108 protein-coding genes and 1 other RNA gene (2 of these 109 only partly in view) are annotated in these 115,343 nt (G+C 31.5%); 53 read left to right on the forward strand and 56 right to left on the reverse strand.

What is annotated here, in order from left to right:
- A protein-coding gene (gene msrA / locus JM80_RS10230) for a peptide-methionine (S)-S-oxide reductase MsrA (RefSeq protein ID WP_038507143.1) crosses the window boundary here: on the reverse strand, positions 1–482 show its 5' portion. It extends 196 nt beyond the left edge of the window; the window shows 482 of its 678 coding nt (coding positions 1–482); it begins with the start codon at positions 480–482; its stop codon lies beyond the left edge, outside the window.
- 87 nt (positions 483–569) lie between these two features.
- On the opposite strand from msrA, the gene JM80_RS10235 reads away from it, so the two are divergent.
- The 5 genes from JM80_RS10235 to JM80_RS10255 all read left to right on the forward strand — a co-directional run bounded on the left by JM80_RS10235 (position 570) and on the right by JM80_RS10255 (position 3,097).
- A complete protein-coding gene (locus tag JM80_RS10235; RefSeq protein WP_144709980.1) occupies positions 570–1,250 on the forward strand; it encodes a peptidoglycan DD-metalloendopeptidase family protein in 681 nt (226 codons plus the stop codon).
- A gap of 187 nt (positions 1,251–1,437) precedes the next feature.
- On the forward strand, positions 1,438–1,674 hold the full coding sequence (locus JM80_RS10240; protein ID WP_013619631.1) for a hypothetical protein: 237 nt from the start codon (positions 1,438–1,440) through the stop codon (positions 1,672–1,674).
- A 243-nt stretch (positions 1,675–1,917) separates the two neighbouring features.
- A complete protein-coding gene (locus JM80_RS10245) occupies positions 1,918–2,154 on the forward strand; it encodes a hypothetical protein (RefSeq protein ID WP_013619630.1) in 237 nt (78 codons plus the stop codon).
- A 237-nt stretch (positions 2,155–2,391) separates the two neighbouring features.
- Complete coding sequence (locus tag JM80_RS10250; protein ID WP_013619629.1) at positions 2,392–2,628, forward strand: hypothetical protein; 237 nt, start codon at positions 2,392–2,394, stop codon at positions 2,626–2,628.
- A 226-nt stretch (positions 2,629–2,854) separates the two neighbouring features.
- Positions 2,855–3,097, forward strand: a complete 243-nt coding sequence (locus tag JM80_RS10255) for a hypothetical protein (protein ID WP_034647105.1) — start codon at positions 2,855–2,857, stop codon at positions 3,095–3,097.
- Positions 3,098–3,301: 204 nt separating this feature from the next.
- Here JM80_RS10255 and secA read toward each other — a convergent pair whose 3' ends face one another.
- The 8 genes from secA to JM80_RS10290 form a co-directional block, all read right to left on the reverse strand.
- On the reverse strand, positions 3,302–6,664 hold the full coding sequence (secA, locus tag JM80_RS10260) for a preprotein translocase subunit SecA (RefSeq protein WP_034645204.1): 3,363 nt from the start codon (positions 6,662–6,664) through the stop codon (positions 3,302–3,304).
- 201 nt (positions 6,665–6,865) lie between these two features.
- Entirely contained in the window at positions 6,866–7,090 is a 225-nt protein-coding gene (locus JM80_RS10265) for a DUF2795 domain-containing protein (RefSeq protein ID WP_013551418.1), read from the reverse strand.
- A 134-nt stretch (positions 7,091–7,224) separates the two neighbouring features.
- Entirely contained in the window at positions 7,225–7,800 is a 576-nt protein-coding gene (locus JM80_RS10270) for a cob(I)yrinic acid a,c-diamide adenosyltransferase (RefSeq protein ID WP_034645205.1), read from the reverse strand.
- A gap of 3 nt (positions 7,801–7,803) precedes the next feature.
- Positions 7,804–8,154 (reverse strand): SdpI family protein, encoded by a 351-nt coding sequence (locus JM80_RS10275; protein ID WP_075694153.1) that lies wholly within the window; start codon positions 8,152–8,154, stop codon positions 7,804–7,806.
- A 5-nt stretch (positions 8,155–8,159) separates the two neighbouring features.
- Entirely contained in the window at positions 8,160–8,291 is a 132-nt protein-coding gene (locus tag JM80_RS16590) for a hypothetical protein (protein WP_013619623.1), read from the reverse strand.
- A gap of 31 nt (positions 8,292–8,322) precedes the next feature.
- On the reverse strand, positions 8,323–8,796 hold the full coding sequence (locus tag JM80_RS10280; protein WP_089119090.1) for a hypothetical protein: 474 nt from the start codon (positions 8,794–8,796) through the stop codon (positions 8,323–8,325).
- Between the two features lie 12 nt (positions 8,797–8,808).
- Positions 8,809–10,683 carry an ABC-F family ATP-binding cassette domain-containing protein gene (locus JM80_RS10285; protein ID WP_038507133.1) on the reverse strand — a complete coding sequence of 625 codons (1,875 nt, stop codon included), beginning with the start codon at positions 10,681–10,683 and terminating at the stop codon, positions 8,809–8,811.
- Between the two features lie 13 nt (positions 10,684–10,696).
- On the reverse strand, positions 10,697–11,875 hold the full coding sequence (locus JM80_RS10290) for a DUF4105 domain-containing protein (protein ID WP_144709982.1): 1,179 nt from the start codon (positions 11,873–11,875) through the stop codon (positions 10,697–10,699).
- A gap of 168 nt (positions 11,876–12,043) precedes the next feature.
- On the opposite strand from JM80_RS10290, the gene JM80_RS10295 reads away from it, so the two are divergent.
- Positions 12,044–12,799 carry a phosphatidylcholine/phosphatidylserine synthase gene (locus JM80_RS10295; RefSeq protein ID WP_075694150.1) on the forward strand — a complete coding sequence of 252 codons (756 nt, stop codon included), beginning with the start codon at positions 12,044–12,046 and terminating at the stop codon, positions 12,797–12,799.
- Positions 12,800–12,807: 8 nt separating this feature from the next.
- Here JM80_RS10295 and lptB read toward each other — a convergent pair whose 3' ends face one another.
- The 4 genes from lptB to JM80_RS10315 all read right to left on the reverse strand — a co-directional run bounded on the left by lptB (position 12,808) and on the right by JM80_RS10315 (position 15,757).
- The gene (gene lptB / locus JM80_RS10300; RefSeq protein WP_144711196.1) at positions 12,808–13,548 is read right to left on the reverse strand and encodes an LPS export ABC transporter ATP-binding protein; all 741 of its coding nucleotides are present in this window, start codon (positions 13,546–13,548) and stop codon (positions 12,808–12,810) included.
- Between the two features lie 64 nt (positions 13,549–13,612).
- The gene (locus JM80_RS10305; protein WP_013619617.1) at positions 13,613–13,969 is read right to left on the reverse strand and encodes a carboxymuconolactone decarboxylase family protein; all 357 of its coding nucleotides are present in this window, start codon (positions 13,967–13,969) and stop codon (positions 13,613–13,615) included.
- Complete coding sequence (tatC, locus tag JM80_RS10310; protein WP_013619616.1) at positions 13,950–14,792, reverse strand: twin-arginine translocase subunit TatC; 843 nt, start codon at positions 14,790–14,792, stop codon at positions 13,950–13,952. Before tatC ends, JM80_RS10305 begins: the two co-directional genes overlap by 20 nt.
- Positions 14,792–15,757: an SIS domain-containing protein gene (locus JM80_RS10315; protein ID WP_089119092.1), complete on the reverse strand. Its 966-nt coding sequence runs from the start codon at positions 15,755–15,757 to the stop codon at positions 14,792–14,794. Before JM80_RS10315 ends, tatC begins: the two co-directional genes overlap by 1 nt.
- Positions 15,758–15,953: 196 nt before the next feature.
- Here JM80_RS10315 and recQ point away from each other — a divergent pair, with 196 nt between their 5' ends.
- Positions 15,954–18,155, forward strand: a complete 2,202-nt coding sequence (gene recQ, locus JM80_RS10320) for a DNA helicase RecQ (RefSeq protein WP_013619614.1) — start codon at positions 15,954–15,956, stop codon at positions 18,153–18,155.
- A gap of 78 nt (positions 18,156–18,233) precedes the next feature.
- On the opposite strand, the gene JM80_RS10325 is transcribed toward recQ, so the two are convergent.
- The 3 genes from JM80_RS10325 to JM80_RS10335 are packed head-to-tail and all read right to left on the reverse strand — an operon-like array spanning position 18,234 to position 19,208.
- Positions 18,234–18,545, reverse strand: coding sequence for a CCC motif membrane protein (locus tag JM80_RS10325; protein WP_013619613.1), 312 nt, complete (start codon positions 18,543–18,545; stop codon positions 18,234–18,236).
- A 14-nt stretch (positions 18,546–18,559) separates the two neighbouring features.
- Positions 18,560–18,889, reverse strand: coding sequence for a CCC motif membrane protein (locus JM80_RS10330; RefSeq protein WP_013619612.1), 330 nt, complete (start codon positions 18,887–18,889; stop codon positions 18,560–18,562).
- Positions 18,890–18,908: 19 nt separating this feature from the next.
- Entirely contained in the window at positions 18,909–19,208 is a 300-nt protein-coding gene (locus JM80_RS10335; protein ID WP_144709984.1) for a DUF2752 domain-containing protein, read from the reverse strand.
- Positions 19,209–19,319: 111 nt separating this feature from the next.
- On the opposite strand from JM80_RS10335, the gene JM80_RS10340 reads away from it, so the two are divergent.
- Complete coding sequence (locus JM80_RS10340; RefSeq protein ID WP_013619610.1) at positions 19,320–19,865, forward strand: Smr/MutS family protein; 546 nt, start codon at positions 19,320–19,322, stop codon at positions 19,863–19,865.
- A 2-nt stretch (positions 19,866–19,867) separates the two neighbouring features.
- Here JM80_RS10340 and JM80_RS10345 read toward each other — a convergent pair whose 3' ends face one another.
- Positions 19,868–20,374 carry a hypothetical protein gene (locus JM80_RS10345; RefSeq protein WP_144709986.1) on the reverse strand — a complete coding sequence of 169 codons (507 nt, stop codon included), beginning with the start codon at positions 20,372–20,374 and terminating at the stop codon, positions 19,868–19,870.
- Between the two features lie 112 nt (positions 20,375–20,486).
- On the opposite strand from JM80_RS10345, the gene JM80_RS10350 reads away from it, so the two are divergent.
- Positions 20,487–21,635, forward strand: a complete 1,149-nt coding sequence (locus tag JM80_RS10350) for a cysteine desulfurase family protein (protein WP_144709988.1) — start codon at positions 20,487–20,489, stop codon at positions 21,633–21,635.
- On the opposite strand, the gene JM80_RS10355 is transcribed toward JM80_RS10350, so the two are convergent.
- Complete coding sequence (locus JM80_RS10355) at positions 21,632–22,285, reverse strand: hypothetical protein (RefSeq protein WP_013619607.1); 654 nt, start codon at positions 22,283–22,285, stop codon at positions 21,632–21,634. The genes JM80_RS10350 and JM80_RS10355 overlap by 4 nt on opposite strands.
- Before the next feature lie 172 nt (positions 22,286–22,457).
- On the reverse strand, positions 22,458–24,149 hold the full coding sequence (locus JM80_RS10360) for a M23 family metallopeptidase (protein ID WP_144709990.1): 1,692 nt from the start codon (positions 24,147–24,149) through the stop codon (positions 22,458–22,460).
- 196 nt (positions 24,150–24,345) lie between these two features.
- On the opposite strand from JM80_RS10360, the gene JM80_RS10365 reads away from it, so the two are divergent.
- The 4 genes from JM80_RS10365 (at position 24,346) to rny (ending at position 26,738) form a co-directional block, all read left to right on the forward strand.
- Complete coding sequence (locus JM80_RS10365) at positions 24,346–24,636, forward strand: hypothetical protein (protein WP_013619605.1); 291 nt, start codon at positions 24,346–24,348, stop codon at positions 24,634–24,636.
- Positions 24,637–24,652: 16 nt separating this feature from the next.
- Entirely contained in the window at positions 24,653–24,949 is a 297-nt protein-coding gene (locus JM80_RS10370; protein WP_013619604.1) for a cell division protein ZapA, read from the forward strand.
- Between the two features lie 60 nt (positions 24,950–25,009).
- Positions 25,010–25,120, forward strand: a non-coding RNA gene (gene ssrS, locus JM80_RS10375) — 6S RNA.
- Positions 25,121–25,166: 46 nt separating this feature from the next.
- Positions 25,167–26,738, forward strand: coding sequence for a ribonuclease Y (gene rny / locus JM80_RS10380; protein ID WP_013619603.1), 1,572 nt, complete (start codon positions 25,167–25,169; stop codon positions 26,736–26,738).
- Between the two features lie 74 nt (positions 26,739–26,812).
- Here rny and JM80_RS10385 read toward each other — a convergent pair whose 3' ends face one another.
- From JM80_RS10385 to JM80_RS10435, 11 genes are all read right to left on the reverse strand, one after another.
- Positions 26,813–27,046, reverse strand: coding sequence for a DUF6095 family protein (locus JM80_RS10385; protein WP_013619602.1), 234 nt, complete (start codon positions 27,044–27,046; stop codon positions 26,813–26,815).
- Positions 27,047–27,061: 15 nt separating this feature from the next.
- Positions 27,062–27,874 (reverse strand): DUF4249 family protein, encoded by an 813-nt coding sequence (locus JM80_RS10390; RefSeq protein WP_144709992.1) that lies wholly within the window; start codon positions 27,872–27,874, stop codon positions 27,062–27,064.
- A gap of 5 nt (positions 27,875–27,879) precedes the next feature.
- Entirely contained in the window at positions 27,880–30,252 is a 2,373-nt protein-coding gene (locus JM80_RS10395) for a TonB-dependent receptor (protein WP_144709994.1), read from the reverse strand.
- Between the two features lie 125 nt (positions 30,253–30,377).
- A complete protein-coding gene (locus JM80_RS10400) occupies positions 30,378–32,588 on the reverse strand; it encodes an NADP-dependent isocitrate dehydrogenase (protein ID WP_144709995.1) in 2,211 nt (736 codons plus the stop codon).
- Between the two features lie 652 nt (positions 32,589–33,240).
- Positions 33,241–33,591, reverse strand: coding sequence for a 50S ribosomal protein L19 (rplS, locus tag JM80_RS10405; RefSeq protein WP_013619598.1), 351 nt, complete (start codon positions 33,589–33,591; stop codon positions 33,241–33,243).
- A gap of 140 nt (positions 33,592–33,731) precedes the next feature.
- Positions 33,732–34,052, reverse strand: a complete 321-nt coding sequence (locus JM80_RS10410) for a hypothetical protein (RefSeq protein ID WP_013619597.1) — start codon at positions 34,050–34,052, stop codon at positions 33,732–33,734.
- Positions 34,045–34,725: a tRNA (guanosine(37)-N1)-methyltransferase TrmD gene (trmD, locus tag JM80_RS10415; protein ID WP_013619596.1), complete on the reverse strand. Its 681-nt coding sequence runs from the start codon at positions 34,723–34,725 to the stop codon at positions 34,045–34,047. Before trmD ends, JM80_RS10410 begins: the two co-directional genes overlap by 8 nt.
- A 38-nt stretch (positions 34,726–34,763) precedes the next feature.
- Positions 34,764–35,207 (reverse strand): GNAT family N-acetyltransferase, encoded by a 444-nt coding sequence (locus JM80_RS10420; protein WP_038507122.1) that lies wholly within the window; start codon positions 35,205–35,207, stop codon positions 34,764–34,766.
- A 46-nt stretch (positions 35,208–35,253) separates the two neighbouring features.
- Complete coding sequence (locus JM80_RS10425; protein ID WP_038507119.1) at positions 35,254–35,880, reverse strand: hypothetical protein; 627 nt, start codon at positions 35,878–35,880, stop codon at positions 35,254–35,256.
- 157 nt (positions 35,881–36,037) lie between these two features.
- On the reverse strand, positions 36,038–37,486 hold the full coding sequence (locus JM80_RS10430; protein WP_038507115.1) for a glyceraldehyde-3-phosphate dehydrogenase: 1,449 nt from the start codon (positions 37,484–37,486) through the stop codon (positions 36,038–36,040).
- A 138-nt stretch (positions 37,487–37,624) separates the two neighbouring features.
- Positions 37,625–39,025: a S1C family serine protease gene (locus tag JM80_RS10435; RefSeq protein ID WP_034645224.1), complete on the reverse strand. Its 1,401-nt coding sequence runs from the start codon at positions 39,023–39,025 to the stop codon at positions 37,625–37,627.
- A gap of 118 nt (positions 39,026–39,143) precedes the next feature.
- Between JM80_RS10435 and dapF the strand changes: the two genes are divergently transcribed.
- The 4 genes from dapF (at position 39,144) to JM80_RS10455 (ending at position 42,297) form a co-directional block, all read left to right on the forward strand.
- A complete protein-coding gene (gene dapF, locus JM80_RS10440) occupies positions 39,144–39,917 on the forward strand; it encodes a diaminopimelate epimerase (protein ID WP_144709996.1) in 774 nt (257 codons plus the stop codon).
- Positions 39,911–40,435 carry a GNAT family N-acetyltransferase gene (locus JM80_RS10445; RefSeq protein WP_144709997.1) on the forward strand — a complete coding sequence of 175 codons (525 nt, stop codon included), beginning with the start codon at positions 39,911–39,913 and terminating at the stop codon, positions 40,433–40,435. The genes dapF and JM80_RS10445 overlap by 7 nt, the downstream gene beginning before the upstream one ends.
- Positions 40,435–41,478 (forward strand): endolytic transglycosylase MltG, encoded by a 1,044-nt coding sequence (mltG, locus tag JM80_RS10450; protein ID WP_034645227.1) that lies wholly within the window; start codon positions 40,435–40,437, stop codon positions 41,476–41,478. The genes JM80_RS10445 and mltG overlap by 1 nt, the downstream gene beginning before the upstream one ends.
- A gap of 162 nt (positions 41,479–41,640) precedes the next feature.
- Positions 41,641–42,297, forward strand: coding sequence for a hypothetical protein (locus tag JM80_RS10455; protein WP_013619588.1), 657 nt, complete (start codon positions 41,641–41,643; stop codon positions 42,295–42,297).
- Between the two features lie 53 nt (positions 42,298–42,350).
- Here JM80_RS10455 and JM80_RS10460 read toward each other — a convergent pair whose 3' ends face one another.
- Genes JM80_RS10460 through dnaA form a run of 3 tightly spaced genes read right to left on the reverse strand, consistent with a single transcriptional unit; the run spans position 42,351 to position 44,965 of the window.
- Positions 42,351–43,070, reverse strand: a complete 720-nt coding sequence (locus JM80_RS10460; protein WP_013619587.1) for an SAM-dependent methyltransferase — start codon at positions 43,068–43,070, stop codon at positions 42,351–42,353.
- Positions 43,071–43,073: 3 nt separating this feature from the next.
- Positions 43,074–43,529 (reverse strand): low molecular weight protein-tyrosine-phosphatase, encoded by a 456-nt coding sequence (locus JM80_RS10465; protein ID WP_144709998.1) that lies wholly within the window; start codon positions 43,527–43,529, stop codon positions 43,074–43,076.
- Between the two features lie 11 nt (positions 43,530–43,540).
- Entirely contained in the window at positions 43,541–44,965 is a 1,425-nt protein-coding gene (dnaA, locus tag JM80_RS10470; protein WP_013619585.1) for a chromosomal replication initiator protein DnaA, read from the reverse strand.
- A 204-nt stretch (positions 44,966–45,169) separates the two neighbouring features.
- Here dnaA and JM80_RS10475 point away from each other — a divergent pair, with 204 nt between their 5' ends.
- Positions 45,170–45,580, forward strand: a complete 411-nt coding sequence (locus JM80_RS10475) for a thioesterase family protein (protein WP_013622862.1) — start codon at positions 45,170–45,172, stop codon at positions 45,578–45,580.
- Here JM80_RS10475 and JM80_RS10480 read toward each other — a convergent pair.
- The 4 genes from JM80_RS10480 to ribD are packed head-to-tail and all read right to left on the reverse strand — an operon-like array spanning position 45,577 to position 48,694.
- Positions 45,577–46,185, reverse strand: a complete 609-nt coding sequence (locus JM80_RS10480) for a YigZ family protein (RefSeq protein ID WP_144710000.1) — start codon at positions 46,183–46,185, stop codon at positions 45,577–45,579. The two genes, JM80_RS10475 and JM80_RS10480, sit on opposite strands and share 4 nt — an antisense overlap.
- Positions 46,178–47,044, reverse strand: coding sequence for a DMT family transporter (locus JM80_RS10485; protein WP_013622860.1), 867 nt, complete (start codon positions 47,042–47,044; stop codon positions 46,178–46,180). Before JM80_RS10485 ends, JM80_RS10480 begins: the two co-directional genes overlap by 8 nt.
- Positions 47,045–47,046: 2 nt before the next feature.
- Complete coding sequence (locus tag JM80_RS10490; protein ID WP_075695771.1) at positions 47,047–47,649, reverse strand: HAD-IA family hydrolase; 603 nt, start codon at positions 47,647–47,649, stop codon at positions 47,047–47,049.
- Positions 47,642–48,694 carry a bifunctional diaminohydroxyphosphoribosylaminopyrimidine deaminase/5-amino-6-(5-phosphoribosylamino)uracil reductase RibD gene (ribD, locus tag JM80_RS10495; protein WP_144710002.1) on the reverse strand — a complete coding sequence of 351 codons (1,053 nt, stop codon included), beginning with the start codon at positions 48,692–48,694 and terminating at the stop codon, positions 47,642–47,644. Before ribD ends, JM80_RS10490 begins: the two co-directional genes overlap by 8 nt.
- A gap of 41 nt (positions 48,695–48,735) precedes the next feature.
- On the opposite strand from ribD, the gene JM80_RS10500 reads away from it, so the two are divergent.
- The 16 genes from JM80_RS10500 to JM80_RS10575 all read left to right on the forward strand — a co-directional run bounded on the left by JM80_RS10500 (position 48,736) and on the right by JM80_RS10575 (position 64,824).
- Positions 48,736–49,221, forward strand: a complete 486-nt coding sequence (locus tag JM80_RS10500; protein WP_144710004.1) for a GNAT family N-acetyltransferase — start codon at positions 48,736–48,738, stop codon at positions 49,219–49,221.
- A gap of 68 nt (positions 49,222–49,289) precedes the next feature.
- Positions 49,290–50,150: a peptide chain release factor N(5)-glutamine methyltransferase gene (prmC, locus tag JM80_RS10505; protein WP_144710006.1), complete on the forward strand. Its 861-nt coding sequence runs from the start codon at positions 49,290–49,292 to the stop codon at positions 50,148–50,150.
- A gap of 50 nt (positions 50,151–50,200) precedes the next feature.
- Complete coding sequence (gene ligA / locus JM80_RS10510; RefSeq protein ID WP_144710010.1) at positions 50,201–52,195, forward strand: NAD-dependent DNA ligase LigA; 1,995 nt, start codon at positions 50,201–50,203, stop codon at positions 52,193–52,195.
- Between the two features lie 173 nt (positions 52,196–52,368).
- Positions 52,369–52,899 carry a hypothetical protein gene (locus tag JM80_RS10515; RefSeq protein ID WP_013622854.1) on the forward strand — a complete coding sequence of 177 codons (531 nt, stop codon included), beginning with the start codon at positions 52,369–52,371 and terminating at the stop codon, positions 52,897–52,899.
- Between the two features lie 58 nt (positions 52,900–52,957).
- Positions 52,958–53,848, forward strand: coding sequence for a 4-hydroxy-tetrahydrodipicolinate synthase (dapA, locus tag JM80_RS10520; RefSeq protein ID WP_144710012.1), 891 nt, complete (start codon positions 52,958–52,960; stop codon positions 53,846–53,848).
- Positions 53,849–53,988: 140 nt separating this feature from the next.
- A complete protein-coding gene (locus JM80_RS10525; protein ID WP_013622852.1) occupies positions 53,989–54,801 on the forward strand; it encodes an outer membrane protein assembly factor BamD in 813 nt (270 codons plus the stop codon).
- A gap of 10 nt (positions 54,802–54,811) precedes the next feature.
- A complete protein-coding gene (locus JM80_RS10530; protein WP_013622851.1) occupies positions 54,812–55,144 on the forward strand; it encodes a DNA-directed RNA polymerase subunit omega in 333 nt (110 codons plus the stop codon).
- A 2-nt stretch (positions 55,145–55,146) separates the two neighbouring features.
- On the forward strand, positions 55,147–56,355 hold the full coding sequence (gene coaBC, locus JM80_RS10535) for a bifunctional phosphopantothenoylcysteine decarboxylase/phosphopantothenate--cysteine ligase CoaBC (protein WP_144710014.1): 1,209 nt from the start codon (positions 55,147–55,149) through the stop codon (positions 56,353–56,355).
- Positions 56,348–57,238 carry a DUF4835 family protein gene (locus tag JM80_RS10540; RefSeq protein WP_013622849.1) on the forward strand — a complete coding sequence of 297 codons (891 nt, stop codon included), beginning with the start codon at positions 56,348–56,350 and terminating at the stop codon, positions 57,236–57,238. The genes coaBC and JM80_RS10540 overlap by 8 nt, the downstream gene beginning before the upstream one ends.
- 52 nt (positions 57,239–57,290) lie before the next feature.
- On the forward strand, positions 57,291–58,943 hold the full coding sequence (gene recN / locus JM80_RS10545; RefSeq protein ID WP_144710016.1) for a DNA repair protein RecN: 1,653 nt from the start codon (positions 57,291–57,293) through the stop codon (positions 58,941–58,943).
- Between the two features lie 66 nt (positions 58,944–59,009).
- Entirely contained in the window at positions 59,010–59,825 is an 816-nt protein-coding gene (locus JM80_RS10550) for an enoyl-ACP reductase (RefSeq protein ID WP_013622847.1), read from the forward strand.
- A 66-nt stretch (positions 59,826–59,891) separates the two neighbouring features.
- Complete coding sequence (locus tag JM80_RS10555) at positions 59,892–60,893, forward strand: glycosyltransferase family 2 protein (RefSeq protein ID WP_013622846.1); 1,002 nt, start codon at positions 59,892–59,894, stop codon at positions 60,891–60,893.
- A 41-nt stretch (positions 60,894–60,934) separates the two neighbouring features.
- Positions 60,935–61,855 (forward strand): YbbR-like domain-containing protein, encoded by a 921-nt coding sequence (locus JM80_RS10560; RefSeq protein ID WP_144710018.1) that lies wholly within the window; start codon positions 60,935–60,937, stop codon positions 61,853–61,855.
- Positions 61,852–62,436, forward strand: a complete 585-nt coding sequence (gene coaE, locus JM80_RS10565; RefSeq protein ID WP_144710020.1) for a dephospho-CoA kinase — start codon at positions 61,852–61,854, stop codon at positions 62,434–62,436. The genes JM80_RS10560 and coaE overlap by 4 nt, the downstream gene beginning before the upstream one ends.
- Before the next feature lie 82 nt (positions 62,437–62,518).
- Positions 62,519–64,102 carry a sensor histidine kinase KdpD gene (locus JM80_RS10570; RefSeq protein WP_013622843.1) on the forward strand — a complete coding sequence of 528 codons (1,584 nt, stop codon included), beginning with the start codon at positions 62,519–62,521 and terminating at the stop codon, positions 64,100–64,102.
- Positions 64,103–64,107: 5 nt separating this feature from the next.
- The gene (locus JM80_RS10575) at positions 64,108–64,824 is read left to right on the forward strand and encodes a response regulator transcription factor (RefSeq protein WP_013622842.1); all 717 of its coding nucleotides are present in this window, start codon (positions 64,108–64,110) and stop codon (positions 64,822–64,824) included.
- Positions 64,825–64,872: 48 nt separating this feature from the next.
- On the opposite strand, the gene miaA is transcribed toward JM80_RS10575, so the two are convergent.
- The 7 genes from miaA to JM80_RS10610 are packed head-to-tail and all read right to left on the reverse strand — an operon-like array spanning position 64,873 to position 71,822.
- The gene (miaA, locus tag JM80_RS10580) at positions 64,873–65,781 is read right to left on the reverse strand and encodes a tRNA (adenosine(37)-N6)-dimethylallyltransferase MiaA (protein WP_186439784.1); all 909 of its coding nucleotides are present in this window, start codon (positions 65,779–65,781) and stop codon (positions 64,873–64,875) included.
- 18 nt (positions 65,782–65,799) lie between these two features.
- Positions 65,800–66,645 carry an ion transporter gene (locus JM80_RS10585; RefSeq protein ID WP_144710024.1) on the reverse strand — a complete coding sequence of 282 codons (846 nt, stop codon included), beginning with the start codon at positions 66,643–66,645 and terminating at the stop codon, positions 65,800–65,802.
- A 3-nt stretch (positions 66,646–66,648) separates the two neighbouring features.
- A complete protein-coding gene (locus JM80_RS10590; protein ID WP_144710026.1) occupies positions 66,649–68,013 on the reverse strand; it encodes an exonuclease domain-containing protein in 1,365 nt (454 codons plus the stop codon).
- Positions 68,014–68,033: 20 nt separating this feature from the next.
- On the reverse strand, positions 68,034–68,702 hold the full coding sequence (locus JM80_RS10595; protein ID WP_034645261.1) for a YggS family pyridoxal phosphate-dependent enzyme: 669 nt from the start codon (positions 68,700–68,702) through the stop codon (positions 68,034–68,036).
- A 14-nt stretch (positions 68,703–68,716) separates the two neighbouring features.
- Positions 68,717–69,955 (reverse strand): DUF1015 domain-containing protein, encoded by a 1,239-nt coding sequence (locus tag JM80_RS10600; protein WP_013622837.1) that lies wholly within the window; start codon positions 69,953–69,955, stop codon positions 68,717–68,719.
- A gap of 6 nt (positions 69,956–69,961) precedes the next feature.
- Complete coding sequence (locus tag JM80_RS10605) at positions 69,962–70,852, reverse strand: 3-hydroxybutyryl-CoA dehydrogenase (protein ID WP_013622836.1); 891 nt, start codon at positions 70,850–70,852, stop codon at positions 69,962–69,964.
- Positions 70,853–70,862: 10 nt separating this feature from the next.
- On the reverse strand, positions 70,863–71,822 hold the full coding sequence (locus JM80_RS10610) for a Gfo/Idh/MocA family protein (protein ID WP_034645263.1): 960 nt from the start codon (positions 71,820–71,822) through the stop codon (positions 70,863–70,865).
- Between the two features lie 185 nt (positions 71,823–72,007).
- Here JM80_RS10610 and JM80_RS10615 point away from each other — a divergent pair, with 185 nt between their 5' ends.
- Positions 72,008–74,083, forward strand: a complete 2,076-nt coding sequence (locus tag JM80_RS10615) for a DPP IV N-terminal domain-containing protein (protein WP_255436754.1) — start codon at positions 72,008–72,010, stop codon at positions 74,081–74,083.
- 88 nt (positions 74,084–74,171) lie between these two features.
- Here JM80_RS10615 and JM80_RS10620 read toward each other — a convergent pair whose 3' ends face one another.
- A complete protein-coding gene (locus JM80_RS10620; protein ID WP_013622833.1) occupies positions 74,172–74,585 on the reverse strand; it encodes a DUF6691 family protein in 414 nt (137 codons plus the stop codon).
- A gap of 3 nt (positions 74,586–74,588) precedes the next feature.
- The gene (locus JM80_RS10625) at positions 74,589–75,146 is read right to left on the reverse strand and encodes a YeeE/YedE family protein (RefSeq protein WP_144710028.1); all 558 of its coding nucleotides are present in this window, start codon (positions 75,144–75,146) and stop codon (positions 74,589–74,591) included.
- Positions 75,147–75,334: 188 nt separating this feature from the next.
- Between JM80_RS10625 and JM80_RS10630 the strand changes: the two genes are divergently transcribed.
- Positions 75,335–76,333, forward strand: coding sequence for a metal-dependent hydrolase (locus JM80_RS10630; protein WP_144710030.1), 999 nt, complete (start codon positions 75,335–75,337; stop codon positions 76,331–76,333).
- A 53-nt stretch (positions 76,334–76,386) separates the two neighbouring features.
- Here the strand turns inward: JM80_RS10630 and JM80_RS10635 are convergent, their stop codons facing one another.
- Positions 76,387–77,793, reverse strand: a complete 1,407-nt coding sequence (locus JM80_RS10635) for a rhodanese-like domain-containing protein (RefSeq protein ID WP_013622830.1) — start codon at positions 77,791–77,793, stop codon at positions 76,387–76,389.
- 70 nt (positions 77,794–77,863) lie between these two features.
- Positions 77,864–78,499 (reverse strand): Crp/Fnr family transcriptional regulator, encoded by a 636-nt coding sequence (locus tag JM80_RS10640; protein ID WP_013622829.1) that lies wholly within the window; start codon positions 78,497–78,499, stop codon positions 77,864–77,866.
- Between the two features lie 195 nt (positions 78,500–78,694).
- On the opposite strand from JM80_RS10640, the gene JM80_RS10645 reads away from it, so the two are divergent.
- The 4 genes from JM80_RS10645 to JM80_RS10660 all read left to right on the forward strand — a co-directional run bounded on the left by JM80_RS10645 (position 78,695) and on the right by JM80_RS10660 (position 83,887).
- Positions 78,695–81,118, forward strand: a complete 2,424-nt coding sequence (locus tag JM80_RS10645) for a TonB-dependent receptor (RefSeq protein WP_222428951.1) — start codon at positions 78,695–78,697, stop codon at positions 81,116–81,118.
- Positions 81,119–81,203: 85 nt separating this feature from the next.
- Positions 81,204–81,530, forward strand: coding sequence for a hypothetical protein (locus tag JM80_RS10650; protein WP_144710032.1), 327 nt, complete (start codon positions 81,204–81,206; stop codon positions 81,528–81,530).
- 3 nt (positions 81,531–81,533) lie between these two features.
- Positions 81,534–81,836 carry a hypothetical protein gene (locus tag JM80_RS10655; protein ID WP_013622826.1) on the forward strand — a complete coding sequence of 101 codons (303 nt, stop codon included), beginning with the start codon at positions 81,534–81,536 and terminating at the stop codon, positions 81,834–81,836.
- Positions 81,836–83,887: a PepSY domain-containing protein gene (locus JM80_RS10660; protein WP_144710034.1), complete on the forward strand. Its 2,052-nt coding sequence runs from the start codon at positions 81,836–81,838 to the stop codon at positions 83,885–83,887. The genes JM80_RS10655 and JM80_RS10660 overlap by 1 nt, the downstream gene beginning before the upstream one ends.
- A gap of 33 nt (positions 83,888–83,920) precedes the next feature.
- Here JM80_RS10660 and JM80_RS10665 read toward each other — a convergent pair whose 3' ends face one another.
- From JM80_RS10665 to JM80_RS10680, 4 genes are all read right to left on the reverse strand, one after another.
- A complete protein-coding gene (locus JM80_RS10665; RefSeq protein WP_144710036.1) occupies positions 83,921–84,280 on the reverse strand; it encodes a pyruvate kinase in 360 nt (119 codons plus the stop codon).
- Positions 84,281–84,520: 240 nt separating this feature from the next.
- Positions 84,521–85,585 (reverse strand): hypothetical protein, encoded by a 1,065-nt coding sequence (locus JM80_RS10670; protein ID WP_144710038.1) that lies wholly within the window; start codon positions 85,583–85,585, stop codon positions 84,521–84,523.
- 102 nt (positions 85,586–85,687) lie between these two features.
- On the reverse strand, positions 85,688–86,737 hold the full coding sequence (locus JM80_RS10675) for a hypothetical protein (RefSeq protein ID WP_144710040.1): 1,050 nt from the start codon (positions 86,735–86,737) through the stop codon (positions 85,688–85,690).
- Between the two features lie 11 nt (positions 86,738–86,748).
- Positions 86,749–88,254: a S10 family peptidase gene (locus JM80_RS10680; protein WP_144710042.1), complete on the reverse strand. Its 1,506-nt coding sequence runs from the start codon at positions 88,252–88,254 to the stop codon at positions 86,749–86,751.
- A 283-nt stretch (positions 88,255–88,537) separates the two neighbouring features.
- Here JM80_RS10680 and JM80_RS10685 point away from each other — a divergent pair, with 283 nt between their 5' ends.
- From JM80_RS10685 to bglX, 13 genes are all read left to right on the forward strand, one after another.
- On the forward strand, positions 88,538–89,023 hold the full coding sequence (locus JM80_RS10685) for a CAP domain-containing protein (RefSeq protein WP_013622821.1): 486 nt from the start codon (positions 88,538–88,540) through the stop codon (positions 89,021–89,023).
- Positions 89,024–89,313: 290 nt separating this feature from the next.
- Entirely contained in the window at positions 89,314–92,565 is a 3,252-nt protein-coding gene (locus JM80_RS10690) for a gliding motility-associated C-terminal domain-containing protein (RefSeq protein WP_144710045.1), read from the forward strand.
- 37 nt (positions 92,566–92,602) lie between these two features.
- Complete coding sequence (locus JM80_RS10695) at positions 92,603–93,529, forward strand: type IX secretion system membrane protein PorP/SprF (RefSeq protein ID WP_144710048.1); 927 nt, start codon at positions 92,603–92,605, stop codon at positions 93,527–93,529.
- 10 nt (positions 93,530–93,539) lie between these two features.
- Positions 93,540–95,456 carry an OmpA family protein gene (locus JM80_RS10700; protein WP_144710050.1) on the forward strand — a complete coding sequence of 639 codons (1,917 nt, stop codon included), beginning with the start codon at positions 93,540–93,542 and terminating at the stop codon, positions 95,454–95,456.
- 135 nt (positions 95,457–95,591) lie between these two features.
- Entirely contained in the window at positions 95,592–95,951 is a 360-nt protein-coding gene (locus tag JM80_RS10705; protein WP_034645290.1) for a hypothetical protein, read from the forward strand.
- Positions 95,952–96,031: 80 nt separating this feature from the next.
- The gene (locus JM80_RS10710; protein ID WP_051456075.1) at positions 96,032–96,913 is read left to right on the forward strand and encodes a DUF6268 family outer membrane beta-barrel protein; all 882 of its coding nucleotides are present in this window, start codon (positions 96,032–96,034) and stop codon (positions 96,911–96,913) included.
- A 63-nt stretch (positions 96,914–96,976) separates the two neighbouring features.
- Positions 96,977–97,954 (forward strand): hypothetical protein, encoded by a 978-nt coding sequence (locus JM80_RS10715; protein ID WP_013622815.1) that lies wholly within the window; start codon positions 96,977–96,979, stop codon positions 97,952–97,954.
- Between the two features lie 70 nt (positions 97,955–98,024).
- Positions 98,025–100,826: a triple tyrosine motif-containing protein gene (locus tag JM80_RS10720; RefSeq protein WP_255436755.1), complete on the forward strand. Its 2,802-nt coding sequence runs from the start codon at positions 98,025–98,027 to the stop codon at positions 100,824–100,826.
- A 240-nt stretch (positions 100,827–101,066) separates the two neighbouring features.
- Positions 101,067–104,102, forward strand: coding sequence for a TonB-dependent receptor (locus JM80_RS10725; protein ID WP_013622813.1), 3,036 nt, complete (start codon positions 101,067–101,069; stop codon positions 104,100–104,102).
- 11 nt (positions 104,103–104,113) lie between these two features.
- A complete protein-coding gene (locus JM80_RS10730; RefSeq protein WP_089118123.1) occupies positions 104,114–105,589 on the forward strand; it encodes a RagB/SusD family nutrient uptake outer membrane protein in 1,476 nt (491 codons plus the stop codon).
- 11 nt (positions 105,590–105,600) lie between these two features.
- Positions 105,601–107,691, forward strand: a complete 2,091-nt coding sequence (locus JM80_RS10735; protein WP_144710052.1) for a PKD domain-containing protein — start codon at positions 105,601–105,603, stop codon at positions 107,689–107,691.
- A 12-nt stretch (positions 107,692–107,703) separates the two neighbouring features.
- Positions 107,704–109,353, forward strand: coding sequence for a family 16 glycosylhydrolase (locus tag JM80_RS10740; RefSeq protein WP_144710054.1), 1,650 nt, complete (start codon positions 107,704–107,706; stop codon positions 109,351–109,353).
- 7 nt (positions 109,354–109,360) lie between these two features.
- Positions 109,361–111,637, forward strand: a complete 2,277-nt coding sequence (gene bglX, locus JM80_RS10745) for a beta-glucosidase BglX (RefSeq protein WP_144710056.1) — start codon at positions 109,361–109,363, stop codon at positions 111,635–111,637.
- 94 nt (positions 111,638–111,731) lie between these two features.
- On the opposite strand, the gene JM80_RS10750 is transcribed toward bglX, so the two are convergent.
- The 4 genes in view from JM80_RS10750 to JM80_RS10765 are tightly spaced (at most 25 nt apart) and all read right to left on the reverse strand, a layout consistent with a single transcriptional unit that may run on beyond the window.
- The gene (locus JM80_RS10750; protein WP_144710058.1) at positions 111,732–112,364 is read right to left on the reverse strand and encodes a hypothetical protein; all 633 of its coding nucleotides are present in this window, start codon (positions 112,362–112,364) and stop codon (positions 111,732–111,734) included.
- 25 nt (positions 112,365–112,389) lie between these two features.
- On the reverse strand, positions 112,390–113,655 hold the full coding sequence (locus tag JM80_RS10755) for a hypothetical protein (RefSeq protein ID WP_144710060.1): 1,266 nt from the start codon (positions 113,653–113,655) through the stop codon (positions 112,390–112,392).
- A gap of 22 nt (positions 113,656–113,677) precedes the next feature.
- On the reverse strand, positions 113,678–114,769 hold the full coding sequence (locus tag JM80_RS10760; protein WP_144710062.1) for a DUF6688 family protein: 1,092 nt from the start codon (positions 114,767–114,769) through the stop codon (positions 113,678–113,680).
- Positions 114,770–114,785: 16 nt separating this feature from the next.
- Positions 114,786–115,343 carry the 3' portion of a hypothetical protein gene (locus JM80_RS10765; RefSeq protein ID WP_144710065.1) on the reverse strand. The gene runs 156 nt beyond the window's last position, so only the last 558 of its 714 coding nucleotides appear in the window; its start codon lies off the right edge, out of view; its stop codon occupies positions 114,786–114,788.

Consider the following 115,343-nt stretch of genomic DNA (forward strand, 5'->3'; position numbering starts at 1 on the left):
AGCTTAGCTACATAGTCTGTTATAATTTTTTGTTCTTGCTTGTTTTTGTAAAAAGCAATAGATCTATATTGTGTGCCTTTATCTGGTCCTTGGCGGTTTAATGTTGTTGGGTCTTGAGATCCAAAAAAAACTTTAACTAAGGTAGCATAACTAACCTGTTTTGGGTTGTAGTAAACAACAACAGCTTCTGCGTGTGTGCTATTACCACTACCTACTTGCTCGTAAGTAGGATTTTTTTCTTTACCTCCTGCATAGCCAGATATTACTTCCTTAACACCTTTAACACTCTCAAAAACAGCTTCTACACACCAAAAGCAACCACTTGCAAAATAGGCAGTTTCATAAGAGCTTAAATCCTGAATAACTGTTTTAGTCTCTGCTTTAGCTTCTGTACTAGTTTCTTTTTTTGTATTGTTTTTAGATGAACAACTTGTAGATATTAATATAGTGCTTAGTAATAATGCAACTTTAACTATTCTCATAAATTTTCTTTTTAATAAATTAGTGGGCTACTTTTAAATATACTTACAAGGGTACATCTATTTTAAAAATACATTAACATTTTATTTATGCAAAATACAGCAAATTTTTTGCAATCTGTAACTGCAGGTTTTACTTCTATTATAAATACCACTAATTTAAAAGACAGTTATATTCCTGTGGACTTATCTACCGGTAATAAAGAGTTAGATAAGGTAGATATTACCAGGGCAAATGAATGTGAAGCGTATATTAAGCAGCAATTAGAACTTAAAAAAGGAACAGTTGCTTTTGGTGGGTATTTAGAAAAAAGAAATCTATATGCTAATAATGAAAACTTTGCTAAACAAAGTAGTGATGTACGTAATATACATTTGGGTGTAGATTTTTGGGCAGATGCTGGTGCAGAAGTTATAGTGCCTGTAAATGGAGTAGTGCATAGTTTTAAAAATAATAATGTATTTGGAGATTACGGACCTACAATAATATTAGAACACACAATATATAAACAAACATTTTTTACTTTATACGGACACTTGTCTGTTTCTTCATTAAACAATATATATATTGGTAAAGAGATTGTACAGGGTACTGTTTTGGCAACTTTAGGTACTGCTGAGGTCAATGTAGGTTATGCACCACATTTACATTTTCAGCTTATAATGGATATAAAAGACTTTAAGGGAGATTATCCAGGAGTTTGTACCAAAAAAGATTTAGCTTATTATGCGCAAAATTGTCCTAATCCAAACTTGCTGTTAAAAATATAAATGTCTTTATTTAAGATTAAGTGCACTTAATTTCGATTAGCGGATTTTAGCTTAATTTCAGTCATCGAAGATTTTTTACACTTTATCATAAATTTTGTCAAACACCTAAAAATAAGGGTGTTTAAGCGATTTAGATTTAGTAGCCCTTAGCTTGATAGTAATTTTACAGTATCAAAACTAAGTTACTATGAAAGCAATTATCACTTTATTATTCATTATTACAGTAGGCGTTACAGCACAGGCACAAGAAGCTAAAGTTACTCCTGTTTTAAAAATGGAAACTACAGAGGTAAAAGCTACAGTAGTGAAAAAAGAAGCTGTACAACAAGAAACTAAAGTTGCACGTTTATATAAGTTTAAAAACTCTAAAATTAAAAAAGCATTATCTTTTTCTACAAAACGTGGAAAGTCTAAAATTGCTTAATTCAATTACGTTACTCTTATTTTTTATTATTCATTTATTTTTTTTAGGTTGATATATAGTATATTTATCGATAAAATGCATAAAATACCGTTAATTGGTTTTACGGTGTATTTATAGGATTTACGGTGAACGTTACCAGTATTTACTTTATAACCACTCGTCTATAGTTAAGAGATACTCATCTGTAAATGTTAATTTTGGGTGTATGTGGTAAGTAGCTTTGTAAAACAAAGCAAAAATATTATGAAAGCTATTATCACTTTATTATTCGTTATTACATTAGGATTAACTGCACAAGCACAAGAAGCTAAAACTACAGCTGTATTAAATATAGAAACTACAGAAGCTAAAATTACAGAAATTAAAAAAGACGTTGTTAAAGAAAAAGTTGAGGTTGCACGTTTATACAAGTTTAAAAATTCTAAAATTAAAAAAGCATTAACTTTTGTTATTAAAAAGGCTAAGACAAAAGTGGCGTAATAAGCGTAGACTATATTTTTGTTTTTATATCTCCTTATTTATTTTTTTCTTTCTGCACAATATCAGTTGTAATACACTTAATTTCGATTAGCTGATTTTAGCTTAATTTCAGTCATCGAAGATTTTTCACACTTTATCATAAATTTTGTCAAACACCTAAAAATAAGGGTGTTTAAGCGATTTAGATTTCTGTAACTTTAAGTTGGTAGTAATTTTACATCAACAAACAAAGTTACTATGAAAGCAATTATCACTTTATTATTCATTATTACAGTAGGCGTTACAGCACAGGCACAAGAAGCTAAAGTTACTCCTGTTTTAAAAATGGAAACTACAGAGATAAAAGCTGCAGTAGTAAAAAAAGAAGCTGTACAACAAGAAACTAAAGTTGCACGTTTGTATAAGTTTAAAAACTCTAAAGTTAAAAAAGCATTATCTTTTTCTACAAAGCGTAGCAAGTCTAAAATTGCTTAATGTAAAGTAATTTATAACTGATTGTTAAATAGTGTTTTAGTTTTTATTAAATCGTTAAAGTGTATCTTTTTTAAGATAAAGTGCTTGTAAAGGTAAATACTATTATTTTTTAATAGGTAGTTCATCTAAGTTATTGCAAGTCAACGATAAAAAAGTGTTTTTAAACGAGTATGAAAAAACTTGGAATGATAAGCGTTGTAATTTTATAGGAAACAAAAACCTATTTATGAAAACTTTAGTTACCTTATCTTTAATTTTATGTGTTGGTTTATCTGTACAAGCACAAAAAACTAAAAAGTTGCCTATAAAAAAAGTTGAAGTAGAGAAAATAGCTTCAATTGTAAAAGGGTCTACAGTTTTAAATAATACAAAACAGAATAGCGTTGCACGTTTGTATTTAATTAAAAATGCAAATATTATTAAAGCGTTATCTTTTGAGACAAAAGCAAATAAAGCAAAATTAGTTTAATTATGATATATATAACTTTAATTACAATAGCAGCTATTACAATTGGTTTGTTATTTAATAATAAACCAAAAGTGCGTGCAATTAAAGTTCCTGTACGTAACAAAAGCATAAAAAAGTAACTAACAACAATTGCAGTTATAACTGCGTATAAATAAAAAAGCAGCTCTTTTAAGAGCTGCTTTTTTTATGTTTAATAGTACTGGTTTATTCTTCAACCAGTACCCATTCACCTCTTGCTAATAAAGGCTCTGCTTGTTTAAACTTAACAACTTTAGATTCGCCATTCATTACATTTTTAATTGTAACTCTGTCATTTCTACCAATTTTTGGTCTTTCTCTAGTAATTGTTTCTGTTACTTGTGGTCTATTACCTTGTGTTTGACTTGCAGCTCTGTTTTGTGCAGCTAACTCATCACTGTTAGGTATTTCTTCTTTTGTAGTCTGTAAGTTTGCTTGTGGCCTTCTTACGGTTCTTGCTTCCTGTATGTCTGATGTGTCACCAGTTGGTAACTCTGCTTTAAACAAGAATGATACTACATCTTTATTTACTGTATCTACCATAGACTTAAAAAGTTCAAAAGCTTCAAACTTGTAAATTAATAGCGGATCTTTTTGTTCATGAACAGCTAATTGTACAGATTGTTTTAGCTCATCCATTTTACGTAAATGGGTTTTCCAAGCATCATCTACAATGGCAAGTGTAATGTTCTTTTCAAAATCGTTAACCAATTGTTTACCGTTACTTTCGTAAGCCTCTTTAAGGTTGGTAACTATTTTAAGTGCTTTAATACCGTCTGTAAAAGGAACCTCTATACGTTCAAAATTATTAGCAGCATCTTCATATACGTTCTTAATTACCGGAAATGCAGTAGCGGCGTTACGCTCCATTTTATTTTGGTAATGCTCGTATACTACTTTATAAGTTTTGCTAGCAATATCTTGAGTAGACATTTTTGCAAACTCATCTTCAGTAATAGGAGCTGTAACAGAGAAATACTTAATTAATTCAAACTCAAAGTTTTTATAATCGCTAGCAGCTTTATTACCTTCTGCAATAGACTCGCAGGTATCATAAATCATATTAGCAATATCTAATTTTAAACGCTCTCCTTGTAATGCATGACGTCTTCTTTTGTAAATTACCTCTCTTTGGGCATTCATAACATCATCATACTCTAATAAACGTTTACGTACTCCAAAGTTGTTTTCTTCAACTTTTTTCTGTGCACGTTCTATAGATTTTGTCATCATTGAGTGCTGAATAACTTCGCCTTCTTCTAAGCCCATTTTATCCATCATTTTAGCAACTCTATCAGAACCAAATAAACGCATAAGGTTATCTTCTAAAGAAACATAAAATTGAGAACTTCCTGGATCTCCTTGACGACCAGCTCTACCACGTAACTGCCTATCTACACGTCTAGAATCGTGACGCTCTGTACCAATAATTGCCAAACCACCAGCATTTTTAACGTCTGTAGATAATTTAATATCGGTGCCACGACCTGCCATATTGGTTGCAATAGTTACAATACCAGCATTACCTGCTTGTGCAACTACATCTGCTTCTTTCTTATGTAACTTAGCGTTAAGTACATTGTGTGGTACTTTACGTATGGTTAACATTCTAGATAACAATTCTGATATTTCTACAGAAGTTGTACCAATAAGTACCGGTCTGCCAGAGTTAGATAGTTGTGTAACTTCCTCTATAATGGCATTGTATTTTTCTCTTTTTGTTTTGTAAATTAAATCGTTTCTATCGTCACGAGCAATTGGTCTGTTAGTTGGTATTTCCATAACATCTAACTTGTAAATTTCCCAAAATTCACCAGCTTCTGTAATGGCTGTACCAGTCATACCTGCAAGCTTGTTGTACATTCTAAAGTAGTTTTGTAATGTAACTGTAGCAAATGTTTGCGTCATTGCTTCAATTTTTACATTCTCTTTAGCTTCTATAGATTGGTGTAGACCATCTGAGTAACGACGACCGTCCATAATACGACCAGTTTGCTCATCTACAATCATTACTTTATTATCCATTACTACATACTCTACATCTTTTTCAAAAAGAGTGTAAGCTTTAAGTAATTGGTTCATTGTATGTATACGCTCACTTTTAATAGAGAAGTCTTTAAATAACTCTTCTTTAAGTTCAGCTTCTTTTTCTATATCTAGATTTTGGTTTTCTATCTGTGCAATTTCATAACCAATATCTGGCATTACAAAGAAATTACTGTCTACATCTCCAGAGATGTGTTTAATTCCTTTGTCTGTTAGCTCTATCTGATTGTTTTTTTCATCAATTACAAATAACAACTCTTCATCTACCGTAGGCATTTCACGGTTGTTGTCTTGCATGTAAAAGTTTTCAGTTTTTTGTAATAATTGCTTAATACCTTCTTCACTTAAAAACTTAATAAGAGCTTTGTTTTTAGGTAATCCACGGTATACACGCAGTAATAAAAAACCGCCTTCTTTTGTGTCACCTTCTTTTATTAATTTTTTAGCTTCTGCTAAAACACCAGTTAAGTATTGTTTTTGTAATTGTACAATGTCTGCAACTTTTGGTTTTAACTCGTTAAACTCGTGTCTGTCTCCTTCGGGTACAGGACCAGAAATAATTAATGGTGTACGTGCATCATCAACCAACACAGAATCTACTTCATCTACAATAGCAAAATTATGCGGACGCTGTACTAGGTCTGTTGGTTTATGAGCCATATTATCACGCAAATAATCAAAACCAAATTCATTATTTGTACCATAGGTTATGTCTGCGTTGTATGCAGTTCTACGGGCATCAGAATTAGGTTGGTGATAATCTATACAATCTATAGTAAATCCGTGAAACTGAAATATTGGTGCCATCCACGCGCTATCTCTTTTTGCCAGATAATCGTTAACGGTTACAAGGTGTACACCATTACCAGTAAGTGCATTTAGGTATACTGGTAATGTAGCAACTAAGGTTTTACCCTCACCAGTTTGCATTTCTGCAATTTTACCTTGGTGTAGTGCAATACCACCAATTAGCTGTACATCATAATGTACCATATCCCAAGTTACTTGCTTACCTGCAGCATCCCAAGAATTTTGCCATACGGCTTTGTCACCTTCTAAGCTAACATAATCTTTAATACCAGACAACTGCCTGTCATATTCTGTAGCAGTAACTGTAAGTGTAGTGTTATTTGTAAAACGTTTAGCAGTTTCTTTAACAACAGCAAAAGCTTCTGGTAAAAGATCTGAAAGTGATTTTTCTAACGTTTTATATACTTCTTCTTGTAAACGATCTATTTCTGAGTAAAGATCTTCGTTCTTATCTATATCTGTAGAAGACTCTACTTCAATTTTAAGAGCTTCTATTTGTTCATTTAACTCTTTTGTGTCTGCCTTTAATTTTTCTTTAAACTCTACTGTTTTTGCCCTTAGCTCATCTAGACTAATAGCTTCTAAACTTTGTTCAAAGGCTTTAATTTTATCAACTATTGGCTGTAATTGCTTGACGTCTTTTTTGGCTTTATCACCAACAAAGGCCTTTAGCACGGAATTAATGAAACTCATATGTATTATAATTTATAAAGTCTGTGGTTTACAAAGTAAACACATTCAACTATTTAGATTAATGTTCCGTATAAAATGCGGAATGTAATTTGTTACGCAAAAGGTATTCCAGTTTTAAAAAAGCATAAAATAGCCAACTGCGTCTGCCAAAATTACATAAAAAAAAAGCCTCCAAGGAGACTTTTTTGTGTAATTCTTTATTTAATATTCATCCTCATTCCAGAGGTAATCTTCTTCTGTAGGATAGTCAGGCCATATCTCCTCAATAGACTCGTAGATTTCTCCACCTTCTTCTTCCATAGATTGTAAATTTTCTACAACTTCTAATGGTGCACCAGTTCTTATGGCGTAATCTATTAATTCATCTTTGGTCGCTGGCCAAGGCGCATCACTTAAATAAGATGCTAGTTCTAATGTCCAATACATGGTAATAGTTAATTTTAATTTTTTGCAAAAATAAATTTTTAAACAAGAAAAGCAAGTTTTTTTGTAGTTTTTTAATTTATTTTTTTAAAATTGTTGATATTCAATATGTTGATAACGTTAAAATAATGTAAATATTAGTCTTTCTTCTCAGGAATCCACTTTATTTCGTTTGCATCTAGGTCTTTGCTTAGTTTTCTAGAGAGTACAAATAAGTAGTCGGACAATCTATTGATAAATGACAAAACATTTGCTTCAAAAGGTTCGTTCTCGTTTAAATGAGATGCTAAACGTTCTGCTCTACGGCAAACAGTACGTGCAATATGACAGTATGACACGGTTGTGTGTCCGCCAGGTAAAATAAAATGTGTCATCTGTGGTAAAGATTCATTCATTTTATCCATTTCTTGCTCTAATAGTTCAATATCTGCGTTGCTAATTTTTTCAATATTTAGCCTTTCTTTTCCGTTTTTAAGTACCATTTTTTCTGGATCTGTAGCCAAAACAGCACCAACGGTAAATAATTTATCTTGTATTGTAGCTATAATATCTTTGTAGTGGTTATTAATTTTTTGGTCTCTTATAAGTCCCATCCAAGAGTTTAGTTCATCTACAGTACCGTAAGATTCTATACGTAAATGATGTTTGGGAACTCTAGTGCCGCCAAATAGGGCAGTAGTTCCTTTATCTCCTGTTTTTGTATATATTTTCATATGTTATTCTTCTTTGAATTTTGAGTCTATAGCTTTTTCTACTTTTAACACTAAAGTAATAATACTTGTAAGCAATAGCGCTATACTAATAACAACTGCAATTTCTTTTTTAGGTTGATATAGAATACTAAATAGAGATGATAATGCAAGTAAAAAACCAATTTTTATTAATTGTATTGATGAATATTTTTGCGCAAAATTCCACCTGTCTTGGTTTAACATAGCTTTGCTAGTTCTGTAACCATATAGGTTATTTATTTTTTTAGGAGGAAATTTAAGCTGAAAAAGTCCAACGATTATAAATAAGCTGCCAGAGCCAAGAGGAATGTGAAATAATGGGTTGCTAAAATCCAAATTGCTTACTCTTTACGTTTGTAATTACTCATAAATTTACGAGATTTTCTTTCCTTGCTTTTCTTTTTATTTCTAAAATTAACCACAAGAAAAATAATTAATACAATTCCGCAAACAATAAAAGTAGTGTAGTCCATTTTCAATTTTTATAAATTTAAAAATACAGAATTATAATCTTATTTTAAAATGCTCTTTAGCTTGTTCTTTTCTAAAAAATACAGCAGCACCATAAAAAACATCTACTGTAACAGTTACTTTGTTTAGTAATTTTATTTGCTCCCAAACTTGCTCTGTTTGTTTGTTTTTATAAATATTATGTATAAAAACCATAGTATTATTATGGTAGTTAATGCTATTAAAAACAGCTAAATCTGGAGTGTTTAAATACCCAAAGTCTACATTAGTATTGGTATAATTTATGTTGTTTTTTATATGTTTTTTTAATTCTTTATTTGTTGTAAAAGCAGTTTTTACATTAAAATAAGAAATACTTTTTAGTATAACGTTAAAACCTTTATTACGGTGTAGCTTCTCTTTTTTATACAAACACTTAGTAACGTAATTGTATATAAAAGGTGAGTGTACACCGTGTTGGTTAGTTGCTTTTAATAAAAAACGTAGATGCGCAAGTGTTTGAAACATAGTTAAGCAAAATTAACCTTCAACAATTGCAGAAAGCTCAAACCAGCGTTCTGTTTTTTTATCAATTTCATCTATAACAAGTTGTAGTTCTTTAGATAGCTTATCTATCTCATCACCACTAAGGCTAGCATCAGAAAATTTATTCTGTAGTGTAACCTTTTTTTCTTCTAACTTTTTTATTTTATTTTCTATGTTATTGTATTCTTTTTGCTCTTGAAAAGATAATTTATTTGTTTTGCCTTCTGTTTTCCAAGATTTTTTTTCTGTTTTAGCTTCTTTCTCTTTATTTTCTCTGCTTTCTAATACAGCACTGTCTTCATAAGACCTAAAATCTGAATAGTTTCCTGGGAAATCTTCAATAACAGCATTGCCTCTAAATACAAATAGGTGATCTACAATCTTATCCATAAAATACCTATCATGAGATACTACTAATAAACAACCTGGAAAATCCATTAAAAAACTTTCTAAAACATTTAAAGTAACAATGTCTAAGTCATTTGTAGGTTCATCTAGTATTAAAAAGTTAGGATTTTGTATTAATACAGTACATAAATATAACCTTTTGCGTTCACCACCACTTAGTTTTTCAACAAAGTCGTATTGTTTTTTTCTATCAAATAAAAAGCGTTCTAATAATTGCTGAGCAGATATTTGACGTCCTTTTTTAAGCGGAATATAATCTCCAAATTCTCTTATAACATCTATAACTTTTTGGCCTTCTTTTATTTTTATACCCTTTTGAGTATAATAACCAAATTTAATAGTTTCACCAACAATTACTTTTCCGCTATCTGGTTGGTCTGTGCCTGTAATTATATTTAAAAAAGTAGATTTACCAGTACCATTTTTACCAATAATACCAATACGCTCACCTTTTAAAAAGTTATACTCAAACTTATCTAAAATAGGTTTGTTTGGGTAGGCTTTAGAGATTTTTACAAGCTCCATAACCTTACTACCCATACGCTCCATATTAATCTCTAGCTCTATTGTATGTTCTTTTCTACGTTGGTGAGCCTTAGCTTTAATGTCGTTAAAATCATCTATTCTAGATTTAGATTTGGTAGTACGTGCCTTAGGTTGTTTGCGCATCCAACCTAGTTCTTTTTTGTATAATAATTTAGATTTATGGTGTTCTACTGCTTCCTGTGTTAAACGGGCTTCTTTTTTTTCTAAATAGTAAGAGTAATTGCCTTTGTATGGGTATAGCGTATTGTTATCTAACTCAATAATTTCATTACATACACGCTCTAAAAAATACCTATCATGTGTAACCATAAATAAGGTAATATTTTCCTTAGCAAAATATTCCTCTAACCACTCAATCATTTCTAGATCTAAATGGTTGGTTGGTTCATCTAAAATTAACAAGTCTGGCCTGTTTATAAGCGCATCAGCCATTGCTAAACGCTTTTTTTGTCCGCCAGAAAGTAAACCAACTTTTAAAGAAACATCATCTAATTTAAGTTTAGATAATATTTGTTTGTATTGAGTTTCAAAATCCCAAGCTTCAAACCTATCCATAGCATCAAAAGCAAGCTGATATTTTTCTGCATCTTCTGGGTTTGCAAGTGCTTTTTCATAATTTGCTATAACTTTTAAAACTTCATTGTCTGATGCAAAAATGGTTTCTTCAATAGTTAGATCTGGATCCATATTAGGCTCTTGCTCTAAAAATGAAACACGAGTTCCTTTTCTGTAATTTACTTGTCCACTATCCGGAGAATCTAGTCCAGATAATATATTTAAAATAGAGGTTTTTCCGCTTCCGTTTTTAGCTATTAAAGCAATTTTTTGATCTTTATTTACACCAAAAGAAATGTTTGAAAAGAGAGCGTGTTCTCCGTAAGATTTTGATATGTTTTCAACCGTAAGTAGGTTCATTTGTTTGTTTTAGTTATTTTGTTTTTTGCCATATAAATGCATATCTAATGGCAAGTGATAATAGTATTGGAATAAATGCTGGGTGAAATTTTTGAACACCTGTTAATTGTACAACTGGTACAACTAGTAATAATATAAGTGAAATTATGCTGTATATATGCAGTTTTGCTTTTTTATTTTGCTTGTTAAATAGCAAAAGTAACACAACTAAATTTACAGGCATTGCCCAAAGCAAGTTAAAGTTGTTTGCGGTTGCAGTATGGTCTGTAGCAAACCACAATAAGGTTAAAATTAAACCTATTAAGCCAGTTACAAAAAATAAAAACGCATCTATCCATTTAGACCATAATTGATTTTTGTAATCTGTGTAAGTAATAAAAGCTACAAACGCTAAAAGTAAAAACGACCAGAACATAGGAGTTCCTAAAAAATTAATACTATTTACTTTTTTATGTTCTTTTAAAATGGTTCTGTTAGATAGTACTAACGGAGCGTTTTTTATAGTACTGTTGTTTAATTGAGACCATACATAGTCTGGTAAAAATGTATGTTGTAAAATAGTGGCTTGTTTATCTATTTTAGAGCCTAAAGCTAAATCTATACCAAAACTAGACCAAGTGTTTGTCTTTAATTTTTGATCTAATAACTCTCTAAATGTAAAGTTTTTTTCTAAATGATCTTCGTTAAAAGTAATGTCTTTGCCAATAGAAATGTTTAAAACTTCAATAATTTTAGTAGCACAATTGTTGTATAAATAATCATACAAGTAATCTCTGTTTTCGGGCTTTACATTTTTTTCTAGGTAATTAAAAAGCTGTTGTTTTTGTTCAGTATTAAGATTTAAAACTTGCTCTTTTACCCATCTTTTTTCATATTGATACTCATACAAAAATCTAGAAAAATCTTGCTTATTTACTTTAAAAAGCAATTTTCCTTTCACAAAATTTAAATAAAAGTTGGGAGCGTTAAAATCAAAAATACCGTAATTATACACCTTATCAGTTCTTGTAACTGGGTCCCAAACCCTAATAGCGCTATGGCCAAAGGTAGAGTACAATTCATCTCCAGAGCCACATGTAAGTACACTAATTTGAGCATTGTTAGATATAGAACTGTTTTGTGAGTAAGCCAAGAATGCATTAGCTAATAACAGTATAAAAACGATAGCTTTAATGTAATTTTTCAAGTTCATTATTTTTTAGGAGTAACAAATATCGAACAAATTAGAAGAACTGCCGTATGCTTTTTAAAAAAGCAGCTTTTTAAATTGTTTTTTTTAAAGAAATACTATTTTTACCAAAGCAACTAATATTACTGTATTTTTGAAGAATATAGCAATACACTAAACTTACTAAAAAAAATGAAAAAACAGATACCTAACTTAATTACGCTTTTAAATTTATTTTGTGGTTGTTTAGCGGTGCTTTTTGCTGTACACGGACTTTTTGAAATGGTTGCTTTATTTGTTTTCTTAGGTATATTTTTCGATTTTTTTGATGGTTTTGCTGCTCGTATGCTTAAAGTACAGAGCGAGCTTGGTTTACAGTTAGACTCATTAGCAGATATGGTAACAAGCGGAGTAGTGCCAGGTATAGTAATGTATAAATTATTATTAATGTCTACTACAGGCGGATGGAGCTCTGCAATGTTTGCAGGGGTAGAAAATAATTTTTATACCTCTGGGTTTCAAATTTCGTCTATAATTCCTTTTATAGGTTTTGTAATAACTTTAGCTTCTGGTTACAGGTTGGCTAAATTTAATATAGATGAAAACCAAACAGAATCTTTTATAGGATTACCAACACCAGCAAATGCTCTTTTAATAATTTCATTGCCGTTAATATTAGCCTATCAAAATTTCCCTTTGTTAAATGATGTAATATTAAACCAATGGTTTTTACTAGCAGTTACGGCTTTAAGCGCATATTTATTAAATGCTAATTTACCTTTGTTTGCTTTAAAATTTAAAACCTGGAATTTTAAGGATAATGCTATTCGCTACATTTTTTTAATACTATGCGTAGTATTACTAATAACGCTAAAATATTTAGCGGTACCAATTATAATAGTAACTTATATACTATTGTCTGTAGTAAGTAAATTAGGAACTAAATAAACTTAGTTTTAAAAATCTATTTTAGTTTTACGTAGCTCAAAGTTTTGGCCAAGGTAAACTTGCCTTACCATTTCATCGGCAGCTAGTTCTTCTGGTTCACCAGATTTTAAAATACCACCTTCAAACATTAAGTAAGACCTTTCTGTAATGGCAAGAGTTTCTTGTACGTTGTGGTCTGTAATTAAAATACCAATATTTTTGTTTTTTAATTGAGCTACAATACGCTGTATGTCTTCTACTGCAACCGGATCTACCCCAGCAAAAGGCTCATCTAATAATATAAATTTTGGATCTGTGGCTAAAGCGCGTGCAATTTCTGTACGCCTACGTTCACCACCAGAAAGTAAATCTCCTCTGTTTTTACGTATGTGTCCTAAACTAAACTCTTCAATAAGAGACTCCATTTTCATATGTTGCTCTTTTTTACTCAGTTTTGTAAGTTGTAGTACACTTAAAATATTTTTTTCAATGCTAAGCTTTCTAAAAACTGAAGCTTCTTGTGCCAAATAGCCAATTCCGTTTTGTGCTCTTTTGTACATAGGAAATTGTGTAATATTCATATTATTTAAATAAATATTACCACCATTAGGTTTTACGAGTCCAACAATCATATAAAAAGAAGTTGTTTTACCGGCACCATTTGGGCCCAACAAACCAACAATTTCTCCTTGGTTTACTTCCAAAGATATTCCTTTTACTACTTGTCGTCCTTTATAGGACTTCATTATATTGTCTGCTCTAAGCTTCATTTTTTCCATAGAATATCCAAATCTAAGTTATTCTTTTTGTAAACAGAGAAGATTTACCTTTTTTTTAACCTTCGTGGTTAGCTTCTATAGCCTCCCAATACTCGTGTGCACGCCTTAAATGCGGAATAACAATACTACCGCCAACAAGGGTAGCAATACTAAGTGTTTCCATAATCTCATCTTTATTAGCACCTTCTCTGTGCGAACTTTCTAAATGGTATTTTACGCAATCATCGCAACGTAAAACCGCAGAAGCAACTAGTCCTAGTAGTTCTTTAGTTTTTACATCTAAGGCTCCTTTGCTGTATGCATTAGTATCAAGGTTAAAAATTCTATTAATAACCTTGTTTTTATCTGCTAATATTTTTTCGTTCATTTTAGAACGGTACTCGTTAAATTCTTTAACTGGATTTTGTGACATTCTTACCTAGTTTTTTAGCTTCATTTTTTAACACTCTTCTAGAAATATAAATACTAATTTGATATAGTATTAAAACGGGTATTGTTACTACAATTTGACTTGCAACATCTGGAGGAGTTATAACAGCAGCTACTATTAATACTACAACCAATGCTATTTTTCTATGCTTTTTAAGCACTTCTGGAGTAACTAAGCCTACTTTTGTTAAAAAGTATATTATTATTGGAAGCTCAAACATTATACCGCAAGCAATTACAGATGCTTTTACGGTAGATATAAAGGAGCTTAAATCAAATTCATTTAATACCTCTTTACTAACTTGGTATGTACCTAAAAAGTTAATAGAGAAAGGAGTTACAATATAGTAACCAAAAAGCACACCAGAGAAAAATAAAAATGATGCGGCAAAAATAAAACCTTTAGAATTTTTACGTTCTTTTTCATACAAGCCTGGACTAATAAAACGCCACATTTCATATAAAATATAAGGAAAGCCAAGTATAAAACCAGCCCAAATAGAGGTCCATATATGAGCAGAAAACTGCCCTGCCATAGTTCTACTTTGTATGGTAAAAGGTAGGGTATCTGCACAAAAACTAGATTCCATTCCAAAATACGTAGCTATAGAACAAAAGAATTTATAGGTAGGGAAATCCATTTTTTTAGGTCCCAATAATACGGTATCAAAAATAAATTCTTTCATTGCAAATGCAACAATACCAATAATTACAACTGCTAGTGTAGATCTAATTAAGTGCCATCTAAGTTCTTCTAAATGGTCTAAAAAGGACATTTCGTCCGGGTTTTTTTTACTTTTTGCCATTATAAAATGCCTTCGTTTACTAAGTTATGTAAATGTAATAAACCAACGTATTTGGAATCTTTTACAGCAACCAATTGAGATATTTCTTGTTGTTGCATTAGTTCTAATGCATCAACTGCTAAAACATCTGTATTTACTGTCTTAGGATTTTTAGACATGATGTCTTTAGCGGTTAAGTTTCCAATATTATCATACGTATTAAGCATACGTCTAATATCTCCATCAGTAATAATACCAATAACTTTATCATTATCTAAAACTGCTGTTGCGCCAAGCATTTTTTCAGAAATTTCTACAATAACCTCTTTAACAGATGTATTTGTTTTAACTTCTGGTTTTTGGTTGTTATTTACAATGTCATTTACACGCAAGTACAGTTTTTTACCTAATGCACCACCTGGGTGGTACTTGGCAAAATCTTTACTTGTAAATCTTTTAAGTTCTAATAAAGAAACGGCAATTGCATCACCAATAACCAATTGTGCGGTTGTACTTGTGGTAGGTGCTAAATTATTAGGGCAAGCTTCTTTTTCTACATATGTATTTAATACATAGTTAGACTGTTGTGCTAAAAAAGAATCTGTATTTCCTGTCATTCCTATTAATACGTTTCCACCTCTTTTAATTAATGGTACCAAAACTTTAATTTCTGGTGTGTTACCACTTTTAGAAATACAAATAACTACATCATCTTTTAAAACAGTACCAAGGTCGCCGTGTATGGCATCTGCAGCATGCATAAATATAGATGGTGTACCAGTAGAGTTTAAGGTAGCCACAATTTTTTGCGCTATAATGGCACTTTTACCTATACCAGATATTATTAATCTTCCTTTAGAGTTGTAAATAGTATTTACAGCATCTGTAAAATTGGTATCTAGTAGGTTAGATAAGTTTTTAATAGCATCAGCTTCATTAGAAATTGTACGCTTAGCAATATCTATAATTGTTTTGGAGTTGCTCAATGTAATCTTAAATTATGTGTTCTTTTAAAAAAGATGTATTATCTTTAAGAATACAAAATTACGTAAACTTATTTTTATGTGATACAGTAATTTGATTGAAATTAAATTTGCCTTAAATTTTGTACGGATTCCTAAAATTTGAGTATCTTGAATTTTATTTTATTTAAAACAGTAAACACAACCACTATACAATACTATGAGTAACTCTAACATTGATTTGCACGCTTCCTTAAAAAAACATTTTGGATTCACAAAATTTAAAGGATTACAAGAGAGTGTCATCAATAACTTGCTTAAGGGTAATAATACGTTTGTTATAATGCCAACTGGCGGAGGCAAATCGCTTTGCTATCAGTTACCAGCGTTAATGCAAGAAGGTACGGCTATTGTTGTTTCTCCTCTAATAGCTTTGATGAAAAATCAGGTAGATGCCATACGTGGTATCTCTTCTGAACACGGAATTGCACACGTTTTAAATTCTTCTTTAACTAAAACTCAAGTAAAAGAGGTGAAAGAAGATATTGTAAACGGTGTAACTAAATTATTGTATGTAGCTCCTGAGTCTCTTATAAAAGAAGAGTATGTGGAGTTTTTAAGATCTGTAAAAATATCTTTTGTAGCGGTAGATGAAGCCCATTGTATATCTGAGTGGGGACATGATTTTAGACCAGAATATAGAAATTTAAAAACCATTGTTGGTAAGCTAGGAGACAATATACCTATGATAGGTTTAACGGCAACAGCTACACCAAAGGTGCAAGAAGATATTGTAAAAAATTTAGGGATTGCAGATGCTAAACTATTTAAAGCATCATTTAACAGGCCTAATTTATTTTATGAAGTACGACCAAAAACTCAGAATATAGAAGCAGATATAATACGTTTTGTAAAGCAAAACGTAGGTAAATCTGGAATTGTATACTGCTTAAGTCGTAAAAAAGTTGAGGAATTAGCACAGGTATTACAAGTTAATGGTATTAGTGCTGTGCCTTACCACGCTGGTTTTGATGCAAAAACAAGGTCTCGTTATCAAGATATGTTTTTAATGGAAGAGGTAGATGTTGTGGTTGCAACAATTGCCTTTGGTATGGGTATAGATAAGCCAGATGTGCGTTTTGTAATACATCATGATATACCTAAAAGTTTAGAAAGCTATTACCAAGAAACTGGTAGGGCAGGTAGAGATGGAGGAGAAGGACATTGTTTGGCTTTTTATTCTTATAAAGACATAGAAAAGCTAGAGAAATTTATGTCTGGGAAACCCGTTGCAGAACAAGAAATTGGAAATGCATTGCTGCAAGAAGTTGTTGCTTTTGCAGAAACATCTATGTCTCGTAGAAAATTTATTCTTCATTATTTTGGAGAGGAATTTGACGAGGTTAATGGAGAAGGAGCAGATATGGATGATAACACCCGTACTCCTAAAGAAAAAGTAGAAGCTAAAGAAAATGTAGTTAAGCTTATTAGTGTGGTACAAGGCACTAAAGAAAAATTTAAATCTAAGGAAATAGTAAATACCTTAATTGGTAAAAAAAATGCACTAATAACTTCGCATAAAACCAATGAAAAACCATTTTTTGGTATTGGTAAAGATAAAGATGCCGGTTATTGGATGGCTTTAATTCGCCAAACTTTAGTTGCTGGTTATTTACGTAAAGAAATAGAACAGTACGGAATTTTACGTGTTACACCAATGGGTGTTGATTATGCCAAGGAGCCAAAATCATTTTTAATGACAAAAGATCATGTGTATAGCCAAGCAAATGATGATGCTATTGTGAGTGCAGCAAAAAGTTCTGGTGGTGTAGCAGATAAAGAGCTTGCACAGTTGTTAAGGCAACTTAGAAAGTCTGAAGCTAAAAAGCACGGTGTACCTCCTTTTGTAGTTTTTCAAGATCCGTCTATAGATGACATGGCGCTTAAGTACCCAACCAGTATGGAAGATATGCTTAACATACATGGAGTAGGAGAAGGTAAAGCTAAAAAATACGGAAAACCATTTTTAGCACTTATAGCTAAGTATGTAGAGGATAATGATATTGTTAGACCAGATGATTTGGTGGTTAAAAGTACAGGAGCTAATTCTGCTTTAAAACTGTACATAATACAAAACGTAGATCGTAAATTACCATTAACAGATATTGCAGATGCTAAAGGTTTAGAGTTAGCAGAGTTGATAAAAGAAATGGAACAAATAGTATATAGTGGTACAAAGCTAAATATTACTTATTGGGTAGATGAAACTTTAGATGAAGACCAACAAGAAGAAATACACGATTACTTTTTAGAGGCAGAATCTGATAATATTGATGCTGCTGTAGAAGAGTTTGATGGTGACTATGAAGATGAAGAGCTACGTTTATATAGAATAAAATTTATTAGTGAAGTAGCAAACTAGTTTACAAATAAACTTAAAATAAAAAATCCCAATACATATGTATTGGGATTTTTTTGCTATCAATATATCTATTGTAGTTTAATATTGCATACCATCCATACTTCCTGTTGTAATGGCAGCTATTATAACTCCAAAGTATAGTATTATAAATACAAGATATAGGGCCGCTATAACTAATCCTATGATAGATAAAATCTTCGCGGTTTTTACATTTTCAATTCCTGTGTATTGGCCTGGATTTTGCTCATAAAGTAATCTTGCTTTTTTACCTTTAGATAAACTAATAAAACAAAAAATAGCTCCAAGAGGTCCGCAACATGCAACAGTTGCAATTAAGCCAATTATTCCCATTGTCATAGCGCTACTAGCACCAGGTAATTCTTCTTTCATAATTTAGATATATATTATTGATTATATCCTTGGTTGTATCCCTTCATAAACTCTTCCATCATTTCATCATAAGCACCTGTAGATTTAAAGAATATGTAAAGTCCTACTGTTATAATACTTAGTACAAGACCTATAATAGAAACAATTTTTGCGGTTTTTAACTGTCCAAAGTTTGAGTATTCTTGTGGGTTTTGTTGGTAGATTTTAGTGTCTTTATTTATTAAAAATAGAGCTATACCAGAAAAAAGTATTCCTCCAAATCCAGAAGTGCAGCAGCATCCAACATAAGAAATTATTCCTAATACTAATGCAATAGTAACGTTTGGTAATTTTTGTTGTTCCATAATTTAAAAAAGTAATTGGTTAAATAAATTTATTAATATAGTTAGTAAAAACTAATACAAAATTGATGACTAATAAGGAAATAATAATTTTATTAGCATATTTAATTTTATAGAAGTGGTTAACCCCTATAAAACCAAAAAGTAGAATTAAAGAATAAATTGCGGGATACATATAAAATGCACCACTAAAATCTCCTTGCAGTATTAACGAAATTGATCTTTGTATGCCGCAACCAGGGCAGTCTACACCAAAAAACTTCTTGTTCATACAAGGAAGCATATAATTATTAATGTTAAACTCTAGTCTTGGTAACAGCATTTAGGCTTGCAATCTATTTTTGAACTGGAAAAATACTACTATTTTTGTGGAAAGAAAATAAACGTCTTATTATTTTTTAAAATTAAGAGGTAAAAGATGTAAGAATTAGGTATGAAGAATTTTAGCATTGGTGATAAAGTAGAGGTTTTAGATGATACTATTTCAGGTACAGTTACTGCCGTAGTTGGTGATAATATTACCATTGAAACTGATTTGGGTTTTGAAATATCTTATTTAGCTAAAGAGCTAATTAAAATTGCAAATGCAGATACAATAAGAGTATCTAATTATGAAGTGGCTAAAATTAAACAAGAAAAAGAGCAGCCAAAACGTAAAAATAAACCAGCAATAAAACCAAAAGAGCGAAATATTCCTAAAATGGAAGTAGATTTACACATTAATCAGCTTGTAAAGTCTAGCAAAGGAATGGGTAATTTTGATATGCTTAATTTACAGTTAGAAACAGCTAAACGTCAATTAAACTTTGCTATTCAAAAAAGAATACAAAAAGTTGTTTTTATACACGGAGTGGGTGAGGGAGTGCTTAAGGAAGAGTTACAATACCTATTTAATAAATATGATAATTTAAAGTTTTATGACGCAGATTATCAAAAATACGGACTAGGAGCTACTGAAGTTTATATTTTTCAGAATTAAAATTATTGAGGAACTGTTGTTGTTATTACAGCAAAATCTTCAATATTTAAATCTGTTATACGTGTATCATCACTATTGTTTAGTGTAATATCTTTAAGTTTAATGGTATGTATAAAGGTGCCTTCTGTTTCTCCAGCAATTGTGTTTATAGTAATAGTTCCTTTTTCTGCGTTAATTTCTTCTAAAACTGTAGGTGTTGCAGGTGGTGGAGAATCACAAAAATAACTACTAGATACGGTGCCAGAAAATGTACGGTATGTTAGTTGAGAAGATTCTGGTATTGCACTTGTTATTTCAGCTTCAGAAACTTCATTTTTTAATAAACCAGAGGCTAATGTTAAAATCAAAGTTTCGTTATCATTTATCTTAAAAAATAATTCAGTATCAACACTAAGTGTACCACAGTTTTGAGCTATTACAGTGCTAAAATCTAAAGTTTCTATCTGCAAGTCTCCATCACTACATGAAAGTAATGCAAAAAGAGCACTAAAAAGGAAATATTTCTTCATACTCCAAATGTAAAAGTTTTTCTTTTGATTAGATGTAGATTTTAACGTTTTTTAGAATTATTTAATTTTAAATCCCCTATTTTTGGGGGATTATAATTTTTGATAAATTCTGATGCAAAAAGTTTATTTAGATAGCGCAGCTACAACACAGGTAAGAGAAGAAGTTATTGCAAAAATGCAAGACGCTTTAGGAGAATGTTACGGGAACCCATCTTCTACACATAGTTTTGGTAGAACAGCTAAAACTGCAATAGAAAAAACACGCAAAACAATTGCGAAATACTTAAACGCACACCCAGCAGAAATTATTTTTACATCTGGTGGTACAGAGGCAGATAATATGATTTTGCGTGGAGCAGTAAGAGATTTAGATGTGCGTACTATTATTACTTCTAAAATAGAGCACCATGCTGTTTTACATACAGTAGAGGAATTAGAAAAAGAATACGGTATTGCATTGCATTACGTAAATTTAGATGCTAACGGTAATCCAGATTTAATACATTTAAAAGAGTTATTGGCAAAAGATGATACTAAAAAAATAGTGAGTCTTATGCACGTTAATAATGAAATAGGCAACAAGTTAGATATTGATGCAGTTTGTACATTGTGTAAAGAGTATAATGCTCTATTTCATTCAGACACTGTACAGTCTGTTGGTCATTATGCTTGGGATGTACAACAAACTCCAGTAGATTTTTTAACTGCTGCTGCTCATAAATTTCACGGTCCAAAAGGTGTTGGTTTTGCTTATATAAAAAAGGATAAAGGTATTAAGCCACTAATATTTGGAGGCTCTCAGGAACGTGGTTTTAGAGCGGGTACAGAACCATACCATAATATAGTTGGTTTGGAAGAGGCATTTGTAATGTCTTATAATAATTTAAATGAAGAAAAAGCTTATGTTACAGAGCTTAAACAATACTTTATTGATAAAATAAAAACAGAAATTCCTGAGGTTAAATTTAATGGGTTGTCTGGTGATATTGATAAAAGTACATACACTTTGGTAAACGTAAATTTACCTGTAGACGAGAAAAAAGGTTTAATGCTTTTATTTCATTTAGATTTAAAAGGTATTGGGTGTTCTAAAGGTAGCGCTTGCCAATCTGGAAGCAGCTTAGGGTCTCACGTATTAACAGAGGTGTTGTCTAATGAAGATTTACAAAAACCGTCGGTACGCTTTTCTTTCTCTAAATACAATACCAAGCAAGAGCTAGATTATACTATAAAAGTATTAAAAGAGTTTGTAGAGAGTTAATTTTTCTTATTCTTTTTAACTCTTTCTTTATCATAAGGAAATTTACGAGTAGCTTTCTTCATCATACCATCTATAAGGTCTATGGTGTTTTTGCCAGTCTTCTTGTTAATTTCCTTTTCGTATTTCCATAATAGTTTGCCAGAGTCTCCATCACTAACTTTTATGCCAATACGCCCATAATTTGCATTTCCATCAAAATAATCAAAGAAATTGAAAGATGTAGATACTCCGTTAGATAAAAGTACATTTAAATCTATATTGCCACTAATAATACCATCTACATTTAGTAGCTTGGCTAGTTCTTTAGTGGTGTGTATGTCTATATTTTTAAATGTAATATTGTTTTTAGCTAGTAAGGCATTAGTGTTTTTTATATTCTGAAATTCTACAGCGTACTTTTTCTTTTTTTTACCTCTTAAAAAATAAGTCTCTAGTGCATTTTGTACAGCGTAGCCTTCTTTTTCTTCTAATTCTTTTAGCTTTTCTTTTGTAATGTTATCTTTTAGCTCCAAATTGGCTAAAAACGGAATAATTGCCAGTACTTTATGGTCTTTGCTAATGGCATCAAAATGTTTGTTCTCGTATATATTTTTTTGCGCTTGTACTCCACAAAAAGATAGTAATATTATAAAAAGTAATGTTTTTTTCATTTTTTGTATTCTCTGTAATTACACTGCCGTATTAAAGTTTATGACACTTTATTTTTGCAAAAGTATATGAAATTACTAAACTTATAAGCTTTTAATCTTTTAAACTATTGTTATTTTAGGTGTGTATTTTATTAAATTAATTGTTTTAAGTTAACCTTTTACTTTTGCAGTGTTATTTTCTATAAAAAGTAGTTTTGTATGTAGTACTGTTGCCTACATTATCTGTAACAATAACTTTTAAATTGCATTCTTTTTTATTAAGAATTTTATCATCAAAATTATAAGTTATTGTATTTGTTTTGTATTCATAACTCATTAAAACCCACTCTCCGTTTATATAGGCATTATAAGTGTCAATACCACTTAAATCATCAACAATTTTAAGGCTTAAATATTTGTAATTGTTTAGCCATTGTTTTGCTTTAAAGTTTTTAGGCGTAATAACAGGTGCAATAGTATCTTTAGCAAGGGTGTATGTGCCTAAATTTTTTGTTCTTGTAGTAAAGGTATTTCCTCTTTTATATGTAGTTGCGTGTATAGGTAAGTTTTTGCTATTCAATCTAGCAATAAATAATTGTTTTTTCTCAGTATCAGAGTATTTACTAACATCAAAGGTTATTGTAAAATTGCGGTGTGCAGGTACTTCGTTATTATGAATTTTTACGGTATCCTTCCCCTTTTTTAAATCGATATAGAAATCGTTATAAAAAGTATTAGCAGGAAAATATACTTTTGCCCCTTCTAAATTGTAATTGTTTGGTTTTTTTGCTATTAAGTAATTATCTGTAGTAGCAACTTTTTTGGGTGATTTTAGCTCTTGTACTTTGCCTTCAATAGGAATAATTATTTTTGTAGTGTTGTTTTCCCAGTCTTTTAATAGCAACTCTACATTGTAGGTAAGTCCATTGTTTACAACAATTTTTCCATCGTTATGTAAATCAGAATAAATACTAAGTTTATTACTAGGGTCTTTAAAACACTTTACAATGCGCTGGCTATATTTACCGTAGTGTTGGTAGTCTATTAATGTGTTAATATATCTTGTTTCTGCAAACGAAAAAGAATCAAACTTAAATTTAGAGTATGTTTTACCATTTACCAACTGTTCTATAGCGTAAATACCATTTTTGTTTGCAGCCATATCTTGCCTGTCATAACCATTAAAGCCAATTCCTATAGTACCAGAGGCATAAACTTTATCTGCCAAATAAGATCCGTCTGCTTGCCTCTTAAATTTAATTTGAGTTTTATTTGCGCTACGGTTAATTTGCGCATCATTACTTAGTGGATAAGCGTATAAGTTTAAAATTGTTGGGTCTGTTGCGTCTCTAATATCGTAACCATATAAAAGCGGATTTGTAGGTTTGCTGTTAGTATTGCTTCTAATTTCAAAATGTAAATGCGGACCAGAAGAACCACCTGTATTGCCAGAGTAAGCTATAACTTCTCCCTTTTTAACTTTAAGCTCTCCAAAATCAGGAAAAGTCTCTACTTGATATGATTGCTTTTTATATTGTATTTTTTTGATGTACTCTTCAATTTTAGGAGAAAATTTTTGCAAATGCGCATACACAGAGGTGTAACCGCTAGGGTGAGTTATGTAAAGAGCTTTACCATATCCCCAGTGCGATATTTTAATACGCGTAACAGAAGCATCATCAATAGCATAAACAGCTAATCCTTCCCTTTGTTGGGTTTTTATATCTATACCAGAATGAAAATGGTTAGAGCGTAACTCGCCAAAATTACCAGCTAAAATTAAAGGGATATCTAATGGTGACTGAAATTTATTTTGAGGATATTTCTCTTGTCCGTATACAGAAGTAAGTAAAAATAATGCAGCTATAAATGCGTAAATTCTCATAAGTATTTTTAAAGTTGATACGAAAATAACCAATCCCGTTTAATTGAAAAAAACTAATATGCTTTAAAAATTCCAAAACACCTTATTACAGAGGGTTAAGTGCTAATATTTAATTCTTTACAAGAATAATTGAAAAAAGTATTGCGAACTAGTTTAATCTATGTTAACTTTGTGATAAATGCATCGATTTTTGTAAATGAGCGAATTAGTTGAAATTGTTGATTCTTTAGAAAACAAAGTTAGCAAGCTACTTCATAAGATGGAGTTGTTAAAGCAAGCAAATACTAGGTTGTATGAAGAGTTACTTTCGCTTAAAAAAGAGCAAGCAGCAACTTCTAATTTGGTTTTAGAATGGGAAGAAAAGTATAATGCTCTTAAACTTGCAAATTCTATGCTAGGCAGTAATAAAAATAAAACAGAAGCAAAGCTAAAAATAAATACATTAATTAGAGAGTTAGACCATTGTATTGCTCAACTAGCTGAATAATGTAATATTAATACTTATGGCAGAAAAGCTAAAAATTAAACTTTCTATTGCAGACAGGGTTTACCCGTTAACTATAGATCCTAGTCAGGAAGAAGGTTTACGTAAAGCTGCAAAAAATATAGAGCAGCTTGCAAAAAAGTTTGAGCAAAATTATGCCGTTAGAGATAAACAAGATGTATTGGCAATGTGTGCCTTACAATTTGCCTCTAAAATAGAGCAAAAAAGTATTGATAAACAAGAAGACACAACCGAAGTTACTAAGCGTTTAAAAGCATTAGAACACATTGTAGAATCTAAGCTGAGCTCTATATAATATAAAATACGTTCATTACATAACATTAAATTACTGCCCACATTGGTATTTTTTTGACAAACTCAACATTAATTTGTTTTTAAAGGGTGAGTTTAGTTTGTAAAAGCAGGCCTTACTAGTATAAGGATCCTTGATCATGCTGTTAACCCTAATCCTGTTTTATAGGAGTTTGTACAAAACACCCCCAATGTGGGTTTTTTAATATATATAAACAACCATGGAGAATATTACATTTATAATTATAGGAACTATAGTAGGTTTGGCAATTGGTTTTATAATAGCCAAGTTTTTAGAGAAAGGCAAAGCCTCTAAAACAATTGCTAGTGCTAAGTTAGAAGCAGAATCAATACTAAGAAATGCTAAAACCGAAGGTGAAGGCATTAAAAAAGATAAAATACTACAGGCAAAAGAAAAGTTTTTAGAACTTAAAGCAGAACATGAAAAAGTTATTATTGCTAAGGATAAAAAAATGTCTGAAGCAGAAAAACGAACTAGAGATAAAGAATCTCAGGTTAGTAATGAGCTTGCAAAAAGTAAAAAGTTAAATGACCAACTACAGTCTAAGCTACAGTCTGTAGATCATAAGAACGAATATTTAGAGAAAAAACGATCTGAGTTAGATAAGTTGCACAAAAACCAGGTACAGCAGTTAGAGGTAATTTCTGGCTTGTCTGCTGATGAGGCTAAAGAGCAATTGGTAAATTCTTTAAAAGAAACAGCTAAGTCAGATGCTATGGCGTTTATGCAAACAGCTATGGAAGAGGCTAAACTTACTGCAGAACAAGATGCCAAGAAAATTATAATTAATACTATACAGCGTATAGGAACAGAGGAAGCAGTAGAAAACTGTGTATCTGTTTTTAACCTAGAGTCAGATGATGTTAAAGGGCGTATTATTGGTAGAGAAGGTAGAAACATTAGAGCTTTAGAGGCTGCAACTGGGGTAGAGATTATTGTAGATGATACTCCTGAAGCTATTATACTTTCTTGTTTTGATTCTGTACGTAGAGAGGTAGCACGTTTGTCTTTACATAAATTGGTGACAGATGGCCGTATACACCCTGCACGTATTGAAGAAGTGGTACGTAAAACAGAAAAACAAATTGAGCAAGAAATTGTAGAAGTTGGTAAGCGTACAATTATAGACTTGGGTATTCACGGTTTGCACCCAGAGTTAATTAGAGCAATTGGGCGTATGAAATACCGTTCTTCTTATGGGCAAAACTTATTGCAACACTCAAGAGAAGTTGCTAAACTATGTGGTGTAATGGCAGCAGAGTTAGGTTTAAACCCTAAAACAGCTAAAAGGGCAGGTTTACTACATGATATTGGTAAAGTGCCAAACACAGAAGTAGAGGTAGAAACACCACACGCTATTTTAGGTATGCAATGGGCAGAAAAGTACGGAGAAAAGGCAGATGTTTGTAATGCTATTGGTGCCCACCATGATGAAATTGAAATGAAAACTCTAATAGCGCCAATTGTACAAGTTTGTGATGCTATTAGTGGTGCAAGACCAGGGGCAAGAAGACAAGTTTTAGATTCTTATATACAACGATTAAAAGATTTAGAAGAAGTTGCTTTTGGATTTGTAGGAGTACAAAAAGCATATGCAATACAAGCTGGTAGAGAGTTGCGTGTTATTGTAGAGAGCGAAAAAGTAAATGATGACAAGGCGGCAGAATTGTCATTTGAAATTTCTCAAAAAATACAAACTGATATGACGTATCCAGGTCAAGTTAAAGTTACTGTAATACGTGAAACAAGAGCAGTTAACGTAGCTAAATAGTAATTTATAGTTTTAGACATTAAAAAAAGCCTCCAATTGGAGGCTTTTTTTAATATCTAAATGTAACAAGTAAGTTACTTTTTTCTCTTTCCAAAAATTGCTGTCATCATTAAGCGTAAACTGTAATAGAAAAGCCCTAACGCAGCTAAAGACAAAATAAAACCAAGTATAAGTACAGGTAAATATAAAGGGTGATTTTCGTTTTTAAAGGCCTCGTATATAGCTCCAGGGCCAGAAAACATAAGTAATACTGTTAGCCCAAAAAACTTAATGCTTTTGTAAAAAGAGTCAGACTGTGTTGTGGGCATATTTTAAAGTATTTTTTAATTTATAGTAATTTTGTACTCGTATGTTTCAGATAAATTAAAATATCCTAAAGCATAATCATCTTCATTTGTGGTGTTAATTATGTTGCCTCTAATAGTAGCAGGTGTTGTTTGAAAAGGTCCTCCAGAGCTTTCTCCACTTTGTGCTAAAATTAAATCCATATAATTATAAAATTGTTCATCTACACCATTTAACTTTATAACAACTTCCTTGCCAGAAGATAAATCGTCGTAAAAATAAGAGAACTTAAATGTTTCTCCTTGAAAAAACTCATCTGACGTGGTTAAAAATTCACCAAAATCCAAATCAAACAGATAAAAATCATCTCTATTGGCATTATCTGTAAAGGAAACAATTAGTTCTGTATCATCTTCATCAAAAAGTGTAGCATCTCCTTGTTCTACATTATCAATTGCTACACTAGGTATTAAAGTAGTTTCTGCAATGTATGTATTGTTGTTATACACTACATTTAATAGGTATGTTTTATTAAACTCTGGTGTAAAATTATTTGATGAAGCTTGGTAGTAGCCAGCATTTCCATTAGATGAGAATGGATAAACTGTTCCGGAGCTTAAATCTACAATAAAAACATCTGCTGTGGTTACTGGGTTATCTTCAGTATCAAAATAGTTTGTTGTTAAAGATAATTTCACAAAACCATCTGTTCTTACAGGAGACTCTGTTGTATATACATTAAAACTAGCATCTATAACTAATTTTGGTTCGGTACTAGGAACGTCTATATCTACAACATCTTCGCACCCAAAAAATAATAGTAGTGGTATAATGTATACTAACTTTTTCATTATTATTAAAATTTAAAATTATAAGTTACAGATGGTACTATACCAAAAATAGAGGTACGTAGTGCTTCATTGTTTCCGGTATCTTCATTTCTAGAAAAATTAATAGAAGCTGCATTTTTACGATTGTAAACGTTGTATATGCCAAAAACCCATTGAGCTTGCAATTTTCTGTTTTTATTTTTTTTAGGAGTTAATGTGGCAGATATATCTAACCTATTGTAGCTTGGTAAGCGTTGGTTGTTACGGTCTCCATAAATAGGAATGCTTAGGTCTTTGTACTCAAATTGACCAATTGGGTAGTTTGTTGGTTGCCCAGATTGGTATATTAAATTACTATTAAAGCTCCATTTGTCATTTAAGTTATAGCTAGCGTTAATAGATAAATCGTGAGTCTTATCAAAAGACGTGGTGTACCATTTACCATTGTTAATTCCTGTTTCGTTAGTGCTTCTTGGAGGAGTTTGTTGTTCGGACTTAGATAAAGTGTAAGATAGCCAACCGTTTAATTTTCCGTTGTTTTTCTTAAGCATAAGTTCTAAACCGTAAGATCTCATTTTACCATTCAAAATTACCTGTTCTATTGCATCATTAGCAATTAGGTTAGCACCATCTATATAGTCTATTCTGTTTTTAACATCTTTGTAATAAGCTTCTGTCTCTAAGGAGTAACTGTCATTATTAAAGTTTTTAAAATAGCCTATTGCATATTGATCTAATATTTGTGGTTTAATATATTTTCCGCTGGGAGACCAAACATCTAAAGGAGTAGGGGAACTAGTGTTAGATAATAAATGCAGGTACTGAGCCATATGGTTGTAACTAGCTTTTATAGAGTTGTTATTGTTTAGTGCGTAAGACAATGCTACTCTTGGCTCTAAGTTGTTAAATGTGGTTATTTGTGCAGATCTTTTAAAACGTTCTATTCCTATAGGTTCTGCACTTTCGTATATCTGAAAATCGGTATTAAAATTAACTGCTTGGTTGTTTTCATATATAAAAAGCTCATCTTGTCCTAGCCTGGTGAAATGGCTCCAGCGTACTCCGTACTGTAATGTAAGGTTGCTGCTAACTTTGTGTTCGGCATCTATATAGGCAGCAAATTCGTTAGCGTATTTGTCAGTTAATTTGTTTGGTAAAATACCAGAATCGCTTCGGTTTGGCTTTATTTCTCCAGGATTAAATCTGTAATATGTGTTGTTTAGTCCGTAATTTAATTTAAGGTTGTTGGAGATGTAATTTTTAAAATCGTACTTAAGATTAAAGTTTTGTATTCCAGAGTTCCATTTAAAACCAACAAAATCTAATTCTAATCCGTAAAAATAGTCAGAGTAAATTAATGATAAATTGCTAAACAATTTATCAGAGAATAAGTGATTCCACCTTAAATTAATAACAGAGTTACCATATGTGTTTTCAAAACTATTGGCAATGCTAAAAACATCTCTACCAAAATAGCCAGATAAGTATAGGTTATTGTTTTTATTTATTTTGTAATTAAGTTTAGTATTTAAATCATAAAAATATGCCTTATTGTCATTATCTAATAAGGGTAAAAACAGATGAGCATAAGAGCTACGACCACCGATTAAAAAAGCGCCTTTGTCTTTTTTTAAAGGCCCTTCAAGCAATAATCTACTAGAAACAATGCCAATACCACCATTAGCTTTAAATTCTTTACTGTTTCCTTCTTTTTGGTAAATATCTAGTACAGATGAAATTCTGCCTCCGTATTTTGCAGGTATACCACCTTTGTATAGTTTTAAATCTTTTATGGCATCAGGATTAAAAACTGAAAAGAAACCAAATAAATGTGAAGAGTTGTAAATGGTAGCTTCATCTAGTAAAATTAAATTTTGATCTACAGAGCCACCACGCACATTAAATCCGGATGCACCTTCACCACCACTAGTAACTCCAGGAAGTAGTAAAATTGACTTTAGAACATCAGCCTCGCCTAATATTGCTGGTATTTTTTTTATACTGCTAGATGATAAAGAGTTTACACTCATTTGTGGTTTTCGAATGCTAATTTTCTCAATGTCCTCAGTAAGTACAATTTCGTTTAACTCCTCAATAGCTTCATTAAGCTGAAGGTTTAATGTGGTGTCTTTATTTAAATTTATTTCTTTTTTAATGTCATTAAAACCAATATAACTTACAATTATTGTGTAATTTCCTTTAGGCAGTGTTAATGAGTAAAACCCGTATTCATTGGTAATTACTCCTGTTTGTAGTTCTGGTACTGCTATAGAAACACCTATTAGTGTTTCGTTACTAGACGCTTCTGTGATGGTGCCAAATAATGTATATTTTTCCTGCGCCTTACTTGTTGTAAAAAAGAACAAAAGGATAAAAAGGCAGACAATTGGTCTGTGCATAGTTGGTATGGGTTTTTGTAAAAATAACCACTTTTAAAGCTAGATTATAATAGTTAACATTTATTTAAAATAAAAAAGCCTTTTCAAAAAATAATGAAAAGGCTTTAAGTATAAATGTTTAAGCATTAAATACTACTAATAATAGTATTTAAAGTGTTGCTAGGTCTCATAGCTTTAGCTAAAACCTCTTGGTTAGGTAAGTAGTAGCCCTCTATGTTTACACTAGAACCTTGAGCGTTAATTAACTCTTCGTTTATTTTGCTTTCATTATCTTTTAATGAAGCATAAACATCTTTAAATTTAGCTTGTAAAGCAGGACTCTTGGTTTGGTTAGCTAATGCTTCTGCCCAATATAATGTTAGGTAAAAGTGAGAACCTCTGTTGTCTATTTCGTTTACTTTTCTAGACGGAGATTTATCGTTTAATAAAAATTTCTCTGTAGCATCACCTAAAGCTTCAGCTAAAACAAGTGTATCAGTATTTCCAGATTTTTCTGCCTCGTGCTCTAAAGAAACCTCTAAAGCTAAAAATTCACCTAAAGAATCCCAACGTAAGTGTCCTTCTTCAGTAAATTGTTCAACGTGTTTAGGAGCAGATCCACCTGCACCAGTTTCAAACAAACCACCACCATTCATTAAAGGAACAATAGATAGCATTTTTGCGCTTGTACCAACTTCTAAAATTGGGAACAAATCTGTTAAGTAATCTCTAAGTACATTACCAGAAACAGAAATAGTGTCTTTACCATCTTTAATTCTAGCAAGTGTGTATTCTGTAGCTTTTAAAGGTGATAGAATTAAAATTTCTAAACCAGACGTATCATGGTTAGGTAAATATGTGTTAACTTTTTTAATTAACTCTGCATCATGAGCTCTTTCTTCATTTAACCAAAAAACAGCAGGTGTGTTAGTAGCTCTTGCTCTAGAAACGGCTAACTTAACCCAGTCTTGTATAGGAGCATCTTTTACTTGGCACATTCTCCAGATATCACCAGCTTCTACGTTGTGCTCTATAAGTACAGTACCGGTAGCATCTATAACTTGTACTTTTCCGTTGTTTGCAATTTCAAAAGTTTTGTCGTGAGATCCGTATTCTTCAGCTTTTTGAGCCATTAAACCAACGTTAGGTACTGTACCCATTGTTGTAGGGTCAAAAGCACCGTGTTTTTTACAGAAATCTATAGTTGCAGAGTAAATTTCTGCATAACTACTATCTGGTATAACAGCCAAAGTATCTTGTGCTTTACCTTCTGCATTCCACATTTGTCCGGAGTTACGTATCATTGCTGGCATAGAAGCATCAATAATAACGTCACTAGGCACGTGTAAATTTGTTATTCCTTTGTCAGAATTAACCATTGCTAAATCTGGACCATTCTCTATAGTCTTTTCAATTTCAGCTTTAATTTCTGCGCCATTAGATATTTTATCTAATTTATTTAATAAGCTTTCTAAACCGTTGTTTGCGCTTATTCCGTTTTCTTCAAAAACTTTACCGTACTTTTTAAATACATCAGCAAAGAAAACTTCTACAGCGTGACCAAAAATAATTGGGTCGGAAACCTTCATCATAGTTGCTTTCATATGTAAAGAAAACAATATGCCAGCATCTTTAGCTTCTTTCATTTGCTTTTGTAAAAACGCTAAAAGAGCTTTGTTACTCATTACAGTAGCATCTATAATTTCGCCATCTAGTAATGAAATTTTATCTTTTAAAACCTCTTTAGAGCCGTCTTCTTTTACTAAAACAACACTAACATCTGTTGCTTTGTCTAAGGTGATAGACTTTTCGTTATCTTTAAAATCTCCAGAAGACATAGTAGCTACTTGAGATTTAGAATCTGGGCTCCAAGCACCCATAGAGTGTGGATTTGCTTTTGCGTAGTTTTTAACAGCTTTTGGAGCTCTACGGTCAGAGTTACCCTCGCGTAATACAGGGTTTACTGCACTACCTTTAATTTTATCATAACGTCTTTTAATTTCTTGCTCTTTTGCATCTTTAGGATCGTCTGGGTAGCTAGGTATAGCATACCCTTTTTCTTGTAGTTCTGCAATGGCTTCTTTAAGTTGTGGTATAGAAGCACTAATATTAGGAAGTTTAATAATGTTAGCCTCAGGACTTTTTGCCAATTCTCCTAATTGTGTTAAAGCATCTTCAAACTGTTGCTCTTTTGATAGGTAATCTGGAAAAACAGCTAATATACGAGCTGCTAAAGAGATGTCTTTTGTTTCCATTTCTATACCTGTAGTTTTAGTAAAAGCTTGTACAATTGGTAAGAAAGATTGAGTTGCTAAAGCAGGAGCTTCATCAGTTTTTGTATATATTATTTTTGGCATATTATATTGATTTATTTTAAGCGAAACAAATATACAATTTTCAGTTATCTTATAGAATGAGATATTTTTAAAAAACTATTAAAAATTGTGATTATTATGCAATAAATCAATGAAAAACAAAAGCCATATCATTGTATTGTATACATTGATATGGCTTTTAGAAACAATTCTTAACTTTTGTTTGTTTTATACCTTCTATAAAACGGCAACCATTGATTGCAGTTAACTTTTGTTTCTACGTTTAAAACATAACAATACTTAATTTTAATTAAGTCAATCTATTATGTTTTTTCTTGTTGCTATTTTTAAGTTTAATTAAACATATAATTTAATAAATTAAAAATCTATAATCAAGTTTTATCAACCCATTATAGGTCTTCAATGTAAGGTTAATTTAAGATGTGCACTTAATTAACTTTATAAAGAGATCTTGCAACAATATAAAGAACGCAACTTTATAGTTATGTACTATACACTTACCTAATAATGATATTAATAGTAAATAACACTTAAATTTAATAAATATAAATTAATTAAGCAATAACTTTAACATATTATGGTTATTTTGCTTACTAAATAAAAATGACGTATATCTTTTAACAAAAAAAGTCTACCGTTAGGTAGACTTTTTAGTATTGTATAAGAAGTGGTATTATTTACGAACTTCTTTAATTCTTGCTTTTTTACCAGTAAGACCTCTAAAGTAGAAGATACGAGCTCTACGTACTTTACCTTTCTTATTGATTTCAATTTTTTGTAATGCAGGTAAATTAACAGGGAAAATACGCTCAACACCAACAGTACCAGACATTTTGCGTATTGTAAAAGTTTCTGTAGCACCGCTACCTCTTCTTTGGATAACTACACCTCTAAAGAACTGAGTACGAGTTTTTTCACCTTCCTTAATTTCGTAGTATACAGTAATTGTATCACCAGCAGAGAATTTTGGAAAATCTTTTTTTGGAACAAATTCGTCTTCAACAAATTTAATTAATGCTTCCATCTTGTTTCTTTTTTATATAAGTTTATTAAAATCAACAGTTCACGTTTTTCGCCAGAGGTTAATTTTAAATCGAGTGCAAAAATACATTATTAATTACATATAGCAAGTTTTGAACTGTATTTTTTGCTGTAAAATGGTTATTATGAATCTTTTTTTAATTTACTAACGGCTAAAATAAAGCCTGTCACAAAAATAATAGAGAAGAAACAACTTAATATATTGACACTGTAGTTGGCTAACATTAGTTGTTCTGGTTCTAAATTAAGAGAGCTTGTTAATGCAGCTATTAATGGGTATGCTATTGAGCATAAAAAACTAACAACGCTGCCAATTATCATAAAAACACCTGCTATGCCTTTTTTTTTGGTAGTGTAAATTATGGCGCCAATTGTTGTGGCAATAGCTATTAAGGCGTAAATTATAGAGGTTATTCCGTATAATATTTCAAAATTATCAATCATTATCTAGTAAATCTGGTCTTAGTTGTTTGGTTCTTTCGTAGGCTTGGTCTTCTCTCCATTTTTCAATTTTAGGAAAGTTGCCATTCAGTAATATTTCAGGAACTTTTAATCCTTTGTATTCTGCAGGTCTAGTGTATACAGGCGGAGCTAACAAATTATCCTGAAAGGTGTCTGTTAAAGCAGATGTTTCGTTATTTAAAACACCCGGAATTAACCTTATAATAGTGTCACATAAAACAGCAGCACCAAGTTCTCCTCCAGACAAAACATAATCTCCAATAGATATTTCTTTTGTAATTAAGGTATCTCTTACTCTTTGGTCTACGCCTTTATAATGTCCGCAAAGAATAATTATATTTTTTGATAATGATAAGGTATTAGCCATTTTTTGGTTTAAAGTACTACCATCTGGTGTCATATATATAACATCATCATAAGTACGTTCTCCCTTTAGTTTGCTAATGCATTTGTCTATAGGTTCTATCATCATAACCATACCTGCGCCACCACCAAATTGATAATCATCTATTTGGTTGTAACTTTTATCTGTATAGTCTCTTAAGTTGTGAAAATGAACTTCTACTAGCCCTTTTTCTATAGATCTTTTTAGAATTGAAGCTTCAAAAGGACTCTTTAATAATTCTGGTAAAACCGTAATAATATCTATTCTCATACTAAAATATTGGTGGCAAATATACAATTTAGATTTTGCTATTTAGCAGTCCAAAAATAATGAAAAGACGCTGTATCTTTTTCCCAGTTTAGTTTTTCGTATAATTTTTGAGCTGGGTTGTTGGTTGCGGTTTCTAAAGCTAGCCCTTTGTGTTTATTATCTTTGCAAAATTGTTGAGCTTTTTTTAGTAATTCAGTTCCTATGTTGTTACCTCTGTATTGGGTATCTACGTATAGGTCATTTAAAATAAATAGTGGTTGTAATGCTACGGAAGAGTAGGAGGTGTACAATTGTGTAAAACCAACTGCTATGTTATTTTTAAAAGCAATAAATATGTGAGATTGATTTTTACTTAATCTTTCTATCAAAAAATTTTCAGCGGCTTTTAAGTTAGGCTCTTGCTTGTAAAAAATTCTGTAGTTGTTAAGTAAAGGAGCAACTATGCTACTATCTTTTTCTGTTGCTTTTTTTATTGTTACCATAATTGTGAAAAATAAAAAAGCTCCTTAAAAAAGGAGCTTTGTGTTTTTATTTCTTGTGTTTGTTTAGCTCATCCATAAGCTGTCTGCTTATTTTCTGTTCTCGTTCTAAAGCTCTTCTTCTGTGGTCTTCAAACTCAGTCTCTAACTCTGCTAAGTTTGTTTTGGCTTCTTGGGTTAGTACATTACTTTTTCTAAACCTGTATATAAATAATAGTAATAACGTAAGTAACCCACCAATAATAGACCATAATATAAGGTTGTAAGTAACTTTAGATACTTGCATACCTAAAAAAAACATACTGTCTTTTTCTTCTGTAATTGCAGCAAGGTTTTTTGTAGTAGCGTCTAGTTTTTGGTTTAAGTCGCTAATAGTTGTTTCATTCTCTTTAATAGTGCTTTTTAAAGATATCTCGGTTTTGTTATAAGCAGATAAAGAATCTAAAACATTCTTTTTAAGTTTATTTAAACTTGTAACTTTTACAACCTCATATCTAACACCAACTGCTCTGTAATTACCAGATTTTTTTGCAACGTATTCAAATTGTGATTCAATTGTGCCGTTCTCTAAAGATGAAGTGTTTTCTTCGTTTTCAGAGTCGTTATCTTCTTGAGCAAACTGTACGTTCCATACTAGTAAAGCAATAAATATTGGTAATAGCTTTAAGCCTTTCATATAATGTTGTGTTTAAAAATTTTATGAGACGGCTAAAGTAATTTAATATTTTTAGATAAGAAAAAAACTCCGCTGAAACTTGGAAAATAAAATAGAAAAATGTCTATAAAATGCTCCAATTTATGAGTTACAACGAAGTTTTCCAACACATAATCGATTAATAGTAGGTAAATCTCCTTACTTTAGAGATGTACTTAGCTAATCTTATTACTTGATGAGAGTATCCATATTCATTATCATACCAGATGTATAAAATAATGTTTTTACCATCTTTAGAAACTATGGTAGCGGGGCTATCATAAATTGATGGGGCAGAGGTGCCAACTATATCAGATGATACTAACTCATTATTTAAAGAGTATTTAATTTGCTCTACAAGGTCACCTTCTAAAGCGTATTTTTTAAGAATAGTATTGATACCTTCTTTAGATGTTTTATTATTAACATCTAAGTTTAATATAGCTAAAGAACCGTTTGGTACAGGTACTCTAATTGCATTAGAACTTAATTTGCCTTCTAAACTAGGTAGTGCTAAACATACAGCTTTACCAGCGCCAGTTTCTGTAATTACCATATTTAGTGCTGCTGCTCTACCACGACGGTATTTGCTATGCATATTGTCTACTAAATTCTGGTCGTTAGTATAAGCGTGTATAGTTTCTAAATGCCCTTTTTTAACGCCTAAAGAATCTTCAATAATTTTTAAAATAGGAGTAATTGCATTTGTTGTGCAAGATGCAGCAGAAAATATTTTAGTAGTATCTGGGTTGTGCTCTAAATGGTTTACACCGTGCACAATGTTAGGGATACCTTTACCTGGTGCCGTTAATAATACTCTAGATGCACCTTTAGATTGCAAATGTCTACTTAAAGCTTCTTTATCTCTAAAAGCACCCGTATTGTCTATAATTAAAGCGCTAATTATACCGTATTTAGTATAATCTATATCTTCTGGTTTTTGGGCAGAAATAATATGTACTGTAGTGCCATTAATAATTAAAGCACTGTTTTCTACATCTACATCAATAGTACCTGTAAAATGTCCGTGAACAGAATCGGTACGTAAAAGGCTAGCTCTTTTTTCTAAAACCTCTTGGTTAATTGTACCTCTGGTAACAATAGCTCTAAGTCTTAATTGGTTTCCTTTACCAGTTTTAGCCATAAGCTCTCTGGCAACTAACCTACCAATTCTACCAAAACCATAAAGAACAACATCTTTAGGTTTTATTGTTTTTGCGCCATTAGCATCTTTTAGTTTGTCTAAAACAAATGCTTTTACATTGCTGTAATTATTATCATCTGCGTGGTATTCATAAGTTAATTTACCTATATCTAATTTTGCAGGTGGTAATTTAATGTCGTTAATTGCTCTTAAGATTTCAACAGAATCAAAAATTGAAATTGGTTTTTGTACAAATTCACCTGCATACTCGTGTAGGTTAATAATGTCGCTAACATTTTTATCAATAATCTGATTTTTGAAAAGAACTACCTCAATAGACTTGTCATACCACAGGTTGCTCACAATTTTTATGAACTCTGTAGTTGCTTTTCTACGGTCTGCTTGAAAAGCTAATTCTTTCTCATACGATTTACTGGCACTCATTAAATATGATTTAAAATAAATTTAATTTTGGGCAAAAGTACTATATTTCAAACGTTTTCGTAAAGTGTTTTTGTAAAAAAAAATGCAGACTTCGTTAAGTCTGCATTTTTAACCGTTAAAAAGGATTGTGTTTATTGGCTATTGAAAGATAAGACGTTCTCTTTCTCCTTTTTCATTAACCATAGTTATGCTTGTGTAGCCGTATCTGCCAATAGAGCTAAAAAGGTTTTTAGCATCATATACATTTTTAATTTCTTTTTTTCCTACAGCAATTAATACTTTGCCTTCTAAATTATACATTCTGTACAACTCAGGAACTCCTATAATTTTAACTCCGTTTTTGGTTTTAAATTTTTTGCGGTCTTTATCATTAAGATTTTTAACTTCTAAACCAAGACCTTCTATAATTATGGTTTGTCTTTCTTTTAAAATTACAGGTTTTATAATTTCTTCATCGTCTCTATTAATAGCTATCTGTATAGTATCTCCTGGTCTTTTAGAAGATAAGTAACCATTTAAATCCGCTAATTTGTGTATTTCTACTTCGTCAGTTTTTTTAATAATGTCTCCGCTTTGTAAACCGGCTTCAAAAGCACCAGAATCTTCAGTTACGTCTTCAATGTACACACCATCAATTTCATTTAAACCATTTTCTACGGCATATCTAGAGTTTACTTTTGGTGTAGAAATGCCTAAAATTCCGTCTAAAACATTTCCGTATTCAATAATGTCATCAACAACTTTTTTAGCAATATTACTAGGTACTGCAAAAGAATACCCAACATAAGATCCTGTTCTAGAGGTAATAGCTGTGTTAACGCCAATTAAGTCTCCGTTAGTATTTACCAAAGCACCACCACTGTTTCCTGGGTTTACAGCAGCATCAGTCTGTATAAAAGATTGTGATTTATTGCTCATATCTAAATTACGAGCCTTAGCACTTATAATACCTGCTGTTACTGTAGATGTTAGGTTAAATGGGTTACCAACTGCTAAAACCCATTCGCCAACTTTAACACTGTTACTATCTCCAAATGCTAAATATGGCAATTTCTTTTTTGCATCAATTTTTAAAAGAGCAATATCTGTATTAGGGTCTGTACCAACCAACTCAGCAACATATGTTTTATTGTTGTTTAGTGTAACTTGTAGTTGTGTAGCGTTGTCTATAACATGGTTGTTTGTAACTATATACCCATCTTCAGATATTATAACACCAGATCCGGTACCAACTTGTGGTTTTGCAGAAACACTTTGTCCGTAAAAAAACTGTAGTACACGATTTTGTTCTTGGTCTATAGATACATTTTTAACGTGTACAACTGCATTAACCGTATTTTCTGCTGCAGAGGTAAAATCTACTTCATTAATACCAGCACCTCTAAAAGAAACAGGTGTGTTACTTGTTGTAAAAGTAGATGCATTAGAGTCTTCTGTTATAATGTGATAATTTTTCTCCTCCAAAAATAATTTATATGCTCCTAAAGTTATTGTGCCTGCAAGCACAGAAACGGCTAGTAAACTTGTTATTTTTTTCATAATCATTCAATATATTAACATTTTCAACTGTAAAATTATCAATTTTATATTTCAGAAAGTCTAATTTAACGTCTTTTTAACTGCTAAAAAAACCTTAACAAATTATATATTTGTGACTATGCAAATTACATTTTATAAATATCAAGGAACAGGGAACGATTTTGTTATGATAGATAACAGATCTTTAAGTTTTCCAAAGCAAGATACCAAGTTAATTAATACGTTATGTGACCGTAAATTTGGAGTGGGAGCAGACGGTTTAATTTTACTAGAGAATGATGAGGATTTAGACTTTAAAATGGTGTATTATAACGCAGATGGTAATGAAAGTACTATGTGCGGTAATGGAGGAAGGTGTCTTGTTGCCTTTGCTAATTTTTTAGGCGTGATAAAAGAAGAAACCACATTTAATGCTGTAGATGGGTTGCATAATGCTACTATTAAAGGTGATATTGTAAGTCTGCAAATGATTGATGTTGCTGAAGTAAAAGAAAAAGAAAATTACTCTTTTTTAGATACAGGTTCTCCGCACCATGTACAATTGGTAGATAACGTAAATGGTTTTGATGTTTTTACAGAAGGCAAAAAAATTAGATACGGCCTATATGGTGAAGCTGGTAGTAATGTAAATTTTGTAACTAAAAATGCTAAGGGTTACACCGTGCGTACTTATGAAAGGGGTGTAGAGGATGAGACTTTATCTTGCGGAACAGGTGTAACAGCAGTGGCGTTAGCTATGCATAAATCTGGTAATACAAATTTAACAACAATACCTATTAAAGTAATGGGTGGTAATTTAGAAATTAGTTTTACTGCTAAAGATGGGAGTTATAAAAATGTATACCTAACGGGTGAAGCTAAACAAGTTTTTAAAGGGGAAATAATATGTTAAGCTTAAAAGGAGAGCGTATATATTTGCGTGCAATAGAGCCTAATGATCTTGATTTTCTGTATCAATTAGAAAATGACACAAGTATTTGGGAAATTAGCGGTACAACTGCTCCTTATGCTAAGCATATTTTAGAATTGTATTTGCAAAATGCTTATAAAGATATTTATGAAGCAAAACAATTACGTCTTTGTATATGTGATTTTGATGATACTGTTTTAGGTTTGGTGGATTTGTTTGATTTTGATCCTGCTAATAAAAAGGTGGGTTTGGGTATTATAGTATCAGAAAAAAAGAAAAGAAATAAAGGAGTTGGAGCAGAAGCCTTAGAGTTAGTTTGTAATTATGTTTTTAAAACATTGCAGTTGCACCAAATTTATGCAAATGTCCTGGTAGATAATGAGCCAAGTAAACATTTATTTAAAAAAATGGGTTTTAATGCTGTTGGTGTAAAAAAAGATTGGATTTTTACCAAGGGTAAGTTTAAAGATGAAATATTATATCAAAAGATAAATAATTAATGTATATAAAAAGAATTTTAGTAGCAGTTTTACTAATAGGTTTAGTAGGTTGTAGTGTTTTTGCTTATATGGTGTACGGTGTTTTTTTTGTAAATAACACAAATTTTAATAATGATGCAGCTTACGTTTTTGTAAAATCTACAGATAAATTTAACGATGTTAAGCAGCAAGTTGCACCATTACTTAAAGATGTAGAAGATTTTGAAGCTGCTGCTAAACGTAAAGGCTACATATCTAATGTAAAAGCAGGTAAGTTTGAGATTAAAAAGGGGATGAATAATAATGAAATTATTAATTCGCTTCGTGGTCGTAATATACCAGTTAAGGTTTCTTTTAATAATCAAGAAACCTTAGAAGATTTAGCAGGAAGAGTAGCTACGCAAATAGAGGCAGATAGCTTGTCTTTAATACAGGCCTTTAATGAACCTCAGTTTTTAAAAGAGAATAATTTTACTCATGCTAATAAATTAGCAATGTATATTCCTAATAGTTATGAGTTTTATTGGAATAGCTCTGCAGAAACATTTAGGTCAAAAATGCTTACAGAATATAAGCGCTTTTGGAATGAAGACAGAAAAGCTAAGGCAAAATCTTTAGGGTTAACAGAAAATGAAGTTGTTGCACTAGCATCTATAGTGCATAAAGAAACCGCTAAAGTAGATGAAAGACCAAGAGTTGCTGGTGTTTATTTAAATAGATTACGTAAAGGGATGCTATTACAAGCAGACCCAACTGTTATATATGCGTTAAAATTACATCAAAATAATTTTAAGCAAATAATAAAAAGAGTACTTTATAAAGACTTAAAGTTAGATTCTCCATACAACACATATATGTATGCTGGTTTGCCTCCAGGGCCAATTGCAATGCCAGATATTTCTGCTGTAAATGCTGTTTTAAATTCGGAAAAACATGACTACTATTACTTTGTTGCTAACGTAGAAAACTTTGGTTATCACAAGTTTGCGAAAACATTATCGCAACATAACCGAAATAAAGAGCAATATATCCGATGGATAAACAAGCAAAACATTAACAGATAAACACTTAATCCGTTAATTGGTGTCGAATATCCTAAAAATCTCATCTTTTATGCTTTTTTAACATTTTAAGAACAATATGAGGAGTAAATTTGCACCCGAGAAATTTAAGCTGACTTAATATTAATTTAATATTAGACCGTAAGTCTTAAGAAATGAAACTATATGAGAAAGTGGATTAGTAAGTTAATCCCCCTAATCATGATTTTTATTTTAACGAGTTTTAGTTACAATATTATTGCACCCAAAATAGGTACAGTAGCATTGCCAAAAACACTTAAAATAAGTAAACCTACAGAGGTTTTGTATCCCAAATACAAAACAGCTATTGAAAATGATGATGAAATGTTGAGTGTAAATCCGCCTTTTTTAGGAGATTCATACAACGCATTTAAAGAAGCTCTTGCATTTAAGGAGTCTCAGGGAGATTATTTTGTGACAAACACATTAGGGTACGTAGGAAAGTATCAGTTTGGAGCAGAAACACTGCAGTTATTAGGAGTTACAAATGTAACAGCCTTTTTAAGCAATCCTATTTTACAAGAAAAGGTATTTTATACCAATTTAAGTAGAAATAAATGGATTTTGCGTAGAGATATTAAACGATTTGCAGGTCGTAAAATAGCCGGATTGGAAATAACAGAATCTGGAATCTTGGCAGCAGCACATTTAGCAGGACCAGGAAATGTAAAAAAGTTTTTACGTTCTAGAGGTACGCACACAGTGCAAGATGCATATGGATCTAGTATTGTTTATTACATGAAAATTTTTGCAGGTTATGATGTATCTGCAGTAAAGGCTGTAAGAAACCCAAGAATTTAAAAATACTACACTATGAAAATGGAAAAAGCCTCAGCGTAATTGCGAGGCTTTTTTTATGCTTGAAAAATAAATATAGTTGGTCTTTTGTTTAAATCTACATTTATTTTTTTCCATTCTGCTATGGTGTTGGTTGCTATTTGTTCTGTTGGTAATGTAATATCTGTAGCAATACAAAGTAATGTGTGGTTTGCTAAGGTTTTTAAAAGTTCAGCTAACAACTTGTCATTTCTGTATGGCGTTTCTATAAATATTTGCGATTGATTATTGTCTTTAGAAATACGCTCCATTTTTTTTATAACAGCTTTTCTCTCGCTACTATCAATAGGCAAGTAGCCATTAAATGCAAAGCTTTGTCCGTTTAAACCGCTAGCCATTAATGCCAAAAATATTGAAGATGGGCCAACTAAAGGAACTACTTGTAAGTTTTTTTGATGAGCAATTTTTACTACCTCGGCGCCAGGATCTGCTATTCCAGGGCAACCAGCTTCAGATATAATTCCTATGCTTTTTCCTTCAAAACAAGGGTCTAAAAAACTTGGTATTATTTGTGGATCTGTAAACTTGTTAATCAGTTCTATGTGTAAACTTGGCTGAGATTTACCAGAGCTTATTTTTTTTATAAAGCGCCTTGCAGTTTTTTCATTTTCTACAATATAGTAATCTATTTGCTCTATAGTTCGTTTTATAGAGATTGGCAACACTTCCAAAGGTTCATTGTCACCTAAAGTGGTAGGGATTAAATATATTTTTCCTGTTTTGGTAGTGTTTTCCATAGGTTATTGGTTTTTTAGTGTTTTGGCAATATTTGTACAGGCTTGGTCTATTAAGTTGTAAACATTTTCAAAACCTTGGTCACCTCCGTAATATGGGTCTGGAACTTCAGTAATTTTTGTATCTGCAAAATGTAACAAGAGTTTTACTTTTTTCTTGTGTTCAGGAGTCTTGGCTAGTGCAATAACATTATTGTAGTTGCTATTGTCCATAACATAAATGGTGGTAAACTCGTCAAAATCTTTTACAGTGAATTTTCTACATACTTGCTTACTTATGTCTATACTGTATTTTTTTGCAACAGCAACAGACCTTGGGTCAGGAGCACTTCCTATGTGATAGCCAGCAGTGCCTGCAGAATCTACAGAAATTATGGTTGGGTCTACTTTGTTTTTAAGTATACCCTCGGCCAATGGCGACCTACAAATATTTCCTAGGCAAACCATTAGTATTTTTGTCATCACCCTAAAGTTTAAGAGAATTTTTTAGTAAGATCTTCTATATATTTGCGAAACTGCTTATCGGTTTCAGCTAAATTATCTACTGTTTTACAAGCGTGTAAAACGGTTGCATGATCTCTTTTTCCTATTTGTGAGCCAATACTTGCTAATGATGCTTTTGTAAATCTTTTAGCAAAAAACATAGCCAATTGTCTGGCTTGTACAATATGTCTTTTTCTGGTTTTAGATTGTAATGTAGAAACATCCATTTCAAAATAATCAGAAACTACTTTTTGTATGTAATCTATAGAAACTTCTCTTTTGGTGTTTTTTACAAATTTCTCTACAATTTGTTGAGCAAGTTCTATTGTTATTTCTTTTTTATTGAAAGAAGATTGTGCTATTAATGATATTACAGCGCCTTCTAGTTCTCTAATGTTAGATTTTATGTTTTTAGCAACGTAATCTATAATTTCTTCTGGCATTTCTACACCATCTCTGTAGAGCTTGTTTTTAAGAATAGAAACTCTAGTTTCGTAATCTGGTGTTTGTAACTCAGCAGATAATCCCCATTTAAATCTAGATAGTAAGCGTTGTTCTATGTCTTGCATATCTACAGGAGCCTTGTCTGATGTTAAGATAACCTGTTTTCCATTTTGGTGTAAATGGTTAAAAATATGAAAGAAAACATCTTGCGTACCAGATTTTCCAGATAAAAACTGAACATCATCAATAATTAAAATATCTATTAATTGGTAAAAATGAATAAAATCATTTCTAGTATTCTTTTTAACAGACTCTATATATTGTTGTGTGAATTTTTCAGCAGAAATGTATAAAACAGTCCTTTCTGGGTATTTATCTTTTATCTCTACACCAATTGCGTGTGCAAGGTGAGTTTTGCCTAAACCAACACCACCAAAAATTAATAATGGGTTAAAAGATGTTCCTCCAGGTTTGTTAGCTACTGCCATACCAGCAGATCTTGCAAGCCTATTAGAGTCACCTTCTAAAAAGTTATCAAAATTATAGTTAGGGTTTAGTTGAGATTCTATTTTAATATTTCTAATACCAGGAATTACAAAAGGGTTTCTTAACTCAGGATTTTTAGATTTAATAGGTACATCTAATTCTTGAGGAGAAACTGTGGTTCTGTTAGAGCTTGGTATTTTCTCGGTAAACGGTTCTCTGTTGCCGTAAGTGTTTTCCATTCTAATGATGTAAACTAGCTTTGCATTTTCTCCTAATTCCTTTGTAAGAGAAACTTTTAGTAGTTTAACATAGTGTTCTTCAAGCCACTCGTAAAAGAATTTACTCGGTACCTGAACACTTAAAGAGTTATCTGATAGTTTAATTGGCTTTATAGGTTCAAACCAGGTTTTGAATGCTTGGGGTTGTATGTTATCCTTGATGAAAGATAAACAATTATTCCATACTGATTCTGCAGTAACACTCATTATTAGATAATCTTTTTTTTGGTTAGTATTGTGTTCTCACTGAAAGAAAATACGGGGATCTTAACTTCCTTATCAGGGGAGGCAAATATGTGAACAAAATTTCTAAAAAAAAAATCAATTACTATTGAATTTGAAGTTTTTTTTTTGCATGTTGTAAGCATAGAATTTCCCATCCTTTAAATATATAATTTTTGTTGATATAATATGCGAAAAAATAAAATTTCTTTTACTGTAAGATACGGAGAAACAGATCAAATGGGTGTAGTATATCACGGGAATTACGCGCAATACTTGGAGTTAGGGAGGTTAAGCTGGCTTAAAGACTTAGACGTTTCCTACAAAAAAATGGAAGAAACCGGAGTTATACTACCAGTAATTTCTTTACAAATAAATTTTAAGAAATCTGCGCTCTATGATGACACTATAACGGTGGTTACTAAACTTAAAAAAAAGCCTTCTGTTAAGATAGAATTTGACTATGAAATTTATAATGAAAATGATGAATTATTAGTTACAGCAAATACCGTTTTGGCTTTTTTAAATAAAGAAACTAAAAGACCTATAAAATGTCCGGATTATGTTTTAAAAAAGATTGATGATTATTACGATTTTTAATCTTTGATTTTTATATACTGCATGGTATTAAAAATAGTAAAAATTTCATTGGCTTTTGTTTTTCTAACAGATATTACATAGGTGCAATTAGCTTCTAGTTTTTGAGAAACAATGTCTAGTTTTTTTTGTTTAATAACTCTCATTACGCTATTCATATCTTTATAGTCAAATGTAAGGGTGTATTGTTTTGTTATTATTTTCTTTTTAATTTCCGCTTCATCTAAAGCTATTTGTGCAGCAGTTTTATAGGCGCTTATTAATCCTCCAACGCCTAACTTTGTACCTCCAAATATTCTGGCAACAGCAACAAGTACATTTGTAAGGTCATAAGCTTGTATTTGTCCGTATATAGGAAGTCCGGCAGAGTTGTTAGGTTCGCCGTCATCATTAGCTCGGTACCGTATGGTATCTGTTCCTAATTGCCAAGCATAACACACGTGGTTTGCTGTGTGGTGTTGTTTTTTTAATTTTTCAATAATTGGTTTAACATCGTCTTCGGTAGTTATAGGAAATACGTAACCAAAAAATTTACTTTTGCGGTCTTTGTATAGTATTTCTGGACTTGGTTTGTCTATTGTTAAATAAGTATCTTTTTCTTTATTCATACTTTAATGCCATTAATAGTATACTGCAAACAGCTAAACCTATACCTAGCCAGTTTTTAGTACTTAATTTTTCTTTAAAAAAGAATATACCAATAAGTGTTGTAAATAAAACTATAGCAACATTATTAATTGTAAAAATAGATGCACTTGTAAAATTAGATTCTCTTAATGCCTTTATAAGGTAATATATAGAGAAAAAGTTAGGAATACCAAGACAAATACCACCAAGAATATTTTTGAAATTTAATTTTATAGGGTGTTCTTTTGTTCTTATTAAAATAAATAACACTCCAAATATACCTGCTGCTAAAAATATAAAAGAAGAAAATAAAGGAATTTTGGCTTCTTCAACATAAGCTTCTTCTAAATATTTAATAGTAATATCTATGGTTCCTGATCCTAAAAACACTAAAAAGGGTAGTAGTAATGCTTTTTTATTAAAGGTGCTGTTGTTTTTGGTAGATGCAAGGTAGACTGCAGATAGTGCTAGTAATATACCTATTGTTTTAATACTGGTAAGTGTTTCGTTATATAAAAAAATACCACCAAGTACAGGGATAACTAATGACATTTTAGTAGCTACAGAGGCAACAGAAACTCCAAGGTCTTGAGATGTTTTAGCCATAATGTAAAAAACAAGTATAAATAGAATGCCTAAAAATAAAGCGCCACCAAACCAAGGCTCAAGAGGTATTTTTGCAGGTGTAATAGTATTTTTGTAAAAAAATAAACCAACTAAACAAGCTACAAAGTAATTTGTAATTATAGCATATAGTGTTTGTACTTTAAAAGTATGAAAAAGCTTAAATACAATAAAAATTAAACTAGAAAATAAAATACTTAATAATAAATTTATCATTCCTATAATTTACTCTTTAGGTTGATGATGTCTTCATTGCCAACTTGCAAATTCCAGCTTTTAATTCCTAATTTTTCTGCAGCAATTGTATTTTCTTCTGTGTCATCAATAAAAAAAGTTTCTTTAGCATTTAAGTTATTTTCTTTTAATACAAACTCGTAAATATTAGCATTAGGTTTCCTAAAATTAATTAAATGGGATAAGTAAAATTGCTCAAAACAAGCTTTAAATCTATCATATCTTTCAGTTCCCATATTTTTAATAACCTGCTCTATATGTAATTCATTTGTATTGCTAAGCAAAAATAAACGGTAATTTTTCTCTTTAGCTAATGTTTCTATAAATAGTAAACGTTCTTCAGGGAAATCTAAAATAATTTTATTCCAAGCATTTTTAAGTTCTTGTGGTGTGGCAGTAGGAAAAATTTTGTTTGTTTTATTTATAAAATCATCAGAAGAAATTAACCCCTTTTCATAATTCTTCATTAATACGTCTAACTCAGGGGTAATTTTGGTAAAGCCAAATTTACTTAATTCTAATGCGGTAGCTGTTTTGTTTAGGTTTATAAAAATATCGCCAAAATCAAAAATTATATTCTTAATCATTATAGTAGGTCTTTAAGGTATCGGTTTTAATAGTGTTTGTGCTTTTTAGCTTTCCTGTAAATTTTGGTGCTGCAATACCTTTATTAAAGTTTGTTGTGCCAGTAAAAACACGTGCTTCATCCCAAAGGTTTTCGTTAATAAAGGTCTGTAGTGTTTTAGAGCCACCTTCAATAATTACGCTAAGTATATTGTGCTTATGTAGAATATTGCAAATTTGCATAGCTAAAGGTTTTTTAAAGTTTACACTTTCATAAATAATACCTTTTAGTTGTTCATTTTTATTAGACTCTTTTGTTATTACAATAGTTTTTACAGACGTATTTAATATGTTTTTGCTTGCATCAATCTTTAAATTTTGATCTATAATAATTCTAGTAGGAGACTTTCCGTGCCAATTTCTAACATCCAGTTTAGGGTTGTCTTCTATAATTGTATTTGTGCCAACTAAAATACCTTGTTCTTCACTTCTCCATTGGTGTACAAGTTGTCTGGCTGCTTTTGTAGTTATCCAAAAAGGTTCTGGTGTAGCGCTTCTTTTTTCTTGCAGTGGCGCAATAAAACCATCATTAGTTTCTGCCCATTTTAGAATAATATATGGTCTTTTTTTCTCGTAAAAACATAAAAATCTATTATGGTGCTCTCGGCATTCTTCTTCTAAAACACCAATAGTTACATTGCAACCAGCAGCTCTAAGTTTTTTAATTCCATTGCCAGCTACTTTTTCATGAGGATCCTTAAGACCAATAACTATATTAGGTATTTTGTGTTTTATAATTAAATCTGCACAAGGAGGAGTTTTTCCGTAATGGGAGCAAGGTTCTAGAGTAACGTAAATGGTAGACTCCTTTAAAACAGACTTGTCTTTAATGCTATTTATAGCGTTAACCTCTGCGTGGGAGCCACCGTAAGGAGAGGTGAAACCTTCTCCTATTATAGTGTTATTGTGTACTATTAATGCACCAACCATTGGGTTTGGAAAAGTAGATCCTAAACCGTTTTTGGCTATTTGTATACAGCGTAAAATGTATTTTTCATGTATCTTCACTTCGCAAAAATAGAATAATATTAAGATATAGTTTTTGTTTTATGGAGAATGTGGTAATAAGGCCTATTTTACAGAAAGATAATGAGGCTGTGGCAGAGGTAATTAGGCAAGTTTTGGTAGATCTTGGTGTGCCAAAAGTTGGTACTGCTTATGCAGATAAAGCATTAGATTGTATGTATGAAAACTACAATGTGCCCAAAGCAACTTATTTTGTAGCAGAAGTAAATGGTAAAATTTTAGGTTGCGCAGGAGTTGCTCAATTAGAAAACTGTAACGGTAATGTTTGTGAACTTCAAAAAATGTATTTTTTAGAAGAGGCTAGAGGCAAAGGTTTGGGGAGTAAAATGATGAATGCTTGCATTGCTAAAGCTAAATATTATCGTTTTAATAAATGTTATTTAGAAACAATGCCATATATGAAAGATGCTCAAAAACTGTATAAAAAAACTGGTTTTGAGTATATAAATGAGCGTATGGGAGATACAGGTCATTATTCTTGCCCTGTTTTTATGCTGTTAAATTTATAGTTATATAAGTTGTTAGAATTTTTTTATTATTAATAGTAAAAAAGCAATTAAAAAACTTGTTTTAAAATATGTTGTTAAAAGAGATAAAGAAAATTTATCATATAGAATTGGATTCTGTTTATCCTGTAGAAGAGGTAGATAGTTTTTTTTATATGGCAATTGAGCATTATTTAAAACTAGAACGTTTTGTGCTTGCGTTAGAGCCTAATTATGTAGTTACCAAAGACGAAGAGTCTACTTTGTTTTTGGTGGTAGATAAACTTAAAAAGCATATACCAATACAGTATATTTTAGGAGTGGCACATTTTATGGGGTTGGATTTTAATGTAAATACTAATGTTTTAATCCCTAGACCAGAAACAGAGGAGCTGGTAAGTTGGATTTTAAACGAAGTAAATGTTAACCAAGAAATTACCATTTTAGATATAGGTACTGGTAGTGGTTGTATAGCAATAACACTAGCTAAAAACTTACCAAAAGCTAAGGTGTTTGCTTTAGATATTTCTAAAGAAGCTATTTTGGTAGCTAAAAGTAATGCAGAGGCTAATAATGTAACTGTAACTTTTTTGGAGCAAAACATTTTAGAAGAGCCTAGTTTAAAGCAAAATTTTAATATTATTGTTTCTAATCCTCCTTATGTTAGAGATTTAGAGAAAAAAGAGATGAGTGCAAATGTGTTAGAGCATGAGCCTAATTTAGCACTTTTTGTGTCGGATAATAATCCGTTAGTATTTTACAAGGCTATAACAAACTTTTCTGTAAATCATTTAAGAGAAAATGGTAAGTTGTTTTTTGAAATTAATCAGTATTTAGGAGAACAAACTAAGGAGCTTTTAGTAGGGCTAAACTATATAAATATCAAATTAAAAAAAGATATGTATGGTAATGATAGAATGTTAAAAGGGGAAATAAGTCGTAAAAAAATATAAGCAAATACTAATTAACAATAGTAGTAAGCTGAATAAAATAAAAGTTAAAAATGTCTGTAAAAGAGCAAATTGAAGCGTTACGTGAAGAGTTGCGTAAGCACAACCATAATTACTATGTTTTAGATACTCCAACAATATCAGATTATGATTTTGATATAAAGTTAAAAGAGCTACAAGCATTAGAGGCTAAACACCCAGAGTTTTATGATGCTAATTCGCCTACACTACGTGTGGGTGGTGAAATCACTAAAAATTTTAATACAGTTGTGCATGAGCACAGAATGTATTCTTTAGATAACTCGTACTCTAAAGAAGATCTTTTAGATTGGGAAAAAAGAGTAGAGAAAATATTAGGAGATTCTAATATAGAATTTACGTGCGAGTTAAAGTATGACGGAGCTTCAATAAGCTTAACTTATGAGGAGGGTAAATTAGTGCGTGCTGTTACTCGTGGAGATGGTTTTCAGGGAGATGACGTAACCACCAACATAAAAACAATTAAATCTGTTCCGTTACAGTTAAAAGGAGATTACCCTGCTAAGTTTGATATTAGAGGGGAAATTGTGTTGCCGTTTGAGGGTTTTTATAAAATGAACGAAGAGAGGATAGCCAATGGCGAGGATCCTTATATGAACCCCAGAAATACTGCATCTGGTAGTTTAAAATTGCAAGATAGTTCTTTAGTGGCGCAACGCCCGTTAGAGTGTTTGCTGTATAGTGTTGTTGGTGCTAATTTAAATTTAGAAACACAGTTTGAAGCGTTAGAAAAAACACGTTCATGGGGATTTAAAGTGCCAACTGTAGCTAAACTTTGTAAGAGTGTAGACGAGGTTATGGCTTTTGTTGAGTATTGGGATATGCATAGGCATGAGCTACCATATGAAACAGATGGTGTTGTGGTTAAAGTTAATACGCTGCGTTACCAGGAGGAGTTAGGTTACACCTCTAAATCGCCACGTTGGGCTATGGCTTATAAGTTTAAAGCCGAGCAAGTTTCTACAGTTTTAAATGAAATAAGTTACCAAGTTGGTCGTACAGGAGCAATTACTCCAGTTGCAAATTTAGCGCCTGTTTTGTTGGCAGGTACAACCGTAAAAAGGGCATCTTTACACAATGCAGATCAAATAGAAAAGTTAGATGTTAGGGTAGGAGATGCTGTTTTTGTAGAAAAAGGAGGAGAAATAATACCTAAAATTGTTGGTGTAAATTTAGATTTGAGACCACAAAATTCTGAACCTACAAAATATATAGACCATTGCCCTGAGTGTAATACAGAGTTAATTAGAACCGAAGGAGATGCCAAACACTATTGTCCAAACGAGTATGGTTGTCCGCCGCAAATAACAGGTAAAATTCAGCATTTTATATCTAGAAAAGCAATGGATATTGATGGTTTAGGGAGCGAAACTGTAGAGCTATTGTTTAAAGAGGGGTTAATACAAAACTATGCAGACCTGTATGCTTTAACTGTAGATCAGTTGTTGCCTTTAGAGCGTATGGCAAAAAAATCTGCAGAAAATTTGGTAAAAGGTGTAGCTGCATCAGTAGAAATACCTTTTGAGCGTGTGTTGTTTGCTTTAGGTATACGTTTTGTTGGTGAGACTGTTGCTAAAAAGTTAGCTAAAGCTTATAAAAACATAGATGCTTTAATGTATGCATCTGCATTAGAACTTGCTACTGTAGATGAAATAGGAGAGCGTATAGCATCTAGTGTAGTAGCATTTTTTCAGAACGAAATTAATTTAGATATTATAAACAGGTTAAAAGGGTATGGACTTCAATTTCAGGTTTCAGCAGAAAAACTTTTAAATCAAACTGAAAAATTAAAAGGAGAGACTTATGTTGTTTCTGGTGTCTTTGAAATGAGTAGAAACGACCTAAAAAAACTAATAGAAGACAACGGAGGTAAAGTTGGATCTTCTATTTCTTCTAAAACAACTTTTTTAGTTGCCGGAGATAAAATGGGCCCTAGTAAACGAACTAAGGCAGAAAGTTTAAATGTGCCTATTATCTCAGAGCAAGAATTTTTGGCTAAATTAAGTTAATTTTAAAAACAATGTAAATATCTAGTAATAAATTACTTATGTTTTTGTTTTTTGTTGAAGTTATCAATTGTTATATTTATAACAAAATGTTTTATTTAAAAAACAAAGTAGCTTTGTATCTTTGCATTAAATTGTGCTAGATAATAATTACATTTGTGTAAATGTAAAATTGCATGTTAAAAGGCATAAAAAATAAATTTAAGCGCAAGGCTGCTGTAAAGTTTTTAAACGAAAACAAAAACAAACGTGTTGCTTGTTCTAGAGTTAAAAAAGGAATAAGTAAAATAGGATGTATTGTAGATTTAGATAACGTGCCAGATGGTACAATATTTAATCAGTTTATTAAAGAGTTTTCATTACAGCCAAATGCACTAAAAATTATAGGATATAAGGCAGAACATGATAAAAATTCGCCTTACTCTACACCTGTTTTTTCTGAGGAAGATTTAGGTTGGGGAGCAAAAATAGAGAATAGTTATGCATTAGAATTTCTAGATAACGAGTACGATTTGCTTATTAGTTATTATACAGAAGATAATTTACTATTGCAATTAATGACTATGCAATCCAAAGCCAGGTTAAAAGTTGGTTTTGGTGAAGTAGATGAAAATTTAAATGATTTAATCTTAAATATACCTATTAAAGATTTTAACATTTTTAAAAAAGAGCTGGGAAAATATCTCTCGGTTTTTAATGAAATATAATAAGAACGTACTACGTATTGCAGCACGTTCTTAAATTTTGATTATTAAATTTATACGTGTGAAAGAGTTAGTTGGTACTGGTGTTGCGCTAGTTACACCTTTTAAAGAGGATTTGTCTGTAGATGTTACAGCGTTACAAAATATTGTAGAATACAATATAGCTAATGGCGTTAATTATTTAGTGGTTTTAGGGACCACAGGAGAACCAGCAACGCTTACAGCAGAAGAAAAACAATTGGTAATAAATACTGTTGTTAAAGTTAATGCAGGAAGATTGCCGTTGGTTTTAGGTATAGGAGGTAATAATACAATGGCTGTGGTTGCAGAGCTAAAAGAAAGAGATCTTAGTAACTTTTCTGCTATACTATCCGTGTCTCCATATTACAATAAGCCAACTCAAGAAGGAATATACCAACATTTTAAAGCAATTGCATTAGCATCACCAAAACCAATAATTGTATATAATGTGCCTGGTAGAACAGGAAGTAATATGCTGCCTTCTACAACTGTTAGGTTAGCAAAGGATTTTGACAATATTGTAGCTATAAAAGAAGCTTGCGGAGATATGGTTCAAGTTTTATCTATTATAAAGAATAAGCCAAAAGATTTTATGGTAATTTCTGGAGACGATTTTACGGCACTTTCTACAGTTTTAGCAGGAGGATCTGGGGTTATTTCAGTAATAGGGCAAGGGATTCCGGCAGAGTTCTCTAAAGTAATATCTCTTGGTTTAGAAAATAATGCAGCAGATGCGCATGCCTTATACAATACACTGCATGATGGTATAGATTTTATTTTTAGAGAGGGTAACCCGGCAGGTATTAAAGCTATTTTTGAAAATTTAAACTTGGCAACAGCAAAAGTTAGGCTTCCTTTGTTAGAGGCAACTCCAGAATTAAAGGCAACTATACATACATTTATCAATAGTTTTAATAAGAAATTGGTATAAATTTTAGTGTGCAAATTAAAATTTAAGTTAAAACTTAGCCAAAAACTAAGGTAAACAATATTCACATTCCTATTTTAGCAGTATAAAAAATGTTTTTTATATCCGTATATATTAACTAATTTTGCAAAATGTTTTTAAGAATGAAGAAATTATTACCACTTTTATTGTTGGTGTTAATCTTGGGCTCTTGTAGCGAATACCAAAAAGTATTAAAAAACCAAGATGTTAAAGCTAAATATGAAATGGCCGAGAAGTTTTATGACGAAGGCGATTTTAAAAGAGCTAACCGTTTGTTAGAGCAAATAGCTTCTAAATATATAGGTAAACCACAGGGAGAGCGTGTAATGTTTTTCTTTGCAAATAGTTACTATCAAATAGGGCAGTATAATGACGCAGGGTATCAGTTTGAGCGTTTTGTAAAAGCGTATCCTAGAAGCGAAAAAATGCAAGAAGCATCTTTTTTAGGAGCTAAAAGTTATTCTTATTTATCTCGTAAATATTCTTTAGATCAGACAGATACCGATAAGGCATTGTTAAAAATACAAAACTTTATTAATACTTATCCAGACTCTGAATATTTGCCAGAAGCTAACGAAATAGCAGCTTCTTTAACAAGAAAAAAGGAGAAAAAAGCGTTAGAGATAGCAAAGCAATTTACTAAATTAGGAGAGTTTTACGATTTAGAGTACTCAATATCAGCAATAAAGGCATTAGAAAACTTTATGTTAGATAATCCAGGAACTATATATAAAGAAGAAGCATTATATTACAAAACACTTGCTGCTTACAATTTAGCAATAAATAGTCATCCTAATAAAAAGGAAGAACGTTTAAAAAATGCTAATGAAGCTTACGGTAAGTTAATTAAAACTTTTCCAGAAACAGAATTTGCTAAAAAAGCAAACAATATGAAGGAGAAAATAGACAAAGAATTACAAAATTATTCAAAATAAATATTAGGCTATGAATATGAACGACTTGAAAAATTCAAAAGCAGCTGTATCTACAACTACAATTAATAAAAATGAGTTTGATGCTGGTACAGGAAACATATATGAAGCAATTTCTATAGTTTCTAAAAGAGCAATACAGATAAACTCTGATATTAAAAAAGAACTTTTAGAGAAGTTGGAAGAGTTTGCTACTTATAATGATAGTTTAGATGAAATTTTTGAAAACAAAGAGCAGATAGAGGTTTCTAAGTTTTATGAAAAATTACCAAAACCACACGCTTTAGCGGTTACAGAGTGGTTAGAAGATAGAATTTACCATAGAAATACAGCGAAAGACTCATAGAAATGTTAGGTGGTAAAAATATCCTTTTAGGAATAACCGGAGGTATTGCCGCATATAAAACTACATTTCTTGTTCGCTTACTTATAAAAGCTGGCGCTAACGTTAAAGTTATTTTAACGGATAGTGCCAGCTCTTTTGTTTCTCCGTTAACCTTAGCTACGCTTTCTAAAAATGCTGTATTAACATCTTTTGTTAGTGAGGACAAGGAAGAAGGAACATCTTGGAACAACCACGTGGAAATGGGTTTATGGGCAGATTTAATGGTTATTGCTCCGGCAACGGCAAACACTTTGTCTAAAATGTCTAATGGTGTTTGTGACAATTTGTTATTAGCAACCTATTTATCAGCTAAATGTCCTGTTTTTTTTGCTCCTGCTATGGATTTGGATATGTATAAACATCCGTCTACTGTAGCTTCATTTAGCAAGTTAGCTTCATTTGGTAATATTATGATTCCTGCAGGGAGTGGTGAGTTAGCAAGTGGCTTACACGGTGAGGGCAGAATGGCAGAACCAGAAGACATAGTACTACATTTAAAACAATTTTTAAACACAGGTTTACCGCTAAGTGGTAAAAAAGTGGTTATTACTGCTGGCCCTACATATGAAGCTATAGATCCTGTGCGTTTTATAGGAAATCATTCATCAGGGAAAATGGGGTTTGAGTTGGCTTTAGCAGCAGCAAATAAAGGAGCTAAAGTTATTTTGGTTTCAGGTCCATCACACTTAACTATTTCTCATGATAATGTTACATTGGTGCGTGTAAAATCTGCAGATGAAATGTATAGTGAAGTTCATAAGCATTATGCAAATGTAGATATAGCTATTTGTGCAGCTGCAGTAGCAGATTATAAGCCTAAAACTATAGCAGATCAAAAAATAAAAAAGAATGATGCTGAAATGCAGATAACTCTTGTAAAAAACAAGGATATCTTATTTTCTTTAGGAGAGCAAAAAAAGCATCAATTTTTGGTTGGCTTTGCATTAGAGACACAAAATGAGGTAGAAAATGCTACTAAAAAGTTAAAAAAGAAGAATTTAGATATTATAGTGCTTAATTCTTTAAATGATAAAGGTGCTGGTTTTGGAAAATCAACCAATAAAATAGCTATCATAGATAAGAAATTAAATATAAAAACGTTTGAACTAAAGACAAAGGTAGATGTTGCCTTAGATATTGTAAATGAAATTATTATAAAGACTAATGTATAAACTTGTAATTGCTTTTTTTTGTTTTGCTATTTTTTCTTCTGCTACAGCACAAGAGTTAAATTGTACAGTTACTATAAACTCAGAACAAGTAGGGCAAACCAACCAACAAGTTTTTAAAACATTAGAGCGTGCACTTAATGATTTTATGAATAAAACTAAGTGGACAAACCGTATTTATAAAGAACAAGAGCGTGTAAACTCTAGAATGTTTATTACTATAACAGAGTACTCATCAAGTAGTTTTAAAGCAAACATTCAAATACAATCTTCTAGGCCTGTTTTTAATACTTCTTATGAAACGCCTATATTTAACTATAAAGACAATCAATTTAATTTTAATTATATAGAATTTCAGCCTTTAGTTTACAATCAAAATACTTTTGATTCTAATTTAGTAGGTGTAATGTCTTATTACGCATATATAATTCTTGGTTTAGATGCAGATAGTTTTGCTTTAGAAGGTGGAACAGAGTATTTTAAAAAAGCACAAGGTATTGTAACACAAGCACAAGGTAGTAGTGCAGCAGGCTGGAGCCAATCTTCTAGTGAAAGAACTCGTTTTGAGCTAGTAGATAATATTTTGTCTAATGCTTACAGGGAGTATAGAGTTGCAATGTATAATTACCATAGAAAAGGTATGGATGTACTTGCAGATAATAACAGTACGGGAAAACAAGTAATTTCTGGTACATTACGTTTGCTATCTACTATAGCAAAGCGTAGAACAAATGCTTTTGTATTGCAGACTTTTTTTGATGCAAAATCAGATGAAATTGTAAGTATTTTTTCTGATGGGCCTAAAATGGATGTTGTAAAGCTTAAGGAAGTTTTAAATACTGCAGCACCTTTTTATTCTAGTACGTGGAATAAAATAAAATATTAACCCTCACTTTTTATATTATAATTATATTTGGTGTAATTTTTAATTACACAAATTGTTAGTATCACTTTCTATAAAAAATTACGCTTTAATAGACCATTTAAATGTGTCTTTTACCAACGGTTTTACAGTAATAACTGGTGAAACTGGTGCAGGAAAATCTATATTATTAGGTGGCTTAGCTTTAGTGTTGGGTAAACGAGCAGATCTATCATCATTAAGAGATAAAGAAAAAAAATGTGTTATAGAGGCAGAGTTTTCTATTAGCAAATACAATCTTAAATCTTTTTTTAATGAAAATGACGTAGATTATGAGGAAAACACCATTATTAGAAGAGAAATATTACCAAGTGGTAAGTCTAGAGCTTTTATTAATGATTCTCCTGTGAGATTAGCAACATTAACTGCTTTAGGAGATAGTTTAATAGATGTTCACTCGCAAAACCAAACACTGCAATTAGGAGACAATGCTTATCAATTTAAAGTTATAGACGGTTTAGCTTCTAATGCAGATCTTTTGGCTACTTATGAGAAAAACTTGCGTTTATTTAAAAAAGAGACCAAAGCCTTAGAGTTGTTACAGCAAGAAAAGCAAGAAGGAATAAAAGAATATGATTACAATACTTTTTTATTAAGTGAATTGGAAAATGCACCTTTAAAAGAAGGAATTTTAGAGGAGTTAGAGGAGCAATATGAGCAGCTTAATAATGTAGAAAACATTATGGAGCATTTGTCTAAAGGGCATCAATTAATATCTGATGAGCAAGTTGGTATTTTAACGTTGTTGGCAGAATTAAAACAAGCATCTAGTAAGTTGGCAGGTTTTGGGGCTCAGTTTACAAGCTTAAATGATCGTGTGCAATCTGTATTTATAGAGGTTGATGATATTTTTGAAGAGTTTGAAAGTTTAGAAAATAACGTAGAAGCTAACCCTAAATTGCTTGAGGAAGTAAATGCTAAATTGCAATTGTTGTATGATTTGCAAAAGAAACATGGTGTTTTAGAGGTAAAAGAGCTTTTGCAAATAAAAGAAGACTTAGCGCAAAAAGTAGATGCAACAGAAAATATAGATGCAACTATACGGGCAAAAGAAGCAGAAATTGCAGCTCAAGAAAAAGCATTAAATACAATTTGTACAAAAATTAGCAAACAGCGTAAAGCAATTATACCAGAATTAAAACAGCAGTTAGAGTCTATTTTAGCTTCTTTAGGTATGCCTAGTGCAGAATTTAAAATTGAAATAAATGAAGCACCAAGCTTTATGTATAATGGTAAAGATGAGCTAGTTTTTCAGTTTTCTGCAAATAAAGGATCTAGTTTTGGAGAATTAAAAAAGGTAGCGTCTGGAGGAGAGCTTTCTCGTATAATGTTAGCAATTAAAGCAGTGTTGGCTAAATATGAAGATTTACCAACGCTAATGTTTGATGAAATAGATACAGGTGTTTCTGGAGAAATATCAAATAGAATGGGGGTAATTATGCAAGAAATGAGCAGTAGTATGCAAATTTTTTCTATAACACATTTACCTCAGGTGGCGTCAAAAGGTAACCATCATTATAAAGTATATAAAGAAGATAAAAATAACGTAACGCACACACAAATGAAGCAACTTACTACAGAAGAAAGAGTAGTGGAGTTAGCAGAAATGTTGGGTGGTAAAGATTTATCAGATTCTGCAATAGCGCATGCTAGGCAGTTATTAAATTAGAAGCATTGCATTCTACTTTTTTTGAATATCTTTACGCGCACATAAAATTACCAAAATAAATAGCAAATGGCATACAATTTATTAAAAGGAAAAAGAGGTATTATATTTGGAGCATTAGATGAGAATTCTATAGCTTGGAAAACTGCAGAAAGAGTACACGAAGAAGGTGGTACTTTTGTGTTAACTAACGCACCAATAGCAATGCGTATGGGGCAAATTAAAGAGTTAGCAGAAAAAACAGGATCAGAAATTATACCTGCAGATGCAACTAGCGAAGAAGACTTAAATAATCTGGTAGCTAAGGCTACAGAAATTTTAGGTGGTAAGTTAGACTTTGTTTTACATTCTATTGGTATGTCTGTAAACGTAAGAAAAGGTCGTGCTTATACAGATGAGAAGTATGATTTTACTGCAAAAGGATGGGATGTTTCTGCATTATCTTTTCATAAAGTAATGCAAAGTTTATATAAGGCAGATGCAATGAACCAATGGGGTAGTATTGTAGCCTTAACTTATATGGCGGCACAACGTACTTTTCCAGATTATAATGATATGGCAGATAATAAAGCATATTTAGAGTCTGTTGCACGTAGTTTTGGTTATTTCTTTGGTAAAGAAAAGCAAGTACGTGTAAATACAATTTCACAGTCTCCAACGCCAACAACTGCTGGTCAGGGTGTTAAAGGTTTTGGTGGTTTTATTGCTTATGCAGACAAAATGTCTCCGTTAGGTAATGCTACTGCTCAAGATTGTGCAGACTATACTGTTTCTTTGTTCTCAGATTTAACAAAGAAAGTAACTATGCAAAACCTATTTCATGATGGTGGTTTTTCTAATACAGGAGTTAGCCAAGAGGTAATAGAGCATTTTACAGAAGAATAAGAATATTATAATATAGTAAAAGCCATCCTTTTTCTGGGGTGGCTTTTATGTTTACAGTGGTACTACATGAATTTAATGTTTTCTTTTATAGTTCCGGTTTATAACAGACCTAATGAAATTAGAGAGCTGTTGCAAAGCTTAGAGCAACAAACCTATAATAAGCCTTATGAGATTGTTATTGTAGAAGATGGCTCTACAATAAGCTCAGAAAAAGAGGTTTCTCTTTTTCATAATTTACCAATATCATACTATAAAAAAGAAAATTCAGGTCCTGGAGATTCTAGAAACTACGGAATGCGTAAAGCAAAGGGTAATTACTTTATTGTATTAGATTCAGATTGTATTTTACCACCACATTATTTAGAAACAGCAGAAACATCGTTACAAAACAATTATGTAGATTGTTACGGTGGACCAGATGCTGCTCATGAGTCTTTTTCTACGGTGCAAAAAGCAATTAACTATGCAATGACCTCGTTTTTTACAACAGGGGGTATACGCGGAGGTAAAAAAGCAGTAGATAAGTTTCAGCCACGTAGTTTTAATATGGGAATTTCTAAGGTAGCTTTTGAAAAAACTGGTGGCTACGGAAATATTCATCCGGGTGAAGATCCAGATTTAACCATTAGAATTTGGAACAACGGTTTTACAACAAAATTAATTCCAGAGGCATATGTGTATCATAAACGTAGGATAGACTGGAATAAGTTTTACATTCAGGTAAATAAGTTTGGTATGGTTCGTCCAATATTAAATAAATGGCATCCAGAAACGGCTAAAATTACGTATTGGTTTCCGGCCTTATTTTGCTTTGGATTTTTAATGTCATTATTAGCTTCCTTTTTAGGATTACCTTGGTTTTTATACTGTTATAGCTTATATTTTGCAGTATTGTTTGTAGATTCGTTATTAAAAAATAATAGTATAGTAATAGCATTTTTATCTTTAGTTGCTGTTGTAATACAGTTTGTGGGGTATGGCTATGGCTTTTTAAAGTCTACATTAACATTAAATTCAAGTAAAAAAAGTGCGCAAGAGTTGTTTCCTAAATTATTTTTTAAATTATAAAGGTGTTAAGTAAAGTAAAAAACAGTTTAAATAAACGAAAAGTGAAAATTTTTTCACTCTTTTTGCTATGTGCTACATTGGCTTGGTTTGTTAGTAATTTATCTGATTCTTACACCGCTAATACATACTTTAATTTAGAATACGTGAACGTGCCAGATAGCTTGTTTTTTGCTCAAAAACACAAAACAGAAGTACAGGTAAAAGTGCATGCAGGAGGTTTTCAACTATTACGTTTAAATATTTTTAGAAAAAACATAAAAATTGATTTATCTAACGTAGAGGAAAAAGAAGATAAATATTTTTTAAGGCAGTCGGTTTTTAGAAAGCAAATAGAGCAGCAGTTACCCAATTCTTTGTCGCTAACAGAAGTTGGTTATAGTGACACTTTGTATGTAGACCTTTATAAACTACACTCTAAAAAAGTGCCGGTTTTAGCAAATATAAAGGTAGATATGGCACAAAATTATGTGTTAGAAAAAGGTATAAAAATAACTCCAGACTCTATAAAAGTATCTGGGCCTAAATCTGAAATAGACACTATTGTAAAAGTAACAGCAGAGGACTATAATTTTAGTGATGTATCATCAGATATTAGTAAAACATTACAGTTAATACTGCCTAAGGATTTAGCTAATACTAAGTTTTCAGACAAAGAAGTTGTTGTTTCTGGAAGTGTATTTCGTTTTTCAGAAAAACTAATTACAGTGCCAGTTACAGTTTTAAATTTACCAAATGATATAAGTATCAGAACTTTTCCTAGCGAGGTATCTATCTTATGTAAAGCAAATGTAGAAGTATTAAAAAAAGTTACAGCAACGGATTTTAGTTTAACAGCAGATTTTAATGATTATCTAGATGAAAATTCGCCAATATTAAAATTAAGTCTTACTAAAAAACCAGAAGGTGTTTATAGTGCAAAGTTAAAAGAAGAGTCTGTAGAATTTATTTTAAACAGAAAATGAAAATTGTTGGTTTAACAGGTGGTATAGGTAGTGGTAAAAGTACTGCAGCTAAAATGTTTGCAGACTTGGGTGTGCCTGTATATAATTCTGATACAGAGGCAAAAAAATTAATGCATACCTCTGCTAATGTAAAAGAGCAAATTATACAATTATTTGGTGCAGAAGCATATAAAAATAGATTTTTAAATAGAGAGTATATAGCCCAAAAAGTTTTTTCTAATGCTAATTTATTAGAACAATTAAACGCTATTGTACACCCAGCAGTAAGAATACATTTTTTAGAATGGGCTGAAAAACAAAACGCACCTTATGTTATACAAGAAAGTGCAATTATATTTGAGAATAACAACCAAGATTTTTATGACTACATAATTTTGGTAACAGCACCCTTAGAAGTCAGAATAGACAGAATATTAAAAAGGGATAATACTACACGCGAAAAAATTCTTTCTAGAATGGACAATCAGTGGACAGATGAAAGGAAAGAAAAAATGTCTGATTTTATGTTAATAAATGAAGATATTGTAAAGTTAAAGTTAAAAATCAGAGAAATTCATTGTATATTAAGGGAGTTGTCTTAAAAACCGTTAAAGTTTAACTGTTAGTGTTAAGGTTAGGTTAAACCGGACAGACTATATATGTTAAAATCTTAATTTTGCCCAAATGAACAAGAAGTTATTGGTTATACTTATTGTGTTGATGACCTTGTCTTTGCTTGGAATTATATTTGTTCAGGCGTATTGGATTAAAAAATCTATAGAAGACAAAGAGGAGCAGTTTTATCAAACCGTATCACAGGTTTTAGATAATGTAGCAGGTAAGATAGAGACTAGAGAAATTAATGAGTACGGAAATAAGTTAATAGCACTTAAAGATAGTGTTGGTAAACCATCTGAATTTCAAATTAGAGATATCTTTTTTAAAGAGATAGATGAAGACTCTAGAGAAGTAACCATTTATAATCACGGAATATTAAAAGAGAATTATAATATTCCACCTTCGTTCTTTGACAATGATCTTTTTAATGATAGTACAACAACTATTACCAGTTACACCAGTAAAACTGTAGAAACAGTTTTTAAGGAAAATTTTGGTATGGATGGTAAAGGATACAGCTTTACGCCAATTAAAACAATAACAAAATTTGGAGATATATCTAGGTTTGAGCGACTGCAGTTTGAAGAAATGTTTAGAGATGCAGCAAACAGAAAACCTATGTATAAGAGGGTTTCTAAGGAAGAAATTAGATCTTCTTTAGAAGAAGAGTTTAAAAACAGAAAAATAGATATTGATTTTGAATTTGGTATTTATAGCAAAGGGTTGCCAACATCTGTAAAATCTAGAAAATTTAAGTTTGACCCCGAAACTGTTAACAGAACACCAATATTTAGAGATAGTGAAGGAAAAACAGATTTTTCATTATTGGTTTCGTTTCCAGAAAAAAAGGAATACTTAGTAGGTTCTATTTTAGGTATGGCTATTATTACCTTTTTATTTACCACAATTATACTTATTACCTATATAGGCGCTATTTACCAGTTAATTAGGCAGAAAAAAATATCAGAAATTAAAACTGACTTTATAAATAATATGACCCACGAATTTAAAACCCCAATTGCTACAATAAATTTGGCAGTAGAGGCTATTAGAAACCCGGGAACTATTGGAGATAAAGAAAAAGTTGGACGCTACCTGCAAATGATAAGAGATGAGAATAAACGAATGCATGCGCAGGTTGAAAATGTATTACGTATTTCTAAATTGGAGAAAAACCAATTAGATATTAGTAAGGAAAGAGTAGATGTGCACGACATAATTGAAGACGCTATAACGCATGTAGAGCTTATTGTAGATGATAGAGGTGGTTATATAAACACACACTTAAATGCAAAGCGTACAGATGTTTTAGCTAATGAAATGCACTTTACAAATGTGTTGGTAAATGTTATGGATAATGCTATAAAGTACTCTCCAGAAGCGCCAAAAATAGATGTGTACACAGAGAGTACAAAAAACAGTATTCTTATAAAAATAAAAGATCAAGGTTCAGGGATGAGCAAAGCTGTTCTTAAAAAAGTTTTTGAAAAATTTTATAGAGAACACACAGGAGATATACATAATGTAAAAGGGCACGGTTTAGGACTGGCCTACGTAAAAAAAATAATAGATGATCACCAAGGTGAAGTATATGCAGAAAGCGAAAAAGGAAAAGGAAGCACTTTCTACATTAAATTACCTATAATTTAATAGATATGGAAACAGTAAACAAGAAAATACTTTTGGTAGAGGATGATCCAAATTTTGGAATTGTTCTTAAAGATTATTTAGGAATGAATAATTTTGACGTTGTTTTAGCTAAGAACGGAATGGAAGGTTTTGAAAAATTCAAAAAAGACATTTATGATGTTTGTATTTTGGATGTGATGATGCCTTACAAGGATGGATACACGCTAGCAAGAGAAATTAGAGAAAAAAATGAGAACGTGCCAATTGTTTTTCTTACTGCAAAAACAATGAAAGAAGATGTGCTTAAAGGGTACAAAGCTGGTGCAGATGATTATTTAAACAAGCCTTTTGATTCTGAAGTTCTTTTAATGAAACTTAAAGCTATTTTGCAAAGAAAGTCTTCTAATACAATGGCAGACAGTAAAAAGTTTGAGTTTACAATTGGTGATTTTAAATTAAATTCTAAACTTAGATTTTTAAAATATAAAGAAGAAGAAGCAGTTAAATTATCTCCTAAAGAAAATGATCTTTTACGTTTATTAGCTTTACATGAAAACGATTTAATGCCTAGAGAATTAGCATTAACTAAGATTTGGAGAGATGATAACTATTTTACATCTAGAAGTATGGATGTTTATATAGCTAAACTTAGAAAATATCTTAAAAAAGATGAGAATGTAGAAATTTTAAACATTCACGGTGAAGGTTTCCGTTTGGTTATTAAAACTGAAGAAGAGTCTTAATTAATAGATATTTATATATAAAAAACCATCCAATTTTGGATGGTTTTTTTATGCTTGTAATTTATCTTCAATTTTAGAAATAATGTTTTTAGGATTGTCGTTAAAATTTACCCAAAGCGTTTCTTTATTTTTATTAAACCAAGTTAATTGTCTTTTAGCAAATCTTCTGGTATTTTTTTTAATTTCAGAAATGGCAAAATCTAGCGTCCAATTATGGTTAAAAAACTGAAATAGCTCCTTGTAGCCAACAGTTTGTAGAGCATTAAGGTTTTGATGCTTTGTTAATGCTTTAGCTTCATCTAACAAGCCATTTTGCACCATAATATCTACCCTTTTGTTAATTCTTTCGTATATAATTTCTCTATCTGCCTTAATGCCAACAGTAATTGTGTTAAACGATCTTTTAGGCTTTTCTTGATTTAAAAAAGTAGAGTAGGGCTTGCCAGAACCAATGCATACCTCTAAAGCTCTAATTAACCTGTGTGGATTATCTTTGTCTACTTTGGTGTAATATTCTGGATCTAAAGCTTGTAGTTTAGTTTGTAAAGCAATAATACCTTTTTCTTCAAATAAAGTGTTTAAATCTGCTCTAACACTAGTATCTATTTTAGGAAAACTATCTAAACCTTTAGTTACAGCATTTACATACAAACCACTACCACCAACCAATATTACAATATCATTTTCTTTAAAAAGTTGTTCTAGTTTATAAAGAGCTTCTTTTTCATAATCGCCTACAGAATAGGATTCTAAAATACTTTTATGTTGAATAAAGTGATGTGGTGCAGCGGCAAGTTCGTTAGTATCTGGTACAGCAGTACCAATAGCCATTTCTTTAAAAAACTGACGAGAATCTGCAGAAATTATATGTGTATTAAAGTGTTGAGCAAGTGTAATTGCCAATTTTGTTTTGCCAATTGCAGTAGGTCCTACCACAGCTATTAGAGTTTTAGTAATCACTATACTTTTTGGGTTTTAATCGTCATCATCTTCTGTTAACTTATAACCACATTTGCGGCAATAGTCTGCATCAGATCTTTTAATTTCACAACTACAATTAGGACAAGATCTACCCTCATCCATTATTTTATTTGGGTTTAAGTTAGATGCATACTCTGCTGATACAATTCCTGTAGGCACTGCAATAACTCCGTAACCAATAATCATAATTAAAGTGGCTAAAAATTGTCCCATTGGTGTTTCTGGAGAAATATCTCCATAACCCACTGTGGTTAGTGTTACAATGGTCCAATATACACTGTGTGGTATACTGTTAAAACCGTGTTCTGGTCCTTCAATTAAATACATTAAAGTACCTAGTAGTACAGATATTATCAATACAAAAAATACAAATACAGATATTTTTGTTCTACTAGCTCTTAAAGCATTAATTAGCTTGTTAGATTCGCCAACAAAGCGCACTAATTTTAATATTCTAAATACGCGTAATAAGCGTAGAGCTCTAAAAGCAGTTAAGTATTGTGACCCAACAAAAAAGAAAGCAAGGTACTTGGGTATTGTGGATAAAAAATCAATAATACCAAAAAAACTAAAAACGTATTTTTTAGGTTTATTAATGCAAATAACCCTTAATATATATTCTATAGAGAATAAAATGGTTACTACCCATTCTGATATATTTAAAAAACGGTGATGTTTAGTATCAAAACGAGGCACACTTTCTAGCATTACAATTATAACGCTATACACAATTAATACAAGCAATAAAATATCAAATAATTTACCGGCAGGTGTGTGTGTGCCATAAATTATTTCGTGAATTTTAGCTTTCCAATTTTTAGATGGTTTTTCGTTTTTCAATGGTTAGTGTAGTTGTATTTGTTGTACTCTTTTATTTTTTCTAAGATAGGTTAAAATTAGGTGAATGGTGTTTTGGGTACTTTTCATATTGGTAATAATAGATTCTAAGATATGAATATTATTTATTTGATGATTTAAATTGTAATATCCATAGCCTTTAAATTCTCCATTTTTAATTAAAATAGCAGAATATTCACCTATTTCTCTGCCTTTATCTTTTATTAATATATTTTTTCCGGCTAGGCTATATGTTTCAATTACCTGTTTTACCCTAGCGTTGTAAACTTCTGTGGCTTCTTTTTTTATACAGGCACCATTACATGTACCATCATCATAATTTCCACAGTTAGTTTTTGCTTCAGAAATATAATTTACCTTGTTGCAAAGTGTAAACTCTTTGGTGGTTTTATGAACAAAATTTTTAGCAGCAATGTAACTGCTAAAAGTACCTATTGTTTGGTCTGTAGTTGTAGTTTTATCAATAAATAAAGACAAGTAGCCATCTTTATTTTCTTTTATAAAAACACCATAATTAAATAGTTTTTTACGTATGCTACTATTGTATTTTGGTTTAACTCTGCGTAATTCTTCGTTTTCTTTTAGAGTAGCAATTAGGTCGTTTCCTGTTTTTTCAAATGTAACCTTACGTGTTTGCTTTTGTAGTTTTTTAGCAACATTAGAAACGCCTGTAAAGTGTTTGTTTACTTTTTTCTTAATATCTGTAGATCTCCCCAAAAAAATTAAATCACCATCTTTATCATACATATAATAAACTCCAGTATCATTAGGTAATTGTTCTACAAGATTTATTTGTCTGTCTGAAAGTTCTCCCATAGAACCTTCTTTTATAACAGTTTTAATAATGCTTTTGTTAGAGTCTTTAGCAAGCAATAATTTAAACAATTGTAATGTAGCAAGTGCATCTCCATTAGCTCTGTGTCTGTCACTAACAGGTATGCCTAGTGAGCGTACCAATTTACCTAAGCTATATGATTCTTTATCTGGTATAAGTTCTTTAGATAGGTTAACGGTACACAAGGTTTTGCGTTCAAAATTATAGCCTAAACGCCTAAACTCGGTTCTAAGAATTCTGTAGTCAAACTGTGCATTATGTGCTACAAGAACTGCGTCTTCTGTAATTTCTACAATCCGCTTGGCTATTTCATAAAACTTAGGAGCGGTACGTAGCATTTTGTCATTAATGCCAGTAAGTTTTACTACAAAAGGCTGTATTTCTTTTTCTGGATTAACTAAACTAATAAATTTATCTACAACTTTATGGCCATCAAATCTATGAATAGCAATCTCTGTTATTCCTTCTTCATTAAATTTACCACCTGTGGTTTCAATATCTAAGATTACGTACATTAAATTTGTTTAGCCTGTTGTTATATATAATTTCTGCTACCAAAAATACTACTTCCTATACGTACCATTGTACTTCCTTGGTCTATAGCAATTTTATAATCGCCACTCATACCCATAGATAGTATTTTTACATCTAAGTTAGTAGATTTTGTGCTTTGTAAAGAAGAGAAAACCTCTTTTAACGTACCAAACTCTTTTTTTACTTGGTTTTGGTTGTCTGTAAAAGTAGCCATACCCATTAGGCCAACCACTTTTATGTTTTCTAATGTTTTAAAAACATCAGAAGATACAAGGCTATTTAGTTCTTCTAAATCTAGACCAAACTTTGTGCTTTCTTCTGCAATATGCATTTGTAATAAGCAATTAATTACTCTGTTATGTTTTTTTGCTTGCTTATTAATTTCTTTTAATAGTTTTAAACTGTCTACACCGTGTATTAAAGACACATATTCTGCCATATACTTTACCTTATTGGTTTGTACGTGACCAATCATATGCCACTGTATGTCTTTTGGCATCACTTCCCATTTCTGGGTCATTTCCTGAATTTTATTTTCGCCAAATATACGCTGTCCAGCAGCATAGGCTTCTTCTAAATCTGAAACAGGTTTTGTTTTAGATACAGCTACAAGTGTAACCGTTTCTGGTAAGCTATTTTTAATTTCTAGTAAAGACTGTTTAATTGACATAATTTTAATTAAAACTAAAATTCATAAATGGTAACACCGCTTCTTAATTTTGGTTCTATAAAAGTGCTTTTTGGAGGCATTTTTAAACCGTCATCTGCAATGCTTTTTAATTCTTCAATATTGGCAGGTATCATACCAAAACCAACTCTAAATTTACCACTATCTATTTTATTAACTAAACTTACAATTTCTTTTTTACCACTTAAGTAGTCTATTCTATTATTTTTACGAACATCTGTAATGCCAAGAATAGGTTTTAAAATGGTATTGTAAAGTAATTGCGCATCTAATTTATCTAAAGAATTTTTAAACGTATAAATAGATTTACGTAGGTGTAATGAATAAAATTCACCATCTAAATACATACTAAAATGATGTTTTTTATTTGGTTTGTATGGTATAGCACCTCTGTTTTCTATACGGTAAATAGCATCTAACTGTATTAAAAACTCTTCTTTAGTTAAACCATTAAGATCTTTAACCAACCTATTAAATTCGTGTATTTTAAGCTCAGACTCAGGAATAAAGTAACTCATAAAAAAATTATAATTCTCTGTACCATTATGGGCTTTGTTTTGTTCTTTACAGTCTAAACATAGTAATTCTGATGATGAAGATCTGTGGTGACCATCTGCAATATATAGTGTTGGTATATTTTTAAAAGCATTAACAATGGCGCTTATAGCTTCTTTTTCTGTAATAAGCCAAAGGTAATGCGTGTCTCTATACGTTGTGGTAAACTCATATTCTGCACGCTCTTCTTGTTTCTTTTTTATGATAGAAGAAACCTCTGTATTGTCTGGATAAGTAATAAGTACAGGCTCTGCATTAAAACCAACAGTTTTTAAATAGTCTTTAAAAACAACCTCTTTGCTAGCAATAGTATCTTCATGCTTTTTAATGATGTTATTTTTATAATCTTCTACGCTTGCGGCACCAACAATGCCATTAAACACTTGGTTATCTCTGTCTACAACTTTATAAATGTAAAAATAAGGAGAAGCATCTTGTGTAAAAACACCATCTTCTTTAAATTCTGAATACCTGTTTTTTACCAATTGATAACGCGCTACACCAGATATTTCTTTATCATACTTATAACCAGGATTTACAATATGTAAAAAAGAATACGGGTTATGGTCTAGCCTGGCTTCACGCTCTGCCTGAGTGTAACTTTGGTAAGAACGTGAAGCAACCAAACTAACCTTATCTCTGGTTGGGCGTACAGCTTTAAACGGTTTTATATTTGCCAATGCGTATTATTTTGCAAATTGAGAAGCTACTTTTTCTGCTTTTCTAGATTCTGAATAATCATAAAAACCTTCTCCAGATTTTATACCTAATTTTTTAGCCATTACCATATTTACTAATAGTGGGCAAGGTGCGTATTTAGGATTTTTAAATCCGTCGTACATTACATTTAAAATGCTTAAGCAAACATCTAAACCAATAAAATCTGCTAATTGTAATGGTCCCATTGGGTGTGCCATACCTAATTTCATAACGGTATCAATTTCTTCTACACCAGCTACACCGTTGTAAAGAGTTTCTATAGCCTCATTAATCATTGGCATTAAAATTCTGTTAGCAACAAAACCAGGATAATCATTAACCTCTGTAGGTGTTTTTCCTAATTTAGTAGACAACTCCATAATAGTAGCAGTAACCTCATTAGACGTGTTGTAACCTCTAATAATCTCTACCAATTTCATAATAGGTACAGGGTTCATAAAGTGCATACCAATTACTTGCTCTGGTCTGTTGGTAACCGCAGCAATTTGTGTAATAGAGATTGATGATGTATTTGTGGCCAAAATAGTTTTAGCGTCACAAATAGCATCTAAATCTTTAAAAATCTTTAGTTTTAAGTCTACATTTTCAGTTGCAGCTTCAACAACTAAATCTACACCGTTAACACCATCTGCAAGTACAGTATGTAGTGTAATATTAGCTAAAGTATTGTTTTTATCTGCTTCAGATATTTTTTCCTTAGCAACCATTCTGTCTAAATTTTTAGTAATGGTAGCTAAGCCTTTATCTAAAGATGCTTGTGCAATGTCTATTAAGTTTACCTTGTAATTATTTTGTGCAAAAACGTGGGCAATACCGTTACCCATTGTACCTGCACCTATAACTGCTATATTTTTCATTTTATGTATATTAAAAAGATTCTATAATTTGTAAAGCTACTCGTAATGCATTTGTTCCTTGTTCTAGTGTAACAATAGGAGTAGTGTTGTTGTTTATGGCGTCTGCAAAAGTTTCAAGCTCGTCTAAAATAGCGTTGTTACCTGCAACCTCAGGATTTTCAAAATAAATTTGTTTCTTTTCTCCTTCAGCGTTTTGTAAAACCATATCAAAATCACCCGCTTGTTCTGGTGCATCTTTCATTTTTACAACTTCAACCTTTTTCTCTAAAAAGTCTACAGAAATATAGGCATCTTGCTGAAAAAACCTTGATTTACGCATATTTTTTAATGAAATTCTACTAGCGGTTAGGTTTGCAACACAACCATTTTTAAACTCAATACGTGCATTAGCAATATCTGGAGATTTACTAATTACAGATACACCACTTGCGTTAATACTTTTAACCTCAGAATTTACTACACTTAAAATAGCATCTATATCATGTATCATTAAATCTAAAACCACAGGAACATCTGTACCACGCGGATTAAATTCTGCTAACCTATGTGTTTCTATAAACATTGGGTTTACAATACTATTTTTTACCGCTGAAAAAGCAGGGTTAAAACGCTCTACGTGTCCTACCTGACCTTTAACATTGTGCTTGTTTTTTAGTTCAATAAGTTCTTCGGCCTCTGCCAACGTATTGGTAATTGGTTTTTCAATAAAAATGTGCTTTCCTTTTTCTATGGCTTTTTTAGCACAATCAAAATGAGATAGTGTAGGTGTAACAATATCTAAAACATCTACAGCATCCATTAGTTTATTTATGTTATCAAAATAAGTATAACCAAATTCGGCTTCAACTTTTTTACCATTAATAACATCTGGATCATAAAACCCTACTAAAGAATATTTTTCTGATTCGTTAAGCAAACGCAAATGGATTTTCCCCAAATGACCTGCTCCCAAAACTCCAACTTTAAGCATAAAAATCAATTTTCAACAAAAATAGGGATAATGTTTGTTCTATGGTTTATGTGTTTAAAAGTTTATGTAGGTAGAATTAAAAAAATGATAGAAAAGTGGTTTAAACGTGTAACTAATTTTTGGTAATAGTTACAGATTAGTATAATAATTGTAAATTTAGCAATCAAATTAAATACTCAAAAAGAATGAAAATGAACACTTTTAAAGCTGCATTTTGTGCAGTATTATCTTTAGGTACAATTACAGCCGTATCTGCGCAAGATAAACTAAAGGAAATGCCTGGTTATGAGCAGTACATAGAAATAGCACCGCAGATTAGAAGGTCTATAGTTACTTCTCCATCCTATGTGAAATGGAATAATGAAGGAACTGCTTTTCAATACAAAAAAGACGGTGAAACCAAAGAGTTTACTATAGGTAAAGGTGAAGCTACTGCTACAACTAAGTTAAAAGATGATAGGTATGCAAAGTGGGCTAACAGGCCAGCTCGTGGCAGACAATATGCCTCTGCTGAGTCTCCAAACGGAAAATACAAAGCATTTACTAAAAACAGAAATATGTTTTATAGTAATGCAGACGGTTCTGATGTTGTTGCAATAACTACCGAAGGTAATGAAGAAAACCAATTAAAGTTTGGTATTGCTACTTGGGTTTATGGAGAAGAATTAAGTCAAAACACCGCAATGTGGTGGTCTCCAGATAGTAAAAAGGTTGCTTTTTACAAGTTTGATGAAAAAGAGTCTAAAAAATACTATGTGTTATACAACCAAACACAAATACAAGATTCTGTAGAGATTGAAGCATACCCTAAAGTAGGCGCTAAAAATTTACCTGTAGATTTATTGGTGTATGATTTAGAAACTAAAAAAATTACTGAATTAGATCTTAGAGACGGTAAACCTTATAACGATGGTGATTTAGGTACTTATATTTATGACATTAGCTGGACACCAGATGGTAAAGAATTATTGTACCACAGTACAAACCGTAAGCAAAATATTATGGAGCTTAGAGCTGCTAATCCAAATACAGGAGCGTCTAGAACTGTAATTAGAGAAGAGTGGTTGCCAAGTTATACAGAAAACAGTCCTGAAATGCACGTTTTGGATAATGGAAAGCAATTTATTTGGGCATCTGAGCGATCTGGCTTTAATAATTACTATTTATATGATTTTAGCGGAAAATTAGTAAAGCAATTAACAAAGCATAATTTTGAGGTAGATGGTATTGTTAGCATAGACGAAGCTAAAAAAGTGATGTATTATACTGCGCGTAGTGGAGAAAACCACATGAAAATACAGTTGCATAGTGTAAAATTAAATGGTTCTGGAGATAAAAGATTAACAGACCCTTCTTTTCATCATACTGTATATATGGCGCCAAACCATAAGTATTTTGTAGATTTTGCAGAAACACACAATACTGCACCTGTAACTAACTTAAGAAGTATAAAAGGAAAAAAAATAGCAGAAATTGGTACATCAGACCTATCAGAATTTAATAAGCTAGGTTTAAAAAAGGTAGAAGCTTTTACTTTTACATCTGCAGACGGTAAAACGGAGCTTCACGGATTATTACACTTTCCTTCTAATTTTGATCCAAATAAAAAATACCCACTTCTTTTAAGTAATTACGGAGGACCTGCAACTAATGAGTTTACAGAACGTTTTACACCACCTAACGCATTAACAGAGTTTGGCTTTTTAGTAGCAGAAGTAGACGGAAGAAACGTTAAAGGTAGAGGTAAAAGGTTATTAGATAATTTATACCAAAACTTAGGTTTTACAGAGATGGATGATTTTGCTGCAGGTATAAAATCTTTATATAACAGACCTTATTTTAATAAAAACAAAGTAGGTGTTTATGGTACGTCATATGGTGGAACTACATCTGCAACCTTACTATTACGTTATCCAGATGTTTTTCATGCAGCAGTTGCAAACTCTGCTGTAACAGATTGGCGCAATTATGACAATGTGTATACAGAGCGTTATATGGGCTTGTTAGATGAAAATAAAAAAGGATATGAGGCAAGTAGCTTAATTACTATGGCTAAAGATTTAGAAGGAGAATTAATGATTTTCTTTGGTACTAGTGATAACAATGTACACCCAGCAAACTCATTACAATTTATAAAAGCATTGCAAGATGCTGGTAAGAGTTTTGAAGTGCAAATTGGTCCGGATAAAGGACATACAGCTATGGATACCAGAAGAATGATGGAATTTTTTATAGAGCATTTAGTTTTGGATAAAGAGTAAAAACACCCTCTTAATTTTTAAACTAAAAAAGGCTTCATTGTAAAATGAAGCCTTTTTTGTATCTTGTATACTGGTTTATACAGCATTTTTAATGGGGTAATTTATCTCTTACAATACCATATAAAAATGTACCTAACACGGCAAAAACTATTACAATTAAAATAGGAGCAAAACCAGCACCTACTAAAGTAAACATTGGGCCAGGACATGCGCCAGCTAAAGCCCAACCAAGTCCAAAAATAATGCCGCCAAAAAGGTATCTGCTAACGCTTTTGTTTTTAGGAATAAATTTTATTTCTTCTCCATAAGCAGATTTTACTTTAAAACGCTTAATAAGGTACGTAATTACAACACCAAGCCCAACAGCAGAGCCTATAATGCCATACATATGAAAAGATTGCATTTGAAACATTTCATAGATACGAAACCAAGAAGCTGCTTCAGACTTAAACATTGTTATACCAAACAATATTCCAATAAGTAAATATATAAATGTTCTCATAGCTTAAAATATTAAAGGGAATAAAACGTGAATCATAAATAAACCGCCAATAAAAAAGCCAATAACAGCTATTAAAGAAGGTAGTTGTAAGTTACTTAAACCAGATATTGCGTGCCCAGATGTGCAGCCACCAGCATACCTTGTTCCAAAACCAACTAGTAGCCCGCCTATGGCTAAAATTAAAATACTTTTTATATCTGTTAATGCTTCTAAACCATATAGTTCTGTTGGTAAATACGCATTTCCTGCGCTAGAAAAGCCCAATTCTTGTAATTGCTCTACAGTCTCAGGGTTTATGGCTACAGCTGTAGATTCTGTTAAAAAGTTTGCTCCTATAAAGCCACCAATAATGGCTCCAATCATTACAACTAAGTTCCATTTTTGACTTTTCCAATTAAACTTAAAAAAGTCCGATTTTTTATCAGCTCCACAAATCGTACAAAGAGTTCTTAAGTTGCTAGACATACCAAAGTTTTTACCCACAAAAAGTAGTAAAAACAGCACTAAAGCAATTAGCGGGCCAGACACATACCAAGGCCAAGGTTGTAAAATTAATTCCATTTTAAATTTTAATAATTATTTGATGCGTTGCAAAGAAACTTCATTTCACAATAATAGAAAGTAACTTAGGTTACCAAGAGTATAATATATTTAATGCAGCGCCTAAATGTAATAGTTATGCTTTACTTCTGCTTATAAATATACTTTATAATTTTAAAGATGTAGTTTTGTGTAGCTATAATTTATATATGGATTCTTTAACACAAATAGTATTAGGAGCAGCAGTAGGAGAGGCTGTTTTAGGAAAAAAAATAGGAAATAAGGCAATGCTTTATGGTGCAATTGCAGGTACAATACCAGATTTAGACACCTTTGCATCTTTCTATACAGATACTGTTACGGGCTTAGAAATACACCGTGGTTTTACACACTCTGTATTATTTTCTGTAGTATTTGCCCCAATTTTTGCGTGGTTAGTAACAAGGTATGAGAAGTATAAAGATTTTAGAGGTTGGTGTTGGCTTTTCTTTTTAGCATTTGTAACGCATCCAATTTTAGATGCACATACAACTTGGGGAACACAGTTGTTTTGGCCATTAAATAACCGACTAGCATTTAAAACTATTTTTGTTATAGACCCATTGTATACAGTTCCTTTTTTGGTGTTTGTAATTCTAACAATGTTTCAGAAAAAAGAAAGCTTAAAGCGCAAAAAATATAATAGATTAGGTTTAATAATAAGTAGTAGTTATTTACTATTAACCTTTGCTTTAAAGGGTGTTGCTTTTTATCAATTTAAAAAACAATTAGAAGAACAAAATATAGTATACTCACAAATAGAAACAAAACCATCTGCTTTAAATACTATTTTATGGACAGCAAATGTAGAGACTGAAGATGCATTTTACATTGGCCATTATTCTTTTTTTGACACCAAGCCTATTTTGTTTTCTAGGTATAATAAAAATTATTTTTTAGTAAACGATTTAAAAGATAACCCAAAAATGCAACGTATGATTGCCATTAGTAAAGGATGGTATACTATTGATACATACAAGGACTTTTTATATTATAACGATTTACGTTTTGGTACACTAGGTTTAGATTATAATGATCAAGATTTTGTGTTTAGGTATCAAATACATAAATATGGTAATGGAAGCATTTCTTTTAGTGAAATTCCAAAAAATAGAACTCAGGCTAAAAAATTACTAACTGATTTATGGGAGCGTATAAAGGGAAATTAGTAAATAAAAAAAAGCTAAAACACTAATTAATTAGTGTTTTAGCTTTTGTGTTTTTATAAAGTAGATGGGCAAACATAGTTGCTTATTGGTATTTTTGTTTCCTTTAAGGCAGCAATACCTCCGTTTACATTAATAAGGTTATGTATGCCTCTACTTTTTAATATAGAAGCGGCTACCATACTTCTGTAACCACTAGCACAGTGTATGTAAAAGTTGTTGTTAGCAGGGTACTTTTTAAGGTATTTATTAATAAAATCTAAAGGAGTATTTACTGCGTTAATTACGTGCTCAGACAAAAATTCGCTTTCCTTTCTAACATCGTAAATTTTTGTAGAATCTTTTACCTCGTTACTTAGCTTTTCTGCTGTTGTGCAGCTAACAGTATCATACTCTTTAGCAGCTTTTTTCCAAGCGTTAAATCCGCCTTTTAGGTATCCAAGCGTATTATCAAAACCAACTCTAGATAATCTAGTGACTGTTTCTTCTTCTTTACCCTCTGGAGCAATTAGTATTATAGGTTGCTCTACATCTGCAATTAGTGCACCTACCCAAGGAGCAAAACTACCATTTAAACCAATAAAAATAGATCTGGGAATATGGCCTTTGGCAAATTCATCTTGGTGTCTTACATCTAAAATTATGGCGCCAGTATTGTTAGCTAATGCCTCTACCATATCTGGGTCTAATTCTATTGTGCCACGTTTTATAATATTTGCTATATCATCATACCCTTCTTTGTTCATTTTTACATTTAAAGGAAAATACTCAGGAGGAGGTAGTAAACCATCTGTAACCTCTTTTATAAACTCTTCCTTAGTCATATTTTCACGTAAGGCATAATTTGTCTTTTTTTGGTTCCCTAAAGTGTCAACTGTGTCTTTACTTAAATTTTTTCCGCAGGCAGATCCAGCCCCGTGTGCAGGATATACTAAAATAGAATCTGCTAAAGGCATAATTTTGTTTCGTAAACTGTCGTATAAAAAGCCTGCCAAGTCTTCTTCTGTAATTTCGCCTGCTTTTTGTGCTAAATCTGGCCTACCTACATCACCTAAAAATAGAGTGTCACCACTAAAAATAGCGTGGTCGTTTCCGTTTTCATCCTTTAGAAGATACGTAGTACTTTCCATAGTATGGCCAGGCGTGTGTAAGGCTATAATGGTTATATCACCAACTTTAAATTCCTGATTGTCTTTAGCAATAATAGCATCAAATGTAGGATCTGCTTTAGGTCCGTATACAATAGGAGCTCCAGTTTTTTGAGCTAATGTAACGTGTCCACTAACAAAATCTGCGTGAAAATGAGTTTCAAAAATGTATTTAATAGTAGCATTATTTTCTTCTGCTCTTTTAGTGTAAGGAGAAGTTTCTCTCAAAGGATCTATAATAGCCGCTTCACCATTACTCTCTATATAATATGCCCCTTGTGATAGGCAACCCGTGTATATTTGTTCTATAATCATAACATTGTAGTTTAATTTGGACTACAAACTTATGAGTTATTAATTTGTACAACAGTAACTTAGGTTACATTTAACTAATGTTTATAATTTTTATGTGATTTCTGTGTAATTCTATTTTTTCTAACTTTTCTAACTTCTTTAGTAATCTAGAAATCACCACTCTAGAACTATGTAGATCATACGCAATTTCCTGATGCGTATTTTTAATAATAGAACTATTAGTTACCCTTACCTTTTCTCTTAAGTAATTTAGTAAACGTTCATCCATTTTTAAAAAAGCAACACTATCTACGGTAAGTAGCAACTCATTAATACGGTTATGATAACTTTCAAAAACAAAATCTCTCCAAGATTTGTATTTAGATGTCCAAATTTCCATTTTTTCTATAGGAACCATAATTAACTTAGCATCTGTTTCTGCAATAGCTCTAATTTCACTCTTTTTTTGCCCCATACAACAAGCCATTGTCATAGTACAAGTTTCTCCTTTTTCTAGGTAGTAGAGTAGTAGCTCATCTCCTTCAGTATCTTCTCTAAGTATTTTTATGGCACCAGATACAAGTAAGGGCATAGACTTTACGTAGTCGCCAATTTCTATAAGTTTAAAACCCTCAGGAACTTCTTTATAAGTAGCCACTTCAAGAATTTCTTGTAGTAATTGGTCTTCAAATAAAGTGCCGTAGCTATTTTTTAATTCTTCAATCATAGTAACATCAAAGTTACTTAATAGCAAATAATGATAGTGTTAAAACGCTAAATTTTCACCTTTTTATTTTAAAATCGATGTTAACTCCCTCTCCTTAAGTTTATTTAGAATTAATAAAAATAATTCTTGTTTTGTAACTAATCCTGATTTAAGTTTGCAACACAAAATTATTTTAAATCAATCTAAATAAGAATAATGAGAAATTTAATGACCTTAGTAATGTTATTGGTAGCAACAATTGTAGCTACAGCACAAAACACTACACTAACAGGTAAAGTAACAGACGTAGATAATACCCCTTTAATGGGTGTAAATGTATTAGTAAAAGGAACAGCTTTAGGAGCACAAACTAATTTTGATGGTGCATTTAGTATAGCAAATTTAGAATCTGGCACCTACACGGTTCTTGTATCTTACTTAGGTTATAAAACTAAAGAACTGCAGGTTACAATTACTGCAAACACAGAAAATACATTAGAGATAGTACAACTATATGAAGGAAACGAAATTTTAAAAGAGGTAGTTGTTAATGGAGAACGTAGAAATAAGTTTTCTAGAAAAGAAACAGCCTATGTGGCAAAATTAGCTTTAAAAGATTTAGAAAATACACAGGTTTACAGTACAATAACCTCAGATTTATTAGTGTCTCAAATAACAACAAAGTTTGATGATGCTCTAAAAAATGCAGTTGGTGTAGACAAGTTATGGAGCTCTACAGGCCGCGGAGGAGACGGATCTGGATACTACAGTATTCGTGGTTTTAGCGTGCAGCCACAATTGGTAAACGGTATGCCTGGCTTAACAAATGGAACAATAAATGCAGCAAATATAGAGCGTATAGAGGTTATAAAAGGACCATCTGCTACATTGTTTGGTAGTTCTGTAACATCTTACGGAGGTTTAATTAATACAGTTACTAAAAAGCCATACAAAGGTTATGGTGGTGAAGTATCTCTTACAGCAGGTTCTTACGGTTTAACAGTACTTTCTGCAGATTTTAATACTGCTTTAGATAAAAATAATGACATCTATTTTAGGCTAAATACAGCTTACCACACAGAAGATAGCTTTCAGGATGCAGGTTTTAAAAAGTCGTTTTTTGTAGCACCATCTTTATCATACCGTGTAAATAATAAATTATCATTTTCATTGTATGCAGAAATTACAGAAGCAGAACAAACAAATGCCACTTCGTTATTTTTAAACAGAGCAGCACCATCTGCATCTTCTAGTATTTCAGAATTGGGCTACAATAATAAATTATCATACACTTCTAATGATTTGTCTATAGAGAATCCTACATCTAACTACAGAGTAGAAATGGATTATAAATTGTCTGACACTTGGCAATCACAAACTATTTTGTCTAAAAGTAATACCTCTTCTAACGGATATTACTCTTATTTATATGAGTACGGAATTTTAGAGCCTAATACATTTTCTAGAATGATAAATAAAGAAAATGGAAAAACAAATACTACGGACATACAACAAAACTTTATTGGAGACTTTAAACTAGGAACATTACGTAACAGAGTTGTTGCAGGTTTAGATTATTACCAAGCAACAAACATAGACCAAAGTTCTGGTTTTTCTTTTTACGGTAACGTATTACCAAACGGAGATACAAACGGTGATAACCCTTTTACACCAGAAGTAGAAACAGATACTTACCCATTAACAGAAGCAGGAGTATTGTCTGTTTTAGCAGCACAAACAGCAAACAATATAAAATCTAAAACAAGTACTTATAGTGCTTACGTGTCTGATGTATTAAATATTACACCAGCTTTATCTGCAATGGCAAGCTTACGTGTAGATAGGTTTGATAATGAAGGTGATGTAACTACAGATGCAGATGACTATGCACAAACAGCTTTTTCTCCTAAGTTTGGTGTGTTGTACCAACCAATACTAGATAAATTATCGGTTTTTGCTAATTACCAAAACGGATTTACAAATATTGCGCCTAGTTTAGTAGGTGACCCAGCAGATGGCCCGCAAACGCTAAAATCTTTTGATCCAGAACAAGCAAACCAATTAGAGTTTGGTATAAAAACAAACCTATTTAACGGTAAATTAAATGCTACAGTTAGTTATTATGACATTACAGTGTCTGATAAAGTAATGACAGATCCAACATCTGCATTTAATAAAATACAAGACGGTGAAGTAGAAAGTACAGGTATAGAGATAGAAATTAATGCAAACCCAATTAATGGTTTAAATATAAAGGCCGGTTTTAGTAATAACGATAGTGAAATTACAAAGACTGATAATGCAATATTAGCAGGTACAAGACCTTTAGAATCTGGAGCAGAAACTCTTTATAACCTTTGGGCAAATTATGAGTTTCAGGTGGGAAGTTTAGAAGGTTTTGGACTAGGTTTTGGTTTAAACGGAGCCAGTGAAAGTTCTATTATTAATTATGGACCAGGAGGTACTTTTGATTTGCCTAGCTACACTATATACAATTCATCAGTTTTTTACCAAGCAGATAAATACAGGGTAGGATTAAAACTTAATAATATGTTTAATGAAACATATTACAAAGGGTGGACAACCATTACACCACAACAGCCAAGAGCATTATTAGCAAACTTCACATATAAGTTTTAAAAATAGTTTAAGTTGGATTTTTGCAGTAACATCTTAGTCTGGAGTTGTACCAGGCTAGGATGTTTACATTAAAAAAAAATAAAAAATGACCGTATTAATTTTAGTAACCACCCTTGCTTGTTTGTTGCATTATAGCACCTCTAAACGTGCTGTAATTACAAAAGAATTTAAACTATTATTTTGGTTACATAACAAACAAAAAAGTGTAAAAATAGCAGCAATTGTACTTTTTGTATTCGGTTTGTTTTTAGCTATTTATACATTTGGGTTGGGAGCAGGATTTATAATTTTTACAATTTTTTTAATGCTAAGTTGGAGCTTAATAGTGCTATTAGCTCCTTTAAAAATTGTAAACTACAAATTACTAACACTACTTTTTTTAGTAGCCTTTTTATTAGAAAAATCATTATAAACTATGCCGGCAAATTCTAAATATTTAACAACAAATCCTTGGCAGCAATTTGCAAAAATATCTGCAGGTATTGTTGGTGGTTATATTGTAACATCATTAGTACATATAGCATTAGCATTATGGTTACCAAACCCTAAAATAGTATTGGCAACGTCTATATATACCATATTTATAGTTTGGGGTGCATTAATGATTGTTCCTTTTTTATTTAAAAACGGATGGTTGGTTTGGCTAGTATATTTAGGTCTAAGTCTACTTTTAGCACTAGCAATTTATTTTGGAAAACTTAATTCCCCTTTAATATAATGAGTAAACGTAATTACAATGTTTTTTTTCATACACATACCGTTAGTGGTATTGTAATTAGTGTAGCCTTATATATTATATTTTTTGCAGGAGCCTTTGCGCTTATTAAGGATGAAATTACTGCTTGGGAAAAAGGAAACACAGCAGAAATTTTAGCTCCTGAAGATATAGATTTTAATAGGCTTATAAAAAGTATAGAGGCAGAAGGCCATACACTTTATGGTAGAGACATACGCATAATACCAGCAGATGCTAAAAAAGATATTTACGTACAGCTAACAGACTCCCAAGATACTACAGTAGTAAATATACCAGAAAAACCAACTTATTTTTATGCAGATCAAGAAACCTATAAAATAAGTGAGTATTATTCTTTTTATAGTGTAGGAGAGCTATTGTACAGGTTGCATTTTTTTCATCAATTACCAACAATAGGTATTTACATAGCAGGTTTTGTAGCATTGTTTTTTTTGTTTGCTATAGTAACAGGGGTTATTGTGCATTGGAAAAAAATGGTGTCTAACTTTTATGTTTTTAGACCCAAGGCAAAATTAAAAATGGTTTGGACAGATGCACACACGGCATTAGGCGTAATAGGTTTGCCTTTTCAGTTTGTATATGCAGTTACAAGTTGTTTTTTATGTATGTCTGTTTTTGTGTTGTTACCAGCAAATTATGTGTATAATAATAACCAAGATAAGCTTTTAGAGGATATACGTCCAATGATGAAAACTTATCCGTTAGAAGAAAAGTTAGATACTGTTTTAGACGTAAATTCTTTTATGGCTAAGGCCGATAAAAAATGGGAAAACTTTACAGCACAGCAAATTTATATTAAGAGCTACGGAGCAACAACTATGATGTTTCAGGTTGATGGTTTATTAGGCTCTAAAGAAAAGTTTTTAGGTAACGGAAGAGTCGTTTATAAAATGGCTACTAATACTATAGAATCTGAAAAAAGCCCTTATGTAAACAGCTATGTAGAAGATGTAGAACTTACCATACGTAAACTGCACTTTGGAGATTTTGGTGGTATGTACTTAAAGGTAATATACTTTATACTAGCATTAATCACTTGTTTTGTAATTATATCTGGTGTACTTATTTGGTTAGAGGCACGTAATAAAAAAAATATATCTGCAGCAAAGCAATTGTATAATAGGCGAGTAGGGCACGTGTATTTGGCCATATGTTTAAGTATGTTTCCTATAACAGCATTGTCTTTTATAGCATCTAAACTACTACCAAGAGAGTTAGATGCAAGTAGGCAAACCATTTTGTATCTCGTATTTTTTGTAGGCTGGTTGCTATTAACCATTTACTTTAAAAGTAAAAGAGACAATTACATTACCAATAAATATAGCTTGTTATGGGGCAGTATTTTAGGATTTTTAATACCAATAGTTAATGGCTTGGTATCTGGCAATTGGTTTTGGAAAACCTTTGCAAACAATCAATTAGATGTTTTTACAATAGATGCCTTTTGGTTGGTGTTAGCTTCGGTGGCTTTGGCTATATATTTTAAGTTAGAACGTAAAGTACCAAAGGTTAGTCACGCTAAACTAGTAGCAGAATACCAGAAAACAGTTTTAGAACAAAGAAAAGAACAAGAAAATCAATTAGAAACAGGAGAAGATCAATCTAAGAAAATAAAATTTATGAGAACAAAAATTTCAATATTCTGGCTATTAATAGTAGTAGGCTTTATTATACACCACGTTTACGGTTTATTTGGCGTGTATTATAATGAGAGTTTAATGATAGAAGGCGCTACAGGAGATGTACCAGTAGATCACCACTTGTACCGTATATTTTTTGAAGGCATTGCAATGCTTTTTTGCATAGCAACATTAGAAGTATCTAAACAATGGTTTAGATTAACCTCTATAATATGGGCAATTTTATTAGGTATTTTTAATGTATACCATTTTATAACAGCTATAGTTTATGAGGCTACAAACATATCAGAAATACTAATATTGGCATTAATGGGAGTTGTAAGTGTATTATTAGTAAAAACACTACTGCAATGGCGTAAAGAGGTAGTTTAGCTTATTATTACAATAAACAAAAAAGCATTTAGGTTATTCTAAATGCTTTTCTAATTCTTTAAACTTTCTGTGAATAAACATAATTTCTTTTAAAGTAAATTGCTTTTCATGAAACCAGTCATGGGCTTCAATTTTGGCATTCTCTACTTGTGCATCTCTAATGGCTTCTATAGTTACAATATGCCAATGTGCACCTTTGTTTTTAGAAACCGGATAGCCAACATCACTAATAATATAAGATTTACGAGGCTGATTTACCAATCTAACACCGTTTTTTAAAACAGCTAAGGTTTTGGTAAGTGAAATAACCTCAGAGAAAGAGTAACGTGCAAAGTCGTTAAAACCGTCTCGTTTTACATTAAAAAGCTTATCGCCAACTTCTAAATATCGCATAATTTATTTTACAAAGAGATCGCAAAAATAGAATGATTATCCCTTTTTTGCTTTACTACCAAGCACTACTTATTAACAATGGTAAGGGTTTTGTAGCTATTAAGCTGATACTGATAATTTTTAAGAGTTATTTTTTTATTTAATTATAGTAAATTAGTTTCTTCAGCTAGCGCAACTATTTTGCTTATTTGCCTACTCTTTAAGCCACGAGCGTGACGCTCGCGCTAGCGGGGCATCGAACTAAATTAAATCAGTTTCTTCTTTTTCAAAAATATGAAGAGTTCCACCTGCTGTTAATACAGTAATCATACTATCATTTACCTTAATTTTATCTATATGATACCAGTTATCTTCATTAGAATTTTTTTTGGGATCTTTTAAGAGTTCATAATAATCTATAATCTTATTTGTTTTAAGGTCTAAGACAGCCAATATACTGGCTATTAATGTTTCTCCTTGCTGTATAGCTAAGTATAATTTATTATTATGAACAACACTAGATTGGTGTTTAATACTCCAATTATTAGCAGGAAAAATATTGTTTAACGTTATTGTTTTGCACTCCTCTGTATCTAAATTAAAAATACTTAACGTTTGTATGTTATTAAAAATACCAGAAGTTGCAATAACTTCTTTGTTATTGTTAGTATATAAAAAGCCTTTAAGGCTAGGTATTTCTTTGTGTACTTTGCCAGTATCTGTTTTTATTACAATACTTCCTACGGCGTTTAAACTGCTATTTGCAAAAGATAAAAACAACAAATTATCTATTATCAATAACTCGTTAGAAATTAAGTGATTGTTAATTTGTTTAGTATACTGTTGAAAGTTAAAACTCCACACTTCTTTTCCTGTATCTAAATAATAACAGTTTATATCTGTGTCATTTTTAGAAAGAAATGTTTTATTTTCTAAAATTTTCCAAATTCCGTTTAAGCCATAGTTTATAGGGTATTTTTTTGAAGTTTTTAAATTTTTTAAATTTAATATTAAATTAAATTTCACCCCATTCTCCCGACTAACTCCAATGATATAGTCATCATTTATAATACCAGAAATATTTTGGAAACTAATTAAAGTATCTAGTTCTATTATCGAATTACTGATTAAATTATATAAAATCGTATTTTTTTGATTCCAATCAATATAAATTAAATAGTTTTTGATACAAACAAAAGATTTAATACTTAAAATCTTTTGTTTTTTGCCATTATTGCTGATAATAAGTTCATTGTTCTCTTTTAAAGTAATCAATTTACTATCATCTAGTAGTTCAAATTGTTTTATTTCAGTGTAAATTTTCATTTAAAAATTAAATTAAAACTATTGATATCGTTTAAAGCTTCAGTAATTGCTTGTGATATTTCCCCCGCTAGCGCAAGCATCTTGCTTGTGCCGTTAAACCAACTAAATTAAATCAGTTTCTTCTTTTTCAAAAATGTGTAGCGTATAATCATAATCGTGAATAAAAAGCTTGTCTTTATAAAACTGAAAAGAAAATATACCAGTTTTAATGCCTAAACTTTCTAAAGGAATTACTTTTTTAAAGTAAGCAGTTTCTTTATCAATACAAACTAAAGATAAGGTGCCAAATTTAGTATAAGCCCATAGCTCATTTTTAAATAAGGTTAAATCTTCTATCCCATAAAGAGTTATTAATTTTTCTAGCTGATATTCTTTTTGAAATCTTATCGCATACTCAACCTCACCAGATGCAATAGCTATTTTAGTAAGGCTTGTGTTAGATGCTGTGTATAAATATTCGCCAGAAATAACTCCCATTTGCTTAGCTATCTCACTATTAAGAGACCAAACTACTTTACCTGTTTCAATATTTAAGCATATAACAGATGTACCTTTTAAAATTAGTAAAAGTTGATCTCTAATAATTATTTCATAAAGTGTTGTATTCTCATTAGTATCGCTCCAAGTAATAAAAGGGATATTTTCATAGGATTTTTGCTTGTGATTTATAATTAAATCGATATCAAAAATGAATATTTTGTTGCCTTCATTGCCGTAAAATATTAGCTTTGAATCTGTAATCGCTTTAAAAATTAGCTCTTTGTAAAATGTAAACTCTTCTATAGTGCTTTCAATTTTGTCATATATAAGTAAATTATTTGTTGAATTTATAATTATATATCCTTGATTTTCATATGTTAATACGAATGAGAGTTTTTCCTCAATTTTTACTTTATTATTAGTTTTCAAATTTATTATTTCCGTATATCCATTTTTAAATGATATCAATAAATAATTTCCAGTAAATTTATACCTATGAATTTCGTTAAAATTTAAAATAGTTGAATCTCTTAAATCTTTATTTAAGGAAATAATTTTAGGTTCTCCATTTACTTTACAGTGGTAATAACATTTACTTTCTTCGGAAATTGAAATTTTTCCAGATTTTTTTATTTTATTTATAAGCTTATAACCTAAATTTTTATCAAACATAAAACCCACATCTAATACTTAGCAGCTTTACCATTAGCAGCACTGTTTTTAATAAAAGCTCTTATGTCTTGGTTAGCAGATTTTAAATCTTCTTTACGCAAGTACATCATATGTCCGCTTCTGTAGCCCTTAAAAGTAAATCTGTCTTTTAGTTTTCCGCTAGGGTCTGTTTGCCACATACTATATTTAGAGGTAAAGTAGGTTGTAGCACCATCATAATACCCTGTTTGATACAATACTTTTAGGTATGGGTTTTCTGCCATTGCTTTGCGCAAACCTTCTCTAACATTATTATTGCTATTATCCCAAGGGTGTACACTACCAAACATATTGTACTTAAGGTCTGTTTTAAAGTTTAAGTGTTCTCTAAGGTAAAAGTTAATTGCAGGTGTAAAAGAGTGTAACCAAGAGGTGATTTCTGCATTATAATCGGGCTTTGTACCAGCAGCCATTTTGTCTATACCTAAATATCTAGAGTCTAAACGGCCAATGGTATGTCCGCTTTTATTGCGCAGTAAATCTTTCCAGAAAAAAGAAGTAGGTACCATTAAGTTATGGTCTAAAATTGCTTTTTTAGACATACCAGAGTAGTACGCCATTTTTTCTGCAACATCTTGCTTCTCGGCATCTGTTATAAAACCTCCTCTAGTAATGGCAGGCATAAGCTTGTCTATAGTATATTGTTCTACTTCTGGTAATACCTCTAACAAGTCTTTTTGTTGTAAAGCGGTAGGTAACATTTTATGGTGCCAAGCAGCAGCAGTAAAATAAGGTAAGTTTATACCAGAAGATAAAGGTCCGTCTGCGTTGTATATTTTATAATCTGCTGGTGATACCATAATTACACCATTTAAATACATCCATTGAGACTCTTGTAGTTCTAATGCTAAACCAGACACGCGAGTACCGCCATAACTCTCACCAATAATATATTTAGGAGATTGCCACCTATTATTACGTGTAACAAATGTATTTACCCAAGCAGCCAAGTATTTAATATCTGCATTAATACCAAAAAACTGTTTGCGGTCTGGCATTTTCCCATCTTTTTGGGCAACCATTCTAGAGTAACCCGTATTAACAGGGTTTACGTAAACAATATCTGCTACGTCTAAAATAGAATACGGATTATCTTTAATACCATAGGGCTGTACAGGGTAACCCTCGTCATCAATATTTAAAATTTTAGGTCCAGTATAAGCAATGTGCATCCAGACAGATGCAGATCCAGGACCACCATTAAAAGATATTACCAAGGGGCGTTCTTCTCCTTTACTAACATTTGTTCTTTTATAATAGGTATAAAACAAAGTTGCAACTACATTATCTTGTTTATCCCAAATAGGTTGTGTACCAGTGGTGGCCTTATAGGTAAGCTTAGTGTTGTTAATTGTAGCAGTGTGGTTTGTTACTACCGTAGTATCTACAGCAATTTTTAAATCTTGAGCTTTTGTTTGTGTAGTAAAACTAAATACCGCTAAAACGGTAACGACTTTTAGGTAAGCTAATTTTTTCATTTTTTGAGTTGTAGTTGAGTTCAGATCTAAAAGTATATAATTACTATAGAGAATAAAAATGTATTCTCTTTTTAACTTTTATAATAATGATAAAAATGCTGTTAACCCTAGATAATCTGCACGTTTTTAGGATGAAATTTTTTGACTACTTTTTTTTAAAATGATTTAAATACACTTTTCTGTAGTTCACCGTTTAAAACTATCCGTTCAATTGAAAATTAGAAAAAAGGCTTAAAAGGCGTGGTAACTTTGTCCCAGATTTAACCTACAAATGTTTATTACCATGTCAAAATTTAAATTTTTACCATTAGGACTTTTAGCTTTATTTATAACAATGACTTCTTGTACTACAGAGAGCATTGAGCAAGAAGATGCAATTTATGCACAAGTAGATACGTCTAGTGAATTAGAGAAAGAAGTTATAGAATTGGTAAATGAGTACAGATCTTCTCAAGGTTTAAATACTTTAGAATATGGTAAAGTGGCATACGGTTATGCTGCACAGCATAATGATTATATGATTGAGGCTGGTAAAATTAGCCACGATAATTTTGATTTACGTGCATCTAATTTAGCAGTAGAGGCAAAAGCAGATTTTGTTTCAGAAAACTTAGCTAAAGATTTTAAAACAGCAAACGGTGTAGTTAAAGCTTGGATTAATAGTCCAACTCACAAAAAAGTAATGGAAGGAGATTTTACATACACAGCTATAAATATTAAAGCTGATGAAAATGGAAAATTATACTTTACACAGTTATATTATAAGTAAGATATTTTTAGGTTAAAATTATCTTTTTTAGATAACACTTTTAAGACAATTGAGATTGTTTTAAAAGTGTTTTTTTTGTTACAATATTTTACAAATAGTTAATTTATAGGGAATTGAGTTATTTTTAAAGATTACTGCAAACGTTTGCATAATCTTCAATTTCTTAAAATTTTATGTATTTCATCGAAATGGGGTGTATTTCATCGAGTAAATACAATAAGTGGAGAATACATATACGCAAGGTTACGTTATAATTGTACCAAATTGAAACTTAACCAAAATTTTACTAAATGAAATTAATTTTACCCCAAAAAATTAGACTCATTTTTGTAACACTACTACTCGTTAGTATTACAAATCTTAAATCGCAAACAAAAAATTACGCTACAGCAGTTCCTATACAAGATAGGGTAGACAATGCCAATAACGCTGTAGATGGTAATTTATTAACCAAAGCAGACATAAATGCTAGTTCCGGAATACTTGTAGGTATTGGAGCGTACTCAGGGCATTTAGAACTTCAGTACCCAAGCAACTTACCAGCAAATACTACAAGTTTTACCAAAATAGAAACTCAAGACGATTTGTTGCCTAGTTTGTTAGGAGGTAGCTTAGGAGGCCTATTGTCAGACATTGCAGGTATTTTACTTATTGGTAATCAAGAGTTTACTGTAAAAGCGCAAAACAATGCTGTTACAGTATTAGAAAAACAATCTACAGAAGCAAACGGATTCTCTACAGAAGATTTACGTGTTGTAGTAGATAAAGATAACGATTACTTTTTGGCTGTTACACCAGACCAAGAGTACAATAGAATACGAATTGAAAATAGTATAGGATCTCTAATAGGGTTAAACAATACCAGACAGTTAGGTGTGTATGAATCTTATTACACAACAGGTACAGGAGATTGCGGATTACCAAGTTATACTTCTTTTAGCGGTAATGGTATTTCTTTAGACCTTTTAAATTTAGGAGGAGCAGGAGTAACAAATCCAAATTTTGCTATAGATGGTGATGTATCCACTTTTGCAGAGTTAGGTTTAGGAGTTTTAGATGTTGCAGCAAGCATACAGCAAACTATTTATTTTGACGCAGATTCTGGTACAGATGATGTAATATATGTGCGTTTGGCAGTAGATCCTTCTCTAGTTAGCTTAGGGTTACTAAATAATATTAATATTACAGCAAGCAATGGTGTACAAGAAGTATACTCATCTAACATATCTAGTTTGTTATCTTTAGATTTATTAGGTCTATTGCAAAATGGTAATAGTACAGTAGTAGCGTTTAAGCCTAGTGCTTCTGTTAATAGAGTTACTATTAGTTTGGCTTCTTTGTTAAACGTTGCAGTTAGTCAGCAAATTAGACTTTATGATATTTATAGAGCACCAGAACAACCAGTATTTACAGACTCATCTACAGATATTAGTATATGTAGTGGCTCTACAGCAGAAATAACAGCAACAGCAAATGGCGCAGCTGTAGAATTACGTTGGTATGATGCAGAAACAGATGGTAATTTGTTAGCAACAACCAATTCTGGTGATACATTTACAACACCAGCTTTAAATACAAGTACCACTTATTATGTAGCTTCTGCATATGTAGGTTGTACAGAAGAATCTCCAAGAGTAGAGGTTCCTGTAACTGTGATGGAAATACCTACTGCAGCAGATATTACTGTAATTGGTAATGAAAACCCTATTTGCTCACAAAGTAGTGTGGTATTAGTACCTTCTAGTGCTATAGATGCAACATACAATTGGTTTTTAGACAGTGCAGAAACAATGCCAATTACTAACGGTATGGTTGTAAACGGAGCAACATACAATATAGATGAAAACGGAGTTTTAACCATTACAGGCTTAACAGACGTTAATAGTCCGTATACTTACTATGTAGGTAGTACAGATAATATTGCAGGTTGTAAAAATGTAGATGGCGATTTAAAACCTGTAGCTGTAACTATTGTAGATTCTTCTAATACAGCTTTAGACGTTACTCTAGACACCAACATTAGCTTAGCTAACTTAATTACTATTTTTCAGGTAAACCCAACCACAGACATTACTGGTTCTGTAATAGGAGACGTTAATGTAGGAGATGAAGTTACTGTAGCTATAAATGGTACAACTTATACAGGCATATTAGACGCTAACTTAGATTTTAGTATTGCAGTAGACGGTACAGATCTTTTATCTGATATAGATAATGTATTAGAAATTTTTATATCTGGCGGTTTGTGTAGCATTACAGATGATGTTACAGTAACAATACCAGAGTTTATACTAGATAATTTAAATCAGGTTTTTTGTGCATCAGATAATGCAACTTTATTAGATTTAGATGTAAATGGTAATAATGTTATATTTTTTGATAGTCTTTTAGGTAGTGCTACAGTAGATGCTAATGCAGCTCTAACAGATGGTGGCACATACTATGTAGGACTTTTAGATGTTCCTTTATCTGTATTACCACGTGTACAAATAACGGTTTCAATTTTAGATACTCCTGCACCAACCACAACAAGCACTACACAAGTTTTTTGTGAGGCAAATAATCCGGTAGTTGGAGATATTCAGGTAAATGAAACCGCTGTTGTTTTTTATGATGCGGAAACAGGAGGCACAATGTTAGACCCTTCTACAGCTTTAGTAGATGGTGCAACATACTATGTTGCTAATACAGAAAACGGTTGTGAAAGTAGTGAAAGACTAGCTATTACAGTAACCTTTACGCAGCCTGCACCAACAACTAGTAGTACTGCACAAGAATTTTGTAGTACAAGTAATGCTACCTTGGCAGATATACAGATAAACGAAACCGCTGTTGTTTTTTATGATGCAGAAACAGGGGGTACAATGCTTTCTTCTGATACGGCCATAGTAGATGGTACAACATATTATGTAGCAAATTTAACATCTGGTTGTGAGAGTGAAGATAGATTAGCAATTACAACAACAATAGAAGAAGCAGAGCAAGCTACACTTACAGGTATTTTTGAAGATGCTTGTTTAGAAGATAGTTACATGTATACCACAGAAACAGATAAGCAAAATTATGTGTGGACAGTTACTGGTGGTACAATTACAGATGGTGGTACAAGTACAGATAGTTTTGTAACGGTTACTTGGGACGATTTAAATAACACAGAAATTACAGTTACTTATGATAGTGCAAGTGGTTGCACCTCAGAAGAAGCTATATTAAGCGTAGGTGTTATTAGTTGTGGAGAGGTTTTAGGTGAAGAGTTTTGCTTGTTTGTTTACAACGAGTTTTCACCAAACAATGATGGGTATAACGATTTCTTTAAAGTACAGTGTTTAGAAGATTATAGTTCTAATACATTACAAGTATTTAACAGAAACGGAAACCAAGTTTTTGAAACAGTTAATTATAGCAATAACTGGGATGGTGTAGCAAATGTAAATGGTGTTTTACGTAAAGGAGATCATTTACCGTCTGGCACGTATTACTACATACTTACTATTCCAGAATTAAACAGAACCTTAAAAGGTTGGCTACAAATAGCAAGATAAAACAAAACCTACACAACAACCCCAAAAGAATATTACAATGAAGTTAACCAAAAATATAAAACACCAATTACTGCTTGCGCTTGGCTTTTTAGGCATATGTGCTTCTAATGCACAGCAAGCACCACAGTATACACAATATATGCATAACACTATGGCGCTTAACTCAGGTTACACTGGTACAAGTGGCAAGTTAGAGGCTACCTTTTTACATCGTTCACAATGGGTAGGTTTAGAAGGCGCACCAAGTAACCAGTCTTTTTCAATACAGGGTAAGTTTGGAGAAAAAGTTGGTTTAGGGTTAAGTGCAATTAATGATAAATTAGGAGCATCTAACAACATTACTGTAAATGGTAATTTTGCTTATGAACTGCCTTTAGGTTATGTAACTAAATTATCATTAGGTATAAACGCTGGTGTAGACATTTTAAACATAGATTGGTCTAAAGGATCTTATGAAGATAATATGGATCCTGTTTTTAATGAAAACAATAAAGATGTACGTCCTGTTTTAGGTATAGGAGCATTTATGTACGGTACAAAATGGTACGCAGGTGTATCTACCCAAAACCTTTTTAATTCATCTGTTTTAAAAGATAATGATGAGGTTGTTACAGATCGTAAAAGCCAGTACTACGTAATGGGTGGTTATGTGTTTGATTTGTCTGGTAATTTAAAATTTAAACCAACAATTTTAACAAAACACGTATCTGGAGCACCAATAACGGTAGATGTTTCTGGTAACTTTTTAATTAATGATAAATTTAGTATTGGAGCAGCTTACCGTTATGATGATGCCGTTAGTGCATTAGCAGGCTTTAACATAACTAAAGAGTTATTTGTTGGTTATGCGTATGACTATACGTTAACAGATTTAGGAGATTACAATAATGGTTCTCATGAAGTTATTTTAAAGTACAGTGTTTTCAATTCTAAAAAGAGAGCATTATCACCAAGATTCTTTTAAAAATATAGATATGAAAAAAAGTTTATTCATTTTAAGTATACTTTTTGCTTCATTATCTGTAGCACAAAGTAAAGAAGATAGAGCAGATGTATATTTTGAAGATTTTAAGTTTAGTGAAGCTATAAAATTATATTCAAGTGTAGCATCAGAAAAAAGAAAACCATCGTTACACGTTATACAACGTTTGGCAGATAGTTATTTTAATATAAACGATTACCAAAATGCAAAAGATTGGTATAGTAAGTTATATAGCATAAAAGGAAAAGAAGTAGGAGAGAGTAACTTAATAAAATTGGTACAAAGTTTAAAAGCTAGTATGCATATAGATAGGGCAGATGAACTTTTGAAAGAGTATTACACCAATCCTACCAAATTAAAAATGATTTTATTACAAAAGGCGTATTTAGATAGTATTTCTAAGACAAAACCAAAATACACTATTAAAAATATGCCTTTTAATAGCTCAAAGTCAGATTTTGCACCTGCCATGTACTCAAGAGGATTGGTATTTGCATCTGCAAGAGACACTGCTAAGTCTAATAAACTTTACCCTTGGAACAAACAACCGTATTTAGATTTGTATTTTACAAACCCTAAACAAGAAGATTTTGTACCAGAAAAGTTTTTAGAAAATATGGAGTCTAGTTTTCATGACGCAACCATAGCAATTTCTAGTAATGGAAGAACAGTATATTTTACCCGTAATTTTATTAAAAAAAATAAACTTAATGCCAATGCAGATGGGTTGTCTAATATGCAAATATTAAAGGGTACAATTGCAGATAATAAGTTGGTAAACGTTATGTCTTTAAGCTTTAATAGTAAAAACTATTCTTGTGGCCACCCAGCATTAAGCGCAGATGGGCAACGCCTTTACTTTACATCTAATATGGATGGCGGTTATGGTTCTAGTGATATTTATGTTGTAGAGCTATCTGCATCTGGAGACGTAGTTGGTAAACCTGTTAATTTAGGGCCAACTATAAATACAAGGGGTAGAGAAATGTTTCCTTTTGTAGATAAGGACGAGTTGTATTTTTCATCAGACGGACATTATGGTTTAGGCGGCTTAGATATTTTTGCGTCTAAAATACTACCAAATAGTGAGTACTCATTACCATTAAATATGGGGAAACCTATAAACAGTAATATGGACGATTTTTCTTTTATTAGAGAAATGGCTTCAAACAGCGGCTACATAGCATCTAACCGTTATGGAGGTATGGGAGATGATGATATTTATCATTTTGAAGGAGCAAAACCTGTAAACTGTTTAGAGTATTCTGGTAATGTATATAATAAGCTTACAAAACAGCCATTAGAGCGAGTATCAGTTGCTATTTATGATGAAGATGACACGCTAATACAAAATAGTAAAACAGATGTTAATGGGTATTATAATTTTATTTTACCTTGTAACCAAACAAGTAAAATTGTATTTGCTAAGGATAAGTATTCTAAAAAAACAATAACAATAGCAACTCAAGAAAACCCAGAAGAACCATCATTAAATAATAAAGTATATTTAACACCTTTTGAGAGTTTAATTGTGAAAGAGGATAACGTAGAAAAAATTAATGTAGAACCTATTTATTTTGATTATGATAAATACGATATTACGCCAAGAGCAGAAATAGAACTACAAAAAGTGCTTTTTGTTTTAAAAGAGTTTCCAAAGACTAAAATAAAAATAGAATCGCATACAGACTCTAGGGGTAAAGATGCTTATAACTTAGAGTTGTCGGACAACAGAGCAAAATCTACCCGAAGATATTTAGTGTCTAAGGGAGTGGATATAGACCGAATAGAAAGTGCCAATGGTTTTGGCGAATTAAAACTTAAAAATAAATGTAGCAACGGTGTAAAATGTTCAGAGCAAGAGCACCTAGTTAACCGAAGATCTGACTTTATAATTGTTGCTAAATAATAATACGACTAGTTTTCCCCAAATCTTGAACACAAAGCACCGTTTTTACGGTGCTTTTGTTTTTGTTAAAGTATCTTTAAAATACTGGCTTAATAATACGTCATTGATTATTTTTAGGGTTAAAAATTAAGAAATATGAAAAAAGTTATAACATTAGTAATGAGTTTGTGTTTGGTTGTAGCGTTACACGCAAACACAACACCTTTAAATTCAGAGATTAAAGTAGGAACAGAACTTAAAATAGGTGCGGCATCTGCAGCTACCTATCAACATTTAGTTTTACCCAGAAAAAACTTTATTATTAAACGAGGTGGACTTGCAAATTACAAAAGCCTAAAAAACCTTACTGTTGTGGTTACGGCCGTAAATACTAAAAAAAATGGTGATGTTGAGGTTACATTAAAACGTAAAAACAGTAAAAAGTTTTTTAATAGTCACCCAACTATTAAAGCAGATTATACTAAAGCAATAGCAGAAAAAGAGCTAATTAAATAGTATAATATATAGGGCACTGCCTAAATTATTGGTAAATTTGCAGAGTTTTTTAATAATTATTAATAATTTAATTGTAGTGAATGAGGTATAGATATCTGTTATTTGTTTTTTATTTGTGTTTTGTAACCGCAACCGGACAAATATCAGATTTTGCTAGATTAGAATATAAGGTTTTACCCAGAGGAAACTCTAATTTTGGATACAGTAGAGCTCGTGCAGCTGTTAATTACCCAATAGAACTTAAAAATAGCAATTACCTTTTGTTAGGTTTAGATTATAGCAATATAGAAATGTCTTTTGATCCTGAAATTGCTAAGTTTAATACAGATATTATTCAGGACTTTCAGATGTTAGAGTTTAACCTAGCATACATTAAAAAATTAAAAAACGATTGGCGTTTGGGTGTACGTTTTACTCCCGGATTTAGCTCTAATTTAGGCAGTAAAATTACCTTTGAAGATGCTGTCTTTGCAGGTGATGTAGTTTTTATTAATGATAAACGTGATGATACTACTATTGATAAGCCTTACCGTTTAATAGTAGGAGTATCTTATTCGCAAAACAGAGGTATTTCTTTTCCATTACCTTTTATTAGTTACTACCGTAAATTTCACCCAAAATGGTCTTATAATTTAGGCGTTCCTAAGTCTAACTTACAATACCATATCTCTAAAAAATCAAGATTAAAACTGGTAACAGAATTAGACGGTTTTACAGCCAATATACAAGAAGGCTTACCTGTTAATAACGAAGAAGATTTAGCTAAAAAAATAAATGTATCTCTTATTTTAGGTGGGTTACGCTACGAGTTTAAAATAAAAGATCACCTAGAACTTTTTTGTAATTTTTCTGGCGTACTTATGGAAACCGCAGAGTTAAGAAATAAAGACAACGACAAGGTATCTACCGTAGATAAAAAAAATACCATTTACTTTGGTACGGGAATACGTATAAAAAAATAATTTTTTTTAATATCCCTATAAACCGTTACATATTTATTGTAGCGTAATATTACTTTTACTTCTATGATAAGAGAAACAATACCGTTAATAATTGTAGTGGTTGTGGTAACACTTTTGTATGTAAAACTTAAGCACATTTTATCTAACAAAAGTGCAGCTAAAAATTTAGAATTATTTTTAAAAAACAATTATGGTACAACTCTAAAATATAAGAATTTAGAGCGTTTTTTTAATACTGCTACAATGAACCCTAATTGCTTTACTGTTGTAATTTATGAAGCAAGGAACCCCAATGTAGAAATGCATTTAACTTTTGATGCAAGTAAAATAGTAGAACAAAAAGATGTTGCATCTGTATATCCAAATGAACTATCTTTTAATGAGACCTATATAGAAAAACAACAAGTTGTGGCTACACAAGCAGTAATTTCAGATAAAATGAAACCTCTTGGGGTTGACTTAAAGTGGAGTTATAATTTTATAGAGTTAATTTTTGATAAAAGTTATACAGAGAACGAAGTTCTAGAAAAAGAGCAATTTTTTTTAAATTTATTTGCTAAAGAAGACACAGATAAATTGGGGTATTACCACAGCTTTACGCTTCACTTGAGTTTTAAGGATAATGAATACCCTTTGCTAAAACATTTTGTAGAGCAAAAAAATGATAAATGGGAGTTAAAAGATATATCGTTAAATGAAGAAGATAAATCTTTTAAAGAGGTTAGTTTACTGGTTAACACTGTAAAAAATGAATATTTAGAAAGTAAACAACCCGCACTTAAATTAGCTAATTATTATGGTACATTAGTTAATAAAGTAGACTTTAGTAGAGTTATTTGGGTAACTTACACAGAGCATAAAAGAACAAAAAAAGAGCTAGAAGAGGCTAAAAAAGGAGTATATGTATCACCAATAAATGGTTATGTTGTTGTGTATTGGAATTTGTTTAAAAAACAAGCACAACACATTGCGTTTGTTTCTTTAGAGGAGCATAAATCTATTGATGAAGTTTTAGAGTATGAAAAAGACAATTTACTATAGTTAACCGCTAATCTAGTTTGTTTTTTGTGCTAAAAAACATAGAATATTGTATATTGTAGCATACAATTTTATGATACTTTCCAAACCATTTATGTTGTCAAAAAAAATAGTTGCCTTTTTCCCTTTTTTATTGTGTTTTATTTTAAAAGCACAGGAGTTACCACCAATTAGTATTATTACTCCGCAACAATATGCAGCAGAAAACCAAAATTGGGATATTTCTCAAAACCAAAATAACTTAATTTATATAGCAAATAACGGGGGGTTATTAGAGTACAACGGTGCAGAATGGAAATTATATGCAGTGCCCAATAACTCTATTGTACGCTCTGTAAAAGCTATTGGAGACAAGGTTTTTACAGGTAGTTTTATGGACTTTGGTTACTGGCAAAAAAATGCTTTAGGTGTATTAGAGTACTATTCTTTAAGAGAAAGTTTAAATCTTCAACTAGTAGACGGTGAACAGTTTTGGAACATAGAAAATATAGATGGTTGGATAATTTTTCAATCACTATCAAGAATATATTTAATCAACCTAGAAAAAAAAGAAGTAAAACGTATAGATGCTAAAGCTACTATAGGTAAAATGATATATGTAGACAATACATTGTATTATCAAGAATTGGGTGTTGGTTTATTTAAAATTGAAAATGAAAAGAGAAAACCAGTAAGTAACAGTAGTTTTTTTAAAGAAAATAAAATAATTACCATACTAAAGCAAAATAACCAATTACTATACCTTACAGAAAATAATGGTTTTTATACCATTAAAAATGAAGAGCCTGTAAAATGGATTACCTCATTAAATACTGATAAAATTAGTGTTTACAATGCTATAAAACTTAAAGATAATGGTATAGTTGTAGGAACAATATCTAATGGTGTTTATTTTTTAAATGAAGACGGATCTTTAAAATATAAACTTAATAGACAAAAAGGAATAAGTAATAACACTGTACTTTCTTTGTTTGAAGACCGCTTTAAAAATGTTTGGCTAGGTTTGGATAATGGTATTAACTTTATAAATAACTCGTCTAGGTTTAACGTGTTTACAGATAATGATGGTAAGTTAGGAACTGTGTACACATCTATAGTACATAACGGTTATTTATACTTAGGTACCAACCAAGGTTTATTTTATAAAGAAATTAAAAAGCAAACAAATTTTAACTTTATTCCGGGTACAAAAGGACAAGTTTGGATATTAAAAAATATAGATAACACTCTTTTTTGTGGTCACGATAAGGGAACATTAATTATTGAAAATAATAAAATTAAAAACTTTATTAAAAATGCTCCAGGCACTTGGGATTTTAAACCTATTAATAAAGATAAAAGCCTTGTTTTACAAGGTAATTATAACGGCCTACACATACTTAAAAAACAAAACGGAAGTTGGGAGTATAAAAACCGGTTAGAAGGATTAAATATGTCTAGTCGTTTTTTTGAAAATATAGGAAACACCATTTATGTTAATCATGAGTTAAAAGGGCTGTACAGACTTAAAGTAGATGCAGACTATAAAAAAGTACTTAACAAAGAGTATTTATCTGTGTCTAAAGAGGGCAGTGGTTCTAATATTATAAAGTTTAATGGTTCTTTACTTTACTCATCATCTCAAGGCATATTTACATTAAAAAATAATGAGTTTGTTAAAGACTCTATCTACTCAAATCTTTTTAAGGATTATAGTAGTTTAACAACACTAATGAAAATAAAGGAAGACAGTACAAAACTATGGCGTTACGCAAATGATAACATTTCTATTTTAAGTTTTGGTAGTATTAGTAGTGAGCCTAAACTTACAAACATACCTGTAGCACGTAATGTAGTAAATAGTGTAGCAGGTTTTGAAAATATGACTCAAGTAGGAGATATTGGTTATTTGGTAGGCACATCTAACGGTTATTTGGTTTTAAATAACTTAAATAAAGCAGATGCAGAACAATTAAATATTAATATAAACTCTATTGAGGCTTACAAAAGAGATGATCCTAAATTTAAAGTAAATTTGTTTGAGAGTAGTACGCTAAAAAACAAAGAAAACAATATAGCTTTTCATTATAGTTTTCCTTTTTTTAATACAATTGTAAAAAATAAGTACCAGTATCAATTAAAAGGCTTGTCAAACAAATGGTCTAATTGGTCACAAAATACGTCTCAGCTTTTTGAAAACTTACCGTACGGTGAATATACATTTAACGTTAGGGGAAAATCTGGTAACAATACAACAAACACAGCCAGTTACACCTTTACTATAGAACGCCCTTTTTACCTATCTAACATAGCAATTGCAATATACATTTTTGCTTGTGTGTTACTTTTTAAGCTAATAGATGTGTATTATAAAAACAAACAAAAAAGAGCGCTGTTAAAAACACAACAAAAGCTGTCTAGAAAAGAACTAGAAAATAAACAGCAATTAACCCAGTTAAATAACGAGAAGTTAAAACTAGACATAGAAAATAAGAACAGAGAATTGGCAATTTCTACAATGAGTATTATAAAGAAAAATGAATTTTTAAATACCATTAAAAAAGAACTTATAAAAGCTAATTTGGGAAATAAGGTTTCTTCTGTAATTAAAATAATTGATAAAAATATTAACAATACAGATGATTGGAAACTATTTCAAGAAGCTTTTAATAATGCAGATAAAGACTTTTTAAATAAAATAAAAGCCAAGCACAGTACACTTACTCCAAACGATTTAAAACTGTGTGCATATTTGCGTTTAAATTTATCTTCTAAAGAAATTGCTCCTTTATTAAACATCTCACCTAGAAGTGTAGAAGTAAAGCGATATCGTTTGCGAAAAAAAATGAATTTACCGCATGAGACAAGTTTAACTAGCTATATTTTGGAATTATAGTACTACTACATTTTTTAATTTTACCAATACATTACCACAACATTAACTATTTTAATTAATTGTGAGTTTTAAATTTGTGTTATTTTCTTACATCTTGTAAAGCCAGTAAAACCAATGGTTTAATTATGATATTAGTATTTTAAGCTATATTTTTTTGTTGTGTATGTTTTTTGTTGTGTCTTAAATTAAGAATTTCTTAACAATACTTTTTAATTTTGAGAGTACAACAAAAACTTTTTTATGAAAACAAAACTTAGCTTATTATTTACAGTCTGTTTTTGTCTCGTATCCTTAGCACAACAAAATAATATTTCGGGTACAATTACAGAACAGGGAACAGGTTTTCCCATTCCTGGAGTAAGTATAATTATTAAAAATACTATTAAGGGAGTGGTATCAGACTTTGATGGAAATTACACCATTAATAATGTACCAGAAAATGCAATACTTCAGTTTAGTTACTTAGGGTATGTTACTCAAGAAATTAAAATTACAAATCAGCAAACATTAAACGTTATTTTAACTGAAGACGTTTCTAAGTTAGATGAAGTTGTTGTTATTGGTTATGGAGGTCAAAAAAAGAAAGACATCACTGGAGCCGTTTCTATTGTAAGTTCAGAAACAATTGAAGAGCTTAGACCTGTAGATGCAGCACAAGCATTACAAGGTACTTCTGCAGGTGTATCTGTAACGGCACCATCTGGTTCTCCTGGTGGGCAATTTAATATTACTATTAGAGGTGTAAACTCTAACGGAGATAACGGGCCTTTGGTAATTATAGATGGTTATAAAGGAGATTTAAACAGTATTAATCCAAGTGATATTGAGTCTTTTTCAATATTAAAAGATGCACAAGCTGCCATTTATGGTATAGAAGGTGCAAACGGAGTTGTACTTGTTACTACTAAAAGTGGTAGAAAAAACTCGGCATTAAAAATTAGTTACAACGGTTACACTGGTATACAGCAAACAACAAGACAATTACCGTATTTAAATGCAACAGAATATGCATTGTTATTAAATGAGAGCTATGCAGCAAATGGTCAAGATTTGCCATATACAGATGTTAGCAATTTAGGCACAGGTACAGATTGGCAAGATGAGTTGTTTGAGTCTGCACCAATCACCAATCATAATATATCCTTAACAGGTGGTGGAGAAAAAAGTACGTATTACTTTGGTGGTTCTATTTTAGAGCAAGATGGTATTATAGCTAGTGATAAATCTAATTTTACTAGAGCCAACGTTAAAGTTAAATTGGGTTTTGATGTTACAGATAAATTAAAATTTACCACATCTGCTAACTACTTTAATAATGTTAGAAAAACAATAGGAGAAAATGCATTAGGCTCTCCTTTATTTAATGCGCTTAATTACGCGCCAACATATACCTTAGATCAAGAAGATGCATCAGGCTTTTTAGGTAATGAGGTTATAAACCCTTTATCACAAATAGCAAATACCTACAACAAATACAACGGTAATTCTATAGAAGGTACTTTTCAGTTAGATTATGAACCTTTAGACGGATTAAAAATTACATCTCGTATAGGTTTAAAATCATATAATGATACGCAAAAATCATTTGCACCAATTGTAAACTATGGTTCTGGTAAAGTTTTTAATACAGACCGTAGTAGTGTTACACAAACAAAAAACACCAACAACTCATACACTTGGGATACTTTTATTACTTATAACAGGACTTTTGCAGAAAATCACAACGCTACAATTACTTTAGGTACAAGTGCACAAAGAGCTTGGGGAGATAATTTACAAGGTACTGGTTTTGATGTTCCTAACAACTCTTGGGAGTTTGCAGACATATCATTGGCAAATGGTTTAAGCGAAGCAAAGTCTACAAGTTCTTATATTTATGATTCTAGATTATCATCATTCTTTACAAGGTTACAGTATGATTATAAAGGAAAATATTTACTTTCTGCAATGGTGCGTAGAGATGGTACATCAGACTTTTCACCAAGTAACAGAATAGACTATTTTTCTTCTGCTACAGCAGGTTGGATAGTTTCAGATGAAGCTTTCTTAGAAGATTCAGACGTTATAAACTTTTTAAAGCTTAGAGCTAGTTATGGCTCTTTGGGTAACAATGTGGGAGTAGATCTTTATAGAGCATTACTTAGTGGTGAGGCTACTTACGTTTTAAACAATGGTTTAGTAACTGGTACAGCAAACGGAAGAATTCCTAACCCAGAAGCTACTTGGGAAACTGCAGATAAATTAGATATTGGTTTAGATTTAAACTTGTTTAACAATAAATTACAGTTTACTGCAGATTACTTTGTAGAAGATCGTAATGATTTATTAATAGCAAACTTTCCTGTATCTGGTATACTAGGTGCATCTGCTCCTGGTGCTGGTTTACCAACGGTTAACGCAGGTACTACACGCACAAAAGGTGTTGAGTTTTTTGTAAACTACAAAGAGAGTTTTTCAGATAACCTATCTGTAGATCTTAGTTATAATGTTACAAAAGTAGATGGTGAAGTAACATCTGTAAATAATAATATTGTATCAGAAGGTGGTTCATTTAGCGTAGGTCAGCCAGCAATTACGCGTATGGAAGTTGGCCAACCTATTGGTTATTTCTACGGACTTAAAACAGACGGTGTTTTTCAAAACCAGGCAGAGGTAAATGCAGCCCCATCACAAGAAGGTTTGGGATCTGCAGCAGCTCCTGGAGATTTAAAATATGTAGATACCAATAATGATGGTGAAATTACCATTGCAGACAGAACATATTTAGGAAAAGCACAGGCAGACTATATTATGGGACTAAATTTAAGAGTTAACTACAAAAACTTAGATTTTGGAACCTATATGTATGCAGAGTTAGGTAAAGAAATGGTTCGTAATTATGAAAGAGACCAACCTAACATTAACAGATCTAGTCTTTATTTAAATAGATGGACAGGAGAAGGCACTAGTAATACAGTACCAAGAGCAACCATAGGAGCAACTACTAACAGGTTATTCTCAGACTTTTTTGTTGAAGATGCATCTTTTTTAAGAATACAAAATATACAATTAGGCTACACATTACCAGATGAGTTTTTACAAAAAATAGGTGTTAGCAAATTACGTATATACGGTTCTGTTAACAATGCATTTACGTTTACAAAGTACAATGGTTATGATCCTGCTGCGCAAGGCGTTAATCAAAACGGAAATTTAGATGTCTTTTCTAGCGGAATTGATTACGGTTTTTACCCAGTTTCAAGACAGTTTATTTTAGGTATAAATCTTTCTATATAAAACATAAAAAAATGAAAACATATATAAATAAAACCATCACTAGTTTGTTTGTTGCACTATGTGTTATAACAAACAATGCTTGTAGCGATTCTTATTTAGAAGAAGTAGATAGGTATAGTATAGATTCAGAAAATTATTTTAATTCTGAAGAAGATTATTACAATGCGTTAATTGGTGCTTATGACTTGTTACAGTCTACCTATGTAAACGTAATTTTAGGCGAAATAGCATCAGATAATACCTTAGCAGGAGGAGAAAGCGCTACAGACGTAGTTGGTTTTCAACAAATTGATGATATGATACATACGCCAGTAAATAGTAATTTAAGAGACATCTGGAACTGGATGTTTGCAGGCGTTAGTAGAACAAACTTTATACTAGAATTTCAAGATAAAACCGAGTTTGAAGGCAAAAATGTAATGATTGCAGAGGCTAGCTTCTTAAGGGCATATTACTACTTTGAGCTGGTAAAATGGTTTGGTCCTGTACCTGTTAAAGAAACTCGTTTTGAGCTAGGTGAAGAAACAACTTTACCAAGATCTTCTGTTGCAGAGGTGTATGCTTTAATAGAAAAAGACTTAAAATTTGCAATAGATAATTTAGAGTATACAGCACCAGAAGTTGGCAGGGTTACCAAAGGTGCAGCACAAGCTTTGTTAGGCAAAGCTTATTTGTATCAAGAAAAATTTTCTGAAGCAGCTATTGTTTTAGATAATTTAATACAAAACGGACCATATGATCTAGTAACAGATTACAATACCATTTTTGAAAATGACGGAGAAAACGGAGTTGAATCTGTTTTTGAGGTTCAATACTCTGATGCAGAAGGTGCAGGCTTTGGTTGTTTACAATGTAGTGAGGGTAATGTAGCTGTAGGTTTTAACGGAATTAGAAATTACTCAGGACCAGAGTTTGACTCTGGGTTTAGCTTTAATGTTCCAACACAAGAAGTTGTAGATGCTTTTGAAGACGGAGATTTACGTAAAGAAGTAGCCATTTTAGATATAAATGCATGGGCTGCACAAACAGGCGCCACATTTAGTACAGGTAATGAACATACAGGGTATTACAACAGAAAATACATTGCCAGAAAAGGAGATTTAAACACAGGAGATCAAAATCTTACAAACCCTAATAATTACAGAGCAATACGTTTTGCAGATGTTTTATTAATGGCGGCAGAGGCCTATAATAGAGGAGAAATTAGTGATACCAAAGCACAAACTTATTTAAACAGAGTTAGAGAAAGAGCTTTTGGAGCACCAAATGATGTTACAGCTACTGGTGTAGCGTTAACAGATGCAATTGCAAATGAAAGAAGAGTAGAGCTTGTAGGAGAAGGTCATCGTTTTTTTGATTTGGTTAGAACCGGTAAAGCAGCACAAGAAATTGATGGTTTTACAGCAGGTAAAAATGAAATCTTTCCAATTCCTATTGAAGAAATACAGTTTTCTAATGGTAATTGGCAGCAAAACCCTAATTATTAAAAACCATAACTATGAAGATATTTAAATATACATTGCTTCTTTTTAGCTTATTTTTTATAAGCTGTTCAGAAGATGACAATACAGATTACGTAAATAGTATTGCAGCCCCAACTAATGTGTCTGCAAAAGTGAGCGTAACACAAGACAATACAGGTGTTGTAAACATTACGCCTATTGCAGAAGGAGCTACAAGTTATACGGTAGATTTTGGAGATGGCTCAGAAGTTTCTGAAGCTATTAAACCAGGTAGTACTGTGGCACATACATATGCAGAAGGTAGTTATGAAGTTGCTATTACTGCTGTTGGGTTAAATGGTAAAAAAACAACTGTAACCCAAACTATAGAAGTTTCATTTAAGTCACCAGAAAATTTAGTTGTAACTATAGCAAATGATGAAGCAGTATCTAAACAAGTAAATGTAACTGCTAATGCAGATTTTGCATTGTCATATAAAGTATATTTTGGTGAAACAGAAGCAGAAGAACCTCTAGAAGCCGCTATAGGAGAATCAATTTCTTATACCTATCAAGAAGCAGGTACTTACACCATAAAAGTTGTTGCAATGAGTGCTGCAATAGCAACTACAGATTATGAAGAAGAGTTTGTGGTTACTGCAATTGTACAACCACTTAGTTCTGCTGCTACACCACCAAGCAGAAACCCAGAGGATGTTATATCTATCTACAGTGCTGCTTATGATGATGTTGCTGGTACAAACTATTTTCCAGATTGGGGACAAGGTGGTCAAGGTAGCGGATGGACAGAGTTTGATCTTAACGGTGATACAATGTTACAGTACATTAATTTAAGTTACCAAGGTATTGCTTTAGCAGATGGTACTTCTATAGATGTTTCACAAATGGAATATTTACATTTAGATGTTTGGACATCTGGTGATGCAACAAATTTAGAAATATCATTAATTAACAATGCGTCTGGTGTAGTTACAGAAGCTCCTGTAACATCCAGTTTATCTGCAGGTGAGTGGACAACTATAGATATTCCTTTGTCAGACTATACAGATCAAGGTTTAACCGTTTCAGAAATTTTCCAGTTAAAATTTGTAGGTACACCGTGGGCAGAAGGTACAGTGTTTATAGATAACATATACTTCTACAAAGCACCATCTAACATACCAACAGGCTTAGTAGGTACTTGGAGACTTGCAGAAGAGGCAGGTTCTTTAGGAGTTGGACCGTCTCCAGGAGATATTAGTTGGTTTAATTGTGATGCAGACTGTGTAGCTCTTAGAGCTTGTTATTATGATGATACGTATGTATTTGGATCTGATGGTTCTTTTACAAATAATTTAGGGTCTGAGTCTTGGATTGAAGGCTGGCAAGGCGGTTCTGATGCTTGTGGTGCTCCAGTAGCTCCGCATGATGGTTCTTCTACAGCAACATATACGTATAATGAAGCAGCAGGTACAGTTACCGTAAATGGTACAGGCGCCTATATTGGTTTAGCAAAAGCCAATAACCAAGGAGAATTACCAAACGTTGCGGTACCAAGTTCTATAACCTATAATGTTTCATTTTTAGATGCTAACACTATTTCTGTATACGTAGAAGCAGGTTCTGGAGTTTTTTGGCAGTATAAACTAGTAAGAGACGGTGCTGTTGTTTCTCCAATAGCAGGTACCTGGAAATTAGCAGAAGAGGCAGGTTCTTTAGGTGTCGGACCATCTCCTGGAGATATTAGTTGGTTTAATTGTGACGCAGACTGTGTAGGGTTAAGAGCTTGTTATTATGATGATACATATGTGTTTAGTACAGATGGTTCTTTTGCAAATAATTTAGGGTCTGAGTCTTGGATTGAAGGCTGGCAAGGCGGTTCTGATGCTTGTGGTACTCCAGTAGCTCCGCATGATGGTTCTGCAACTGCTACGTACAATTATGATGCAGCATTGGGCACTGTAACAATAAGTGGCACAGGTGCTTATATTGGTTTAGCAAAGGCTAATAACCAAGGAGAATTACCTAATGTAGCTGTGCCTAGTGAAATTACCTATACAGTTTCTTTTATAGACGCAAATACAATGTCTGTTTACGTAGAAGCTGGTTCTGGTGTTTTTTGGCAATATAAATTAGTAAGAATATAAAAAGATAAAAAAATGAAAACAATAAAATATAATATGATATTCTTTCTGTCGGTATTGCTATTATTTTCTTGTCAGGAAGATGATGTAACTATAGGGGGTATTATTGCTCCAACTAATGTAACATTAGAAGCTACTGTTGTAGGGGTAGACGAGGCTAACCCTAACGGAGATGGTAGCGGTTTTGTTACTTTAAAAGCAAATGCAACTAATGCTATTAGTTATAAGTTTGATTTTGGAGACGGAATTAGTGAAGTGTCTCCGTCTGGAGAAATTACACACAGGTTTAGTGTTGTTGGTGTAAATACATTTACAGTGGTTGTAAATGCTATTGGTACAGGAGGCTTGTCTTCTAGCACATCTGTAGATGTAGAAGTTTTTAGCTCTTTTGATGACCCTGAAGTAAAACAGTTTTTAACAGGAGGTTCTACTAGAACTTGGTATTTAGCAGCATCAGAAGTTGCACATTTAGGTGTTGGTGGTAATGCAGATATTGCTCCAGATGCTTTTTGGTTTCCTTCTTTTTTTGCTGCACAACCGTTTGAGAAATGTGGTATTGAAATTAGCAATTGTTTGTGTGATGATGAGCTAATATTTACCCTAACCGCAGACGGACAATTAACCTATCAGTTAAATAATAATAGTGGTACTTTTTTTAATGCTAGTCACCAAGATATAGTAGGGCAAAATGCTGGCGAAGACGCTTGTTTTGAGTTTGATACTTCTGGAACAAGTATTGTTTCATTAGCCCCAACAAGTATAGATTGGGAAACAGTTCCAGATCCAGATTTTAGACCAAGAGGTACGGTTATGAACTTTTCTAACAATGCTTTTATGGGGTATTACGTAAGCTCTTCTTCTTATGAAATTTTAGAGATATCAGATACAGAAATGTATGTAAGAACTCAAGATGGTTTAAGCCCAGAATTGTATTGGTATCATAAATTTCAAACTAGTCCAGCAGAAGACTCTTTCCAGTCGGTTTTTACAAACTTAGTTTGGTCTGATGAGTTTAACGATGATGGAGCACCAGATGCTACTAAGTGGGGTTATGACTTAGGTGCTGGTGGTTGGGGAAACCAAGAACTGCAAACTTATACTAATGACTCTAAAAATGTTATTGTAGAAGACGGGTTATTAAAAATTACCGTAATTGCAGAAAATGGAGGATATACTTCTGCTAGGTTAAAGTCTGAAAACTTAAGTGAGTTTACATATGGTAGAGTAGAAGTAAGAGCTAAATTACCTGCCGCACAAGGTACTTGGCCTGCAATTTGGATGTTAGGAGCTAATTTTGATGAAGTAGGCTGGCCTAATTGTGGAGAAATAGATATTATGGAACAAACTGGCCAAGATAAATCTAAAACTTCTGGAGCTCTACACCAGCCTGATGCTTTTGCTGGTAATGCGTTTACAAATGAAATAGCCAATGAAACATCTACAACAGAATTTCATAATTATAGTGTAGAGTGGACAACAGACGAAATAAAAATATTAGTAGATGATACTGTTTTTTTAACGTATGTAAACACAGATAGTACGCCTTTTAATTTAGACTTTTTTATGATTTTAAATGTAGCAATGGGTGGTACTTTAGGGGGAACGGTAGACCCTAGTTTTGTTCAGGATTCTATGGAAATAGATTATGTTAGAGTTTATCAATAAAAATAATATGAAAAGAGTAGTTATATATAGTATATCAATTGTTTTTGCAATTGGTATACTATCTTGTACTAATGCAACGTCTAAAAGTGCTTCAGAAAGTTTAGGTATAGATAAAAAAGTAGATTCTATACTTGCTATAATGACTTTAGAAGAAAAAATTGGACAAATGAATCAATACAATGGTTTTTGGGACGTAACAGGCCCAACTCCAAAAGATGGTGATGCAGCTAAAAAGTATGAGCATTTACGTAAAGGTTATGTAGGTTCTATGCTAAACGTTACAGGAGTTAAAGATGTTAGAGCAGTACAAAAAATAGCAGTAGAGGAAACTAGACTGGGTATTCCTTTAATTATTGGTTTTGATGTTATACACGGATATAAAACACTAAGCCCAATACCTTTAGCAGAAGCAGCTAGTTGGGATTTAAATGCCATTAAAAAATCTGCAGAAATAGCTGCATTAGAATCTTCTGCAGCAGGTATAAATTGGACATTTGCCCCTATGGTAGATATCTCTAGAGATGCTCGTTGGGGACGTGTTATGGAAGGAGCAGGTGAAGATACATACTTAGGATCTAAAATTGCTGTGGCTCGTGTGCAGGGTTTTCAAGGTAGTAATTTAGCAGATAAGGCTACAATTGTGGCTTGTGCTAAGCATTTTGCTGGTTACGGATTTTCAGAATCTGGTAGAGATTACAATACGGTAGATGTAGGTACATCTACCTTAAATAATATAATTTTCCCTCCGTTTAAGGCAAGTGTAGATGCTGGTGTAAAAACATTTATGAATTCTTTTAATGAGTTAAATGGAATACCTGCAACAGGAAATGCTTTTTTACAAAGAGAGGTTTTAAAAGATAAATGGAATTTTGATGGTTTTGTGGTTTCAGACTGGGGATCTATTAAAGAAATGATTGCTCACGGTTATGCAAAAGACTTAAATGCAGCAGCAGAGTTAGCAGCAAATGCTGGATCTGATATGGATATGGAATCTTATGCCTACGTAGAAGAATTGAGTAAGCTAGTAAAGGAAAACAAAGTTTCTGTAGATTTTATTGATAATGCTGTAAAGCGAATTTTAAAAGTAAAGTACGAGCTAGGACTTTTTGATGACCCTTACAAGTACTGTAATGAAGAAAGAGAAAAAGAGGTAACTGGCAACAAAGCAATTAATGAAGCAGTTTTAGATGTAGCTAAAAAATCTATTGTATTACTTAAAAACGAGAACAATTTATTGCCCTTAAAGAAAAACGGACAAAAAATTGCTTTAATTGGTGCCTTAGCAGCAGATAAAACTAGTCCTTTAGGAAGCTGGAGAATTGCAGCAGAAGACAGTACTGCAGTGTCTGTTTTAGAAGGAATGAAAAATTACCCAAACAATACACTTACCTATGCAAAAGGGGCAGATGTTGCTATTGGTAAAGCAGAATTTGCTTTTGAATTAAAAATAAATACTACAGATAAAAGTGAATTTTCTAAAGCTATAAATACAGCTAAAAATGCAGATGTAGTTGTTATGGTTTTGGGTGAGCACGGTTACCAAAGTGGTGAAGCTCGTAGCAGAACAAGTTTAGATTTGCCAGGGGTACAACAAGAACTTTTAGAAGCTGTTTACGCAGTTAATAAAAATATAGTTTTGGTTTTAAATAACGGAAGACCTTTAGCTATTACTTGGGCAGATGAACATATACCTGCAATAGTAGAAGCTTGGCATTTAGGCACACAAACTGGTAATGCTGTAGCACAGGTTTTGTATGGAGATTATAACCCTAGCGGTAAATTGCCAATGACTTTTCCTAGAAACGTTGGTCAAGTACCAATTTATTACAACTATAAAAATACAGGAAGACCATCTACAGACAATCCTGATATTGTTTTTTGGTCTCATTACATAGATGAAAGTAACAAGCCATTATATCCATTTGGGCACGGTTTAAGCTATACAAAATTTACATATAAAAATTTAAAAGTGACCAAATTAACCAATGAAGAGGTAGAAGTTTCTGTAGCAGTTTCTAACGTAGGTGAGTACAAAGGTAAAGAGGTTGTACAATTGTATATAAGAGATTTATTTGCGAGTGTTACAAGACCGGTAAAAGAGTTAAAAGGTTTTAAAATGGTAGAGTTAGAGCCAAATACAACCAAAACCATTACATTAAAACTAACAAATAAAGAACTAGGCTTTTTTAACAATCAAGGAGAGTTTATAGTAGAGCCAGGTGAGTTTAAAGTTTTTGTGGGAGGAAGCTCTTATACAAGTTTAGAAGAAGATTTTACATTGTAAAGTTATAGTTTGTAATTATATTTTTATTGCTAAAAAGCCTCAATTATATGTAATTGAGGCTTTTAAATTATAATAAAATGTAGTTTTATAGATATTAATTAAAAACAATAGCTGTTTTATTTTTTATACTATAATTAGCAGCTTCATAAAGTGTTAGCCATACTATTTTTTCTATCCAAAAATCACCTTGATTATCAATAGTTTTATAGAGAGTTTCTTTGTTTTGTACTTCTAAATTTTCATTTAATTCTACACCTAACTTTTTTGCAACGCTTTTTAAATCTGTTAATAAACCATAAGAAGAACCAATCATTGCACCAGTAACAGGATATTCATCTGTATCAAAAATAATGTCTTCTAAATCTATAGGAATATAATACCCTGCGCAATCTGAGTGTACTAAAAGGTGACTATAAAACATAGAAGATTCTTCTTCTACAATGGTATCTGCTGCAGGATCTAAATTTTCATCAAAAGGAATAGGAGTCCAATTTTCATCATTCATATGGTATGCAAAAAACCGTCTTAAATAATGAAGAAAAGAATACGGAAAGCCACCAACGTGTAACGGATCTACACCTAATTCATTAGGTTCTAAATGTGGTTTGTAGCCATTTAATTCTAGTAACTTATTTACTTGGTCAAATTCAGCTTTGTAAGCCTCATAGCCCTCAGGCTCATTATTTATAAAGTCAGCTAAAATGCCGCTGGTAATACTTAATCCCATTTTATCTTTTTTTGTTAGCTTATTTTTAATCGCAAACTGTGTAAATTATAGACTTTTTATCTATTTTAAATTGCTTTTGTTGTTGTGTTACATCTTGTAACATTTCATATTTATTTACTTGTAAAAAGTTGTGATAATCACTTGTTTTTTCTTCGTAAGTACGCGGAACTTTTCCTTTGTATTTATAATTATTTAGCTTTTTATTGTATTTGTAACTTTTAGAGTTTATTTCTTCACTTTTAAACTCTTTATACCCAAAGTTGTAATACATAGTTTTGGGAGTAAAGTTAATGACAGACATTTCTTTTATGAATGAGTCATTTTCAGAGCCTGGTTTTGGTAAAGCAGATTTTTCTGTTATTTGCCTTTTTCCAAATACTAATTTGTTACCATCTATTAAAACTCTAATAGGCATTTTATTTTCTGCTCTTGTATACTCAAAAATAATAAAGTCATTAAAATTAGTAGTGTTTTTAAAACTGTATAGTGTTATTTTTTGATCTTCAGATTCTTCATAAGACTGGTTAAATGCTAACGATATTTGTTGGGGCACACTAGCTGTTTTATGTATGTAGGGAAAATCAAAACAATTGGCATCTTTGTTAAAAATAGGAGTTAAGTTTACAGGGCTTTTAGTAGTTTTATTGTATGTAATTAATGTTCTATAACTAAATCTATCACCCAAAAAAGAGGTTTTAATAGAATCTCCAATACTAGGGTTGTAACGACCGTATACACTAAAAGGATATTTAGTTTTATTAGGATTTAAATGTAAATATTTTTCTTTTACAACGCGCCAAGTGCCCGTTTGTACTTCTCCAAAAGAAACTATTACATATTTATTATTATGGTAAAGAAATAATGTTGGGCTACCCTCTGGAGATCTATTACCAAAAGATAATCCATAACTACCAAGTAAGCCTTCTTCTATGTTTTTATATTGTTTTTCTGTGTTGTATAAAGAGTCCATATTAGTAATTAAGTAACTTTCTCTAAGCTTTGTTAATTTAGTTTCTATAGCAGTGCAATTTTCAAATAATTTAGATTGTAAAAGATTATCATAGTCGTTAAAAGTAGTTTGTTTAAGTACTCTAGTAGAATCTTTTGCACTAAGCGCAGCGCAAGACTTTAGTTTTAATTCAAAATCTGCTTGGCTGTCTATATAATCTATATTCTCTATACAATTACAAGTTGCAGAAGCTTTATTGCTTATAAATTCTTCAATACTTTGTGCCTTACTAGCAAATACAGTTGTAAATAATAAGAGAATTAATAGTTTTATGTTTTTCATAAACATTTGGTTAGTTAAGTTACTATAAATGGTATTGTTTGCTAATCTTTTTTTCTGGATTAACACATAGTAGGTATAATGATATTAAAAAAATCCACTCCAAGGGTTTCATTAAAATATAGGTAATATTAGATCTTATTTTTGAGTTAATTTTTAAAGAAAGATTATAACCATACTTGTCATAATTTTTTCTGATAAAAGAGTGTAAACCTGGAGATATTTCAGTAATCATTTCTTCAAAGGCATTGGCAATCTGTAACTGCCTGTTTACAATAATAATATTTTTATGCCTTTTTCCTAAACGAATAGGTTTTACAATTTTAGGATCTCCTTTAGCGGCTACAGTGCATAAATAATGACCTTTATGGTCTAGAATAGGAGGATGCATTTTTTGTGAAAAAGCCCAAGTTGTAGTTTCTGTAAAAACCTTAGTAATAGAATTTACATCTTGCCCAAATAACAATAATACTATTGTAATTAAAATAAAAACAGGAATAAAAAGTAGTAGAGCCCAAACGGACTCGCTAAATTTACTAGCTAAAAAGCTATTGCAATAATTAAGAAATTTATTTTTATAAACTTTGTCTTTAGCTTGTATTTTTTCTTCTCTAACTATTTTAAAAAGAAGTCCTATTGCAATAATTAAACTTAAAGCAGGTGTAAAAATAAAAAGAAATGTGCCTGTGTTTTCTGCATAAATGCCAAAGCTATCTAAGTTATGATGTGTTATTTGTATAAGTATAGCAGTATTAATAAATAATCCTATTACTAAAAAAACTAAGAATAATACAAGCGATAAAGGAGGCAGTTTACGGCCTTTAATCCAAATAAAACCAGCAGATATATTAAAGAAAATAAAATAAACAATAAGTGTTAGTATGTGTTTGCCGCCAAACGGTATATAGCATTCTGGGTCTATAGGGTCTATGGCTTCTGTATGCTGGTGTACGTGTGTAAGTATACCAAGACCAAATAAGAGAAAAGAAAGTAAATACAAAACAAATATAGCAACCTCTAAATTACTTATGCCTTTTTTGTTTTTCTTTAATGCTTTAACAGTAAAAAATATTAGCACAAAAAATAAAACGAGTAATAAAGGGATAATCATTGACATTAGCTTTTCTTTTTAATTAAACACAATACTTGTTTCTTAGTTCTTTAGCTTCTTTATCTGTTTTATAACCGTGTAATAGTAGCCCTTCTGTACAATTAATTTTTTTAGAGGTTATTTGCTTAATTACAAATGCTTTATAATCTTCGGTTTTGTTAAAATCTGAAGGTATTAATTTAATAAGTTTTTTGGCATCTTTGATACCTAATTTTTCACTTAAGACTAAATTAAAAATTGTTTTTTTTAGATCTATTGTATGTATGGAGTGTTCTAATTTAAAGTTATATGTAAAAGATTTATTCCAAGTTGCAATAACTATTGTATTTTTTACACCTAAGCTCTTCTTTTCTATAGGATTTCTGTAATACTGGTCTATAGTTTGTCCGTAATAGGCATCTATATTAATTTTTAAGTCAGTAACATCTTCATAGTTAATTTTATTATTGTAATCAATAATAAATTCATTAGTACTAAACTCTATATGTCCTTCCTTAGTACAGTTAATTAATTCATAATCATAAAATTGATATATATGTGCTACACCAAAAAATAGAATAGAAATTATAAATATGGGAGC

The sequence above is a fragment of the Cellulophaga sp. RHA_52 genome (assembly GCF_007827205.1).
Classification (GTDB): Bacteria; Bacteroidota; Bacteroidia; order Flavobacteriales; family Flavobacteriaceae; genus Cellulophaga; species Cellulophaga lytica.

Coding starts and splice junctions, on each gene's coding strand:
- JM80_RS10235 (WP_144709980.1), top strand. CDS start 570: ATGCAAAATACAGCAAATTTTTTGCAATCTGTAACTGCAGGTTTTACT.
- JM80_RS10240 (WP_013619631.1), top strand. CDS start 1,438: ATGAAAGCAATTATCACTTTATTATTCATTATTACAGTAGGCGTTACA.
- JM80_RS10245 (WP_013619630.1), top strand. CDS start 1,918: ATGAAAGCTATTATCACTTTATTATTCGTTATTACATTAGGATTAACT.
- JM80_RS10250 (WP_013619629.1), top strand. CDS start 2,392: ATGAAAGCAATTATCACTTTATTATTCATTATTACAGTAGGCGTTACA.
- JM80_RS10255 (WP_034647105.1), top strand. CDS start 2,855: ATGAAAACTTTAGTTACCTTATCTTTAATTTTATGTGTTGGTTTATCT.
- secA (WP_034645204.1), bottom strand. CDS start 6,664: ATGAGTTTCATTAATTCCGTGCTAAAGGCCTTTGTTGGTGATAAAGCC.
- JM80_RS10265 (WP_013551418.1), bottom strand. CDS start 7,090: ATGTATTGGACATTAGAACTAGCATCTTATTTAAGTGATGCGCCTTGG.
- JM80_RS10270 (WP_034645205.1), bottom strand. CDS start 7,800: ATGAAAATATATACAAAAACAGGAGATAAAGGAACTACTGCCCTATTT.
- JM80_RS16590 (WP_013619623.1), bottom strand. CDS start 8,291: ATGGACTACACTACTTTTATTGTTTGCGGAATTGTATTAATTATTTTT.
- JM80_RS10280 (WP_089119090.1), bottom strand. CDS start 8,796: ATGTTTCAAACACTTGCGCATCTACGTTTTTTATTAAAAGCAACTAAC.
- JM80_RS10285 (WP_038507133.1), bottom strand. CDS start 10,683: ATGAACCTACTTACGGTTGAAAACATATCAAAATCTTACGGAGAACAC.
- JM80_RS10290 (WP_144709982.1), bottom strand. CDS start 11,875: ATGAACTTGAAAAATTACATTAAAGCTATCGTTTTTATACTGTTATTA.
- JM80_RS10295 (WP_075694150.1), top strand. CDS start 12,044: ATGAAAAAACAGATACCTAACTTAATTACGCTTTTAAATTTATTTTGT.
- lptB (WP_144711196.1), bottom strand. CDS start 13,548: ATGAAGCTTAGAGCAGACAATATAATGAAGTCCTATAAAGGACGACAA.
- JM80_RS10305 (WP_013619617.1), bottom strand. CDS start 13,969: ATGTCACAAAATCCAGTTAAAGAATTTAACGAGTACCGTTCTAAAATG.
- tatC (WP_013619616.1), bottom strand. CDS start 14,792: ATGGCAAAAAGTAAAAAAAACCCGGACGAAATGTCCTTTTTAGACCAT.
- recQ (WP_013619614.1), top strand. CDS start 15,954: ATGAGTAACTCTAACATTGATTTGCACGCTTCCTTAAAAAAACATTTT.
- JM80_RS10325 (WP_013619613.1), bottom strand. CDS start 18,545: ATGAAAGAAGAATTACCTGGTGCTAGTAGCGCTATGACAATGGGAATA.
- JM80_RS10330 (WP_013619612.1), bottom strand. CDS start 18,889: ATGGAACAACAAAAATTACCAAACGTTACTATTGCATTAGTATTAGGA.
- JM80_RS10335 (WP_144709984.1), bottom strand. CDS start 19,208: ATGCTGTTACCAAGACTAGAGTTTAACATTAATAATTATATGCTTCCT.
- JM80_RS10340 (WP_013619610.1), top strand. CDS start 19,320: ATGAAGAATTTTAGCATTGGTGATAAAGTAGAGGTTTTAGATGATACT.
- JM80_RS10345 (WP_144709986.1), bottom strand. CDS start 20,374: ATGAAGAAATATTTCCTTTTTAGTGCTCTTTTTGCATTACTTTCATGT.
- JM80_RS10350 (WP_144709988.1), top strand. CDS start 20,487: ATGCAAAAAGTTTATTTAGATAGCGCAGCTACAACACAGGTAAGAGAA.
- JM80_RS10355 (WP_013619607.1), bottom strand. CDS start 22,285: ATGAAAAAAACATTACTTTTTATAATATTACTATCTTTTTGTGGAGTA.
- JM80_RS10360 (WP_144709990.1), bottom strand. CDS start 24,149: ATGAGAATTTACGCATTTATAGCTGCATTATTTTTACTTACTTCTGTA.
- JM80_RS10365 (WP_013619605.1), top strand. CDS start 24,346: ATGAGCGAATTAGTTGAAATTGTTGATTCTTTAGAAAACAAAGTTAGC.
- JM80_RS10370 (WP_013619604.1), top strand. CDS start 24,653: ATGGCAGAAAAGCTAAAAATTAAACTTTCTATTGCAGACAGGGTTTAC.
- rny (WP_013619603.1), top strand. CDS start 25,167: ATGGAGAATATTACATTTATAATTATAGGAACTATAGTAGGTTTGGCA.
- JM80_RS10385 (WP_013619602.1), bottom strand. CDS start 27,046: ATGCCCACAACACAGTCTGACTCTTTTTACAAAAGCATTAAGTTTTTT.
- JM80_RS10390 (WP_144709992.1), bottom strand. CDS start 27,874: ATGAAAAAGTTAGTATACATTATACCACTACTATTATTTTTTGGGTGC.
- JM80_RS10395 (WP_144709994.1), bottom strand. CDS start 30,252: ATGCACAGACCAATTGTCTGCCTTTTTATCCTTTTGTTCTTTTTTACA.
- JM80_RS10400 (WP_144709995.1), bottom strand. CDS start 32,588: ATGCCAAAAATAATATATACAAAAACTGATGAAGCTCCTGCTTTAGCA.
- rplS (WP_013619598.1), bottom strand. CDS start 33,591: ATGGAAGCATTAATTAAATTTGTTGAAGACGAATTTGTTCCAAAAAAA.
- JM80_RS10410 (WP_013619597.1), bottom strand. CDS start 34,052: ATGATTGATAATTTTGAAATATTATACGGAATAACCTCTATAATTTAC.
- trmD (WP_013619596.1), bottom strand. CDS start 34,725: ATGAGAATAGATATTATTACGGTTTTACCAGAATTATTAAAGAGTCCT.
- JM80_RS10420 (WP_038507122.1), bottom strand. CDS start 35,207: ATGGTAACAATAAAAAAAGCAACAGAAAAAGATAGTAGCATAGTTGCT.
- JM80_RS10425 (WP_038507119.1), bottom strand. CDS start 35,880: ATGAAAGGCTTAAAGCTATTACCAATATTTATTGCTTTACTAGTATGG.
- JM80_RS10430 (WP_038507115.1), bottom strand. CDS start 37,486: ATGAGTGCCAGTAAATCGTATGAGAAAGAATTAGCTTTTCAAGCAGAC.
- JM80_RS10435 (WP_034645224.1), bottom strand. CDS start 39,025: ATGAAAAAAATAACAAGTTTACTAGCCGTTTCTGTGCTTGCAGGCACA.
- dapF (WP_144709996.1), top strand. CDS start 39,144: ATGCAAATTACATTTTATAAATATCAAGGAACAGGGAACGATTTTGTT.
- JM80_RS10445 (WP_144709997.1), top strand. CDS start 39,911: ATGTTAAGCTTAAAAGGAGAGCGTATATATTTGCGTGCAATAGAGCCT.
- mltG (WP_034645227.1), top strand. CDS start 40,435: ATGTATATAAAAAGAATTTTAGTAGCAGTTTTACTAATAGGTTTAGTA.
- JM80_RS10455 (WP_013619588.1), top strand. CDS start 41,641: ATGAGAAAGTGGATTAGTAAGTTAATCCCCCTAATCATGATTTTTATT.
- JM80_RS10460 (WP_013619587.1), bottom strand. CDS start 43,070: ATGGAAAACACTACCAAAACAGGAAAAATATATTTAATCCCTACCACT.
- JM80_RS10465 (WP_144709998.1), bottom strand. CDS start 43,529: ATGACAAAAATACTAATGGTTTGCCTAGGAAATATTTGTAGGTCGCCA.
- dnaA (WP_013619585.1), bottom strand. CDS start 44,965: ATGAGTGTTACTGCAGAATCAGTATGGAATAATTGTTTATCTTTCATC.
- JM80_RS10475 (WP_013622862.1), top strand. CDS start 45,170: ATGCGAAAAAATAAAATTTCTTTTACTGTAAGATACGGAGAAACAGAT.
- JM80_RS10480 (WP_144710000.1), bottom strand. CDS start 46,185: ATGAATAAAGAAAAAGATACTTATTTAACAATAGACAAACCAAGTCCA.
- JM80_RS10485 (WP_013622860.1), bottom strand. CDS start 47,044: ATGATAAATTTATTATTAAGTATTTTATTTTCTAGTTTAATTTTTATT.
- JM80_RS10490 (WP_075695771.1), bottom strand. CDS start 47,649: ATGATTAAGAATATAATTTTTGATTTTGGCGATATTTTTATAAACCTA.
- JM80_RS10500 (WP_144710004.1), top strand. CDS start 48,736: ATGGAGAATGTGGTAATAAGGCCTATTTTACAGAAAGATAATGAGGCT.
- prmC (WP_144710006.1), top strand. CDS start 49,290: ATGTTGTTAAAAGAGATAAAGAAAATTTATCATATAGAATTGGATTCT.
- ligA (WP_144710010.1), top strand. CDS start 50,201: ATGTCTGTAAAAGAGCAAATTGAAGCGTTACGTGAAGAGTTGCGTAAG.
- JM80_RS10515 (WP_013622854.1), top strand. CDS start 52,369: ATGTTAAAAGGCATAAAAAATAAATTTAAGCGCAAGGCTGCTGTAAAG.
- JM80_RS10525 (WP_013622852.1), top strand. CDS start 53,989: ATGAAGAAATTATTACCACTTTTATTGTTGGTGTTAATCTTGGGCTCT.
- JM80_RS10530 (WP_013622851.1), top strand. CDS start 54,812: ATGAATATGAACGACTTGAAAAATTCAAAAGCAGCTGTATCTACAACT.
- coaBC (WP_144710014.1), top strand. CDS start 55,147: ATGTTAGGTGGTAAAAATATCCTTTTAGGAATAACCGGAGGTATTGCC.
- JM80_RS10540 (WP_013622849.1), top strand. CDS start 56,348: ATGTATAAACTTGTAATTGCTTTTTTTTGTTTTGCTATTTTTTCTTCT.
- JM80_RS10550 (WP_013622847.1), top strand. CDS start 59,010: ATGGCATACAATTTATTAAAAGGAAAAAGAGGTATTATATTTGGAGCA.
- JM80_RS10555 (WP_013622846.1), top strand. CDS start 59,892: ATGAATTTAATGTTTTCTTTTATAGTTCCGGTTTATAACAGACCTAAT.
- coaE (WP_144710020.1), top strand. CDS start 61,852: ATGAAAATTGTTGGTTTAACAGGTGGTATAGGTAGTGGTAAAAGTACT.
- JM80_RS10570 (WP_013622843.1), top strand. CDS start 62,519: ATGAACAAGAAGTTATTGGTTATACTTATTGTGTTGATGACCTTGTCT.
- JM80_RS10575 (WP_013622842.1), top strand. CDS start 64,108: ATGGAAACAGTAAACAAGAAAATACTTTTGGTAGAGGATGATCCAAAT.
- JM80_RS10590 (WP_144710026.1), bottom strand. CDS start 68,013: ATGTACGTAATCTTAGATATTGAAACCACAGGTGGTAAATTTAATGAA.
- JM80_RS10595 (WP_034645261.1), bottom strand. CDS start 68,702: ATGTCAATTAAACAGTCTTTACTAGAAATTAAAAATAGCTTACCAGAA.
- JM80_RS10605 (WP_013622836.1), bottom strand. CDS start 70,852: ATGAAAAATATAGCAGTTATAGGTGCAGGTACAATGGGTAACGGTATT.
- JM80_RS10610 (WP_034645263.1), bottom strand. CDS start 71,822: ATGCTTAAAGTTGGAGTTTTGGGAGCAGGTCATTTGGGGAAAATCCAT.
- JM80_RS10615 (WP_255436754.1), top strand. CDS start 72,008: ATGAAAATGAACACTTTTAAAGCTGCATTTTGTGCAGTATTATCTTTA.
- JM80_RS10620 (WP_013622833.1), bottom strand. CDS start 74,585: ATGAGAACATTTATATATTTACTTATTGGAATATTGTTTGGTATAACA.
- JM80_RS10625 (WP_144710028.1), bottom strand. CDS start 75,146: ATGGAATTAATTTTACAACCTTGGCCTTGGTATGTGTCTGGCCCGCTA.
- JM80_RS10630 (WP_144710030.1), top strand. CDS start 75,335: ATGGATTCTTTAACACAAATAGTATTAGGAGCAGCAGTAGGAGAGGCT.
- JM80_RS10635 (WP_013622830.1), bottom strand. CDS start 77,793: ATGATTATAGAACAAATATACACGGGTTGCCTATCACAAGGGGCATAT.
- JM80_RS10640 (WP_013622829.1), bottom strand. CDS start 78,499: ATGATTGAAGAATTAAAAAATAGCTACGGCACTTTATTTGAAGACCAA.
- JM80_RS10645 (WP_222428951.1), top strand. CDS start 78,695: ATGAGAAATTTAATGACCTTAGTAATGTTATTGGTAGCAACAATTGTA.
- JM80_RS10650 (WP_144710032.1), top strand. CDS start 81,204: ATGACCGTATTAATTTTAGTAACCACCCTTGCTTGTTTGTTGCATTAT.
- JM80_RS10655 (WP_013622826.1), top strand. CDS start 81,534: ATGCCGGCAAATTCTAAATATTTAACAACAAATCCTTGGCAGCAATTT.
- JM80_RS10660 (WP_144710034.1), top strand. CDS start 81,836: ATGAGTAAACGTAATTACAATGTTTTTTTTCATACACATACCGTTAGT.
- JM80_RS10665 (WP_144710036.1), bottom strand. CDS start 84,280: ATGCGATATTTAGAAGTTGGCGATAAGCTTTTTAATGTAAAACGAGAC.
- JM80_RS10670 (WP_144710038.1), bottom strand. CDS start 85,585: ATGAAAATTTACACTGAAATAAAACAATTTGAACTACTAGATGATAGT.
- JM80_RS10675 (WP_144710040.1), bottom strand. CDS start 86,737: ATGTTTGATAAAAATTTAGGTTATAAGCTTATAAATAAAATAAAAAAA.
- JM80_RS10680 (WP_144710042.1), bottom strand. CDS start 88,254: ATGAAAAAATTAGCTTACCTAAAAGTCGTTACCGTTTTAGCGGTATTT.
- JM80_RS10685 (WP_013622821.1), top strand. CDS start 88,538: ATGTCAAAATTTAAATTTTTACCATTAGGACTTTTAGCTTTATTTATA.
- JM80_RS10690 (WP_144710045.1), top strand. CDS start 89,314: ATGAAATTAATTTTACCCCAAAAAATTAGACTCATTTTTGTAACACTA.
- JM80_RS10695 (WP_144710048.1), top strand. CDS start 92,603: ATGAAGTTAACCAAAAATATAAAACACCAATTACTGCTTGCGCTTGGC.
- JM80_RS10700 (WP_144710050.1), top strand. CDS start 93,540: ATGAAAAAAAGTTTATTCATTTTAAGTATACTTTTTGCTTCATTATCT.
- JM80_RS10705 (WP_034645290.1), top strand. CDS start 95,592: ATGAAAAAAGTTATAACATTAGTAATGAGTTTGTGTTTGGTTGTAGCG.
- JM80_RS10710 (WP_051456075.1), top strand. CDS start 96,032: ATGAGGTATAGATATCTGTTATTTGTTTTTTATTTGTGTTTTGTAACC.
- JM80_RS10715 (WP_013622815.1), top strand. CDS start 96,977: ATGATAAGAGAAACAATACCGTTAATAATTGTAGTGGTTGTGGTAACA.
- JM80_RS10720 (WP_255436755.1), top strand. CDS start 98,025: ATGATACTTTCCAAACCATTTATGTTGTCAAAAAAAATAGTTGCCTTT.
- JM80_RS10725 (WP_013622813.1), top strand. CDS start 101,067: ATGAAAACAAAACTTAGCTTATTATTTACAGTCTGTTTTTGTCTCGTA.
- JM80_RS10730 (WP_089118123.1), top strand. CDS start 104,114: ATGAAAACATATATAAATAAAACCATCACTAGTTTGTTTGTTGCACTA.
- JM80_RS10735 (WP_144710052.1), top strand. CDS start 105,601: ATGAAGATATTTAAATATACATTGCTTCTTTTTAGCTTATTTTTTATA.
- JM80_RS10740 (WP_144710054.1), top strand. CDS start 107,704: ATGAAAACAATAAAATATAATATGATATTCTTTCTGTCGGTATTGCTA.
- bglX (WP_144710056.1), top strand. CDS start 109,361: ATGAAAAGAGTAGTTATATATAGTATATCAATTGTTTTTGCAATTGGT.
- JM80_RS10750 (WP_144710058.1), bottom strand. CDS start 112,364: ATGGGATTAAGTATTACCAGCGGCATTTTAGCTGACTTTATAAATAAT.
- JM80_RS10755 (WP_144710060.1), bottom strand. CDS start 113,655: ATGAAAAACATAAAACTATTAATTCTCTTATTATTTACAACTGTATTT.
- JM80_RS10760 (WP_144710062.1), bottom strand. CDS start 114,769: ATGTCAATGATTATCCCTTTATTACTCGTTTTATTTTTTGTGCTAATA.